The 114,462-nt window shown below is 62.3% G+C and carries 95 protein-coding genes and 3 tRNA genes (2 of these 98 only partly in view); 50 read left to right on the forward strand and 48 right to left on the reverse strand.

The window, feature by feature from the left end; all coding sequences use genetic code 11:
* On the reverse strand, positions 1-504 hold the 5' portion of the coding sequence (locus HX881_RS21625; RefSeq protein WP_177086535.1) for a DUF2167 domain-containing protein. It extends 399 nt beyond the left edge of the window; the window shows 504 of its 903 coding nt (coding positions 1-504); the start codon lies at positions 502-504; its stop codon lies off the left edge, out of view.
* An 83-nt stretch (positions 505-587) separates the two neighbouring features.
* Entirely contained in the window at positions 588-1,463 is an 876-nt protein-coding gene (locus HX881_RS21630) for a LysR family transcriptional regulator (protein WP_177086537.1), read from the reverse strand.
* Positions 1,464-1,568: 105 nt separating this feature from the next.
* On the opposite strand from HX881_RS21630, the gene HX881_RS21635 reads away from it, so the two are divergent.
* Positions 1,569-2,540 carry an EamA family transporter gene (locus HX881_RS21635; RefSeq protein ID WP_177108917.1) on the forward strand — a complete coding sequence of 324 codons (972 nt, stop codon included), beginning with the start codon at positions 1,569-1,571 and terminating at the stop codon, positions 2,538-2,540.
* Here HX881_RS21635 and HX881_RS21640 read toward each other — a convergent pair.
* Positions 2,468-2,845: a VOC family protein gene (locus HX881_RS21640; protein WP_017129627.1), complete on the reverse strand. Its 378-nt coding sequence runs from the start codon at positions 2,843-2,845 to the stop codon at positions 2,468-2,470. The two genes, HX881_RS21635 and HX881_RS21640, sit on opposite strands and share 73 nt — an antisense overlap.
* 135 nt (positions 2,846-2,980) lie before the next feature.
* On the reverse strand, positions 2,981-3,295 hold the full coding sequence (locus tag HX881_RS21645) for a helix-turn-helix domain-containing protein (RefSeq protein WP_042937148.1): 315 nt from the start codon (positions 3,293-3,295) through the stop codon (positions 2,981-2,983).
* A gap of 356 nt (positions 3,296-3,651) precedes the next feature.
* Between HX881_RS21645 and HX881_RS21650 the strand changes: the two genes are divergently transcribed.
* Positions 3,652-5,343 (forward strand): putative bifunctional diguanylate cyclase/phosphodiesterase, encoded by a 1,692-nt coding sequence (locus tag HX881_RS21650; protein ID WP_177086541.1) that lies wholly within the window; start codon positions 3,652-3,654, stop codon positions 5,341-5,343.
* A 74-nt stretch (positions 5,344-5,417) separates the two neighbouring features.
* Here the strand turns inward: HX881_RS21650 and HX881_RS21655 are convergent, their stop codons facing one another.
* Positions 5,418-6,206 (reverse strand): substrate-binding periplasmic protein, encoded by a 789-nt coding sequence (locus tag HX881_RS21655; protein ID WP_177086543.1) that lies wholly within the window; start codon positions 6,204-6,206, stop codon positions 5,418-5,420.
* Positions 6,207-6,355: 149 nt separating this feature from the next.
* On the opposite strand from HX881_RS21655, the gene dnaX reads away from it, so the two are divergent.
* The 3 genes from dnaX to recR all read left to right on the forward strand — a co-directional run bounded on the left by dnaX (position 6,356) and on the right by recR (position 9,723).
* Positions 6,356-8,488, forward strand: a complete 2,133-nt coding sequence (gene dnaX, locus HX881_RS21660) for a DNA polymerase III subunit gamma/tau (RefSeq protein ID WP_177086545.1) — start codon at positions 6,356-6,358, stop codon at positions 8,486-8,488.
* 64 nt (positions 8,489-8,552) lie between these two features.
* Positions 8,553-8,891 carry a YbaB/EbfC family nucleoid-associated protein gene (locus HX881_RS21665; RefSeq protein WP_017134152.1) on the forward strand — a complete coding sequence of 113 codons (339 nt, stop codon included), beginning with the start codon at positions 8,553-8,555 and terminating at the stop codon, positions 8,889-8,891.
* Positions 8,892-9,120: 229 nt separating this feature from the next.
* Positions 9,121-9,723, forward strand: coding sequence for a recombination mediator RecR (recR, locus tag HX881_RS21670; RefSeq protein ID WP_017129621.1), 603 nt, complete (start codon positions 9,121-9,123; stop codon positions 9,721-9,723).
* Positions 9,724-9,793: 70 nt separating this feature from the next.
* On the opposite strand, the gene HX881_RS21675 is transcribed toward recR, so the two are convergent.
* The 13 genes from HX881_RS21675 to HX881_RS21735 form a co-directional block, all read right to left on the reverse strand.
* Positions 9,794-10,126, reverse strand: coding sequence for a hypothetical protein (locus HX881_RS21675; protein ID WP_425503528.1), 333 nt, complete (start codon positions 10,124-10,126; stop codon positions 9,794-9,796).
* Positions 10,127-10,273: 147 nt separating this feature from the next.
* A complete protein-coding gene (locus HX881_RS21680; protein WP_177086547.1) occupies positions 10,274-11,200 on the reverse strand; it encodes a glycosyltransferase family 2 protein in 927 nt (308 codons plus the stop codon).
* A 3-nt stretch (positions 11,201-11,203) separates the two neighbouring features.
* On the reverse strand, positions 11,204-12,625 hold the full coding sequence (locus HX881_RS21685) for a lipid II flippase MurJ (protein ID WP_177086549.1): 1,422 nt from the start codon (positions 12,623-12,625) through the stop codon (positions 11,204-11,206).
* Between the two features lie 9 nt (positions 12,626-12,634).
* Positions 12,635-13,456 (reverse strand): acyltransferase, encoded by an 822-nt coding sequence (locus tag HX881_RS21690; RefSeq protein WP_017129617.1) that lies wholly within the window; start codon positions 13,454-13,456, stop codon positions 12,635-12,637.
* Positions 13,453-14,841: an O-antigen ligase family protein gene (locus HX881_RS21695; RefSeq protein ID WP_177086551.1), complete on the reverse strand. Its 1,389-nt coding sequence runs from the start codon at positions 14,839-14,841 to the stop codon at positions 13,453-13,455. The genes HX881_RS21690 and HX881_RS21695 overlap by 4 nt, the downstream gene beginning before the upstream one ends.
* Positions 14,841-15,941, reverse strand: a complete 1,101-nt coding sequence (locus HX881_RS21700; protein ID WP_177086553.1) for a glycosyltransferase family 4 protein — start codon at positions 15,939-15,941, stop codon at positions 14,841-14,843. The genes HX881_RS21695 and HX881_RS21700 overlap by 1 nt, the downstream gene beginning before the upstream one ends.
* Positions 15,932-17,149, reverse strand: coding sequence for a glycosyltransferase family 4 protein (locus tag HX881_RS21705; RefSeq protein WP_177086555.1), 1,218 nt, complete (start codon positions 17,147-17,149; stop codon positions 15,932-15,934). Before HX881_RS21705 ends, HX881_RS21700 begins: the two co-directional genes overlap by 10 nt.
* Positions 17,146-18,471: a cellulase family glycosylhydrolase gene (locus HX881_RS21710; RefSeq protein ID WP_177086557.1), complete on the reverse strand. Its 1,326-nt coding sequence runs from the start codon at positions 18,469-18,471 to the stop codon at positions 17,146-17,148. The genes HX881_RS21705 and HX881_RS21710 overlap by 4 nt, the downstream gene beginning before the upstream one ends.
* Positions 18,461-19,651, reverse strand: coding sequence for a glycosyltransferase (locus HX881_RS21715; RefSeq protein ID WP_017129612.1), 1,191 nt, complete (start codon positions 19,649-19,651; stop codon positions 18,461-18,463). The genes HX881_RS21710 and HX881_RS21715 overlap by 11 nt, the downstream gene beginning before the upstream one ends.
* Positions 19,651-21,645, reverse strand: a complete 1,995-nt coding sequence (locus HX881_RS21720; RefSeq protein WP_177086559.1) for a GumC family protein — start codon at positions 21,643-21,645, stop codon at positions 19,651-19,653. Before HX881_RS21720 ends, HX881_RS21715 begins: the two co-directional genes overlap by 1 nt.
* Before the next feature lie 18 nt (positions 21,646-21,663).
* A complete protein-coding gene (locus HX881_RS21725; protein WP_177086561.1) occupies positions 21,664-22,437 on the reverse strand; it encodes a polysaccharide biosynthesis/export family protein in 774 nt (257 codons plus the stop codon).
* 69 nt (positions 22,438-22,506) lie between these two features.
* On the reverse strand, positions 22,507-23,964 hold the full coding sequence (locus HX881_RS21730; RefSeq protein WP_177086563.1) for a mannose-1-phosphate guanylyltransferase/mannose-6-phosphate isomerase: 1,458 nt from the start codon (positions 23,962-23,964) through the stop codon (positions 22,507-22,509).
* Positions 23,965-25,401 carry an undecaprenyl-phosphate glucose phosphotransferase gene (locus HX881_RS21735; RefSeq protein ID WP_017129608.1) on the reverse strand — a complete coding sequence of 479 codons (1,437 nt, stop codon included), beginning with the start codon at positions 25,399-25,401 and terminating at the stop codon, positions 23,965-23,967.
* 433 nt (positions 25,402-25,834) lie between these two features.
* Between HX881_RS21735 and yegS the strand changes: the two genes are divergently transcribed.
* Complete coding sequence (gene yegS, locus HX881_RS21740) at positions 25,835-26,734, forward strand: lipid kinase YegS (RefSeq protein ID WP_017129606.1); 900 nt, start codon at positions 25,835-25,837, stop codon at positions 26,732-26,734.
* Here yegS and HX881_RS21745 read toward each other — a convergent pair.
* From HX881_RS21745 to HX881_RS21755, 3 genes are all read right to left on the reverse strand, one after another.
* The gene (locus tag HX881_RS21745; protein ID WP_177086565.1) at positions 26,718-27,377 is read right to left on the reverse strand and encodes a response regulator; all 660 of its coding nucleotides are present in this window, start codon (positions 27,375-27,377) and stop codon (positions 26,718-26,720) included. The genes yegS and HX881_RS21745 overlap by 17 nt on opposite strands.
* Positions 27,374-28,279: a sensor histidine kinase gene (locus tag HX881_RS21750; protein WP_177086874.1), complete on the reverse strand. Its 906-nt coding sequence runs from the start codon at positions 28,277-28,279 to the stop codon at positions 27,374-27,376. The genes HX881_RS21745 and HX881_RS21750 overlap by 4 nt, the downstream gene beginning before the upstream one ends.
* A 496-nt stretch (positions 28,280-28,775) precedes the next feature.
* Entirely contained in the window at positions 28,776-29,240 is a 465-nt protein-coding gene (locus tag HX881_RS21755) for an Hpt domain-containing protein (protein WP_177086567.1), read from the reverse strand.
* A gap of 578 nt (positions 29,241-29,818) precedes the next feature.
* Here HX881_RS21755 and HX881_RS21760 point away from each other — a divergent pair.
* Together HX881_RS21760 and HX881_RS21765 are read left to right on the forward strand one after the other, a co-directional pair.
* Positions 29,819-30,748 (forward strand): chemotaxis protein CheV, encoded by a 930-nt coding sequence (locus HX881_RS21760; protein ID WP_017129602.1) that lies wholly within the window; start codon positions 29,819-29,821, stop codon positions 30,746-30,748.
* A 104-nt stretch (positions 30,749-30,852) separates the two neighbouring features.
* Positions 30,853-31,659 carry an MOSC domain-containing protein gene (locus HX881_RS21765; protein WP_177086569.1) on the forward strand — a complete coding sequence of 269 codons (807 nt, stop codon included), beginning with the start codon at positions 30,853-30,855 and terminating at the stop codon, positions 31,657-31,659.
* A 161-nt stretch (positions 31,660-31,820) separates the two neighbouring features.
* Here HX881_RS21765 and HX881_RS21770 read toward each other — a convergent pair whose 3' ends face one another.
* On the reverse strand, positions 31,821-33,749 hold the full coding sequence (locus HX881_RS21770) for a transglycosylase SLT domain-containing protein (RefSeq protein ID WP_017129600.1): 1,929 nt from the start codon (positions 33,747-33,749) through the stop codon (positions 31,821-31,823).
* Between the two features lie 212 nt (positions 33,750-33,961).
* Between HX881_RS21770 and HX881_RS21775 the strand changes: the two genes are divergently transcribed.
* Complete coding sequence (locus HX881_RS21775; protein ID WP_177086570.1) at positions 33,962-35,881, forward strand: ATP-binding cassette domain-containing protein; 1,920 nt, start codon at positions 33,962-33,964, stop codon at positions 35,879-35,881.
* A 51-nt stretch (positions 35,882-35,932) separates the two neighbouring features.
* Here the strand turns inward: HX881_RS21775 and HX881_RS21780 are convergent, their stop codons facing one another.
* Positions 35,933-36,373, reverse strand: coding sequence for a universal stress protein (locus HX881_RS21780; protein ID WP_017129598.1), 441 nt, complete (start codon positions 36,371-36,373; stop codon positions 35,933-35,935).
* Positions 36,374-36,479: 106 nt separating this feature from the next.
* Between HX881_RS21780 and HX881_RS21785 the strand changes: the two genes are divergently transcribed.
* From HX881_RS21785 to HX881_RS21815, 7 genes are all read left to right on the forward strand, one after another.
* Positions 36,480-36,917 carry a hypothetical protein gene (locus HX881_RS21785; protein ID WP_042937144.1) on the forward strand — a complete coding sequence of 146 codons (438 nt, stop codon included), beginning with the start codon at positions 36,480-36,482 and terminating at the stop codon, positions 36,915-36,917.
* 546 nt (positions 36,918-37,463) lie between these two features.
* Positions 37,464-39,611, forward strand: a complete 2,148-nt coding sequence (fadB, locus tag HX881_RS21790; protein WP_017129596.1) for a fatty acid oxidation complex subunit alpha FadB — start codon at positions 37,464-37,466, stop codon at positions 39,609-39,611.
* Between the two features lie 29 nt (positions 39,612-39,640).
* Complete coding sequence (fadA, locus tag HX881_RS21795) at positions 39,641-40,816, forward strand: acetyl-CoA C-acyltransferase FadA (RefSeq protein WP_040063197.1); 1,176 nt, start codon at positions 39,641-39,643, stop codon at positions 40,814-40,816.
* A gap of 88 nt (positions 40,817-40,904) precedes the next feature.
* Positions 40,905-41,141 carry a DUF1653 domain-containing protein gene (locus HX881_RS21800; RefSeq protein ID WP_177086572.1) on the forward strand — a complete coding sequence of 79 codons (237 nt, stop codon included), beginning with the start codon at positions 40,905-40,907 and terminating at the stop codon, positions 41,139-41,141.
* A 115-nt stretch (positions 41,142-41,256) separates the two neighbouring features.
* Positions 41,257-43,878 (forward strand): type I DNA topoisomerase, encoded by a 2,622-nt coding sequence (gene topA / locus HX881_RS21805; protein ID WP_017129593.1) that lies wholly within the window; start codon positions 41,257-41,259, stop codon positions 43,876-43,878.
* A 180-nt stretch (positions 43,879-44,058) separates the two neighbouring features.
* On the forward strand, positions 44,059-44,580 hold the full coding sequence (locus HX881_RS21810; RefSeq protein ID WP_177086574.1) for a DUF6586 family protein: 522 nt from the start codon (positions 44,059-44,061) through the stop codon (positions 44,578-44,580).
* Positions 44,581-44,709: 129 nt separating this feature from the next.
* Complete coding sequence (locus tag HX881_RS21815; RefSeq protein WP_010449609.1) at positions 44,710-44,943, forward strand: hypothetical protein; 234 nt, start codon at positions 44,710-44,712, stop codon at positions 44,941-44,943.
* Between the two features lie 104 nt (positions 44,944-45,047).
* Here the strand turns inward: HX881_RS21815 and sulA are convergent, their stop codons facing one another.
* Both sulA and lexA read right to left on the reverse strand, forming a co-directional pair.
* Positions 45,048-45,515 carry an SOS-induced cell division inhibitor SulA gene (sulA, locus tag HX881_RS21820; protein ID WP_017129591.1) on the reverse strand — a complete coding sequence of 156 codons (468 nt, stop codon included), beginning with the start codon at positions 45,513-45,515 and terminating at the stop codon, positions 45,048-45,050.
* A gap of 10 nt (positions 45,516-45,525) precedes the next feature.
* Positions 45,526-46,134, reverse strand: a complete 609-nt coding sequence (gene lexA / locus HX881_RS21825; protein ID WP_042937141.1) for a transcriptional repressor LexA — start codon at positions 46,132-46,134, stop codon at positions 45,526-45,528.
* Positions 46,135-46,385: 251 nt separating this feature from the next.
* Between lexA and HX881_RS21830 the strand changes: the two genes are divergently transcribed.
* The gene (locus tag HX881_RS21830; protein ID WP_177086576.1) at positions 46,386-47,096 is read left to right on the forward strand and encodes a TetR/AcrR family transcriptional regulator; all 711 of its coding nucleotides are present in this window, start codon (positions 46,386-46,388) and stop codon (positions 47,094-47,096) included.
* A 36-nt stretch (positions 47,097-47,132) separates the two neighbouring features.
* Positions 47,133-48,131, forward strand: a complete 999-nt coding sequence (gene nagZ / locus HX881_RS21835; protein ID WP_177086876.1) for a beta-N-acetylhexosaminidase — start codon at positions 47,133-47,135, stop codon at positions 48,129-48,131.
* Positions 48,132-48,134: 3 nt separating this feature from the next.
* On the opposite strand, the gene HX881_RS21840 is transcribed toward nagZ, so the two are convergent.
* Genes HX881_RS21840 through mfd form a run of 3 tightly spaced genes read right to left on the reverse strand, consistent with a single transcriptional unit; the run spans position 48,135 to position 54,873 of the window.
* On the reverse strand, positions 48,135-50,813 hold the full coding sequence (locus HX881_RS21840) for a DEAD/DEAH box helicase (RefSeq protein ID WP_425503531.1): 2,679 nt from the start codon (positions 50,811-50,813) through the stop codon (positions 48,135-48,137).
* Positions 50,814-50,844: 31 nt separating this feature from the next.
* A complete protein-coding gene (locus tag HX881_RS21845; RefSeq protein ID WP_017129587.1) occupies positions 50,845-51,411 on the reverse strand; it encodes a CsiV family protein in 567 nt (188 codons plus the stop codon).
* A 12-nt stretch (positions 51,412-51,423) separates the two neighbouring features.
* On the reverse strand, positions 51,424-54,873 hold the full coding sequence (gene mfd, locus HX881_RS21850) for a transcription-repair coupling factor (protein WP_017129586.1): 3,450 nt from the start codon (positions 54,871-54,873) through the stop codon (positions 51,424-51,426).
* 351 nt (positions 54,874-55,224) lie between these two features.
* Here mfd and HX881_RS21855 point away from each other — a divergent pair, with 351 nt between their 5' ends.
* The gene (locus HX881_RS21855; protein ID WP_042937138.1) at positions 55,225-56,688 is read left to right on the forward strand and encodes a glyceraldehyde-3-phosphate dehydrogenase; all 1,464 of its coding nucleotides are present in this window, start codon (positions 55,225-55,227) and stop codon (positions 56,686-56,688) included.
* Positions 56,689-56,775: 87 nt separating this feature from the next.
* On the opposite strand, the gene tcuC is transcribed toward HX881_RS21855, so the two are convergent.
* Positions 56,776-58,074 carry an MFS transporter gene (gene tcuC, locus HX881_RS21860; RefSeq protein WP_017129584.1) on the reverse strand — a complete coding sequence of 433 codons (1,299 nt, stop codon included), beginning with the start codon at positions 58,072-58,074 and terminating at the stop codon, positions 56,776-56,778.
* Positions 58,075-58,427: 353 nt separating this feature from the next.
* Between tcuC and HX881_RS21865 the strand changes: the two genes are divergently transcribed.
* A complete protein-coding gene (locus HX881_RS21865) occupies positions 58,428-59,405 on the forward strand; it encodes an FAD:protein FMN transferase (RefSeq protein WP_177086880.1) in 978 nt (325 codons plus the stop codon).
* 181 nt (positions 59,406-59,586) lie between these two features.
* On the forward strand, positions 59,587-60,981 hold the full coding sequence (gene sthA, locus HX881_RS21870) for a Si-specific NAD(P)(+) transhydrogenase (protein WP_042937136.1): 1,395 nt from the start codon (positions 59,587-59,589) through the stop codon (positions 60,979-60,981).
* 42 nt (positions 60,982-61,023) lie between these two features.
* Here the strand turns inward: sthA and HX881_RS21875 are convergent, their stop codons facing one another.
* Positions 61,024-61,746, reverse strand: coding sequence for a glycerophosphodiester phosphodiesterase family protein (locus HX881_RS21875; protein WP_177086578.1), 723 nt, complete (start codon positions 61,744-61,746; stop codon positions 61,024-61,026).
* A gap of 63 nt (positions 61,747-61,809) precedes the next feature.
* Positions 61,810-62,397 (reverse strand): PilZ domain-containing protein, encoded by a 588-nt coding sequence (locus HX881_RS21880; RefSeq protein WP_017129580.1) that lies wholly within the window; start codon positions 62,395-62,397, stop codon positions 61,810-61,812.
* A gap of 111 nt (positions 62,398-62,508) precedes the next feature.
* On the opposite strand from HX881_RS21880, the gene HX881_RS21885 reads away from it, so the two are divergent.
* From HX881_RS21885 to HX881_RS21895, 3 genes are all read left to right on the forward strand, one after another.
* A complete protein-coding gene (locus HX881_RS21885) occupies positions 62,509-63,759 on the forward strand; it encodes a lipoprotein-releasing ABC transporter permease subunit (RefSeq protein ID WP_017129579.1) in 1,251 nt (416 codons plus the stop codon).
* A 7-nt stretch (positions 63,760-63,766) separates the two neighbouring features.
* Entirely contained in the window at positions 63,767-64,450 is a 684-nt protein-coding gene (gene lolD, locus HX881_RS21890) for a lipoprotein-releasing ABC transporter ATP-binding protein LolD (protein ID WP_167331660.1), read from the forward strand.
* Positions 64,451-64,520: 70 nt separating this feature from the next.
* A complete protein-coding gene (locus HX881_RS21895) occupies positions 64,521-65,765 on the forward strand; it encodes a lipoprotein-releasing ABC transporter permease subunit (RefSeq protein WP_017129577.1) in 1,245 nt (414 codons plus the stop codon).
* A gap of 116 nt (positions 65,766-65,881) precedes the next feature.
* On the opposite strand, the gene HX881_RS21900 is transcribed toward HX881_RS21895, so the two are convergent.
* Together HX881_RS21900 and HX881_RS21905 are read right to left on the reverse strand one after the other, a co-directional pair.
* Positions 65,882-67,252 carry a heavy metal sensor histidine kinase gene (locus HX881_RS21900; RefSeq protein ID WP_177086579.1) on the reverse strand — a complete coding sequence of 457 codons (1,371 nt, stop codon included), beginning with the start codon at positions 67,250-67,252 and terminating at the stop codon, positions 65,882-65,884.
* On the reverse strand, positions 67,252-67,929 hold the full coding sequence (locus tag HX881_RS21905; protein WP_177086580.1) for a heavy metal response regulator transcription factor: 678 nt from the start codon (positions 67,927-67,929) through the stop codon (positions 67,252-67,254). The genes HX881_RS21900 and HX881_RS21905 overlap by 1 nt, the downstream gene beginning before the upstream one ends.
* A gap of 155 nt (positions 67,930-68,084) precedes the next feature.
* On the opposite strand from HX881_RS21905, the gene copI reads away from it, so the two are divergent.
* Positions 68,085-68,621: a copper-resistant cuproprotein CopI gene (copI, locus tag HX881_RS21910; protein WP_017129574.1), complete on the forward strand. Its 537-nt coding sequence runs from the start codon at positions 68,085-68,087 to the stop codon at positions 68,619-68,621.
* Between the two features lie 81 nt (positions 68,622-68,702).
* A complete protein-coding gene (gene queF / locus HX881_RS21915) occupies positions 68,703-69,533 on the forward strand; it encodes an NADPH-dependent 7-cyano-7-deazaguanine reductase QueF (protein WP_177086581.1) in 831 nt (276 codons plus the stop codon).
* A gap of 205 nt (positions 69,534-69,738) precedes the next feature.
* Here the strand turns inward: queF and acnB are convergent, their stop codons facing one another.
* Positions 69,739-72,339, reverse strand: a complete 2,601-nt coding sequence (acnB, locus tag HX881_RS21920; protein ID WP_017129572.1) for a bifunctional aconitate hydratase 2/2-methylisocitrate dehydratase — start codon at positions 72,337-72,339, stop codon at positions 69,739-69,741.
* A 404-nt stretch (positions 72,340-72,743) separates the two neighbouring features.
* On the opposite strand from acnB, the gene HX881_RS21925 reads away from it, so the two are divergent.
* On the forward strand, positions 72,744-73,214 hold the full coding sequence (locus HX881_RS21925; protein ID WP_017129571.1) for a DUF1289 domain-containing protein: 471 nt from the start codon (positions 72,744-72,746) through the stop codon (positions 73,212-73,214).
* Positions 73,215-73,244: 30 nt separating this feature from the next.
* Here the strand turns inward: HX881_RS21925 and HX881_RS21930 are convergent, their stop codons facing one another.
* A complete protein-coding gene (locus HX881_RS21930; protein WP_017129570.1) occupies positions 73,245-74,105 on the reverse strand; it encodes a universal stress protein in 861 nt (286 codons plus the stop codon).
* Positions 74,106-74,344: 239 nt separating this feature from the next.
* On the opposite strand from HX881_RS21930, the gene HX881_RS21935 reads away from it, so the two are divergent.
* Complete coding sequence (locus HX881_RS21935; protein ID WP_017129569.1) at positions 74,345-74,959, forward strand: MiaE family protein; 615 nt, start codon at positions 74,345-74,347, stop codon at positions 74,957-74,959.
* Here the strand turns inward: HX881_RS21935 and HX881_RS21940 are convergent.
* On the reverse strand, positions 74,956-75,360 hold the full coding sequence (locus HX881_RS21940) for a type II toxin-antitoxin system HicB family antitoxin (RefSeq protein ID WP_017129568.1): 405 nt from the start codon (positions 75,358-75,360) through the stop codon (positions 74,956-74,958). The genes HX881_RS21935 and HX881_RS21940 overlap by 4 nt on opposite strands.
* A gap of 23 nt (positions 75,361-75,383) precedes the next feature.
* Positions 75,384-75,566: a type II toxin-antitoxin system HicA family toxin gene (locus tag HX881_RS21945; protein ID WP_017129567.1), complete on the reverse strand. Its 183-nt coding sequence runs from the start codon at positions 75,564-75,566 to the stop codon at positions 75,384-75,386.
* Positions 75,567-75,872: 306 nt separating this feature from the next.
* Here HX881_RS21945 and HX881_RS21950 point away from each other — a divergent pair, with 306 nt between their 5' ends.
* From HX881_RS21950 to HX881_RS21965, 4 genes are all read left to right on the forward strand, one after another.
* On the forward strand, positions 75,873-76,355 hold the full coding sequence (locus HX881_RS21950; RefSeq protein WP_017129566.1) for a MarR family winged helix-turn-helix transcriptional regulator: 483 nt from the start codon (positions 75,873-75,875) through the stop codon (positions 76,353-76,355).
* Positions 76,345-77,814, forward strand: coding sequence for an efflux transporter outer membrane subunit (locus HX881_RS21955; protein WP_103032663.1), 1,470 nt, complete (start codon positions 76,345-76,347; stop codon positions 77,812-77,814). The genes HX881_RS21950 and HX881_RS21955 overlap by 11 nt, the downstream gene beginning before the upstream one ends.
* Before the next feature lie 15 nt (positions 77,815-77,829).
* On the forward strand, positions 77,830-79,032 hold the full coding sequence (locus HX881_RS21960) for an HlyD/EmrA/EmrK family protein (RefSeq protein ID WP_017129564.1): 1,203 nt from the start codon (positions 77,830-77,832) through the stop codon (positions 79,030-79,032).
* A 63-nt stretch (positions 79,033-79,095) separates the two neighbouring features.
* Positions 79,096-80,625: a DHA2 family efflux MFS transporter permease subunit gene (locus HX881_RS21965; RefSeq protein ID WP_017129563.1), complete on the forward strand. Its 1,530-nt coding sequence runs from the start codon at positions 79,096-79,098 to the stop codon at positions 80,623-80,625.
* Positions 80,626-80,638: 13 nt separating this feature from the next.
* Here the strand turns inward: HX881_RS21965 and lpxH are convergent, their stop codons facing one another.
* Positions 80,639-81,385 (reverse strand): UDP-2,3-diacylglucosamine diphosphatase, encoded by a 747-nt coding sequence (lpxH, locus tag HX881_RS21970; protein ID WP_017129562.1) that lies wholly within the window; start codon positions 81,383-81,385, stop codon positions 80,639-80,641.
* Positions 81,382-81,885 carry a peptidylprolyl isomerase gene (locus tag HX881_RS21975; RefSeq protein ID WP_177086582.1) on the reverse strand — a complete coding sequence of 168 codons (504 nt, stop codon included), beginning with the start codon at positions 81,883-81,885 and terminating at the stop codon, positions 81,382-81,384. The genes lpxH and HX881_RS21975 overlap by 4 nt, the downstream gene beginning before the upstream one ends.
* Positions 81,886-82,129: 244 nt before the next feature.
* Here HX881_RS21975 and HX881_RS21980 point away from each other — a divergent pair, with 244 nt between their 5' ends.
* Together HX881_RS21980 and cysS are read left to right on the forward strand one after the other, a co-directional pair.
* Complete coding sequence (locus HX881_RS21980) at positions 82,130-83,827, forward strand: glutamine--tRNA ligase/YqeY domain fusion protein (RefSeq protein ID WP_017129560.1); 1,698 nt, start codon at positions 82,130-82,132, stop codon at positions 83,825-83,827.
* Between the two features lie 18 nt (positions 83,828-83,845).
* Positions 83,846-85,228 (forward strand): cysteine--tRNA ligase, encoded by a 1,383-nt coding sequence (gene cysS / locus HX881_RS21985; protein ID WP_177086583.1) that lies wholly within the window; start codon positions 83,846-83,848, stop codon positions 85,226-85,228.
* Positions 85,229-85,288: 60 nt separating this feature from the next.
* Here cysS and HX881_RS21990 read toward each other — a convergent pair whose 3' ends face one another.
* Positions 85,289-87,127 (reverse strand): sigma-54-dependent Fis family transcriptional regulator, encoded by a 1,839-nt coding sequence (locus tag HX881_RS21990; RefSeq protein ID WP_177086584.1) that lies wholly within the window; start codon positions 87,125-87,127, stop codon positions 85,289-85,291.
* Positions 87,128-87,421: 294 nt separating this feature from the next.
* On the opposite strand from HX881_RS21990, the gene HX881_RS21995 reads away from it, so the two are divergent.
* The 6 genes from HX881_RS21995 (at position 87,422) to HX881_RS22020 (ending at position 93,406) form a co-directional block, all read left to right on the forward strand.
* Positions 87,422-88,516, forward strand: coding sequence for an ABC transporter ATP-binding protein (locus HX881_RS21995; protein WP_042937131.1), 1,095 nt, complete (start codon positions 87,422-87,424; stop codon positions 88,514-88,516).
* Positions 88,516-89,613 (forward strand): ABC transporter ATP-binding protein, encoded by a 1,098-nt coding sequence (locus tag HX881_RS22000; protein ID WP_017129557.1) that lies wholly within the window; start codon positions 88,516-88,518, stop codon positions 89,611-89,613. The genes HX881_RS21995 and HX881_RS22000 overlap by 1 nt, the downstream gene beginning before the upstream one ends.
* Positions 89,610-90,476, forward strand: a complete 867-nt coding sequence (locus HX881_RS22005) for a carbohydrate ABC transporter permease (protein WP_017129556.1) — start codon at positions 89,610-89,612, stop codon at positions 90,474-90,476. Before HX881_RS22000 ends, HX881_RS22005 begins: the two co-directional genes overlap by 4 nt.
* 8 nt (positions 90,477-90,484) lie before the next feature.
* Positions 90,485-91,285, forward strand: coding sequence for a carbohydrate ABC transporter permease (locus HX881_RS22010; RefSeq protein WP_017129555.1), 801 nt, complete (start codon positions 90,485-90,487; stop codon positions 91,283-91,285).
* A gap of 11 nt (positions 91,286-91,296) precedes the next feature.
* Positions 91,297-91,569: a DUF2160 domain-containing protein gene (locus tag HX881_RS22015; protein ID WP_017129554.1), complete on the forward strand. Its 273-nt coding sequence runs from the start codon at positions 91,297-91,299 to the stop codon at positions 91,567-91,569.
* Positions 91,570-91,639: 70 nt separating this feature from the next.
* Positions 91,640-93,406 carry an ABC transporter substrate-binding protein gene (locus HX881_RS22020; RefSeq protein WP_177086585.1) on the forward strand — a complete coding sequence of 589 codons (1,767 nt, stop codon included), beginning with the start codon at positions 91,640-91,642 and terminating at the stop codon, positions 93,404-93,406.
* A 63-nt stretch (positions 93,407-93,469) separates the two neighbouring features.
* Here the strand turns inward: HX881_RS22020 and folD are convergent, their stop codons facing one another.
* Positions 93,470-94,324 (reverse strand): bifunctional methylenetetrahydrofolate dehydrogenase/methenyltetrahydrofolate cyclohydrolase FolD, encoded by an 855-nt coding sequence (gene folD, locus HX881_RS22025; RefSeq protein WP_017129552.1) that lies wholly within the window; start codon positions 94,322-94,324, stop codon positions 93,470-93,472.
* A 279-nt stretch (positions 94,325-94,603) separates the two neighbouring features.
* Here folD and HX881_RS22030 point away from each other — a divergent pair.
* The 9 genes from HX881_RS22030 (at position 94,604) to HX881_RS22070 (ending at position 103,871) form a co-directional block, all read left to right on the forward strand.
* Positions 94,604-94,680, forward strand: a tRNA-Arg gene (locus HX881_RS22030).
* Between the two features lie 32 nt (positions 94,681-94,712).
* Positions 94,713-94,788: transfer RNA gene (locus HX881_RS22035), tRNA-His, on the forward strand.
* Positions 94,789-94,846: 58 nt separating this feature from the next.
* A tRNA-Leu gene (locus HX881_RS22040) sits at positions 94,847-94,931 on the forward strand.
* A gap of 414 nt (positions 94,932-95,345) precedes the next feature.
* Entirely contained in the window at positions 95,346-96,656 is a 1,311-nt protein-coding gene (gene tig / locus HX881_RS22045; protein WP_103032735.1) for a trigger factor, read from the forward strand.
* Between the two features lie 93 nt (positions 96,657-96,749).
* On the forward strand, positions 96,750-97,385 hold the full coding sequence (clpP, locus tag HX881_RS22050; RefSeq protein WP_017129550.1) for an ATP-dependent Clp endopeptidase proteolytic subunit ClpP: 636 nt from the start codon (positions 96,750-96,752) through the stop codon (positions 97,383-97,385).
* Between the two features lie 112 nt (positions 97,386-97,497).
* Positions 97,498-98,781 (forward strand): ATP-dependent Clp protease ATP-binding subunit ClpX, encoded by a 1,284-nt coding sequence (gene clpX / locus HX881_RS22055; protein WP_008048848.1) that lies wholly within the window; start codon positions 97,498-97,500, stop codon positions 98,779-98,781.
* A gap of 170 nt (positions 98,782-98,951) precedes the next feature.
* Entirely contained in the window at positions 98,952-101,348 is a 2,397-nt protein-coding gene (gene lon, locus HX881_RS22060; protein ID WP_017129549.1) for an endopeptidase La, read from the forward strand.
* A 147-nt stretch (positions 101,349-101,495) separates the two neighbouring features.
* The gene (locus HX881_RS22065; protein WP_002552737.1) at positions 101,496-101,768 is read left to right on the forward strand and encodes an HU family DNA-binding protein; all 273 of its coding nucleotides are present in this window, start codon (positions 101,496-101,498) and stop codon (positions 101,766-101,768) included.
* Between the two features lie 243 nt (positions 101,769-102,011).
* Positions 102,012-103,871, forward strand: a complete 1,860-nt coding sequence (locus HX881_RS22070; protein WP_177086586.1) for a SurA N-terminal domain-containing protein — start codon at positions 102,012-102,014, stop codon at positions 103,869-103,871.
* Positions 103,872-103,955: 84 nt separating this feature from the next.
* Here the strand turns inward: HX881_RS22070 and HX881_RS22075 are convergent, their stop codons facing one another.
* The 7 genes from HX881_RS22075 to gloB all read right to left on the reverse strand — a co-directional run bounded on the left by HX881_RS22075 (position 103,956) and on the right by gloB (position 113,764).
* A complete protein-coding gene (locus tag HX881_RS22075) occupies positions 103,956-105,569 on the reverse strand; it encodes an ABC transporter ATP-binding protein (protein ID WP_017129547.1) in 1,614 nt (537 codons plus the stop codon).
* A gap of 1 nt (position 105,570) precedes the next feature.
* Positions 105,571-106,590 carry an ABC transporter permease gene (locus tag HX881_RS22080; protein WP_017129546.1) on the reverse strand — a complete coding sequence of 340 codons (1,020 nt, stop codon included), beginning with the start codon at positions 106,588-106,590 and terminating at the stop codon, positions 105,571-105,573.
* A gap of 1 nt (position 106,591) precedes the next feature.
* Positions 106,592-107,665, reverse strand: a complete 1,074-nt coding sequence (locus HX881_RS22085; RefSeq protein ID WP_017129545.1) for a microcin C ABC transporter permease YejB — start codon at positions 107,663-107,665, stop codon at positions 106,592-106,594.
* Position 107,666: 1 nt separating this feature from the next.
* A complete protein-coding gene (locus HX881_RS22090) occupies positions 107,667-109,511 on the reverse strand; it encodes an extracellular solute-binding protein (RefSeq protein ID WP_017129544.1) in 1,845 nt (614 codons plus the stop codon).
* Complete coding sequence (locus HX881_RS22095; RefSeq protein ID WP_017129543.1) at positions 109,508-111,337, reverse strand: extracellular solute-binding protein; 1,830 nt, start codon at positions 111,335-111,337, stop codon at positions 109,508-109,510. Before HX881_RS22095 ends, HX881_RS22090 begins: the two co-directional genes overlap by 4 nt.
* Before the next feature lie 141 nt (positions 111,338-111,478).
* Positions 111,479-112,885 carry a transglycosylase SLT domain-containing protein gene (locus tag HX881_RS22100; protein WP_042937130.1) on the reverse strand — a complete coding sequence of 469 codons (1,407 nt, stop codon included), beginning with the start codon at positions 112,883-112,885 and terminating at the stop codon, positions 111,479-111,481.
* 99 nt (positions 112,886-112,984) lie between these two features.
* Positions 112,985-113,764: a hydroxyacylglutathione hydrolase gene (gloB, locus tag HX881_RS22105; RefSeq protein ID WP_017129541.1), complete on the reverse strand. Its 780-nt coding sequence runs from the start codon at positions 113,762-113,764 to the stop codon at positions 112,985-112,987.
* A gap of 75 nt (positions 113,765-113,839) precedes the next feature.
* Here gloB and HX881_RS22110 point away from each other — a divergent pair, with 75 nt between their 5' ends.
* Positions 113,840-114,462 carry the 5' portion of a class I SAM-dependent methyltransferase gene (locus HX881_RS22110; protein WP_017129540.1) on the forward strand. The gene runs 136 nt beyond the window's last position, so 623 of the gene's 759 nt are visible here — the first part of the coding sequence; it begins with the start codon at positions 113,840-113,842; its stop codon lies beyond the right edge, outside the window.

Here is a 114,462-nt window from a genome sequence, read left to right on the forward strand (position 1 = left end):
GCTCGGCGGTTCGGCCCAGCCCAGCAGTTGCAGGCCGGCGTAACCCTGCTTGCGCCGCTCCTTGTTGTCTTCTTCATCGTCGGCCTGCATCTGCTTGAGCAGGTCGGCGTAGTCGATCTTGGCGGCATCATCGTCGGAGATATGTCCGTCGTTCTTGTAGCTGACGATCACGCCCCAGCCGTTGTCCGCCAGGGGGCTGACGGCAGTGGGGATGATCATGCCCAGGGTCTTGTGGCCCGGCGGGTTGCCCCAGGCTTCGGTCAGCAGGCGCTCGGTGTCGTCCGGCGACAGGTAGTAGAACTCGTTGTTGAGTTGCAGGGTGGCGATACCGCTCGGCAGGGTGATGGTGCCGTGCTGCTGCTTGAGGGTGGCGAGCCACTGTTCGGCGCTCTGGTGCGGTTGCTCGCTGGCGGTGGGGGCTGGAGCGGGGGTACTGGCGGCAATGGCAGGCAGAGTCGTTGCGCTGAGCAACACGGCCGCCAACAGCTGGCGCAGGTGTTTCATCGTAGTCCCTTACATTTTGAATTAATTTGCCTGGCAGAATACCTGAAGGGACTGGCGAATCGCCAGATTGCCGTGGAGGCGCGCTACTCCGGACGCGTTTCCAGGCGTTCCCGCAGCAGTCGCGCAAAGGCCTCGCGGGCCGGATGGCGGGTGGTTTCCCTGTGCCAGATAAAGCTGTTTTGCACGGGGGCCAGTTCGTCGAAGCGATAGGTCGCCAGCCCCGTCGACTGTTCGTAGCGACGCAGGATGCCTTCGGGCACCAGCGAGACGCCGGCACCGGCATTGACGCTGCCGATGATCGTGCCCCAACTGCCGTAGCTGGCAATCGGTGGGTTGCGGTCGCAGTCCTGGACCCAGTTCTTCAGCGCCGCGCGGTAGGGGCAGCCGTTCGGCCACATGATCAGGGTGCGGCCCAGCAGGTCGTGGGCATTGTGGATCGGTGCGCTGTCGGCGGCGCTGATCAGCACCAGTTTTTCGCTGTACAACGCGGTGCTGGCGATTTTCGGGTGGTGGATATCGGCAGCCACCAGGGCGCCGTCGAGCCGGCGTTGGCGGACATCTTCCAGCAGTTGCGTCCAGGTCCCGGTGATCAGTTCCAGACTGACCTCGGGATAGGTCCGATGGTATTCGGCGAGCAGGGCCGGCAGGTGCACGGTGGCGCAGGATTCGATGGCGCCGATGCGTAAGGTGCCGGAGGGCCGGGTGTTGGCGTCGACGGCGCGTTTGGCCTCGTCCACCAGGTTGAGGATCTGCGCACAGTATTCGAGGAACACTTCGCCGGCGGGGCTGATGCTCAGGCCGCGCCCGGCGCGGACGAACAGGTCGGTGCCCAGCTCGCTTTCCAGGTGCTTGATTCGCGTGGTGATGTTGGACGGCACGCAATGCAGCCGTTGGGCCGCGAGGGCGATGCTGCCGGTTTCGGCGACGGCTTTCACCATGCGCATTTGCGCCAGTTCCATGATTCACTCCCGGTGAATTCTCGACTCAATATTCGTCAATTGTGCTTGTCGCCACGCCGCTCAAGACTGGCCACACCCCTGGATCATCTTGGATGTAGCGTTCTCGTGAAAGCCCTGCCGCGTATAAAAATTTCATTGGCCACCGCCCTGGTCATCCTGTGCTGGGCGTATTCGCCCATCGGCATCCATATCGGCCTGGAAAGCTACAGCCCCGGACACCTGGCCCTGCTGCGCTTTCTGATCGCATCGGTGTTCATGGCCGCAGTGGCGCTGATGAAGGGCATTGCCTTGCCCCGGGTCCGCGATCTGCCCTGGCTGTTCGTGCTGGGTTTCTTCGCGATCTTCCTGCATCACGTCAGCCTCAACTATGGGCAGCAGTGGGTCAGCCCCGGGGCCGGGAGCGTACTGGCCCAGTCGACGCCGTTGTTCAGTACGCTGATCGCGTTCTTCTGGCTGAAGGAGTCGGTGACGGGCTGGCGCTGGCTGGGTGTGTTTGTGGGGCTGGCCGGGGCGCTGGTGGTGGTGTGGGGCGATCACGGCGTCGGCCCGTTCAATCCCCGGGGCTTGCTGGTCCTGCTCGCGGCGCTGTCCTGGAGCCTGTATTTCACCCTGCAGAAACACTATGCCCATCACTACAGCGGGTTGACCACCGTGTGCTACATGGTCTGGGCCGGAACGCTGCTGTTGCTCTGTGTCTACGGACCGGGGCTGGCGCAGGAGGCGACGTTGGCCCCCGTGCGGGTGAATGTCGCGGTGCTGGTGCTGGGTATTTTCCCCAGTGCCCTGGCGTACCTGGCCTGGGGTTATGTGCTGACGCACTCGACGGTCAGCCGTTCCTCCATCGCCTTGTACCTGATTCCGCCGGTGGCCATGCTGATGGCGGCGTTGATCCTCGGTGTCGGTGTCTCGGGCATGGTCCTGCTGGGCGGCTCGATTGTCCTGGCGAGCGTGCTGGGCCTGCACTTCGAGGGGCGCCGGCAGAGGCCGGCTGCCGGACCGGTGGATCAGCGCAGTGAAGGGGACGGCGAATACACCCGCAACCGGTGTGCATCGGGGTCCACCGCAACGAAGGCGTAACCGAAACCCAGGGTGCTCGGTGGCTGGACGATGCGCACCCCCAGTTCGCGCCAGGCCTCATGGAGTTCGTCGACAATGGCGTTCTCGCCGACATTGAAGGCCATCTCGCCGCCGCCGCCGGTGTGTGGCACGGCAGGCGTCACGACGCTGGCCGACCAGAGGCCGAGCTTGATGCCCGAGTCCAGCGCGAACAGGGCGAAATCCGGCGTATCGATCAGCGGCTCCTTGCCCAGCAGGCGACGGTAGAAGTCGACGCTGACGGCGGGGCTTTCGACATACAGCATGAAGTAGTTGGGATCGGTCACGGTGCGGTTCCTGGGAAAGTGGTGGGAAGGCCTGGAATCGTTTGTGGTGATTCCAGGGCAACCCAGCCTAACCCCGGGGGCTGTCAGCTTTTGTCAGTAGCGTGGTCGCGGCGCCAGGCGCGCAGTGGCATGAGGCTAAGGCTTGGCAAGGGCTAGATCGACCGCGACGATCAGCTTTCCCAGGTCCTTCGAGGGCGCTTTGTGAATGACGCCGAACAGGTAGGCACGCTGTTCGTCTTCGTCAGCCATATCCGCAAAAAAGGCCTTGAGCTTCACTCCCAGCACATCGGCGAACAGAAACAGGGCTTCCACGCTGGGGGTGTAACTGCCGGTTTCGAAGCGGCTGATGGTTTTCGGGTCAAAACCGGTTTTCTCGCCAAGTTCAGCCTGAGTTAGCCCCGCTACCTTGCGATAGCGCCTGATGGCCGTACCCAAACTTGAAATTTCCATCGCTCAATTCCCATTTAGAATCAAGAACTTAACGACAAATCTTTACATTAGACAACGCCATGATTCATCACCTTCTATTGCATAATGTGATGCAATTCGTAGAATCGACGGTTATGACAGGTATTTGGTGATCTGGTTTCAGGTGGCAAAATGATGAAACAGGAAATCCTCGCATTTCTCTTGAGTTCATGCCACGACCGTCAAGCCGTGCCTTCGGGCGTTGGTTTCACGGAGTGCCGCTCGCCAACCCCGCTGTTTGCTGATGACCTTCATTTAACTCTAGTTGATCCTCGTCGAAGTTCTTTCGAACAGCGTGTCGATCAGTTCAACCGGTAGCTGCCCAGGTGAGCTGAGTCATGGACGAGACGTACCGCAAGGTGGTGGATGCAGCAGCGATTTTCTCCGAGACGGATCTGAGCGGAAGGATTACCTACGTCAACGACCCGTTCTGCGCGATCTCCGGCTACAGCCGCGAGGAGCTGCTGGGGCAGAACCACCGGATGCTCAATTCCGGTTTTCATCCGACCGAATTCTTCAGTGAGATGTGGCGCACCATCGCACTTGGCCGGGTCTGGAAGGGCGAGGTCTGCAACCGTGCCAAGGACGGTTCGCTGTACTGGGTCGACAGTACCATGGTGCCGCTGCTGGACGAAGAGACGGGACGGGTCCGCAAGTACATGTCGATCCGTTTTGATGTCAGCGAAAAGCTGCGACTGCTGCACACCTTGCAGTGGCGGGTGGGCCACGATGTACTGACCGGCCTGCCGAACCGCGCGTTCCTCTCCGATCTGTTGAACCAGGCCCTGGAGTTCTCCCGGCGCGAGCATATTCCGCTGGCGGTGTGCATGCTCGACCTGGACGGCTTCAAGGCGGTCAACGACGGCTATGGGCATGCCAGCGGTGACGCGCTGCTGGTGGAAGTGGCGGCGCGCCTGCGCGGGATCATGCGTGGCGAGGATGTGGTGGCACGCCTGTCCGGTGACGAGTTCGTGCTGATCCTGCGTTATGTGCGCGACAGCCAGGAACTGCACGCGGCGTTGCAGCGGGTGCTGCTGGCGATCTCCGCGCCGTATTCGCTTCTCGGCCAGGATATCCATGTCTGTGCCAGCATCGGCGTGACCCTGTTCCCCAACGACAATGAAGACGCCGATACCTTGTTGCGCCACGCGGACCAGGCGATGTACCTGGCCAAGCAGGGCGGGCGCAACCGATTCCATCTGTTCGATGTATCCCAGGACCAGGAGGTCAAGGCCACGCACCAGAGCGTTGAGCTGATGCGCCATGCACTGGCCGGCGACGAGTTGCGGCTGGTCTATCAGCCCAAGGTCAACATGCGTACTGGCACGGTGGTCGGCTTCGAGGCGCTGGTGCGCTGGGAAAGCCCCCACAAGGGCCTGCTCGAACCCCATGAGTTCCTGCCTCTGGTGGCCCAGACCGATGTGATCATCGAGGTCGGTGAGTGGGTGATCGACCGGGTCATGGCGCAGATGCAGGTTTGGTTGCAGGCCGGCCACAACTGGCCGGTCAGCCTGAATATCGCAGCCCGGCATTTCCAGCGCGGGGATTTTGTCGAGCGCCTGCGCGCCTTGTTGACCCGGCATGCCGAAGTACCGCCACAGATGCTCGACCTGGAAATCATCGAGTCGGTGGCCATCGAGAACATCCAGCGGGTCAGCCAGTGCCTGCGGGCCTGCCAGGCCCTCGGCGTGCGTTTTTCCCTGGATGACTTCGGCACTGGTTACTCGTCCCTGAGCTACCTCAAGCGCATGCCCACCCAGACCATCAAGATCGATCGTTCCTTTGTGCGCGATATCCTCCACGACAAGGATGACCTGGCCCTGACCACGGCGGTGATCAGCCTGGCCCGGGCCTTTGGTCGCGAGGTGATTGCCGAGGGCCTGGAGACCGCCGAGCACGGGCGCCTGCTGATGAACCTGGGTTGTGACGTGGCCCAGGGCTATTTCATTGCCCGGCCGATGGCGGCCGACGAGGTGCCGGACTGGGTCGCGGGGTTTGTCCCGTCGGGGTTGTGGAGCACCACCGCTTGAGCCTTCACGCATCCTGTGGAAGCCCGCTTTGTCGGTGAAAAGGTTGCGGGTGTCATCGCCGGCAGGCCGGGCTCCTACAGGTCATCGGGTTTTTCCGCAGAGGGAGGCGTGGGGCTGTCCAGTTGCTCGCCATTGCCGGTGTAGAGCCCGATGATCCCGTCGATTTCCCCGGACATCTTCATTCTCAGCAAGGTCCGCAGGATGCGCTGCACCGGCAGCGCCGGGTCGTTGCGCACAAAACAGCCCACCGGTTGTTCCTGCAGCACCGCGACGGCATGCAGTTGCTGTTGGGGCATCAGCTTCTGGTTGAACCAGTCCAGGCTCCACTGGTTGCTGACTGCATAGTGATAGCGGCCCGCCGAGAGTTTTTGCAGCACCTGTTCCTGGTTGCGGGCGTCGTCGCGGATCAACTGGCCACTGTCGAACAACGGCTGCAGGGTCGGGTAGGTGTAGCTCAATACCGTGCCGACAGGCTGTCTGGGCAGGCTTTGCGGCTTGACCTGGCGCGGGTGTTCGGCATTGCTGATCAGCACGTCGCGCTGCATCAGCAGGGGAATACTCCATATATAGTCGCCCGACAGGTTCGGCAGCCAGGATTGCGCGGCATAGCAGCGCACGTCGATTTCGCCGTGTTCCATGGCGCTCTGCACGCGGGCCCGGGCCAGCACGTGAAACTCGGCCGGTACTCCGACCTGCTGGGCAAGGCTGGTCATCAGGTCATAGAGAATGCCCTGGGTCGGTCGGTCGTTCTCGATCTGGACCAGCGGCATGGCCCAGCTGTCGGCCACGGCGAAGCGCAACGGCGCAGGCGCGGCAAAACAGTTGGCGGTCATCAGTACGAGGGCGCCCCACACTACACGCATTCAACTCTCCGTCTGGAGTACGACGCTTCAGCGCGCGAATTCTCCCACAAAGTGCAGCTTAGTCAGATTAGAGAAGCACGCCGGATGCAATTTCGCCCCTGCTCCGCTAGCATTAGCGGTCTTCCGCTTTCCAGATGCGACGGTTATCGATGAGTTATCAGGTTCTTGCACGTAAATGGCGTCCGCGCTCGTTCCGCGAAATGGTCGGCCAGACCCATGTGCTCAAGGCGCTGATCAATGCTCTGGACAGCCAGCGGCTGCACCACGCCTATCTGTTCACCGGTACCCGAGGTGTGGGCAAGACCACCATTGCGCGGATCATCGCCAAGTGCCTGAACTGCGAAACCGGGATCACCTCGTCACCCTGTGGCACCTGTTCGGTATGCCGCGAGATTGACGAGGGCCGTTTTGTCGACCTGATCGAGATCGACGCCGCGAGCCGCACCAAGGTCGAGGACACCCGCGAACTGCTGGACAACGTGCAGTACGCGCCGAGCCGTGGGCGCTTCAAGGTCTACCTGATCGACGAAGTGCACATGCTTTCCAGCCACTCGTTCAACGCCTTGCTGAAAACCCTGGAAGAGCCGCCGCCCTACGTCAAGTTCATCCTGGCGACCACCGATCCTCAGAAACTTCCTGCAACGATTTTGTCGCGATGCCTGCAGTTCTCCCTGAAGAACATGACCCCGGAGCGGGTGGTCGAGCATTTGACCCACGTGCTCGGGGTCGAGAACGTGCCATTCGAAGACGACGCCCTGTGGTTGCTCGGTCGCGCGGCGGACGGTTCGATGCGCGACGCGATGAGCCTGACCGACCAGGCCATTGCCTTCGGTGAGGGCAAGGTCATGGCCAGCGATGTACGGGCGATGCTCGGCACCCTGGACCACGGCCAGGTCTACGATGTGCTGCACGCGCTGATCGAAGGCGATGCCAAGGCGTTGCTCGAAGCGGTACGGCATCTGGCCGAGCAGGGCCCGGACTGGAACGGCGTGCTCTCGGAAATCCTCAATGTGCTGCACCGCGTGGCGATTGCCCAGGCGCTGCCGGAAGGCGTCGACAACGGTCACGGCGACCGTGATCGCGTGCTGGCCCTGGCCCAGGCATTGCCGGCCGAAGACGTACAGTTTTACTACCAGATGGGCCTGATCGGTCGGCGCGACCTGCCGCTGGCGCCGGACCCGCGTGGCGGCTTCGAGATGGTCCTGCTGCGAATGCTCGCGTTCCGACCGGCCGACAGTGCCACGGCACCGAGGCAGCCGCTAAAGCCAGTGGGGATCAGCCAGGCCACAGTTGATTCCACCCAGAACGTGGCTGGCCCAGCGGCTGCTGCGCCGGTTGTCGCGGCTGTGGCTCCGGCGGTCGAGGCCGCTGTCGTGCCAGTCGCTGCGCCGGCCGTTGCGCCAGTTTCCGCGCCCGTGGTGCAACCAGCCCCGGCGCCGGTTGCCGAAGCCGTGCCTGAGCCTGTGCAAGAGCCGGTGGTCGAGGCGGCTGCCGTGCCCGAACCCGTGGCCGCCGCGGTCGAAGAAGTCGACCTGCCCTGGAACGAACCCGCCGAGCCGGTGGTGCAGGAGCCCGCCGTAGAGCCGGTGCTGGAAACCGCCGCCGAGCAGCCGGAACTGGTGCCGATGCCGCTGCCGACGCCTGACAGCGTGGTGCCGGACGCCCCCGAGTGGGCGGCCGCCACCATTCCCGAGCCGACCCCGGCCCAGGTGGATGCCGCGACTCCGGGCCCGGATCGCGACGACGAGCCGCCGCTGGATGAAGACTATATCGAGCCGGATATGGACTCGTCCTATAGCTACCTCGACGACCTGGCCAGTGAACACACCGCCGAGCCGGCACCGGAGCCCGAGCCGTTGCCTGCCGCGCAGCCGGCCACCGGCCTGGCGCTGGAGTGGTTGCAACTGTTCCCGAAACTGCCGATCTCCGGCATGACCGGCAGCATCGCGGCCAACTGCACGCTGATCGCGGTCGACGGCGATGACTGGCTGCTGCACCTGGACCCGGCCCACAGCGCCCTGTTCAACGCCACGCAGTTGCGTCGCGTGAACGATGCGCTGAACCAGTACCATGGGCGGACGCTGAAGGTGACCATCGAGCTGATCAAGCCCGAGCAGGAAACCCCGGCCCAGGCGGCGTCCCGCCGGCGCCACGAACGCCAGAACGAGGCCGTGGCCTCGATTCATGCCGATCCGTTCATCCAGCAAATGATGCAACAGTTCGGTGCGGTGATCCGTGACGATACAATCGAACCTGTCGAAGCCCTGGTGACCCAGGGTTAATAACTGAGCGGCGCGAGGCCGGAGTCTCGCGCCTATTGTCCAAGCAACTTTTGAGGTGATTCCCATGATGAAGGGTGGCATGGCCGGCCTGATGAAGCAGGCGCAGCAGATGCAGGAAAAAATGGCCAAGATGCAGGAAGAACTGGCCAACGCTGAAATCACCGGCAAGGCCGGCGGCGACATGGTCACCGTGGTCATGACCGGGCGTCACGATATCAAGCGCGTGAGCATCGACCCGAGCCTGCTGGAAGGTGTCAGCGACGATGACCGTGAAGTGCTGGAAGATCTGTTTGCCGCCGCCGTCAACGACGCCGTGCGCAAGATCGAAGCCAACAGCTCGGACAAGATGTCCGGCATGACCGCTGGCATGCAGCTGCCGCCGGGCTTCAAGATGCCGTTCTAGGCCCTGTACGAAAACTGCCTGGGCGACGATCAGGCTGCGTTGAAGCAGGCTTGCCTTGCCTGATCGCCGCTCGGCGAGTTTTCGCACGGAACCTGAGGTATTTTGTACTCAAGCAATGCCAGGCTCGCTGCCTGGCATTGTTGTTTCCGGGGCTGGTCGCCTGTGCATTTGACGCTGGCCGGAGCCACGGGTATAAACCGCCTCTCGCAGTTTTGTCGGACCTTTTCCCATGAGCTTCAGCCCCCTGATTCGCCAACTGATCGACGCCTTTCGGGTTTTGCCCGGCGTCGGCCAGAAAACCGCCCAGCGCATGGCCCTGCAACTGCTCGAGCGCGATCGCAGCGGCGGCGCGCGCCTGGCACAGGCTTTGGGCCAGGCCATGGAAGGTGTCGGGCATTGCCGCCAGTGCCGGACCCTGACCGAAGACGATCTCTGCCCGCAGTGTGCCGATCCGCGGCGTGACGACACCTTGCTGTGTGTGGTCGAAGGACCGATGGATGTCTACGCGGTGGAGCAGACCGGTTATCGCGGACGTTATTTCGTGCTCAAGGGGCACCTGTCGCCGCTCGATGGCCTTGGGCCGGAAGCCATTGGCATTCCGCAGTTACTGGCCCGTATCGAAGAACAGGGCAGCTTCAGCGAGATCATCCTCGCCACCAACCCGACGGTCGAGGGCGAAGCCACGGCGCACTACATTGCCCAGTTGCTCTCCAACAAGGGGCTGATCACCTCGCGTATCGCCCATGGCGTCCCCCTGGGTGGTGAGCTGGAACTGGTGGACGGCGGTACGCTGGCCCACTCGTTTGCAGGGCGCAAGCCGATCGCGCTTTGAGGGAGAGGCGTCTGGCCGGAGGCCATTTTTCCGGTGGCCGCCCCGGACAAGGGGCGACCGGGCAGCATGCTCAGGCAGCCAGCAAGCGCAGTATCTGATCCAGCCGGTGGTTGGCGACCCAGCTCAGCAGCACTCCCAGGACCGCCGTGCCGCCGGCGATATAGGCGAGGCGGGCCTTGATCGATTTCACATCGCCGCGGACTTCGCCGAGATCGCGGTGGATGTACTCCAGGTGGGTTTCCAGTTCGGTGATTCGCGGTTCCATGGTGTCGCCTCCAGACGGTTCGCCGGTCTTGGTGGGGTCGGTGGGTGACTGGGATTGCTGCATCGCCTCGTGATTGCCCGACCATCGGGGAGCCGGATGCAGGCAGGGTGTCACGCAGTGCTGTAGCTCAACTTCCATGTGTTTTCACGTCCTCGGTGGTTCATGTCCCGGGCGCCATTGCCCTGATCACACCATGGAAAATCGCGCTATTTCGCTTTTTGGTCAATTGAGGCGATTCCCGGATGTTCATAGGAAAAGTCGCCGGCGTCTGAAGTGGCCGCTGGGTCAGGCATAGGGGCTGTCCCAGTAGCGTTTGTACATGCCGAGGCTTTTTTTCAGACCCTTGGGCAGATGGCGTTCCTGCTGGCTGAGTTTGTAGGCAAACAGCTTCACCGCATTGCGCCATAGCGAGCCCGGCCACGCCAGGCAACGTCCGGGGCCGAGAAACCTCAGCTCGGACAGCACATACCTCAGGCCTTCTCCTCCCGCCCCGCCGAACTGTTGGCGGATCCAGGGTTCGCGGGCATGGAATACGCCGATGTCGAAGTAGCGACGAAATTCCTCACCGAGGGTGTAGTTGTGCGAGTGCCGGCAGCAGGCACTGCCTTCGTAGGCGACTTTCCAGCCGGCCATGAGCATCTTCGCCGCCACGTACATGTCTTCCGAGAGGATCACATGCTGCGGGAATCCGCCCACCTGCATCAGCGCCCGGCGCCGGTAGGCGCAAAAGGAGTTGGAGGCGAAGGCGGTCTTGATCCCCATCCGGGGCGCATCCTCCAGGCTCTTGACCTGGGACGTCGGCGGGTAGTTGAACAGCCGGGCATGCTCGGCCAGCGGGCTGGCATCCAGGTGCGGCAGCTGCCGGCCGCAGACCGCGCCGATGCTGTCGTCGGCAAACGGCCGGACAATATTGGCCAGCGCCTCGGGGTCCTCGAGGTAGGCATCCTGGGTCATGAACACGTAGATGTCATGACCGGGATTGCGCTCGACCATCATCTGGCGGGTGCCGCCGTGGTTGAAGTCCCTGCTGTCTATGCGCAAGACATTGGGGCAGCGTGCGCTGGCCAGTTCGAAGGTGCCGTCGCTGGAGCTGGAGTCGACGATCAGGGTCGTGAAGACCGCCGTCTGGCGGTCGAGGGAGTCGAGCAGGCGCGCCAGGTCCCGGCAGCCGTTGTAGGTCGGGATCACGCAGGCCACGTTGAGCGTCGACATGGTTCAGCCTCCAGGGGACAGCGGGCGCCAGGGGCGCAGCCAGAATGCCAGGGCGATCAGCAGGACCAGGCTGCACAGGGTGCTCAGACCCAGTTGCAACCAGATACCCGCCAGGGGATGCAGCAACAGGGCGGCCAGGCCCATGACGCCGAGCCCGAGCAACCAGTGGCTGCGCCAGGGCACTTCGGCCAGCAGTTGTTGACGGCGCATCAGCAGCAGGCCGGTCAGGATCACCCCGCAGACCGCCGCCAGGGCAATGCCGATCAAGCCGAAGAAATAGGGCAGCACGGCCAGTAGCAGGGCATTGAGCAGGCTGCCGGTCAGTTCGCAGTTGAGCGGCAGGCGGGTGTCGCCGGCGGCATAGGCGTAGCGGGCGAGCAGGGCGTTCCAGGCGCCGAACATCAGCGGTACGGAGAACCACGCCAGCAGTTCCGGCAGCGGGCTGTCGCCGGCCTGGTTGGGCAGCAGCAGGCTGACCAGCGCGGCGGCGGCACCGATCAGGCCGGCGACGGCCGGCAGGGTCAGCAACGTGGCGCTGGCCAGGCCCTTGCGCAGCAGGGACAGGCGTTCGGCGCCGGCGCTGCCGCTCATCAGGCCGAGCAGCACCTGATTCAGGCTCATCAGGGCGATCAGGGGCAGGTTGATCAGTTTGCGCGCCAGGTTGATCCAGGTGACCGCGCCTTCGCCGAGCAACGAGGCGACCATCCGTTCCAGCAGGGCCAGGCCCTGGCTCGCCAGGTTGCTGCTGAGCAACGGGCCGATCCGTTGCAGCAGCTCGCGGCCGGCCCCGGGCGCATGCCCCGGTTTCCAGGGTTTCCAGCCGCCGCGGTACAGCGAGGGCAAGAGGATGGTCGGCATCAACAGGCTGCCGAGGACACAGGCGGCGGCCAGGCCGGTCGGCGTCGCGGCATGTCGCAGGATCGCCAGGTACAGCACCGGCGGCAGGTTGAACAGCAACGAGCCGAGGCCGGCCAGGACAAACCGCGAACGGGCCTGCAACGGCACGCAGAACAGCCCATGGAGGATAAATCCCGGTGCACACCAGGCCAGCCAGTGCAGGCTGTCGCCCGCGAGTGCGTAACCCTGGCCGTCGAGCCCGGGGCCGATAAGGCGGACCCACAGTGGCGCCCCAATGCTCAGCAGCCCCCCCAGCAGCAGGCCGCAGAGCAGCAGGCGCGGAGCCAGCGCGCCGAGCCAGTCGGCCTGCCCGGTGGCCGAGCGTTGCTGGTAGAGCGGCAGTGCCGCCGCGCTGAGCAGGCCGGCGGCAAGCGCCATGCGCAAGGCTTCCGGCAGGAACAGCGCGACCAGGAAACTGTCGCTGCGCCCGCCGGCGCCCCAGGCCGCGACCAGCAGCCATTCCCGGGCGAACCCGGCGGCCAGGCCGGTGAGGGTCGCGAGGGTCAGCCACAGGGTTGAACCAAACACTGTCGCGACTCAGTGGAACAAAGTGAACAGGCCTTTGCCGCCCACTTTGTAGTTCAGGTTGCGGCAGCGTTCGCCTTTGATCGCCGCATCCGGGCCGCCGACAATCGCGTAGGCCGGCACCGGCTTGGACACCACGCAGTTGCCGCCGACCACCGCGCCCTCGCCGATATCGGCACCGAAGGAGAGCAGCGCACGGCTGGCGACCCAGGCGTAGTCGCGGATATACACCGGCCCGCCAACGGCCCAGAACTCCGGAGCCTGGACATCGTGCCCACCGGCGATGACCAGCACGTGGGAGGCGATGGTCACATGGTCGCCGATGATCAGCCCGCCCCGGGCATCCAGCTGGCAATGCCAGCCGACCGTGCTGTCATTGCCGATCCGCAGGCTGTCGACGCCGAGTACTTCGGTGTTGCGCCAGACCGTCGAGCCCTTGCCGATCTTCGCCCCGCCCAGCCGTAGCCAGAGCAGGCGCAGGGTGTGGCTGGGGATCTTGCAGACCAGGATGTTGTAGGCCAGCTCCCACCAGCGCAGCATGCGGTCGCGCAGGGTCGGCCAGTTGATTCCGTAGAGCGGGATCAGCGCGCCCTTGATCTCGCGCCCGAGCAAGGCATAGAAGCGCCGGGCCAGTGGCGGCTCGATCCGCGTCTCGATATTCAGGTAGCTGATGAAGCACAGCACATTGCCCTTGAGCGGCTGCTCGAAGCACACGTCGTTTTCCAGCATCCACTGATAGGTGGCCTGCAGTTCGTCCAGGTTGACGCCCATTTTCACCGCGTACTCGGGCAGGGCCTGCTGCAGGTTCAGGGAGTGAAACATGCGGTGTTTCATGGTTGGACTCCAGAAAGGCTCGCGGCCTTGAGCTTGAGGCGTCGGGCTTCATGCAGGTTCAGGCCGAGCAGCAGCCAGAACAGCGCGATCAGGACCTGGGTGAAGCTGAAGTAGTGGTCGAAAATGCCGCTGAGCAGGGCGGCCATCAGGCCCGAGGTGGTGCCGAGCCAGAGCGCGTTGTCCGCCGTCAGGCGGATGGTGCGCCGGGAGGGACGGGTTTCCCGCCACCAGCTCCAGATCACCGCGACGAACAGCAGCAGGCCTGGCACGCCGAGCTTGTAGACGAAGTTCAGCCACAGATTGGAAATCCCCCAGAGGCCGGTGCCGGGCACCGGTGGCTCGACCTTGAAACCGATGCCGAAGGGGAACATCGCGACGGCCTCGGGGAAGTGCGAGTACTCGTCGAAACGCACGCTGGTACTGGCGTCGTTGCTCGAGAAGAGGGTCAGCAGGCGGTCTTGCAACGGCGGGTAGAACATCAGCAGCAAGGTGCCGAAGGCGACGCCGGCCATCAGCAGGCGGCCGGTGTAGGGCACGCGCTTGCGGGCCATCCATATCAGCACCACGATCAGGCTCAGCAGGGCGCCGCGCGAGCCGGTCAGCAACAGGGCGATCACGCCCAGGCCGGCGACGGCGAAGCCCAGCGCCCGTGGCCAGCCCTGGCGCGTCAGGCCGAAACAGAAGGCCAGGGGCAGGAGCAGGGCCAGGGCGCCGCCGGTGACGTTGGGGTGCATCCAGGGCGAGCCCATGCGGTTGGACAGGGCGCTGAGACTGTCGCCCAGGACCTCGATCCCGCCGTAGCCGAGGTTGGCGAGGATCGGCGTCATGCTGGTGGCGGTGCCGTTCTTGAGAAACACCGGGATCGACAGCAGCAACAGCAGCAGGGTCCCCAGCAGCAGGCCGGTCACCGCCTGTTCGCGGGCCTTCGTGGTGTCCAGCAGGCGCGGGACGAGGAACAGTACCGAGAGGTTCAGCAACCAGCGGATCCAGTTCACCGGGCCGTTGCCGTCGGCATTCACCGTCAGTTGGCCGATGACAAAGGGGAAGGCGCTGAACAGCATCAGCGCCACCAGCCAGCGCTCGGTGCGCAGCAATGCCGGTTTGGCCGGCAGGTTGTTGAAGATCCCCTGGACCAGCACGCTGCCCCAGACCAGCAGGACCAGCGCTTCGGATACCGTGGTGCGCAGGCCGATCTGTACCGTCGAGTAGGGCAGGAACGTGGCGAGCACGGTGAACAGCAGCAGACCCCACAGCGGGTGGCGGATGATCGTCACCACTCCGGCGATGCCGATCAGGACCACCAGCACCTTGAACGCCGGCAACAGCCAGACCAGCACGCCGAATACCAGGCTGAACAACAGTGCTATGGGCATCGCCAACGGCATTATCTCAGCTCCTCGAGCAGTTGGTTGAAGCGCTCGCGATAGGCACTGGTGGCGTAGCGGGCGGCCCAGACCTTGAGCAGCGCGGGGTCTTCGCCGGGGGCGTCGGCCAGGCTGACCATCAGCGCGGTCAGGGCGGTGCTGTCGGTGGGCGAGAAGCGTGGGCTGTCCGGCGGGGTGATTTCATCCAGGGACGAGCCGCTGGCGACGGCCACCGAGGTGCCGACGCTGAGGGCCTCGATCACCGGCAGGCCGAAACCCTCGGCGTAGGACGGCTGCCACAGGCGTGCGGCCTGGCGGTACACCGCGTGCAGTTGGGCATCGCTGATGCCGTTCAGGTAATGCAGGCCGGGCAGGTGCTGCAGCTCCGCGGGCAGGTGTTCCGGCGCACCGATCAGCACCAGTTCCGGAACCTCGGCCGATTGCTGGCGCGCGGCCTGCCAGGCGGCGACGAACCAGGGCATGTTCTTGCGCGGTTCACGGGTGCCCACCGCCAGCCAGTAGCGCGTCGGTAGCTGCAGGTCGCCGATGTCGGCGGGTTCCTCGGTGAAGCCGCCGACCAGGTTGGGCAGTACCCGGACCTTGTCACGGGCCGTGGGGAACAGCTTGACCAGCTCGTCGGCGGTGTACTGCGATGGTGTCCAGATGCGGTCGGCAACCTTCACCGAGTGACCGATCGACAGCTTGTCGGTGGTGCCGTAGATCCGCTCCTTGAGCCTGGAACCGTGGCTGTTCTGCAGCGTCAGCTGGAACAGGTCATGCAACTGCAGCACATAGCGCATGCCGGCCGGCTTGCGGCCCAGGGGCAGGCCCATGTTGAAGTTGCAGATATAGATTTCCACGCCGGCCTCGCGCAGTGCGCCGGGCAGGAAGCCCCCCTCGAATTTCAGCCGCAGGGGCAGGCGGTGCACGCCTTGCAGCGGTGCGCCCCAGCGTGGGCAATGGACCCGGCGGCGCAGCGGATGATCTTCCGGCGCCACGCCGAACAGTTGCAGTTGCACGTCGGGGTGGGCGCGCAGGGCGTCCTCCAGTGCCAGGTTCTGGCGGCCGATGCCGCTGTGGGTGTAACCCGCCGCTGGGCGGTAATCCAGGCCTATGCGCATACGGGCACTTGCTCCTTGAGGCGTGGGAGTCGGGAGTAGACCGCTTCGAGCTGCGCGGCAGCCACGGACCAGTCATGTTCGGCCTTGACGTAGGCACGACCGGCTTCGGCGATCTGGTGCAGTCGCGAAGGGTGCGCCAGGGCATCGGCGAGAATCCTGGCCAGGGCCTGCGGGTCTTCGCTGCCCAGGTAATGGCGGCCGTTCTCGACTTTCAGGCCCGAGCTGCCCTGGTCGGTGGTGACCACCGGCAGGCCGGCGGCCATGGCTTCCAGCACCTTGAGTTTGGAGCCGCCGCCCTGGCGCAGGGGCGCGAAAAAGACCGAGGCGCGGCTTTGCAGGGTGCGCAGGTCGGGGACAAAGCCTTGCCATTCGATGCGCGGGTCGTCCCAGCGCTGGCGCCAGGCATCCGGCAGGCCGAACCCGGCAATGGCGAAACGCACGCCGGGATTGAGCTTCCAGAGGGCCGGGAGGATTTCTTCCAGCGCCCATTCGACCGCATCCAGGTTCGGGCTGTATTCATAGTTGCCGATAAACAGCAGGCGCTGGGCGTGCAGGTCGGGCTGGACGCCGGCGTAATGGCCGGTGTCGACGCCGTTGACCACCACGGCCACCGGCTTGCCGGTCTGCAGGCGCAGCACATCGGCGTCCTGGCGGGTCACGGCGATCAGTTCGGCGGCCTGGCGGAACACCCGGCTTTCCCAGCGGCGGTAACGCCACTGGTCATACAGTGTGAAGGGTTTCATCCAGCCCGGCAGCCGGTCGTAGCTGGCCGCGCCGAGGGCCGACTCGACATTGTGTTCAGTGAGGATAAAGTCCCGTCGGGCGTCGATCAGCGGTTGCTCGAAGGGCTGGAAGCTGTAGCTGTGCTCGATCTGGATCACGTCCCAGTGTTCGTCGAGCAGCGCCCGGAACTGCTGTTGCAGGCGTGGCGCCGAGCCGTTGATGGCGGCCAGCATCGGGTAGGGCGCGCAGAGGACGGTGAACAACGTCTGCAGGCTGCGCAGCGAGCGCCGCGGTACCACGATCAGGCGTTCGAGACAGGGTTCCAGGGCGTTGCGCGTGGCAGCGTCGAGTTCGCTCTTCGACTGCACCAGCAAGGTGATCCGGTGCCCGCGCGCGGCGAGGCTGCGCAGCAGGTGGAATTGCCGGGTCTTGCCACCGCTGGTGGTGGGCCAGGGCAGGTAGGGCAGAGTCCAGAGAATTTTCATGGCGACCACACCAACAGTTGCAGGCTGGTTTTCAGCGGCACGGTGACGGCCTGGGCATCGCTCAGGTCGGTACGGGTGCCGGCGAGGGGATCGAACAGCGCCGCGCGGGTCACGCCGGGCAGTTGCAGGCGGGTGCCGCTGGCGCTCCAGAACATCCAGACACGGGCGCCGTCGCCACGGGTCCAGGTGACGCTGAACAGATCGTCGGGCGCATTGCTCAGGCTGGGGGTGTCGGCGGGTTGCAGCGCCGGACCGGTGACGTCGAAGAAGTTCTTCAGGGCGGTGTAGACCGGCTTCGGCTCGCCATCGAGGTCCAGCAGGCCGTAGTACTGGTCACGCGGACTGGCCCGGGAGTCGAGGTCGCTGAGGTTGAAGAGGAAGATCCGCTGGTAGTCCATGGCGCTCATCAGGGCCAGTCGGCGCAGGGTGTAGTCCTGCTGGCCGCCGATGCCGATCAGCGCCTGCATTTCCCGTGGTCCGGCATAGCTCGACCAGCCCCATTCGGTGGCCCAGACCTGGGACACGCCGGCGCTATGCAGGGTGCTGTTGAGGCCATTGCCCTGACTGAGAAAATCCTGCGTGCCGGCGTTGTCGCCCTCGGGCAGCTCGGAGTAGGGATGGTAGGCGGCAATGATGTTCTGGCTGGCCAGGCCCTGGCTCAGCAGGCTGTCGAGCATCAGCCCCGGGGTGCTGTGCATCTGGCTGTAGTAGGCCATGCCGGCGGTGGCGACCGGTTTGCCCGGCACGGCGGCGCGGATCGCCTTGGCGGTGGTGGTCAGCAGCCGGTAGTAGGCCGTCGGGTCTTCCTTGGGCAGCCAGATGATGTTCGGTTCGTTCCAGACCTGCCAGGTGTTCACCTGGGGATAGCGCCGGGCCAGGGTCGCCATGCGGCTGGCGAACAGATTGAAATCGCTGGGTGGGTACTGGTCGGCACTGGGCGTACTGGCCGGGGCGCTGCTGGCAAAGGCTGGCGAGCCGACCAGATAGGCGACGGTGTTGTACCGGTGGCTCTGCATCGCCGTCATCGCGGCGTCCAGGGTGGCGAGATCATAGACCCCCGCCTGCGGTTCGATCATCGGCCAGTGGATGGTCAGGCGTACCCAGTTCAGGCCCAGGGCGTCGAGCCGGTCCATCTGCTTCTGGTAAATGGCCGGGTCGAAGTACTGGAACTGCACGTTGACTCCGAGGAAGTCTTTCCACTCGACTGCCCGTGGCGCCTTGAGCAATACCTGGGCCTGGGCGCCGGTGCTCCAGGGCAGCGTGCAGGCCACGCCGCCCAGCAGTCCCAGCAGCGGCAACCAGAGCAAGGTTCTACGCAACATCTTCTTGTCCTCGGCAGGCTTCCTGGAAGACCTGCAGGAAGCGTTTCGCGGTCTGGCTCCAGACCCGCTGGTTGCCGATCATGCTGGCGTGCTCGGCCCAGCGGATCGCCAGCTCGGGGGTGGCACACAGATGGCTGATCTCGGCGGCCAGGGCGCTGACATTGCCCTGGGGAAAGATCACCCCGTTGCCCTGGGCCACCTCTTCGGCAAAGGAGCGGGCGTCGGAAGTGATCGCGCCACGGCCGCAGGCGGCGGCCCAGGACAGCGCGCCGCTGGTACCGCGCAGGTTGCCCAGCAGCTTGAGCTTGCTCGACTCGCGGTACGGCAGGACCATCACGTGGTGGGCCTGGATCACCCGGGGAATCTCGGCGGCCGGCAGGTCGAGCTGCCAGTCGATGCTGTCTTGCAGGTTGAGTCGCCGGATATGCTGGCGCAACTGATCGAGGTAGCTGCCGGCCGGGCCGAAGGCCATTTCCGGTTCGCTGCCACCGGCCAGGGTCAGGCGCAGCCTGGCGCGCAATCCGGGTTGCTGGGCAAAGGTCATCGCCAGGGCGTCGAGCAGGTCCTCGATGCCCTTGCCGCGATAGATAAAGCCGAAGTACAGCAGCTTCAACGGATCCAGGGATGGCAGCGGGGCCGGGGCGATGGCGAGGTTGCCATGGGGGATCACCGCCATCTGTTCGCTGTGCAGGCCCATGCGCTGGCGCAGGCAGTGGCCGCCGGACTGGGTCAGGGTGATCAGTCGGGTCAGGCTGCGCGCCAATTGCCGTTCTTCGTGCAGGCACAGCGGGTCGGCCAGCACCGTCGCTACCTGGGGCAGCGGTGACGGCAGCCTGCTCGCCAGCGACAGCGGCCAGGGCAGGCGCTCGCGGCGCCAGACCAGGCGTTCCGGATCATGGATGGTGGCGGTCAGCGGCAACCGGGCAAAGCGCGCGCGCAAGGCTTTCAGGGCGTGGAACTCGGCCAGGCGGCCGCCACCGATTTCCCCATGGACCAGGTCGATCCCGTGCCAATCGCCGTCGGCCACTCCCTGGATCGCTCGCTGCGGATCGTTGCCCAGCCCCGCCAGCGGCGTGCTGACACGCACGCCCTGGCTTTCCAGCGCGGCCTTCAGGTGCCCGGCGTAGTCGGCGATGCCGTTCTGTTCCGGGGGCAGGGGGGCGAGCAGGGCGATATGCATCAGGCATGGCTCCGGATACGGGCCAGGGCGTTGAGGACACGCTCCGGGATCTCGAAGCGGCGGCGATTGAGGATGATGCCGTCGACCCGCTTGAACGCGGTGTTGAGGGTCGAAAGGGCGTTCTCCAGGATCGGCACCGTGGTGGTTTCCGCCTCGACGATCAGCGCAATCAGATTGGCCTGGCGCAGGATCACGAAGGCTTCCTGGTTGGAGAAGAAACCGCCGGCATCGAGCAGGAGGATTTCTCCCGGTTGCGCGGGGCCCGGCCCGGCGATACGGACGTTATGGCCGCGCTCGCGCAGCAACTGGGTGAGATGCTCGATGACGAAGCTGACCCCTTCGCCATGGCGGGCCGACGTCAGGCCGATGGCCAGGCCGTGTTCGGCGACCTGTTCCAGCGGTAGCACCCCGTACAGCCGGTACATGCTCGCGGTGAAGGCCGTGCGCCGTTGCGCCTGGCCGTCGCTGATGTCCTGCAGGCTGGTCCAGACCTTGACCCCGAAGCGTTCCTCGATCTTGTCGCCGTCGTGGATGCGCTGGTCCAGCAGGTAGAAGAAGTACAGGGCCAGCAGGCCGACCGCCAGGCTCAGGGGAATCGCCAGCAGCAACATGCTCAGGCTTTTCGGGAAGACCCGGCTTTCGTTGAGGGTGGCCTGCTCGATCACCGCGATGTTGCTGATCTGGCTCTTGTCCAGTTCACGGTCGATCCGCGCTTTCTCGGTGCTGTCGCTGTACAGCGCGAAGCTTTTCTCGGCGGCGTCGAGTTCCCGTTGCAGGCGCGACATTTCCGGCTCGATGGCCAGGGCCTGGCGACGATCCTTTTCCAGCTGTTCGAGCTGGGTTTTCTGTTGCGCGGCCTGGGTCGTCAGGCGGCTGAGGCTGGCCTGCTGATCGGCGAAGCTGTTCTGCAGGCGGGTGTAGACCGGGTTCGGCGCGAGGTTGTCGGTGCGTTGGACCACCGCGTTCTGCGACTTGAGCAGGTCCTGCAGGTTGGCAATGGCGGTGTCCATGGCCCGCACCGGTGGCGCGCCTTCCTTGAAGGTGCGGAGCATTTCCTGGCGCTCGATCTGCTTGGCGTTGATCCGCTGTTGCAGGTCCTGGCGGTCCGGGTTGATGCTCATCTGCCGGCCGATGCTGATTTCTTTCTTCATGCTGTTGAGCTGCGCCTGGATCCGCTCCAGGCCGCTCTGGGTCGAGGCGACGGCACGGGTGGTGTTCAGGTGCTCGCCGCGCAGGTTGTTGAGGTTGCGTGAGATATCGTTCAGGCGTTCGGCGATGCTCACCGCACCCAACTGGTTGAGGTGGGTCTCGATCTGTTTCTTGTAGTCGAGGATCCGTGCCTGGGTCGCCTTGCTCTCGCCTTCATAGAAGGTGTAGAGGCTCTTGCGCCCGAGGCTGCGGGTGCGTTCCAGCTCGTACTGTTCGACCCAGCTCTTGACGATGGTCTGGGCGACCTGCGGATCGTTCCACTTGAAGCTGATCTCCATCACTGAAGAACCGGCGGCGTGGGTCACGCTGAAATTCCTCGACAACTGATCGGCCAGGCGTTCGACCGGGGTCTGTTTTTCCACCAGGCCGAGCAGTTGCAGGAAGCCGCGGCCGGCTTCGATCACACCCTGCACCGCGCTTTTTACCAGGGTCTTGAGGGTGCCGATAAAACCTTCCTGTGGCGGCACCTTGGACAACTGGTCGAGGTATTGCTCGGCGACCAGGCGGGCAATCGGTCGTCCGGTGAGCATGCGCTCTTCGTCGAGGATCGGATCACGCTGGGCACTGGGGATGATGGTGGCCTGGCGGTCGGAGATCTCGATCGGCAGGGTGCTGGTGTCACGCCCGGGCTTGACCAGCAACAACGCCGTGGACTCGTATCGGTTCGGCAGCAGGAAGGCCCCCAGCAGGATGATGATGAGGGTCACCAGCACGGTGATTTTCACTTCGCGCTTGAAGATGAAGAACAGGCGCAACAAATCGCGGAAGGAACGGATATTGATCATGTCTGTTGTCCTTAACGATCAGTTGTTGTTATCGCGCAAGTTGTAGTTCACCCCGATACCGATCGATTTCTGGAACGGAATCAGCTGGTTCAGGTACAGGTCGACCCATTCGATGCCATTGCCCACATGGGACTTGGGCACGAACACCACGTCGCCGCGTTGCAGCAGCACCGGCGGCCGGTTGCTGACGCCGGCGAGCATGGTGTCGCGGTAGTCGAAGAAGTAGGTCTTGTAGCGGCCGTCGTCTTCCTGGCGCAGCAGCGCGACGTTGCGGCTGTCGCCCACCGGCAGCAGGCCGCCGGCGCCGATCAGCGCCTGTTCGAGGGTGGTGACGGTGGTCACCGGCAGGCTGGCGGGGTTGCGCACCGAACCGCCGACGAACACGGTGTTGCTCGGTGCGGTGGAGATGTTCACGGTCAGGGCCGAGTCCTGGTAGATGTTCTTGAGCTTGTCTTCGAGGACCAGCGTCAGTTGCTGCGGGGTCAGGCCCGCCGCCTTGACGTTGCCGATGTAGGGGTAGGCGAAACTGCCGTCGTTCATCACGGTGAACAGGGTCAGTTCATAGATCGAGTTGGCGGTGAACGCGGAGATCGACGGCGCCTCGCCGGTGTTGCGCACGATACGCAGGGTATCGCCGGCGCGGATCCGCTGCGCCGGCAACGGCTTGCCGGCCAGGGCGTCACCGGCGCGGTGACCTTCACGCAATATGTTGTCTTCCGGCAGGGCCACCTTGGCCGGGATGCTGCAAGCGCTGAGTAAGAAAACACTGAGGATCAGCAGGATGTTTTTCATCGGTCAGTCTTCCTGTCGTGCATATCTGCAGCTCCCTGACGGGCTAGGTGGCATTGCGTTGACGGTGTTTCAGGCCTTGTCGGTGGTGGCGGGAACCCGCCCGTAAATGTCGGTGAAACGCACGATGTCGTCCTCGCCGAGGTACTCGCCGCTCTGCACTTCGATCATCACCAGATCAATCACCCCGGGGTTGACCAGGCGATGGGTCTTGCCCGGTTTGATGAAGGTCGATTCATTGGTGTCGAGCAGGAATTCGTGGTCGCCGTTGGTGACCCGCGCCATGCCGCTGACGACGATCCAGTGTTCGCTGCGGTGGTGGTGCATCTGCAGCGACAGTGAGGCCTCGGGCTTGACCACGATGCGCTTGATCTTGAAACGCTTGCCCTCTTCGAGCACGGTGTAGGTGCCCCATGGCCGGGTCACGGTGCGGTGCAGGCGGTAGGCGTCATGGCCCTGGCGCTTGAGTTCCTGGGCGATGAGCCGAACGTCCTGGCTGCGCTTGCCGTCGGCGATCAGCAGGGCATCGGGGGTGTCGATGATGATCAGGTCCTTGAGGCCGACCCCGCCGACCAGGCGCTTGGGCGAGTCGATGTAGCAGTTGCTCACGTCATGCAGCACGGTTTCGCCATTGCACTGGTTGCCGTTGGCGTCGGCCGGGCTCAATTCGCGTACCGCCTGCCAGGAGCCGATGTCGCTCCAACCGAGCTGGCAGGGCACCACCGCGACCTTTTGCGAGCGCTCCATCAACGCATAGTCGATGGAAATATCCGGGGCCAGGGCCAGGGTCTTGCCGTCGAGTTCCAGCTGCAATTCCTGGTTGCCCTCGCGGCTGTGGCTGTGGGCCAGGCACTCGGTCATCGCCGCCAGGACCTCCGGTGCATGTTCCTGCAGTTCGCGCAGCACGGCGTCGGCGCGCATGCAGAACATGCCGGCGTTCCACAGGTGCAGGCCACCGTCGAGGTAGCGCTGGGCAGTGGCCGCGTCGGGCTTCTCGACAAAGCGGGCGACCTGGAAGCTGTCGTTGCCCAGGGCCTGGCCTTTCTCGATATAGCCGAAGCCGGTCTCGGCCTTGGTCGGCACCAGGCCGAAGGTCACCAGCCAGCCCTGTTCCGCCAGTTGCCGGGCGCTGCGCACCGCCTTGGCGAAGGCGTCCAGGTCCTTGATCAGATGGTCCGCGGGCAACACCAGCAGTTGCGCATCCTCGCCGTACAGGCGGGCGACATGCAGGGCGGCGGCGGCGATCGCCGGCGCGGTGTTGCGACCGAACGGTTCGAGGATGAAGTCCAGGGCCGCGGCGCTTTTGTTGAGCAGGCGATAGTCATCCAGGGTGCGAAAGAACACCTCGCGGTTGGTCACCGTCAGCAGGCGCTGGACGTCAGCGAGACCGGCGGCGCGGCGGAAAGTCTTCTGCAGCAGGCTTTCGCCGTCGGGCAGGCGCATGAAGGGCTTGGGCATGGCCTCGCGGGACACCGGCCAGAGTCGGGTGCCGGCACCGCCGGCGATGATGCAGGGAATGAGTAGGCTCATTCAGAAGGCCTCGCGCGTCAGGAGCACTGCCGGGACAGTGCGGAACAGAATGTAGAGGTCGAACCAGATCGACCAGTTTTCGATGTACTCCAGGTCGAACTCCACGCGTTTCTCGATTTTTTCCAGCGTGTCGGTTTCGCCGCGATAGCCGTTGATCTGCGCCAGCCCGGTGATCCCCGGCTTGACCCGGTGGCGCGAGGTGTATTCCTTGACGGCTTCTTCGAACAGGATGCCGGCGGCCTTGGTCGCCGTGGCGTGGGGGCGCGGGCCGACCATGGACATGCTGCCGATGAATACATTGAACAATTGGGGCAACTCGTCGAGGCTGGTCTTGCGGATGAAACGGCCGACCCGGGTGATCCGTGGGTCGCCACGGGTGGTCTGTTTCTCTGCGTTGGCGTCGCTCTGGTGCTGATGCATCGAGCGAAACTTGAAGACTTCGATCAGCCGGTTGTTGTAGCCATAGCGTTTCTGGCGAAACAGCACCGGGCCGGGGGAGTCGAGTTTAATCGCCAGGGCCACCAGCAGCATCACCGGTGACAAAAGAATCAGCGCGGTGCTCGACAGCACCATGTCCTCGAGGCGCTTGAACATCGGCGACCAGCCGCGCAGGGGCACTTCGGAAGCGTTGAACATCGGCAGGTTGGCGACTTCGGTGATGCGGTTGTGGGCATGGCGGAAGGCGACCATGTCCGGCACCAGCAGCACATTGACCGGTAGCCGGCGCAGTTCGCGGATGATGTAGTCCATGCGGTTCTCGGCCGACCAGGGCAGGGCGACCAGCACCTGGGTGACCTTCTCCTCGCGGATCAGCCGTTCCAGGTCGCTGGAGTTGCCCAGCAGCGGCAGGTTGACCATGGTTTTCGGCAGCCGGCCGATGCGGTCGTCGATAAAGCCGATGACGCCGGAGCGGATGTCCTGGTGCTGGGCCAGGTATTCGGCCAGGCGCTGGCCGTTCTCGGTGGCGCCGAGAATCACCGCGTTCTGCAGGAAGATGCCGCGTTGCATCAGTTGCTGGAACAGCGTCAGCAGGATCAGGCGCTCGATGCCGAACAGTACCAGGCTGGCGAGGAACCAGACCAGCAGTTGGGTATTGGTCAGGTAGCTGAACAGTTGCAGGCCGTGGTGCATGAACAGCAGCAGGCAGAACGCCGAGGACCAGGCGAAGAGGGTGAGCTGGAAGCGCAGCAGGTTGCTGAAGATGGTTTCGGCATAGACCCCCAGGGCCTGGAAGATCAGTACGCTGATGACGCCGAAGAACAGCAGGATGGTCAGGTAGCTGCGGGTGATCTCGGGACTCTGCTCGCGCAGGTAAACCAGCAGCAACAGCCCGGGCAGAATGGCTGTCAGGCCGTGGACCAGACGAATGCCGAACAGAAAGTACTCGACCATGCTGGGTCGAGTGAGCAATAAGCTGTCGACGGGTTGCAAACGCATGTGACCCCTCCCTTTCTACCATCGCGAAATGGCAACTACGAAGCACTACGGCAGGTACTTCCTATGGCAAAGCCACAAGGTTTTTCGCGATAACCCCGTCCCTGATGGCTAATTCTCTACCGGGCGGGCCCGGTATCGGCAGTCAACCGTTTGAAGGTATGCCCCCGCTTTTATCGTTGCGGTGGCCGATATTTCCTCTCGTTTGAATGGCACGGGCTTGAGTAAAGCTCATGAAACAGCGGGTCGCTAATTGAATGATGTCTTGTAGCTAAAAAAAATCCGAAGCGCCCCTGTTGTGCTATATCACGCGCGTTCCAGAGCGCTCGGGCAGCGCTCGGGCGGGTGGCGGTGAAATAAATCCCGTTGCGCCAGGTCGTTTTCAGCTCGCCGTGGTCCACATGTTCCAGGCCCATCGACACAGGAGAAACGGCTCATGAACGAGCGCAAGGCATTGCTGATTCTGCATGGCAAGCAGGCCCTCAACGAAGACGTGCGGGCAGCGGTCGAGGGCAAGCGGCGGGAAGGCTGGGAACTGGCGGTACGCGTCACCTGGGAGGCCGGCGATGCCCGGCGCCTGGTGGATGAAGCGCTGGACATGGGTTATCGGCAGTTGATCGCCGGCGGTGGTGACGGCACCTTGCGCGAGATCGCCGAAGCCCTGGCCCTGGCCGCCAGCGAGGCGAGCCTGGTGCTGATGCCGCTGGGCACCGCCAATGACTTTGCCCGTGCCGCCGGAGTGCCGCTGGAGCCGGCCCTGGCCTTGCAACTGCTGGAGGTGCCGGCCCGGCCGATCGACCTGGGCGCTGTCGGCGGGCAGTTGTTCCTGAACATGGCCACCGGCGGTTTCGGCAGTCAGGTGACGGCCAATACCTCGGAAGACCTGAAGAAGGTCCTGGGTGGCGCGGCCTACCTGTTTACCGGGTTGTCACGCTTCAACGAACTGCATGCCGCCTATGGCGAGTTGCAGGGGCCGGATTTCCATTGGCGGGGTGAACTGCTGGCACTGGGGATCGGCAACGGGCGCCAGGCAGGCGGCGGGCACCTGCTGTGCCCCGAGGCGCTGGCCGATGATGGCCTGCTCGATATCAGTATCCTGCCGGCGCCCCAGGAGGTGGTGGGGACGCTGCGCAGCCTGATGAGCGATGGCTGGGGGATCGACAACATGTTCGTCCGGGCCCGCCTGCCCTGGGTCGAGATCAAGGTCGCCGAAGGCTTGTACCTGAACCTCGACGGCGAACCCCTGGAAAGCGATTGCCTGCGTTTCGAGGCGCGTGCCGGGGCGTTGCAGGTGCATTTGCCGGCGGACTCGCCGCTGCTCAGTCGTCGAGGCTGATGATGCGCTCGCGGACGGCGAACAGGACCAACCCGGCGACGTCGAAAATCTGCAGGCGCTTCATGATCTGCGAGCGGTGGGTTTCCACGGTCTTGATGCTCAGGCCCAGGCCGTTGGCGATTTCCCGGGTGGATTTGCCGCGCACGATCAACCGCAGGATTTCCAGCTGACGTCCGGTCAGGTTATGGGTCTCGGTTTCCACCGGCGAATGGTGCTGGACCTGGGTCAGGGCCTGGTTGATCACCGTGTGGGCGATCGCCGGGCTGAGGTAGCGCTCGTCGTTGCGCAAGGCCTCCAGGGCCTGGGCCAGTTCGGTGGCGGTGGTGTCCTTGAGCAGATAGCCATGGGCGCCGATTTCCAGGGCCTGCATGATCAACTGCGGATCGGTGTGCATCGACAGGATCAGTACCTTGCTCTGCGGGCGTACCGCCTGGAGCTGGCGCAAGGCGTCGAGCCCGCCGGTATCGCGCATGGACAGGTCGAGCAGGATGATATCCGGGTTCAGGCGTTCGACGGTTTCGAGCAACTGTGCGCCGTCATTGGCTTCGCCGATCACGGCGTAGCCCGGAATATCCAGTACCAGGGCACGCACACCGGCCCTGATCAGAGAGTGGTCATCCACAAGAAGTAAGTTGCAGGTCATAGAACCTTATTCGTACTGGCTCGTTCGAGGGCCCGAGGGGCCCAGGGAAGAAGGGCTTCGATTTGCGTACCTTTGCCGGGTCCGCTGGTGACTGTCAATGTGCCGCCCAACTGTTCGATACGCTCCGCCATGCCGGCCATGCCGCGCTGGCCCTGCTCGCCCGGATTGGCCGCCGGGGAAAAACCCAGGCCATCGTCGGCGATATGCAGCGACAGGCCTTCGGGCAGGCGCTTGAGGCGTATCAGCAGGTTGCTGGCCTTGGCGTGGCGCAACATGTTGGTAACGGCTTCCTGGGTCACGCGAAAGGCGGTCACGGCCATTTCCTCGGACAACCCGGTCAACCGCTGCTGGCATTCCAGGCTCCAGTGCACCGTGGTATTGCCCAGGGTCTTGAGCAGGTGGGCGCGCAGGCTGGCTTCCAGTCCGAGGCTGGCCAACTGGCGTGGATTGAGAATCGCCGACACGTCCCGCACCTTGGCCAGGGTTTCGTCCAGGGTATTGCTCAGGTCGGCGCAGTGGTTGCGCAATTCCTCCGGCAGGCGTCCCTGCAACCACTGGGTCTGCAGTTTGGCGGCCGTCAGCAGTTGGCCGATATCGTCGTGCAGTTCACGGCTGAGGCGGTGACGTTCGTTTTCCTGCACTTCCAGCAGGCGATCGGCGAGTTCCTGGGGTTGAAAATTGATCGATGTCTGTGACACCCGGTGCTGCAGCCAGACGCTGGTCAGCGCGGCCAGGTTCAGCATCAGCAGGATCAGCAGCAACAGGCTTCGCGGCAGGCTCGCACAATTCAGATAGACCGACAGGCTCATCACGGCCGAGGCGACACAGAGCAGGACGGTCAGCCGGCGGGCGTTTTTGCGAGAGGGGAGCCAAGGCTTTAAGGACTTGAGGCTGGCGTACATAGCGTGTAGAGCCAATGAGTGTTCGCTACGGGGAGCCCCACGCTGTCGCCGGCAGGACTCTGTTTGAAAAAACGGCTACGGTTCAATACTTATACACAAGGTGGTGTGATGTATATGTTTACACGGCAAAACAGTGCTGGCGTCATCATGAATCAAGATGAAATCACTTTGCCATCAAGCACATAAGTGAGCGGGCAGCATAATAGCACTTCGTTTAAGGTTGGTCGTCCCCGGTGATATATGTCCGAATGGTCAGCATTTTTTGTACGATGGTTCCAGAATGCCTGGGAAATCGCTCGCTGCAGTCTGCTTACTTGTGAACTTACGGCACTTTGTCATGTGTACGCTAGTTATTCTTCGCGCACTAAAAAACCCAGTCTGAAACCGGGAAGTTGCTCGTTAGTTGGTCGTGTCGGTTTTGACTATGAGGGAGGCGTAAGACGCGTTTAACTATTGGAAATAGCTAATGTAAATGCATGGGCGAGAGTGCTGCTGTTCAAACGGATTGTCCGGGAAAGGTGATCAGTGCGAAGGCTTTCGGCTCGGTGAACTGGGTTCCGGACAGGTCGGTCTGTGCCGCCAGGGCCGCGATCAGTTCGGCCTGTTCGCTGTCGTCGAGGCTCAACTGGCCCGTACGGGGATCGATCAGTTCCAGTTGCCATGCCAGCAGGGTCAGGCAGTCCTGCAGCGCCTGCAAGGCGTCATTGTGCAGGTTGAGCTGTTCGGGAGCATGGCTCAGCACGCCGTGGATATGCCGGCAGAAGTCGGCCATGCAGCGTACGCCAAGCACATCGGCGCGGCCGGCCAGCTTGTGCAGCGCGGCGAGCAGGCAGTCGATCGCATCCCGATCGTTGCGGATCAGGCCCAGGTGCTGGCAGCACTCCTGCATTTTCGCCTGCAGGGTTCCAGCCTCGACGAGGAATTCCGGCAGACTCGTCTGCCACTCTTTACCGTTCAGCATGCTTTATCTCCATGAAAACATCGGCAGGCGATAGAACGTCGCGCTTGGCGAACGGCGTTAAGTTAATGTCGGCCAACAGAGGATGTCTGTAGTCTGTTTCCGATTGTTTCAGTCTTGATTGATTGCGCAACATTCTTGGGTTGCGCGCGCTCATCTTCAGGAAAAAGAGTCCCGACGCTTGCAGAGATCGTTCAAAAGGGCCGTTCCAGAGCGCTTCCACAAGATTTGTGAGGCGCCTTGCCTGGCTTTCTGGCCACCGTCCCGCGATCGAAAGCAAAAGCCTGACTCCATTCATGCAATGAGAATGGCGTCACATTAATGGCTATTGGATATCGCGAATATCAGGTTGGGCCTGATTGTTACTAGGGGATTCCCCTATGGAGGGGAACCAAAGGAGCAATTTGTGGTCGCGCCGGGAGGGAATTGTGTCGAGTCAAGGCGATGAGTCCAGTAAAGCATGATGTTAATGTGACATCAAACGTTTTGCATGGCATTTTGTCGGAGGGTCAAGGTCTGGCGGGTCCGGCCGATAACTCTCTCAATGTAGTCTTTTTGTATCAGCGCCCCAGGAGTGATTGATGGCCGGCATTCTCGACACGGTAGACCAACGTACGCAACTGGTGGGTGAGAATCGTCTGGAGATTCTCATGTTTCGCCTGGCCGGTCGCCAGCTGTTCGCGATCAACGTGTTCAAGGTTCAGGAAGTCCTGCAACTGCCCAAGCTGACCCTGATGCCGCAGCGCCATCCGTTTGTCTGCGGTGTGGTCAATCTGCGGGGGCAGACCCTGCCGGTGATCGACCTGTCCCAGGCGATCGGCATGCGTCCCCTGGTACCGGGCCCCAACAGCACCATTATCGTGACCGAATACAACCGTTCGGTGCAGGCCTTCCTGGTCGGTGGCGTGGATCGCATCGTCAACATGAACTGGGAGGCGATTCTGCCGCCGCCGACCAGTGCCGGCCGCCAGCACTACCTGACCGCCATCAGCAAGGTCGACGACCAGTTGGTGGAAATCATCGATGTCGAGAAAGTCCTGGCGGAGATCGTTCCGTACAACGCCAAGGTGTCCCGTGAAAAACTCGATGACCCGGTGATGGAGCGTGCGCGGGGCCGCGAGGTGCTGCTGGTCGACGACTCCAACGTGGCCTTGTCGCAGCTGCGCGATACCCTGGGCCAGTTGGGGGTGAAGATGCATATCGCCAGCGATGGCCTGAAGGCCTTGAACATGCTCAAGGGCTGGGCCGATGCCGGCGCGGTGATGACCGACAAGCTGCTGATGGTCTTTACCGATGCGGAAATGCCGGAGATGGACGGCTACCGCCTGACCACCGAGATTCGCAACGACCCGCGCCTGCGCGGTCTGTATGTGGTGCTGCATACTTCGCTGTCCGGAAGCTTCAACGATGCCATGGTGAAGAAGGTTGGCTGCGACAACTTCCTGTCCAAGTTCCAGCCAGACAAACTGGTGGATGTGGTGCGCCAGCGTCTGCTGCTGGATGAAGCCTGATCCCGTACGGTTGGCTGCCATAGGCCGCTGTTTGGCCGGCCGCTCGGTGTTGCGCTGGTCCACCCTCCTGTAGAATCGGGGTTTTACCTCTACGGGAGTTGGACATGTTGCGTCTGAGCGCGCTGTATCGTTACCCATTGAAGTCCGGCAAGGGCGAATCCCTGCAGCACAGCTCGCTCGACGAGTTGGGGTTGAGCGGGGATCGACGCTGGATGGTGGTGGACGAAGCCAGCGGACGTTTCCTGACCCAGCGTGCCGTCGCAGGCATGAGCCAGTTGTCCGCCCTGTGGAATGCCGCGGGTGGCCTGACCCTGAGCGCGCCGGGCCGTTCGGCGCTGGACGTGGCACTGCCGCCGGCCGACCAGTCGTTGCGTGGCGTGACCATCTGGAGCGATACCTTGCGGGTGCCCGATGCTGGCGATGAAGCGGCGGCCTGGCTCAGCGGGTTTATCGGCAAGCCGGTGCGCCTGGTGCATGTACCGCTGGAGCGGGCGCGGATCACCCAACCGGGCTACGGCAGGGATGATGACCGTGTGGCGTTTGCCGATGGTTTCCCGCTGCTGCTGATCGGCCAGGCTTCGCTGGAAGACCTTTCCCATAAGGTCGGACGGCCTCTGGAGATGCTGCGTTTTCGTCCCAACCTGGTGATCGAAGGCAGCACGGCGTTTGCCGAGGATCAGTGGAAGCGCATTCGTATCGGTGACGTCGAGTTTCGCGTGGTCAAGCCGTGCTCGCGCTGCATCCTGACCACCATTGACCCGCAGTCCGGGGAGCGTAGCGCCGACCGGGAACCGTTGACGACGCTCAAGACCTACCGCGAGCAGGATGGGGATGTGATGTTCGGGCAGAACCTGGTCAATGACGGCCAGGGGCGGCTCGAGGTGGGGATGCCGGTGACCGTTCTCGAATAATGAAGTGAACGGTGGGCGCCGGCTTGCCGACGATAGCGGTCGATCAGGCGGTGCCAGCCTTGCCGGCCTCTTCACCGGCAAGCCAGCTCCCACGGGGCACGCGCGGACACCTGTTCAGGGTTCGGCGCGGGTCCTGTGGGGAGCTTCCTGTAGGTCCCTGATTATTGATCGTCGAAAAACCGCTCGTTCCAGTCAACCAGCGGCTGCGGTGCGTTGAGCTTCTGGCCGTAGATCACCGAGTACGACAGCACGTTCTGCACGTATTGCCGGGTCTCGTCGAACGGGATGCTTTCCACCCAGACGTCGAAACTCAGGTGGTTAGCGCCCTTGAGCCACTGCCTGACCCGACCCGGGCCGGCGTTGTAGGCGGCGGTGGCGAGCACGCGGTTGCCGTTGAACTGGCCGTGGACCTGGCTCAGGTAGGCGGCACCCAGTTGCACGTTCTTGTCCGGATCCAGCACCTGCTGGGGCGATGCCAGCGGGATGCTGAACTTGCGCGCGGTTTCCTTGGCGGTGCCGGGCATCAGTTGCATCAGACCGGTGGCGCCGACGCTGGAGCGGGCATCGTCCATGAAGGCACTTTCCTGGCGGGTAATAGCAAACACCCAGCTCGAATGCAGGCCGCGCAGCTTGGCTTCGCGTACCAGCGTATCGCGGTGGGCCATCGGGAAGCGGATATCCAGGTCGTCCCAGTACTGCGCCTGGCTGATGGTGCGAATCGCCGGGAAGTACCACTTCAAGTCGTAGGCCAGCCTGGCCTGGGCGACCATTTCGTCACGGTTGAACATCCGGCTGACGTGGTACCACTCGCGGCGACCGTCGACGATCTGGCCGCGGTCATGCAGTTCCAGCGCCCGGCGTACGCCTGGCGTATTGCGGACCTTGTTGATCAGCTGCTGGCTGAGTACCAGCGGGCGGTTGGTCAACTGGTAGGCGGTCTGCGAGCGATCGGCGGCGAGAAAGCCATAGAAGTCGCGTTCACGGGCGACATTCTTCAACAGCACCAGTGCCTGTGGATTCTGCGGTTGCGCCAGTTCCAGGCTGCGGGCCTGCCAGTAGCGCCAGCGATTGGTCGTCGCCAGGTCCTGGGGCAGCCTGCGAGTCAGTTGGTAGGCATCTTCCCAGCGCCCCAGGCGCAGCAGCAGGCGCAGGCGCCACTCGGTGACGGTGTTGTCACGCAGTTCCGGGTCGTACTGGGTCATGATCTCGAGGGCGCGGCTGTCGTAGCGGCGCGCCAGGGTCAGGCCGACCTCGCGGGCGATCGAAACCTTTTCGTCACGGGAGAAGTGCATGCTGGTGGCATAGCCGTCGAGCAGGGCCATTGCCTTGTCCGGGTCCTGGCGGGCGAGGCGGCGCAGGCCCAGGCCCACCACGTCGGACATGGCTTCGTCGGCCGGCACGAAGCGGGAAGGCTGGCTCAGCAGGTCGGGTTTCTGTGCCACCTCGATCATCATCCGACCTTGCGGGCCGAGGGTGCTCAGGCCCTTGACCAGGGCGCTGGCAAGTCCGTAGTTGCGGGCTTCGGCGGCCAGCTTGACGCGTTGCCAGCGTTTTTGCTCGGTCAGTTGGCCTTCCGTCGCCCAGCGGTCGAACAGCGCGTCGCAGGCGGCTGGCTGGGTCTTGCCGGTCAACCAGAGTTTTTCCGCCGTGGCGTAGCCTTCGGCACGCAGGTTGTGGCTGAGCTGGTACTGGCCGTTGAGGCAGTCCAGTTCGGTGAAATTCAGTTTCGGGTCGTAGTACTTGACGAAGGGGGCCCAGTCGCCACGTTCGGCCAGCCAGCGCAACCAGCGCAGCTTCATCCAGTTGGCCTGGGGCAGGTCGCCGTGTTCGGCGAGGAACTTCTCGATCTCGGCGTTGCTGGCGGTTTTCAGCCGGGCGGTCAGCTCGTCGTAGGCCAGGTACGGTTCCAGCGGATAGGTCTGCAACGTGTCCTGATACTGGAAGTAGGGGCCGGAGTCACCCTTGGCCAGGGCGCGCTTGGCTTCATCGTAGAGTTGGCGTTGCTGGGCGAGGTCGACGGCCTGTGCAGCTTGAACGGCGCAGGTGGAAAGAAGCAGACACGATAAAAAATTGAAAAGACGGCTGCGCATGAGACTTCCGAGCAAAAAAAACGGGCAAGTGCCGGCAGGACCGACACTGATTGTCGGGTAGCTTAGCCTTTTGCCGGCGGCGGGCGAAAGTTTTGCCGGGCGCTGTACGCAACTTGATACTAAATGTCATCTTGGCCGGGGCATTGGCAAAAATCGCGGCCGCCTCGGGGCTCAAGTCAGGTAGAATGCGCGCCCGGTTTTTGGAGAAGCTCATGACCCTGCTCAAATTCAGCGATGTGTCCCTTGCTTTCGGCGCCATGCCGTTGTTGGACAAGGTGTCCTGGCAGATCGCCCGTGGTGAGCGGGTGTGCATCATCGGCCGCAACGGCACAGGCAAGTCCAGCATGTTGAAGCTGGTCAAGGGCGATCAGAAGCCCGATGACGGCTCCGTCTGGCGTGCGCCCGGGCTCAAGATCGGCGAATTGCCGCAAGAACTGCCGGTGGCCGACGAGCGGACCGTATTCGATGTCGTGGCCCAGGGCCTGGATGGCGTCGGCGAGTTGCTCGCGCAGTATCACCACCTGAGCCAGAACATAGTCACCGATGCCGACCTGGACAAGCTGATGCATGTCCAGCACGACCTCGAGGCCCGTGACGGCTGGCGTTTGCAGACGCTGGTCGACAGCACCCTGAGCCGCCTGCAGTTGCCGGCCGACAAGACCCTCGCCGAGTTGTCCGGCGGCTGGCGTCGTCGCGTGCTGCTGGCCCAGGCGCTGGTGTCCGAACCGGACCTGCTGCTGCTCGACGAGCCGACCAACCACCTGGATATCGGTGCGATCGCCTGGCTGGAAGAGGCCCTGAAGGATTTCCAGGGCGCCGTGCTGTTCATCACCCACGACCGTTCTTTCCTGCAGAACCTGGCGACCCGTATCCTCGAACTGGATCGCGGCGGCCTGATCGACTGGAACGGCGACTACGCCAGCTTCCTGGTGCACAAGGAAGCGGCCCTGGCCGCTGAAGAGACCGCCAACGCACTGTTCGACAAGCGCCTGGCCCAGGAAGAGGTCTGGATTCGCCAGGGCATCAAGGCCCGGCGTACCCGTAACGAAGGCCGTGTGCGGGCATTGAAGGCCTTGCGCGTGGAGCGTAGCGAACGTCGCGAGCGTACCGGCAAGGCGAATATCCAGCTGGATACCGCCGACAAGTCCGGCAAGCAGGTCATGGTCCTCGACAATGTCAGCTTTGCCCACCCGGGCGGCCCGTTCCTGATCAAGGATTTCTCCATGGTCCTGCAGCGCGGCGACCGGATCGGCCTGCTGGGGGCCAACGGCACCGGCAAGACCACCCTGTTGAAGCTGATGCTCAGCGGCCTGGTACCGACCAGCGGCAAGGTGGAAGAGGGCACCCGCATCGACGTGGCCTACTTCGACCAGTTGCGTCATCAGCTGGACCTGGAAAAGACCGTGATCGACAACGTCGCCGAAGGCCGCGACTTTATCGATATCGATGGTCAGAGCCGTCACGTGCTCAGCTACCTCGGCGACTTCCTGTTCAGCCCGCAGCGTGCGCGGACGCCGGTCAAGGCCCTGTCCGGTGGCGAGCGCGCGCGCCTGCTGCTGGCCAAGCTGTTCAGCAAGCCGGCGAACCTGCTGGTGCTCGACGAACCGACCAACGACCTCGACGTGGAAACCCTCGAGCTGCTGGAAGAAGTGCTGTTGACCTTCAAGGGCACCGTGCTGATGGTCAGCCACGACCGGGCATTCCTCGATAACGTGGTGACCAGCACCCTGGTCTTCGAAGGCGAAGGCAAGGTCCGCGAATACGTCGGTGGTTATCAGGACTGGCTGCGCCAGGGTGGCTCGCCACGCCTGCTGGGCGTGACCGAGAACAAATCGGGCAAGGCCGACCTGAATTCGGCGGTCGTCACCGCTGCGCCGGCAGCGGCGGCCGCCCCGGCCGAAGCTCCGGCCGCGAAGAAGAAGCTCAGCTACAAGCTGCAGCGCGAGCTGGAAGCCCTGCCGGGCGAGATCGATGCCAAGGAGCAGCAGATCGCTGCTGTCGAGGCGGAGATGGCCGAAACCGGTTTCTATCAGCGCCCCGCAGCGGAAACGGCAGCAGTGATCGCCCGGTTGGAAAAACTCCAGGCTGAACTGGAGGTGATGGTCGAGCGTTGGGCCGAGCTGGATGCCTGATTGATCGACTTGCAATCAAAAAGCCCGGCTTCGTGCCGGGCTTTTTGATTATCAGCTCTTGCTTTGCAGGCGGACCGCGAGGACGTCGCACGGCGCGCCGTGCAGCACGTCATTGGCGGTGGAGCCGAGTAGCAGGGCCAGGCCATGGCGGCCGTGGCTGCCGACCACGATCAGGTCACAGGCCTGTTCCTTGGCCAGGTGATGGATTTCCTGGCGGGGTTGGCCGTAGGTCAGGTGACTGGTGTCTCGCGACAGTTCGGGATACTTGAGGATCAGCCGCTCCAGGCGCTCCTTGGCCTGGTCGAACTGTTGCTGCTGCAGTTGGGACAGATCCATCGGCACATCGCCGCCGAAGGCCATGGCCATGGGCTCGACGATATGCACCAGGGACAGTTTGGCGCTGTTGCTGACCGACAGTTCGCGTGCGCGATGAATGACCGGGTCGCATTCTTCCGTCAGGTCGACGGCAACCAGAATGTGGTGGTAGGGCATGAAGGCACCTCCTGAGGATCGCAATTGCTGTAAGTATGGCTCGTTTCAAGCTGATTGGTTCGGCAGTGACCCAATCGCTCATGAATAATGTTCGGGGAGTAGAGATATGACGGTCTGGATAGTGGTGTCAATCCTGGCAGTGGTCCTCAGCCCTCTGGCGTGGTTGCGTCCCTCGCGCCGCCAGAGCGGTCAGATGGCCCTGCGCATGGAGGCGCGCCGCATCGGCCTGGGCATGCAACTGGCGCCCCAGGAGTGGCCGCACTGGCTGCCGCAGGAGCCGCCGAGCCCCTGTGCACAGTATCACCGGCCCCGTCGTGGCAAGGAACCGGCTTGCTGGAGCTACTGGCAGACCGAGCCCGGGATCTGGGTCAACCAGTGGCGCGAAGTGCTGGAGGACGAATCCCTGCTGGTTCATTTCAGGACATTGCCGGCCAATGTGTTCAAGGTCGAGGCGGACAGGCAGATGATCGCGCTCTACTGGGGTGAACGTGGCGAAGTGCAGGTGCTGCAGGCCATTGCCGGGGTGCTCAAGGCACTGGCATGAGGCAGGCGGGCCGGGCTGCAACGGCGCCGGCCGACGACTGGAAAAACAGCCAATAAAAAGCCCGACAGGCAGCATCGGGCTGGGGTTGGCCAGGCAGGCCGGTCAATCTGTGTTGCCGAGCTTACGCCTTGTCTTCATAAAAAGCGTCCCTATTTTCCACTAGGCTGTTTCTTGGGGTCTGGTAGGTCTATTCCTGTATTTCCGTCTGACTCGGTCGCTTCGTTTGTTATTGATTTCATGAATGAAGCGCCATCAGGCCGGCTGCTGGAGCGTCCGGGCGCCTGGAAAATGACTGGAAAGTCGCATTTTCAGGGGCGTTTTCGGCAATTGACAATTGCCTCGAATTCCGTGAAGGTGTCCACACCCAAATCAAACGGGCGTATGAATTGAGCGTTTGTCTGATCAGACGGCTCTTACAGAATCCCGACTATCGCGTCGGCGGGTGTGCCTGGCGGCTTGGCGTAGCAGTGACGATGAGGTCAATGCCGGGCCAGAAGTTAGCGTCCGACGTGTACTGTTCAGCTTCCATATCGTGGAGATCAGTTGATGATTTACGAAGGTAAAGCCATCACGGTTAAGGCTCTTGAAAGTGGCATCGTCGAACTGAAGTTCGATCTCAAGGGTGAGTCCGTCAACAAGTTCAACCGTCTAACCCTGAACGAATTGCGTCAGGCGGTAGACACCATCAAGGCCGATGCCTCGGTCAAGGGTGTGATTGTCAGCAGCGGCAAGGACGTGTTCATCGTCGGCGCCGACATCACCGAATTTGTCGACAACTTCAAGTTGCCGGATGCCGAGCTCGTGGCGGGCAACCTCGAAGCCAACAAGATTTTCAGCGATTTCGAAGACCTGGCCGTGCCGACCGTTGCCGCGATCAATGGCATCGCCCTGGGTGGCGGTCTGGAAATGTGCCTGGCCGCGGACTTCCGTGTCATGTCCGCCAGCGCCAAGATCGGCCTGCCGGAAGTCAAGCTGGGGATCTACCCGGGCTTTGGCGGCACCGTGCGCCTGCCGCGCCTGATCGGTGCGGACAACGCCATCGAGTGGATCGCCGCCGGTAAGGAAAACCGTGCCGAAGATGCCTTGAAAGTCGGCGCCGTCGATGCCGTGGTCGCTCCGGAAAAACTCCAGGAAGCCGCTCTGGAACTGATCAAGCGCGCCATTTCCGGCGAGATCGATCACAAGGCCAAGCGCCAACCCAAGTTGGACAAGCTCAAGCTCAACGCCATCGAACAGATGATGGCGTTCGAAACCGCCAAGGGTTTTGTCGCCGGTCAGGCCGGTCCGAACTACCCGGCCCCGGTCGAAGCGATCAAGACCATCCAGAAAGCCGCCAACTTCGGTCGTGACAAGGCCCTGGAAATCGAAGCCGCCGGCTTCGTGAAACTGGCCAAGACCTCGGCTGCACAAAGCCTGATCGGCCTGTTCCTGAATGACCAGGAGCTGAAGAAAAAGGCCAAGGCCTACGACGAAATCGCCAAGGACGTGAAACAGGCCGCCGTACTGGGCGCTGGTATCATGGGCGGCGGTATCGCCTATCAGTCGGCGTCCAAGGGCACGCCGATCCTGATGAAGGACATCAACGAGCACGGTATCGAGCAGGGGCTGGCCGAAGCCGCCAAGCTGTTGGTCGGTCGTGTCGACAAGGGCCGGATGACCGCGGCGAAGATGGCCGAAGTGCTCAACGGCATTCGTCCGACCCTGTCCTACGGTGACTTCGGTCATGTCGACCTGGTGGTCGAGGCCGTGGTCGAGAATCCGAAGGTCAAGCAGGCGGTACTGGCGGAAGTGGAAGCCCAGGTCAAGGAAGATGCGATCCTCGCTTCCAACACCTCGACCATTTCCATCAGCCTGCTGGCCAAGGCCCTCAAGCGTCCGGAAAACTTCGTCGGCATGCACTTCTTCAACCCGGTGCACATGATGCCGCTGGTGGAAGTGATCCGTGGCGAGAAGTCCAGCGAGCAAGCGGTAGCGACTACCGTGGCCTACGCCAAGAAAATGGGCAAGAACCCGATCGTGGTCAACGACTGCCCGGGCTTCCTGGTCAACCGTATCCTGTTCCCGTACTTCGGCGGTTTCGCCAAGCTGGTCAGCGCCGGTGTGGACTTCGTCCGTATCGACAAGATCATGGAGAAGTTCGGATGGCCGATGGGCCCGGCGTACCTGATGGACGTGGTCGGCATCGACACCGGCCACCATGGCCGTGACGTGATGGCCGAAGGTTTCCCGGACCGCATGAAGGATGACCGTCGTTCGGCTGTCGACGCCTTGTACGAAGCCAAGCGCCTGGGCCAGAAGAATGGCAAGGGCTTCTACGCCTACGAGACCGACAAGCGCGGCAAGCAGAAGAAAGTTGCCGATTCCTCGGTGCTGGAAGTGCTCAAGCCGATCATCTACGAACAGCGTGAGGTGACCGACGAGGACATCATCAACTGGATGATGATCCCGCTGTGCCTGGAAACCGTGCGTTGCCTGGAAGACGGTATTGTCGAAACCGCCGCCGAAGCCGACATGGGTCTGGTCTACGGCATCGGTTTCCCTCCCTTCCGTGGCGGTGCGCTGCGTTACATCGATTCGATCGGTGTGGCCGAGTTCGTTGCCCTGGCTGACCAGTACGCCGATCTGGGCGCGCTGTACCACCCGACCGCGAAGCTGCGTGAAATGGCCAAGAATGGCCAGCGGTTCTTCGGTTAAGCGCCCACACTAGAGCGAGAGTGAACTATATGAGCTTGAATCCTAGAGACGTCGTGATTGTCGACTTCGGTCGTACTCCGATGGGCCGCTCCAAGGGCGGCATGCACCGCAACACCCGTGCCGAGGACATGTCGGCGCACCTGATCAGCAAGCTGCTGGAACGCAACGTCAAGGTCGACCCGAACGAAGTCGAGGACGTGATCTGGGGCTGCGTGAACCAGACCCTGGAGCAGGGCTGGAACATCGCGCGCATGGCGTCGCTGATGACCCAGATCCCTCACACCGCGGCCGGCCAGACCGTCAGCCGCCTGTGCGGCTCGTCGATGAGCGCGCTGCACACCGCCGCCCAGGCGATCATGACCGGCAATGGTGACGTCTTCGTCGTCGGCGGCGTCGAGCATATGGGCCATGTCGGCATGATGCACGGTGTCGATCCGAACCCGCACATGTCGCTGTACGCGGCGAAAGCCTCGGGCATGATGGGCCTGACCGCCGAGATGCTCGGCAAGATGCACGGCATCACCCGTGAGCAGCAGGATGCCTTTGGCGTGCGCTCCCACCAGCTCGCCCACAAGGCGACCGTGGAAGGCAAGTTCAAGGACGAAATCATTCCGATGCAGGGTTATGACGAGAACGGTTTCCTGAAAGTCTTCGACTACGATGAAACCATTCGTCCGGAAACCACCCTGGAAAGCCTGGCGGCCTTGAAGCCGGCATTCAACCCCAAGGGCGGTACCGTGACGGCGGGTACTTCGTCGCAGATCACCGATGGTGCCTCGTGCATGATCGTGATGTCGGCGCAGCGTGCCCAGGACCTCGGCATCCAGCCCCTGGCGGTGATCCGCTCGATGGCGGTGGCAGGTGTGGACCCGGCGATCATGGGTTATGGTCCGGTACCGGCCACCCAGAAAGCGCTGAAGCGCGCAGGCCTGGCAATCTCCGATATCGACTTCTTCGAGCTCAACGAAGCCTTCGCCGCACAGGCCCTGCCGGTGCTGAAGGATCTGAAAGTGCTCGACAAGATGAACGAGAAGGTTAACCTGCACGGCGGCGCCATTGCTCTGGGCCACCCGTTCGGTTGTTCCGGTGCGCGGATTTCCGGCACCTTGCTCAACGTGATGAAGCAGAATGGCGGGACCCTCGGGGTCTCCACCATGTGCATCGGCCTCGGCCAGGGCATTGCCACCGTCTTCGAACGCGTCTAAGCGTTTCGTCGATGGAAGCCGGGGCCTAGTGCCCCGGTTTTTGTTTTTCTGAAAATTTTTTTATTTTATTTTGTAAGAGGGCCGATATATGAAATTGCAGCCTGGGCTCTATCAGCACTACAAGGGACCGCAGTACCGCGTTTTCAGCGTGGCACGGCATTCCGAGACCGAAGAGGAAGTGGTGTTCTACCAAGCACTGTATGGCGATTACGGCTTCTGGGTGCGCCCTTTGAGCATGTTCCTGGAGTCGGTCGAGGTTGACGGCGAACGGGTCCCACGCTTTGCTTTGGTGCAAGCCGAACCGAGCCTTTTTTCCAGGCCATGAGTGCCGGTCGCGCAGAACCCTGCGCTTGACCTCACCTTGTTGCCACTATATATAGCGGTGCCGCGCCAGACGCGGGCTGCGCTCTCACTTCAAGCATTCAGGAATTTTCCGATCCATGGGCAAATCGCTGGTCATTGTGGAATCCCCGGCTAAGGCCAAGACCATCAACAAGTACTTGGGTACCCAGTACGTGGTGAAGTCGAGTATCGGCCATATCCGAGACCTGCCCACCAGCGGTTCGGCGAGTGCCGCCAAGGAACCTGCCGCCAAGCGTGGCAAGGCCGCCGCTGGCGAAGCTCCCGTGCTCTCGGCGAAGGAGAAGGCGCGCAAGCAGCTGGTCTCGCGCATGGGCGTCGATCCGGATCACGGCTGGAAGGCCCGCTACGAAATCCTTCCCGGCAAGGAGAAGGTGATCGAAGAGCTGCGCCGGCTCGCCAAGGATGCCGACACCATCTATCTCGCAACCGACTTGGACCGCGAAGGGGAGGCCATTGCCTGGCACCTGCGGGAAGCCATCGGGGGTGACGACAGTCGCTACAAGCGCGTGGTGTTCAACGAAATCACCAAGAAGGCGATCCAGGAAGCCTTCTCCAAGCCGGGCGAACTGGACCTGGACCGGGTCAATGCCCAGCAGGCGCGACGTTTCCTCGATCGCGTGGTGGGCTACATGGTTTCGCCGCTGCTGTGGGCCAAGATCGCCCGCGGCCTGTCCGCCGGCCGTGTGCAGTCGGTGGCGGTGAAGCTGGTGGTCGAGCGCGAACGCGAGATCCGTGCCTTCAACCCGGAGGAATACTGGGAGATCCACGCCGACCTGGGCACCACCAAGGGCGCCAAGGTGCGTTTCGAAGTGGCGCGCGAGAAAGGCGAAGCCTTCAAGCCGCTGAACGAAGCCCAGGCCATGGCGGCACTGGAGAAGCTCAAGGCGTCGGCCTACAGCATCGTCAAGCGCGAAGACAAGCCGACCAGCAGCAAGCCGTCGGCCCCGTTCATCACCTCCACCCTGCAGCAGGCGGCGAGCAATCGCCTGGGCTTCGGGGTGAAGAAGACCATGATGATGGCCCAGCGTCTGTATGAAGCCGGCTACATCACCTACATGCGTACCGACTCGACCAACCTCTCGGTCGATGCCGTGGCGATGGCGCGGACCTACATCGAGAGCGAGTTCGGCAAGAAGTACCTGCCGGACTCGCCGAACATCTACAGCAGCAAGGAGGGCGCCCAGGAGGCTCACGAAGCGATTCGTCCTTCCGACGCCAATACCGAGCCGAGCAAGCTGTCGGGCATGGAGCGTGATGCCGAGCGCCTTTACGAGCTGATCTGGCGCCAGTTCCTGGCCTGCCAGATGCTGCCGGCGCAATACCTGTCGACCACCGTGACCGTGGGCGCTGGTGACTTCGAGCTGCGTGCCAAGGGCCGCATCCTGAAGTTCGACGGCTATACCCGCGTCATGCCGCAGATCGCCAAGCCGGGCGATGACGACGTGTTGCCGGACATGGCCCAGGGCGATGCGCTGAAGCTGATCCAGCTCGATCCGAGCCAGCACTTCACCAAGCCGCCGGCGCGTTACTCCGAAGCCAGCCTGGTCAAGGAAATGGAAAAACGTGGCATCGGTCGTCCTTCGACCTATGCGGCGATCATTTCCACCATCCAGGACCGTGGCTACGTGGCGCTGCACAACCGCCGCTTCTATTCCGAGAAGATGGGCGACATCGTCACCGAGCGTCTGGCGGAAAGCTTCTCGAACCTGATGGACTACGGCTTCACCGCCGGCATGGAAGAGAACCTCGACGACGTGGCCCAGGGCGAGCGCGACTGGAAAAACGTGCTCGACGAGTTCTACGGCGACTTCAAGAAGAAGCTCGAAGTGGCCGAAGGCGCGGAAAACGGCATGCGTGCCAACCAGCCGGTCATGACCGATATCCCGTGCCTGACCTGCGGCCGGCCGATGCAGATCCGTACCGCCTCCACCGGCGTGTTCCTCGGTTGCTCGGGTTACAGCCTGCCGCCGAAAGAGCGCTGCAAGGCTACCGTCAACCTGGTTCCGGGCGATGAGATCGCCGCGGACGACGAGGGCGAGTCGGAATCCCTGGTGCTGCGTGGCAAGCATCGCTGTCCGATCTGCAGCACGGCGATGGATGCCTACCTGCTGGACGAGAAGCGCAAGCTGCATATCTGTGGCAACAACCCGGATTGCGCGGGCTACGAGATCGAGGAAGGCAACTACCGGATCAAGGGCTACGAAGGCCCGAGCCTGGAATGCGACAAGTGCGGCAGTGAAATGCAGCTCAAGACCGGCCGTTTCGGCAAATTCTTCGGTTGCACCAACCCGACCTGCAAGAACACCCGCAAACTGCTCAAGAGCGGTGACGCGGCGCCGCCGAAGATGGATCCGGTGAAAATGCCGGAACTCAAGTGCGAAAAGGTCAACGACACCTACATCCTGCGTGATGGTGCGTCCGGCCTGTTCCTGGCGGCCAGCCAGTTCCCGAAAAACCGCGAGACCCGTGCACCGCTGGTGAGCGAAATCGTTCCGCACAAGGACGAGATCGATCCGAAGTACCACTTCCTCTGTGAAGCGCCGAAGAAGGACCCGGACGGTCGTCCAGCGGTCATTCGCTACAGCCGCAAGACCAAGGAGCAGTACGTGCAGAGCGAAGTGGACGGCAAGCCGACCGGCTGGAAGGCGTTCTACGACGGCGGCAAGTGGAAGGTCGAGGACAAGCGCCAGGGCGCCTGATGTCTGCTGTCTTGCGCCAGCGGGCCCATTGCGGCTCACTGGCGCAAGGCTGGTATTGGCAAGGCCGTGTGAGGACCTGGGTTTTCACGCGGCCTTGGTCTTTTGGGCTTGCGACAAGCCGGGTCGATCCCTGAAACTGTCTGACCCGCCTGTGGCTTTTTTGTCCTGGAGTGCGCCGTCATGGCCAACGAACTCTATACCCGCACCAACCAGAAGATCTTTTACGCGGGCCTTGCGCTCGAAGCCCTGGGCAAGGCCGAGGAAAGCCGGGCGATGAACGCGTTGGCGCTGATCCAGGCCGAGCGGGAAGCGGCGGTGTTCCACCTGTACGGCGCCTTGCTCGGGCTGTGCCATGAAATTGCCGGTTTCTACCGCCTGCCCCAGGCCAATGCCCCGCGGGCCGAGCTGTTGCTGACCCGGGAAGTGCTGGAGTCCATTGCCATTCCGGAAATGGCCGAACTGGTGGAACTGGCGCACAGTCCGCAAAGCTGGCTGGCCCGCCTGATCGCCGCGCACACGGCCTTGTACCTGCCGCCCCAGGCGCCCAGGAAGGCCAAGGGCGACGTGTTGCAGCCGTTGATCGTGGCGGTCAGCCTGGACGAGGAAGAAACCCCGGAGCTGGGGCGTGAGGAGCTGGAAGGCTGGCGGCAGAACCTCAAGGGCCTGGCGATCCGCTTCCGCGATGGCCTGAGCGAGTGCTGATTCAGTGGGTGGGGCTGTAGGCCCCGTCTGTCAGTTGTTCATCAAGCAGTAAAGAAAGCTGTTGAGATCTTGAGCGGGTTGCCACGGATGACTGATATAATCTTGGCCTTTCGTGGAGAACAGACTTTTATGCCTACGTCCTTTCTAGAAATCGTCGAGCTGCCGGACGGCCGTATCGAGCTGCGCCGGGCCGAGGACGAAGGTTCTCTGGTTACCCTGAACTTCTCTGAAGATGCCAAGGCTTTCCTGCAGGGCCAGCACGTCGAAGTGGCCAAGGCCATGTTGAGCGTGGGCGTGCAGATGGCGGGGCGACTGGTGGAAGGCGAGATCGAGAAAGAAGACGGTCCGCGCGTTCTTCACTGAAGCTGCCAACCGTTTCTGTCATGGTTCGTCAATTCTGATCGGCTTCTCTGTCCTGGAGAAGCCCTGCGCGATACGTGCGAAGAGTGCCTGTCTGGCGCTTGTGTCTAGCCCAAACGAATATTCAGGCTTTGTGCGTCACCCTTGCGGGCTGCGCTGATCAATTGCTGGCGAGCACTGCTGCTCAGCGGATTGAGCCAGCTGACCACGGTATGACTACGCCCCAGGCGCAAGGCTTCGCACGTCAGTTGCTGGGCATTCTGGGCGCTGCTGGGTTGCAGCAGCAGGATGCGCTCGCGGTTCAGTCCCGCTTCCCGCAGCCACGCCTGGGTCAGGCTCGAGGGTGGGGCGATCAGGGTCAGCCAGCGGGCATCCTGGTCCTGGCTCAGTTCGCGCAGGATGGGGGCGAGCAGGCTCAGGCAATTCCCGCCACGTAACGACAGTTCGCTGAAGACCTCGGGCTCGGTGCTCCAGGGCGTTTCAACCACCTCCTTGAGAAGTGGGACCAGCGGCTGCGCCATGAACGCTTCGAACAAGGGCAGTTGTGCGTGTTGTGGAGTTTGCGGAAATTGCATGACGCCTCCTTCAGCGGCGAATGACGCCGACACTCAAACCTTCGATGACGAAGTCCTGATCTTTCAGGTTGACTTCGATGGGGGCGAACTCGGGGTTCTCCGCCAGCAGCCAGACCTTGCTGCCTTCGCGCTTGAAGCGCTTGACGGTGACTTCCTCGCCGATCCGCGCCACCACGATCTGGCCGTTGCGGGCCTCGCGGCAGGTATGCACGGCCAGCAGGTCGCCGTCGAAAATGCCGACGTCCTTCATGCTCATGCCGTGAACGCGCAACAGATAGTCGGCCCGGGGATGGAAGAAGGTCGGGTTGATGTTGCAGGATTCCTCGACATGCTGCTGGGCGAGGATCGGTGCGCCCGCGGCGACCCGGCCGATGATCGGCAGGGTGGATTCGTCGGCCTTGGCCTCGAAACCGGGAATGCGGATACCGCGCGAAGCGCCAGGGGTCATTTCGATCGCACCCTTGCGGGCCAGGGCCTTGAGGTGTTCTTCGGCGGCGTTCGGCGACTTGAAGCCCAGTTCCAGGGCAATCTCCGCACGGGTTGGCGGATAGCCGTTGTCATCCAGGCAGCGTTTGATAAAAGCCAGAATCTCAGCTTGGCGTGGCGTCAGTTTTAGCATCTCGATCGCTCTGTCTTTTTATACAGTGACTGGGATTATATACAGTGGAAGGCGCTTGGCAATCCTCCTTTTCAAGGTGTCCGCCGGACGGTTGCCGGGAAGGGGGTCGACAGCCGTATCGGGTGCTGCGCTACAGGCCCCGGTTTCTATGATTTAATACCTGACTGGCTGGCCGCAAATGGACCGTCAGGCTTGACATTCCATGGCCTGAAACGTATGTTTCAAACAAGTGTTTGTCAGGCGGAATAATCATGGCCCAGTCGGAAACCGTTGAACGCATTCTCGATGCTGCCGAGCAATTGTTCGCGGAAAAAGGTTTCGCCGAGACCTCATTGCGGTTGATCACCAGCAAGGCGGGCGTCAATCTCGCAGCGGTGAACTACCACTTCGGCTCGAAGAAGGCCCTGATCCAGGCCGTGTTCTCGCGTTTCCTCGGGCCGTTCTGCATCAGCCTCGACCGTGAGCTGGAGCGGCGCCAGGCCAAGCCCGAGGTCAAGCCGACCCTGGAGGAACTGCTGGAAATCCTCGTCGAGCAGGCCCTGGTGGTGCAGCCCCGCAGCGGCAACGACCTGTCGATCTTCATGCGCCTGCTGGGCCTGGCCTTCAGCCAGAGCCAGGGCCACCTGCGGCGTTACCTGGAAGACATGTACGGCAAGGTGTTCCGTCGCTACATGCTGCTGGTCAATGAAGCGGCCCCGCGTATTCCCCCGATCGAACTGTTCTGGCGCGTACACTTCATGCTGGGTGCGGCCGCGTTCAGCATGTCGGGGATCAAGGCGCTGCGGGCGATTGCCGAGACCGATTTCGGCGTCAATACCTCGATCGAGACGGTGATGCGCCTGATGGTGCCGTTCCTCGCCGCCGGCATGCGTGCCGACAGCGGCGTGACCGATGAAACCATGGCGGCCGCGCAGCTGCGTCCGCGCAGCAAGTCGACCGCGCCGGCCACCGCCAAGGTCTGACGTACTTTTTCACAAGGATTTTCTATGAGTACTGCCCTGCAAGGCTCCCTGATGGTCGATATCGCCGGTACCTGGCTGACGGCTGAAGATCGCCAGTTGCTGCGCCAGCCGGAAGTGGGCGGGCTGATCATCTTCGCGCGCAATATCGAGCATCCGCGCCAGGTTCGTGAGTTGAGCGCGTCGATCCGCGCCATTCGCCCCGACCTGTTGCTGGCGGTCGACCAGGAAGGCGGCCGGGTACAGCGTCTGCGCCAGGGCTTCGTACGTCTTCCAGCGATGCGCGCCATTGCCGACAACCCGAACGCCGAGTACCTGGCCGAGCAATGTGGCTGGCTGATGGCGACCGAGGTCCTGGCGGTGGGACTCGACCTGAGTTTCGCGCCGGTACTCGATCTGGACTATCAGCGCAGCGCGGTGGTCGGCAGTCGGTCCTTCGACGGTGACCCCGAGCGTGCCGCCTTGCTTGCCGGTGCTTTTATCCGTGGGATGAGCGATGCAGGCATGGCCGCTACCGGCAAGCATTTCCCGGGACACGGCTGGGCCGAGGCGGATTCCCACGTGGCGATCCCGGTCGACGAGCGCAGCCTGGAAGTGATCCGCGCCCATGACCTGGTGCCTTTCGCACGCCTGAGCCGGCAGTTGGCGGCGGTGATGCCGGCCCATGTGATTTATCCACAGGTCGACGCGCAGCCTGCCGGTTTTTCCCGGCGCTGGTTGCAGGAGATCCTGCGCGGCGAACTGCAATTCGACGGGGTGATCTTCAGCGATGACCTGTCCATGGCGGGAGCTCATGTGGTGGGCGATGCCGCCAGTCGCATCGAGGCTGCCCTCTCGGCCGGTTGCGACATGGGCCTGGTGTGCAACGACCGGGCTGCGGCGGAGTTGGCCTTGAGTGCCGCGCAGCGGCTCAAGGTGACGCCGTCGCCACGCATTGCGCGGATGCGCGGCCAGGCATTTGCCCGCACCGATTATCGCCAGGAGCCGCGTTGGCTGACTGCCATTGGCGCTCTCAGGGATGCCCAGCTGATCGATTGACGGCTAGCGACCGGTTTTCTTGTCCGGCAGCGGTGCGAACAGGGCCTCGATATCCTCGTTCTGCAGCTGCCAGTCGCCGGCCTTGCGCCCGTCGAGCACACCTGCGGCGAGGTCGGATTTCTCCTGTTGCAGATGCTGGATCTTTTCCTCCACCGTGCCGCGGGCAATCATCTTGTAGACGAACACCGGCTTTTCCTGGCCGATCCGGTACGCCCGGTCGGTGGCCTGGTTTTCCGCTGCCGGGTTCCACCATGGATCGTAGTGGATCACGGTATCGGCTTCGGTCAGGTTCAGGCCGACGCCGCCGGCCTTGAGGCTGATCAGGAAAATCTGCAGTTTCCCACTCTGGAAATCCTTGACCGGTGTCCTCCGGTCGCGGGTCTGTCCGGTCAGCAGGGCGTAGGCCACGTTGCGCTTTTGCAGTTCCGTCTCGATCAGCGCGAGCATCGAGGTGAACTGTGAAAACAGCAGGATCCGCCGACCCTCGGCAAACAACTCATCGAGCATTTCCATCAGGCTGTCGAGCTTGCCGGAGGCACTGCCGCGGGCCGGCAGGGTCGCGCCGTTGACCAGGCGCAGGTCGCAGCAGACCTGGCGCAGCTTGAGCAGGGCTTCGAGAATGATGATCTGGCTGCGGGCCACGCCCTTGCGGGTGATTTCGTCGCGGACCTTCTTGTCCATCGCCAGGCGCATGGTCTCGTAGACGTCGCGCTGGGCTTCGTTGAGTTCAACCCAGTGGATGATCTCGGTCTTGGGCGGCAGCTCGGTGGCCACCTGCTCCTTGGTCCGCCGCAGCAGGAAGGGTTTGATCCGGCCATTGAGGTGTTGCAGGCGGACTTCACTGGCGCGTTTTTCGATCGGCACGCGGTAGTCGCGGTTGAAGCTCTTGATGTCTCCCAGCCAGCCCGGCAGGAGGAAGTGGAACAACGACCAGAGTTCGCCGAGGTGGTTTTCCAGAGGCGTACCGCTCAGGCACAGGCGCTGGCGCGCGTCCAGCTCGCGAGCGGCATGGGCGGCCTTGCTGCCGGGGTTCTTGATGTACTGCGCCTCATCGAGCACCAGCACATGCAGCGGTTGCAGCTTGAGTTTCTCGATGTCCTTGGGCAGCAAGGCATAGGTGGTGAGGATCAGGTCGTAGTCCTGCAAGTGTTCGAAATGCTTTTTGCGCGCCGCGCCATACAGGGCCAGGACCTTGAGCTGCGGGGTGAAGTGTGCGGCCTCGTCGACCCAATTGGGGACCAGGCTGGTGGGCATCACCACCATGCACGGGCGATCGAGGCGCCCGGCGTTCTTTTCGCTGAGGATATGCGCCAGGGTCTGCAAGGTCTTGCCCAGACCCATGTCGTCGGCGAGGATTCCACCGACTTCCAGTTGCCGCAGCGATTGCATCCAGCTCAGGCCTTCGTGCTGGTAGGGGCGCAAGGTGGCGTTGAGTCCCTCGGGAATGCTCGCGTTGTACTCGCGGATATCCCGCAGGCGTTCGGCGAAGCTGCGAATCTGTTCGCCGCCTTCCCAGAGCAGCGGCAAGCCGTCGAGGGGGTTGAGGCGCGTGGCGTCGGCGCTGCTCAGGCGCAGGGTGGTGGTACCGGGTTCTTCCAGGTAGAACTCGCCGAGGGTGATCAGCACCGGCTTGAGGCGGCCGTAGGGCAGCGCTACCTGGAGCGGCCCGTGGCTGCCGTTGGGCGAGGCGGGGATGTTCACCAGGATCAGTTCGTCGTCCCGGCGCCGGGCCAGGCGCTCGGGGTTGAGCAGTTCGGTGTGGGAGCGCATCAGGTTGAGCAGGATCGGCAGCAGGCTCAGGCGCTCGCCATTGACGATGATGCCCAGTTCGAGGTCGAACCAGTCACGTTCCGGCGCTTCGTCGACGGTGGCGTACCAGTCGTCGACGGTACTCAGGTCGAAACCGAAATCCTCGTCGATCTGCAACTCCCAGCCCTGGCTGCGCAGACCCGGCAGCTCGTTGAGGGTGAAGTTCAGCCAGGCGCTGTCGTTCACCATCTCGTACAGCTCGCCGGCGCTTTCCGGCAGGGCCTTGCTTTGACGCGTGGCGATCTTGAAGCCGAGCAGGCGCAGTTGCTCGCGGCAGGCCTTTTCCGCCTCGGGCTGGCGCTTGATGCGCAGGCTCTGGTGTTCCTGGCGCTGGATGATGTCGGTGTTTTTCTGGCCGCTGGCGTACTCGCCCAGGTAGTTGAACGACAGTGCCGCGCGGTGCTGGATATAACGCTGCATGCGCCCGTTGCGCGGTTCGAAGGCGCTGAACTCGACGCTGGCCAGCCACAGCCGTGGTATGGGCTGCACGTCGTCGACGATCTGCTGGGGCGGGGCGGGCGGACGGGCGTCAAGCACGGCCTGCAGCTTCTCCAGCAGTTCGGCGTCTTTTTCCGCGGCCGGGTAGGCCAGGGTCTCCTGGACTTTCAGCAGGACTGCCGCGGTGTGCTTGCAGTTCATGCGAACCGGGCAGGTGCAGTTGGCATCGACGATCAGCAAGGTGCCCTTGGCCGACTCGCGCAGGTGAATGGTCTGACGGTAGACATTGCCGCCGGAACCTTCGCAACTGGCGGTGATGGTGCTGTCACCGGCCTGGACGATCCGCACACGGTTTTCCACGGCGTAGCGGCGGCCACGTTCCAGGCTCTGTTCCTTGAAGCGGCTGACCCATGACGGCGCGAGTGGCTTGGTCATGGAGGGCGTCAGGGACGAGGGCATCGGGTGGTCACTGGTCCAGGTTCTGTGACGGCGCTTCGCGTTTGGAGGCTGACAGCGAGGTCACCTTGAGCAGCAGGGCGAGGTGGCCGCTGTCGAGGAAATTGAGCTGGCCGTTCTTGGTCTGGCTGGTCTGGTTCAGGCGTTCGCTGGCATTGACCACGCCGTTGTTGTCGAAGCGGTTGACCCAGAACTGTGCCTCCACGTCGGTGAAGCGCTTGAGCGTCAGGCTCAGGGTGCCCTCCACCGGGAACTGGCCGAACTGTTCCTCGCCGGCCGTGATCGAGACCTTGCTCGGCTGGTCGCTGAGCGACTGCTGCCAGGCCTTGTGCAGCAATACTTCATAGTTGCCGCTGGCGCCGAGCTTGGCGACCATGTCGTTCAGCGCGGGCGTGCGCTCGTCAGCGGCGGTGACGGGCCTGGCACCCCTGGCCCAGTCCTCGGGAGCCGGCTGGCTCTGGAACGGTTGTTCGAGGTTCTGCCGGACCAGGATCATTTCGACCTGGTACAGCTCGTCGGCAAAGGCTGCCGGGGTGAACAGGGCCAACAACACGGCCAGCGAGGAGATCAGGCGCATACGGCGTCCTTATCAAGCAGATTTCGGGGTGAGGCGCTCGAACAGCGCCTCCAGTGTATTAAAGCGTTCTTCCGCACGTTCCATCGGCACCATGAACTTGAACAGTGTGGCACCTTCGAATTTGTAGCGGTTGGGTTGTCCCTGGATCAGCTTGATCAAGGCCAGCGGATCGACCGGGGTGTCCGCGGCGAACTCGATGCGCCCGCCCTGCGGACCGCCGTCGATCTTCTTGATGCCCAGTTGCTCGGCCTGCAGTTTCAGCAGGGTCAGGCGCACCAGGTTCTTGGTCGGTTCCGGCAGCAGGCCGAAGCGATCGATCATCTCCACTTGCAGGTCCTTGAGACCCTCTTCGTCGGTCGCCGAGGCAATGCGCTTGTAGAGGATCAGGCGGGCATGGACATCCGGCAGGTAATCTTCGGGGATCAGTGCCGGCAGGCGCAGGTTGATCTCCGGGCCACCGCCCAGGGGTTGGTCGAGGTTCGGCTGTTCGCCCTTGCGAATGGACTTGACCGCGCGTTCGAGCATTTCCATGTACAGGGTGAAGCCCACCGCCTGGATCTGCCCGCTCTGGCCGTCGCCCAGCAGTTCGCCGGCACCGCGGATTTCCAGGTCGTTGGTGGCGAGGACAAAGCCGGCGCCGAGGTCCTGGGTATTGGCGATGGCTTCCAGGCGTTTCTCCGCATCGGCGGTGATCTGCTGGCGACCGGGCGTCAGCAGGTAGGCGTATGCCTGGTGGTGACTGCGCCCGACCCGGCCGCGCAACTGGTGCAACTGGGCCAGGCCGAACTTGTCGGCGCGCTCGATGATGATGGTGTTGGCGCTCGGCACGTCGATACCCGTCTCGATGATGGTCGAGGCGATCAGCACGTTGAAGCGCTTGTGGTAGAAGTCGCTCATCACCTGTTCGAGTTCGCGCTCGCGCATCTGTCCGTGGCCGATGCCGATACGGGCTTCCGGCACCAGTTCGGCGAGGTCGGCGGCGCACTTCTCGATGGTCTTCACGTCGTTGTGCAGGTAATAGACCTGGCCGCCGCGCAGCAGCTCACGGAGCAGGGCTTCCTTGACCGTGCTCTTGTTCTGCTCCATGACAAAGGTGCGCACCGACAGGCGCCGGGCCGGTGGGGTGGCGATGATCGACAGATCGCGCATGCCCGACACCGCCATGTTCAGCGTGCGCGGAATCGGCGTGGCGGTCAGGGTGAGGATGTCGACTTCGCTGCGCAGGGCCTTGAGCTGTTCCTTCTGGCGCACGCCGAAACGGTGCTCTTCGTCGATGATCACCAGGCCCAGGTTCTTGATCTTCACATCGTCCTGCAGCAGCTTGTGGGTGCCGATGACGATATCGATCTTGCCCTCGGCCAGCTCCGCCACGGCGGCGTTCACTTCCTTGGTGGACTTGAAGCGGCTCATCACTTCGACGGTCACCGGCCAGTCGGCGAAGCGGTCGCGGAAGCTGTTGTAGTGCTGCTGGGCGAGCAGGGTGGTGGGGACCAGGATCGCCACCTGCTTGCCGCCGTGGACCGCGATAAAGGCGGCGCGCATGGCCACTTCGGTCTTGCCGAAGCCGACGTCGCCGCAGACCAGGCGGTCCATCGGCTTGGCCGAGAGCATGTCGGCGCGCACCGCTTCGATAGTGGTCTGCTGGTCCGGGGTTTCCTCGAACGGAAAGCCGGCGCTGAAGGTCGCGTAGTCGGCTTTCGGGTCGGCGAATGCATAACCTTCGCGGGCGGCGCGACGGGCATAGATATCGAGCAGTTCGGCGGCGACGTCGCGGACCTGTTCGGCCGCCTTGCGCTTGGCTTTCTGCCAGACTTCCGAGCCCAGGCGGTGCAACGGCGCGAGAGCGTCGTCGCTGCCGGTGTAGCGGGCGATCAGATGCAGGTTGGCCACGGGCACGTAGAGCTTGGCGCCCTCGGCGTATTCCATGGTGAGGAATTCGGCGACCTGGTTGTCGATTTCCAGGGTCGCGAGGCCGAGGTAGCGGCCGACGCCGTGGTCGATATGCACCACCGGGGCGCCTTCGCGCAACTCGGTGAGGTTCTTGATCACCGCATCGTTGTTGGCGTCGGCGCGTTTTTCCCGGCGTCGGCGCTGCATCACGCGCTGGCCGAACAGCGGGCTTTCGGCAATCAGTGCCAGGGCCGGATCGTCCAGCACCAGGCCGTCGTCCAGAGGCGCGATGGTGATCGCCAGGCGTTCCTTGCCGGCGGTGAAGTCAGGCCAGCTGTCGACGGTCTTCGGGCGCAGCTTGAGGCGTTCCAGCAGCTCCAGCAGGACTTCCCGGCGACCGGCTGATTCGGCGGTGAACAGCACGCGGCCGGGGAACTGCTCGAGGAATGCGGAGAGCGCCGCCAGGGGCTGGTTGGCCTTGGCCTCGATCGCCAGGTTCGGCAGTTCGCGGGCGGGGAAGCGTTCGCGGCCGACACCGGTTTCCACGTCCTGCTGGCTGGCGATGACCCGCGGCCAGCTTTTCAGGCGGGCGAAGCAGTCTTCCACCGGCAGAAACAGTTCGGCCGGCGGCAACAGTGGACGGGTCGGATCGACGCGGCGTTCCTCGTAGCGGTTGCGCACATCGTTCCAGAAGTTTTCCGCGGCCTGCTCGATGCCCGGCAGGGAGAACACCTGGGTGTCCTGGGGCAGGTAGTCGAACAGGGTCGAGGTTTCCTCGAAGAACAGCGGCAGGTAGTACTCGATGCCGGCGGGGGTGATCCCGCTGTTGAGGTCCTGGAAGATCGGGCAGCGGCGGAAGTCGACGTCGAAGCGTTCGCGAAAGCGCGCCTTGAAGCGGGTGACCGCTTCCTTCTGCAGCGGGAATTCCTTGGCCGGCAGCAGGCGTACCGAATCGACCTTGTCGATGGACCGCTGGTTTTCCGGGTCGAAGGTGCGCAGCGTCTCGATCTCGTCATCGAACAGGTCGATGCGGTACGGCAGTTTGCTGCCCATCGGGAACAGGTCGATCAGGGCGCCGCGCACGGCGAATTCGCCGTGTTCGTAGACCGTGTCGACACAGCGGTAGCCGGAGGCTTCCAGGCGGGTGCGCATCTGCTCGACATCGAGCTTCTGGCCGATATCCAGCACCAGGCTGCTGCCCAGCAGGAACCGGGTCGGGGCCAGGCGGTGCAGCGCGGTGGTGATCGGCACCACCAGCACGCCATGTTCCAGTTCCGGCAGCCGGTACAGGCTGGCGATACGCTGGGAGATGATGTCCTGGTGCGGTGAGAACAGGTCGTAGGGCAGGGTTTCCCAGTCCGGGAAATGCAGCACCGGCAAATCGGGGGCGAAGAAGCTCAGCTCCTGCTCCAGCCGTTCGGCGCTCTGGCTGTCGGCGGTGAGCAGCAGGGTGAAGCGCTTGGCAGCGCTGGCAGCCTCGGCAATGGCCAGGCTCAGGGCGGCACCGGGGAGATTGCCCCAGTGCTGTTTACCTGCCGCGGCAGGGAGTAGCGGTAGACGCAGAACGGGCACGGAAGGTTGAGCTCCAAGCGTTGCGACAAAGTCGGTAATTGTAACGGCCCCGGGTGCCGCCTGTCAGTTGCAGACTGTGTCTATTACAGGTGAAGGGAAATGTAGTGGCTATGACAAGAAATAGCGCTTTTTACCTGAATATGTAGTGCCGCATTGCACTTATGTTTCGGAGGGTTACAGACAAGTGATAGTCGGTGCGCCAAAATGGGGCGCGCTGAAACCCGCGTGTTTACTGGGCTGGAGCGGGGTACGATTTTTTGCAAAGGGATTTTATGCGGGTTTGCGCGACAGTCGTGCATTGCTCGCAGGGCGGCTGGGCTGCATAATGTAGCCCCTTTTTTCAGCCCCTACATGTGGAAGGTTCCCGTGACTCAGAAGCCCGACCAGTGTCTTGGTGAGTGGATTGATCGTGAAGCGCTTGCAGAAGCGATGATCCCGCTTATCGGTCAGCTCTACCGCAATAACAATGTGGTGAGTTCGATCTATGGCCGCAGCCTGATCAACCAGTCTGTCATCGCGATTCTCAAGGCTCACCGCTTTGCTCGCCATCGTCAGAGTGATGATGCCGAACTGTCCGTCCACGAGACTTTCCCGCTGCTCAAGGCGATGAGCGAGCTCAAGCTGGGCGCCGCTTCGGTGGACCTCGGCAAGCTGGCCGTGAAGTTCAAGGCCCAGGGCAATGGCCGCACTGCCGAGCAGTTCGTCCGCGAAGAACTGGCCGATGTCGTCGGTCAGCAGAATGTTTCCGCACGCAAGGGCACTGACGTGGTGCTGTACGGCTTCGGTCGTATCGGCCGCCTGCTGGCGCGCATCCTCATCGAGAAAACCGGTGGCGGCGACGGCCTGCGCCTGCGCGCCATCGTCGTGCGCAAGGGCGCCGAGAACGACCTGACCAAGCGCGCCAGCCTGCTGCGTCGCGATTCGGTGCACGGTTCGTTCAACGGCACCATCACCATCGACGAAGAAAACAACACCATCACCGCCAACGGTAACCTGATCCAGGTGATCTACGCGAAGAACCCGACCGAGGTGGACTACACCCAGTACGGCATCAAGGACGCCCTGCTGGTGGACAACACCGGTGTATGGCGTGACGCCGATGGCCTGGGCCAGCACCTGGCCTGCCCGGGTATCGACCGCGTGGTCCTGACCGCGCCGGGCAAGGGCAAGCTGAAGAACATCGTTCACGGCATCAACCACGGTGAAATCACCGCTGACGACAAGATCGTTTCCGCGGCGTCCTGCACCACCAACGCCATCGTGCCGGTGCTCAAGGCCGTCAACGACAAGTTCGGCATCGTCAACGGCCACGTTGAAACCGTTCACTCGTACACCAACGACCAGAACCTGATCGACAACTTCCACAAGGGCGATCGCCGTGGCCGCAGCGCCGCGCTGAACATGGTGATCACCGAGACCGGCGCAGCCACCGCGGCTGCCAAGGCCTTGCCTGAACTGGCCGGCAAGCTGACCGGTAACGCGATCCGCGTACCGACGCCGAACGTGTCGATGGCGATCCTGAACCTGAACCTGGGTACTGCCACCACCCGTGAAGAGATGAACGAGTACCTGCGCTACATGGCGCTGCACTCGGATCTGCACAAGCAGATCGACTTCGTCAACTCGCAGGAAGTGGTATCCACCGACTTCGTCGGTTCGCGTCACGCCGGTGTGGTCGATGCCGAAGCCACTATCTGCAACGACAACCGCGTTGTCCTGTACGTCTGGTACGACAACGAGTTCGGTTACAGCTGCCAGGTGGTGCGCGTGATGGAAGACATGGCCGGGGTCAACCCGCCAGCGTTCCCGCGCTAAGCGCTAGCCGCACATGAAAACGCCCCGACCAGTCGGGGCGTTTTTGTTTGTGGCGAGGGGGATTGCCCGCTCGCCACGGGCGTCTACTCAGGCTTGGCTGGAAGCCGCCATCTGTGCGGTACGCAGTTCGTGCTTGTTGCCACGGAACAGTACCAGGGTGGCGATCAGGCCCAACACGGCCGCGCCACTGAGCCAGATGCCCGGTGCCGCCTTGTTGTCCAGCACGTGGATCAGGTAGGTGCAGGCCGCCGGAGTGAAGCCGCCGAAGGTCGCGGTCGCCAGGCTGTAGGCCAGGGAGAAGCCGGTGGTACGGACTTCGACCGGCATGATCTCGGTCAGGGCAACCACCATCGCGCCGTTGTACGAACCGTAGAGGAACGACAGCCACAGTTCGGCGATCAGCAGGCGGCTGAAGCTCGGATCCGCCACCAGCCAGGACAGTACCGGGTAGGCCGTGAGGATCGCCAGGATGGTCGCCGCCAGCAGCAGCGGCTTGCGGCCGATCTTGTCGGAAACGGCACCCATCACCGGCAGCCAGAAGAAGTTCGACAGGCCGATGCACACGGTCACCAGCAAAGCGTCGAAGTCCGACAGGTGCAGCTCGGCTTTACCGAAGGTCGGGGTATAGGCCGTGATCAGGTAGAAGGACACCGTGGTCATGACCACCAGCGCCATGCCTGCCAGCACCAGGCCGAAGTTCTGACCGATCGAGCGCATCACTTCCTGCAGGGTCGGACGATGTTTGCGCGCCTGGAACTCGGGGGTTTCTTCCAGCGAGCGACGGATGATGAAAATCGCCGGGACGATCATGCAACCGACCAGGAACGGCACGCGCCAGCCCCATTCACCCATTTGCTCGGGGCTCAGCCAGTGGTTGAGACCCACGCCCAGCAAGCCGGCGAAGACCACCGCGGCCTGTTGGCTGGCGGACTGCCAACTGACGAAAAAGCCCTTGCGGCCCGGGGTCGAGATCTCGGCCAGGTAGACCGAGACGCCACCCAGCTCCACGCCGGCGGAGAAACCTTGCAGCAGTCGGCCCAGCAGGACCAGCAGCGGGGCGGCCACGCCCAGGGTCGCGTAACCCGGTACACAGGCGATCAGCACCGTACCCGCGGCCATCAGGGCCAGGGTGATGATCAGCCCCTGGCGACGACCATGGCGGTCGATATAGGCGCCGAGGAAGATCGCACCCAGCGGACGCATCAGGAAGCCGGCACCAAAGGTGGCCAGCGAAAGCATCAGGGAAGCGAATGCACTGTCGGCAGGAAAGAAGGTTTTAGCGATGGCCGTGGCGTAGAAGCCGTAGACCATGAAGTCGAACATCTCAAGAAAGTTGCCGCTGACAACGCGAAAGATCGCCTTGCCCTTGCCCGTACTCGAGGCCATTTTTATTCACTCACTTTGGCTGTCTTATAAGCAATCCTTCGTCTTTGCTCGTCCTTACTGATCCTTTCAGGCATACGCACGCTGGCAGAACAGTTTTGTAACGATATGTGTATTAGGGTTATCGGGCAACAAAAAAACCAAGCTTGCTGGCTAAATGGCACAGTCCGCGGACTAGAGCGGTTCATTGGGTTTTTGCGTGAGCAGGGTTTCGCGCAACGGTGGTCCTGGCGAATGTCCTTTAAACTCTGGTGCAATGCGCAGCCTCGAATGGCGCCTTCACAACCTGTGCCATTGCCCCGGAGGCCCGGATTTTGCTAAGAACAACCCTGCGATTGCTCGCTGCTGCGGCGTTCCTGCTGGTTTCCGGCTGTGATGGGGGAGACTCGCTGGAGCGTTTTGGCGGCCCGACCATGGGGAGCACCTACTCCATCCAGTATGTGCGGCGCGCGGGCGGGCCGGCGGTCAGCGAGGTCAGGCGCGAGGTGGAAGCGATCCTGGCGCAGGTCGACCAACAGATGTCGACCTATCGCAGTGATTCGGACATCGAGCATTTCAACGATCTGCCGGCCAACCGCTGCCAGGTCATGCCGGCGCCGATCCTTGAGTTGGTGCGTGTCGGCGAGCAGCTTTCGCTGGCCAGCGACGGCGCCTACGACCTGACGGTGGAGCCGCTGATGAACCTTTGGGGATTCGGCCCGCAAGGGCGCGCGGAGAAGGTGCCGGAGGCCGCGCAACTGGCCGAGGCCCGCCAGCGCGTCGGGCATGCTCACCTGCGTATCGATGGCGAGCAGTTGTGCAAGGATGCGGCCGTGCAGGTCGATTTCGACAGCATTGCCGCCGGCTACACCGTGGACCGGATTGCCCGGCGGCTGACGGCGATGGGCATCGACAGCTTTCTGGCCGAGGCCACGGGGGAGCTCAAGGCGGTCGGCAGGAAACCCGACGGCAGCCCCTGGCGTGTCGCGCTGGAGGAGCCGCGGGACGATCGCCAGGTCGCGCAGCGGGTCGTCGATATCGACGGCTACGGGGTGTCCACTTCCGGTGACTATCGCAACTATTTCGAGCAGGATGGCCGACGCTATTCCCATACCTTCGATGCCCGCACCGGCGCGCCGATCACCCACGACCTGGCGGCGGTCACGGTGATTCATCCCTCGACCCTGATGGCCGATGGCTTGTCGACGCTGTTGCTGATCCTGGGGCCCGAGCGCGGCTGGGACTATGCGGAAAAACACGATGTCGCCGCATTTTTTGTGATTCGTGCCGATAAAGGTTTCGTCACACGAACGAATTCGGCGTTTGACCGATTATTGAAAAGCAAGGCGCATTAACATGGGGCGCCTGACATGTAGTGCAGGCAAGACTAGCCTACGACGCGACCAAGGGTTAATGTGCGCGGCGTTGACGCTTCTATAGACTGCACACCGAGATTTGATCCTTCATGTCGCTGGCCGCGACATGATTTAGCCGCAGGTGCCAGAGGGGTGCCTCGGCCTGTTCTGAGGAGTACGCATGGCTGTCTACAACTACGACGTAGTGGTACTGGGTTCCGGCCCCGCTGGAGAAGGTGCGGCAATGAACGCCGCCAAAGCAGGGCGCAAGGTGGCGATGGTCGACAGCCGTCGGCAGGTCGGCGGTAACTGCACCCACCTGGGGACCATCCCGTCCAAGGCCCTGCGTCACTCTGTGCGGCAGATCATGCAGTTCAACACCAACCCGATGTTCCGGGCCATCGGTGAGCCGCGCTGGTTCTCGTTCCCGGACGTGCTCAAGAGCGCGGAGAAGGTGATCTCCAAGCAGGTCGCCTCGCGCACCGGCTACTACGCCCGCAACCGCGTGGACCTGTTCTTCGGCACCGGCAGCTTCGCCGACGAGCAGACCATCGAAGTGGTCTGCTCCAACGGCGTGGTCGAGAAACTGGTGGCCAAGCACATCATCATCGCCACCGGTTCGCGTCCCTATCGCCCGGCCGATATCGATTTCCACCACCCGCGTATCTACGATAGCGACACCATCCTCAGCCTGGGCCATACCCCGCGCAAGCTGATCATCTACGGTGCCGGGGTGATCGGTTGCGAGTACGCCTCGATCTTCAGTGGCCTGGGGGTTCTGGTGGAACTGGTGGACAACCGCGACCAGTTGCTCAGCTTCCTCGACTCGGAGATTTCCCAGGCGCTGAGCTACCACTTCAGCAACAACAACATCACCGTGCGCCACAACGAAGAGTACGAGCGTGTCGAAGGCCTGGACAACGGGGTGATCCTGCACCTGAAGTCGGGCAAGAAGATCAAGGCCGATGCCTTGCTCTGGTGTAACGGCCGTACCGGCAACACCGACAAGCTGGGCATGGAGAACATCGGCGTCAAGGTCAACGGCCGCGGCCAGATCGAGGTCGACGAGAACTATCGCACCTGCGTGCCGAACATCTATGGCGCCGGTGACGTGATCGGCTGGCCGAGCCTGGCCAGTGCCGCGCACGACCAGGGGCGTTCGGCGGCGGGCAGCATTGTCGACAACGGCAGCTGGCGTTATGTCAACGACGTACCGACCGGGATCTACACCATTCCGGAGATCAGCTCGATCGGCAAGAACGAGCATGAACTGACCAAGGCCAAGGTGCCTTACGAAGTCGGCAAGGCGTTCTTCAAGAGCATGGCCCGGGCACAGATCGCCGGCGAGCCGCAAGGCATGCTGAAGATCCTGTTCCATCGTGAAACCCTGGAAGTCCTGGGCGTTCACTGCTTCGGTTACCAGGCATCGGAGATCGTGCACATCGGCCAGGCGATCATGAACCAGCCGGGCGAGCACAACACGCTGAAGTACTTCGTCAACACCACCTTCAACTACCCGACCATGGCCGAAGCCTATCGGGTAGCGGCCTACGATGGTCTCAACCGGCTTTTTTGAGCGGCTCCGGCCGGTGGCCTGAGCCGGCCGGGGAGACCGATTTCAGCCTTTCCCAAGTGTGGTCGTGGCCAAACCGGGAAAGTCTGTAATCAGGCTATCGACGCCGAAGTCGGCGAGCCTGCGCATCAGCGCCGGCTCGTTGACTGTCCACACCGACACATGCAGACCCTGACGCTGGGCCTTGATCAGGCGTTCCGGGGTGCAGAGTGTCCAGTTCAACGCCAGAATCTCGCAGCCATAACTCTGGGCGACCTTCAACGGGTCGAGCCAGGCGTACTCGGCTACCAGTCCGCGTGACAGGTCCGGGGTCAGCTCCAGGGCGGCCTTGAGCACTTCGCGGGAACTGGAGGTGACGGTGACCTTGTCCAGCAGGCCGAAGCGCTGGGCCATCTCGCGGATCGCCAGGACGGTGGTCGCGGCGCGGGTGCGCGAGGCGCTCTTGACCTCCAGTTGCCAGTGTTCGAAATCGCACTGCTCGAACAGCTCTTCCAGGCGCGGGATCGGGCAGGGGGTGATCCAGCCCGGACCGCCCTTGCGCGCGTCATAGGTCACCAGGTCGGCGGCCGAATGCTCGACCACCTTGCCGCGCCGGTCGGTGGTGCGCTTGAGGGTCGGATCATGGATCACCATCAACTCGCCATCCATGGACAGGTGCAAATCCAGTTCGCAGCGGCGCACGCCGTGTTTGAGGCACTCCTGGAAGCTGGTCAGGGTGTTTTCCGGTGCTTCGCCTTTGGCACCACGATGGCCATAAATCAGAGTCACGACTGCTCCTTCAAGGAAAAAATGATCCTGCAAATAATCGGGGTCGCACGATGAATCCAGGGCTCAACTCGCCTCGGGATCGTTTTGCTCGCGGGCCAGGCGTCGTTGCAGCGCCTGTTTCTGCAAGATATAGCGGGCCAGCAACTGGCGCTGGGCATCGGTCAATGATTCGAACTCGGTGCCGATTTCGAAGGTACCGAAGCTCTGCGGTTCGCAGTGGGTCACCTTGGCCCGCAGCAGCAGGCCGAGAGCCTGCGGCATCAGCACCAGCTTGACCGCCAGGTGAGTGCCGGCCGGGTAGGCCATGTGATGACTGAACTCGATGCCGCCTTCGGAGATGATCACCGCCTGCGGTTCGCCGAACTCGCCGAGCACGGTCATCGCCATCACCTGGCTCAGCAGGTCGATGCGCTTGTTCTGGGATTTCAGGTAGGCCGACAGGGCCCGGTCGCGCTCGCTGACCTGACGCAGCAGATGCTGCGATTCGAATTCGCTCAGGTGCAGTTCGCTCAGCAGATTGAAGAGTGGCGACGCATCCTGCAACACTTCCTTGTCCGCGGCATCGGCGGCAGACAGGGGGCGGATTTCCAGTGCGATCGTGTCCTCGATACGGTAGTATTCGCGGCGATCTTCTTCATCTAATGTCGACATGGCGAACCCAAGGCAGAGGTGATGGTCTGAGTGTAAAGCTGCTGACCCCACCTCGCCACATGGACGTCTTCTTTTCCTCCGAACTTCTTTGCCTTCGAACTAGCCTCCGACATGTTCAGACCACTCTTCGTATTCATCGGCACGCGTTACACCCGTGCAAAGCGTCGCAATCACTTTGTTTCCTTCATTTCCCTGACTTCGATGATCGGCCTCGCCCTCGGCGTGGTGGTGATGATCGTGGTGCTTTCGGTGATGAACGGTTTCGACCGTGAGATGCGCAACCGTGTCCTGGGCATGGTGCCCCATGCGACCATCGAGTCGGACGAGCCGATCGGCGACTGGCAGAGCCTGGCGGGCAAGGTCCTGCAGAATCCGAAAGTCGCCGCCGTGGCCCCGTTCACCCAGATGCAGGGGTTGCTGACCAACAACGGCCAGGTGCAGAAGGTGCTGCTCAATGCCATCGACCCGGCGCAGGAGCGCAAGGTCTCGATCATCGACCAGTTCATGCAGCAGGGGCAGCTCGATGCGTTGTCGCCCGGCAGCTTCGGTATCGTCATCGGCGACAAGGCGGCGACCAAGCTCGGGGTCGGTCTCGGCGACAAGCTGACCTTCGTCGCCCCGGAGGTCACGGTGACGCCGGCGGGGATGTTTCCGCGGATGAAGCGTTTTACCGTGGTCGGCATCTTCCATGTCGGGGCCGGTGAGCTGGACGGCTATCTCGGCCTGACCAATCTCGACGATCTTGCGCGCCTGCATCGCTGGAAGCCGGATCAGGTCCAGGGCCTGCGCCTGAAGTTCAACGATCTGTTCCAGGCACCACGTACCGCCTGGGAAATCGCCCAGCAGTTGGGTGACAGCCACTACTACGCCCGCGACTGGACCCGTACCCACGGCAACCTGTACCAGGCGATCAAGATGGAAAAGGCCATGATCGGCCTGCTGTTGCTGCTGATCGTCGCGGTGGCGGCGTTCAACATCATCTCGACCCTGGTGATGGTGGTGAACGACAAGAAAGGCGATATCGCGATCCTGCGCACCCTGGGCGCCACGCCCGGGCAGATCATGGCGATCTTCATGGTCCAGGGCACCGTGATCGGCGTGGTGGGCACGCTGATCGGCGCGGCCGTGGGGATTTTCGCCGCGCTCAATGTCAGTGCCGCGATCTCCGCCCTCGAAGGCCTGATCGGCCACAAGTTCCTCAATGCCGACGTGTATTTCATCGACTACCTGCCGTCCCAGCTGATGGCCGAGGACGTCTTGATGGTCTGCGGCGCGGCGTTGCTCCTGAGTTTCCTCGCCACCCTGTATCCAGCCTGGCGTGCGGCGCGCACCCAGCCTGCGGAGGCGCTACGTTATGAGTGAATTGGGCATGAGTGATAAAGCAGTGCTGAGTTGCCGCAACCTGGGCAAATCCTACGAGGAGGGCCCGGAGTCGGTGGTGGTGCTGTCCGGCCTGCAGCTTGAGTTGCACGCGGGCGAGCGGGTGGCGATCGTCGGCAGTTCCGGCTCCGGCAAGAGTACCTTGCTCAACCTGCTGGGCGGACTGGATACGCCGTCCCAGGGCAGTGTCTGGCTGGCCGGCGAAGAACTCTCGGCGCTGGGTGAGAAGGCCCGTGGGCTGCTGCGCAACCGCTCCCTGGGTTTCGTCTACCAGTTCCACCACCTGCTGCCGGAGTTCACCGCGCTGGAGAACGTCTGCATGCCGTTGCTGATCGGTCGCACGGCGATTCCCGAAGCACGCCAGCGCGCTACCGCGTTGTTGGAGCGGGTGGGCCTGGGCCACCGCCTGGAGCACAAGCCGGCCGAGCTGTCCGGCGGTGAGCGCCAGCGCGTGGCGATTGCCCGGGCACTGGTGAACAAACCCGGCCTGGTGATGCTCGACGAGCCGACCGGCAACCTCGACCACCACACTGCCCAGGGTATCCAGGACCTGATGCTGGAACTCAGCACCTCGATGCGCACGGCGTTCCTGGTGGTGACCCATGACATGAACCTGGCCCGCCAGATGGACCGAGTGCTGCATCTGGAAGACGGCAAGCTGGTTGCAATCTGATTCGCCAGGACCCGGCCGCTTGCCGTAGTGCGAGTGCCGGGTCCCTTACTTTCTCTACGGTGGCCTGCGAATGTTCCGACCGTTATCGATTTTCATCGGCACGCGCTATACCCGCGCCAAGCGCCGCAACCGTTTTGTCTCGTTTATCTCGATGACCTCGATGATCGGCCTCGCCCTGGGCGTGCTGGCGATGATCGTGGTGCTGTCGGTGATGAACGGTTTCCAGAAGGAAATGCAGTCGCGCATTCTCGGCATGGTGCCCCATGCGACCATCGTCGGCGTGAAGCCCATCGATGACTGGCAGCCGGTGGCCGCCGCGGCGATGAAGAACCCCGAGGTGACCGCGGCGGTGCCGTTCACCGAAATGGACGGGATGCTCTCGTACAAGGGGTCGATGCAGCCGATCCAGATCAGCGGTGTCGATCCGGCCCAGGAAGGCAAGGTCTCGATCGTTGCCCAGCACATTGTCCAGGGCAAGCTGGATGACCTGAAGCCGGGCGAGTTCGGCGTGGTGATCGGCGAGATCACCGCGCGGCGCTTTCGCCTGAATGTCGGCGACAAGCTGACCCTGATCGTTCCGGAGCTGAGTTCCGCGCCCGGTGGCATCACCCCGCGCATGCAGCGTCTGAACGTGGTCGGAGTATTCAAGGTCGGTGCCGAGCTGGACGGTTCGATGGCCCTGATCCATATGGCCGACGCGGCGGATATCCAGCACTGGCAACCGAACCAGGTGCAGAGCGTGCGCCTGGCGGTCAAGGACCTGTATGCCGCGCCGCAGGTCTCGACCCGCATTGCCGGTGGGCTGGGGGCCGGGTTCACGGCGGATGACTGGACCCACACCCAGGGCAGCCTGTTCAGCGCGATGAAGATGGAAAAGACCATGATCGGCCTGCTGCTGCTGATGATCGTTGCCGTGGCGGCGTTCAATATCATCGCGACGCTGATCATGGTGGTGAACGACAAGGGCGCGGATATCGCGATCCTGCGCACCATCGGCGCCACGCCCCGGCAGATCATGGCGATCTTCATGGTCCAGGGCACGGTGATCGGTATTGTCGGAACCTTGATCGGTGGTGTGCTCGGGGTGATCGCGGCGCTGAACGTCAGTGAACTGGTGGGTTGGATCGAGCGGATCAGCGGGCAGCACATCTTCAGTTCCGATGTGTATTTCGTCAGTAACCTGCCGTCGCAGTTGCAGGCCGGGGATGTGGTGCTGATCTGTTCGGCCGGGTTTATCCTCAGCTTCCTGGCGACCCTGTACCCGGCGTATCGGGCGGCGAAGATCGAACCGGCGCATGCCTTGAGATATTCGTAAGTTTTTGGGGCGCGATCTTCCTGTCATCCCCTGTAGGAGCCGGCTTGCTGGCGATAGCGGTTTCAAAGTCCACATCTCTATCGCCGGATAAATCGTAATCGCCAGCAAGCCGGCTCCTACAGGTTTGACTGCTGGCGCGGCAACTCGATGATAAACCGTGTCCAGCCGGCTTCTGATTCGCAACGAATCTGCCCGCCATGGGCCTGGATGATCGATCGGGTAATCGCCAGCCCGAGCCCCGCATGTTCGCTGCTGCCTTCATGGCGGGCCGGGTCCGCCCGGTAGAAACGGTCGAACAACCGGGGCAACAATGGTGCCGCAATGCCCTCGCCGCTGTTCTCCACATTGATCCGCAACCCGGACCGGGTCGTCTCCAGGCGGATACGGATCTCGCCACCCGCAGGCGTGAAGCGCAGGGCGTTGTCCAGCAGATTGGACACGGCACGGCGCAGCATGCTCCGGTCGCCCGACAGGCTGGCTGCCCCTTCCCTTGTCAGGCGTACCTGGTTGTCTTCCGCCAGCGGTGCAAAGAACTCCAGCAGCACATCGACCTCATCCGCCAGTTCCAGCGGCTCGTGCCTGGGGCTGAGCAGGCCATGGTCGGCTTTCGCCAGGTACAACATGTCGTTGACCAGTTGCGCCATCCATTGCAGTTCCTCGAGGTTGCTGTGCAAGGCCTCGCGGTAGTCCTCCAGTGGACGCGGGCGGGTCAGGGTGACCTGGGTGTGGGTCAACAGGTTCGACAGCGGGGTGCGCAACTCGTGGGCGATATCGGCGGAAAAGGCCGAGAGACGCTGGAAGGAGTCCTCCAGGCGTCCGAGCATGGCATTGAAAGCCTGCGCCAGCTCGGCCAGTTCCGGCGGCATCTGCCCGGTGTCCAGGCGTCGGGTCAGGGAACTGGCGGAGATACTGCCCGCCACATCGCTCATGCGCCGCAGTGGGCGCAAGCCACTGCGGGCAGCCCAGGCGCCGAGCAGGGCGGTAGCCAGGGCCGAGAGACCGACCGTCAGCCAGATCAACTGCTGCATGCGTTGCAGAAAGTGCTGGTGATGGGTGATGTCGAGTATCAGGGTCAGCCGCGGCGAGCTGGCCTGGCCGGGCGTCAGGGGCGCGTTGAAGACCCGGTAGGCGGTTCCGTCGATCTGCAGGCTGGTCAGCCCCGGTTGCGCGGGCAAGGCGTCGGGCAGGGCGCGGGCGGCGTCGAACCAGGATTGGCCATTGGCACCATGGATTCTCAGGGCGAGGTCCGGCCGCAGGTTGATTTCGGCTCGCAGGCGTTCGACCTTGAGCTGGAAGTCGCCGAAGTCATCCACCTGGCCGAGGGTGTTGCGCAGGGCGACCAGTCGACCGTCCAGCAGTTGCTGGTCAAGTTCGATGAAGTGCGACTCGCTGGCACGGCTGAACAGCACGCCGGCCACCAGTGAAACCATGGCGGTGCAGGCCGCGAACAACAGTGCCAGGCGGCCGGCGAGGGACAGGCGGCGCATCAGAGTGTCCGCTCTTCAAGCACGTAGCCCATGCCGCGCACGGTGTGAATCAGCTTGTTCGGATGGGGATCGTCGATTTTCAGGCGCAGACGGCGGATGGCCACCTCGATGACATTGGTGTCGCTGTCGAAATTCATGTCCCAGACCTGGGAGGCGATCAGCGATTTGGGCAGCACCTCGCCCTGGCGGCGCAGGAGCATTTCCAGCAGGGCGAACTCCTTGGCGGTCAGGTCGATGCGCTGGCCCGCCCGTTCGACCCGACGACGAATCAGGTCCAGGCGCAGGTCGGCCACCTGCAGGCTGGTTTCCTGGGTGCTGCCGCCACGCCTCAGCAGGCTGCGCACCCGCGCCAGCAGTTCGGAGAAGGCGAAAGGCTTGACCAGGTAATCGTCGGCCCCCAGTTCCAGGCCGTGGACACGGTCTTCGACTGCATCGCGGGCGGTCAAGAACAGCACCGGGATATCCAGGCCGGCCGCGCGGACCGCTTGCAGGATCTGCCAGCCGTCACGACCGGGCAGCATCACATCGAGGATCAGCAGGTCGTAGTCGCCGGTCAGCGCCAGATGCTGGCCGGTGGTGCCGTCCGCCACCAGTTCGCTGTTGAATCCGGCCTCGTTCAGGCCCTGGCGCAGGTAATGGCCGGTTTTCGCTTGGTCTTCGACGATCAGCAGTTTCATGGATGACTCATGGCAAATAGAACAGTGACGTTATACAGGTGGTCCGGTCGCTCCAGCCGAAGCTGACAAAGTTGTAATCTGTTCGTCAGCTTGCTGGCAGCGGCCCGCCTCTACAGTCTTGCACAGAGTGAAGCCCATCCCGTTGGAGTGTGAGTATGTTTGTTGCTACTGGGTTTGTGCGTAACGGTCTGGCGCTTGCCGGCCTGCTGATGCTGAGTCTGCCGGCCTGGGCCTCGCCGGCCCACTATGACTTCGGCCAGCCCGCACCCGCCGCGAAGGCCACCCGCACTATCGAAGTGACCATGACCGATATCGCCTTCAGCGCCAAGGAGCTGGAGGTCAAGGCCGGTGAGACCGTGCGTTTCGTGTTGATCAACAAAGGCCGATTGCTGCATGAGTTCAACCTTGGCGAAGCCTCGATGCATGCCGCGCACCAGCAGGAAATGCTCAAGATGCAGCAGAGCGGCATGTTGACGCCGACCGGCATGCAGATGGCCGGGATGGATCATTCCGCCATGGCGGGCATGGATCACGGGATGAAACATGACGATCCCAATAGTGTGCTGGTGGAGCCGGGCAAGACCGCCGAACTGACCTGGACCTTCAGCAAGGCCGATAACCTGCAGTTTGCCTGCAATATTCCCGGTCATTACCAGGCGGGCATGGTCGGCCAGCTGAAAGTCGACCGCTGAGTCAAGCGGGTTTCATCCCCACGCTGAAAGCCGGACGTAAACCCGATAGACTTGTCGGGTTCATTCTTTCAGGTTTCCGTTATGCATCCCGCAGCCGAACACTCGCCGCTGGGCAAGTCCAGTGAGTACATCGCTACCTACACCCCGTCCTTGCTGTTCCCGATCCCGCGCGCGGCGAAATGGGCCGAACTGGGCCTGAGCGCCGATACCTTGCCTTATCGGGGCGTGGATTTCTGGAACTGCTTCGAGCTGTCCTGGCTGCTGCCGTCGGGCAAACCGGTGGTGGCGATCGGCGAGTTCTGCATTCCCGCGGATTCGCCGAATATCATCGAATCCAAGTCCTTCAAGCTGTACCTCAACTCCTTGAACCAGACGCCATTCACCGATACCGCGAGCCTGGAGGCGGTGTTGCGTGCCGATCTGTCGGCTGCCGCCGGGAAGCCGGTGGGCGTGCGGGTCCGCTCCCTGGGCGACGTGCAGGCCGAGGGCGTGGTGGCCTTGCCGGGCGTATGCATCGACGACCTGGATATCAGTGTCAGCGACTATGCCCATCCGCGTCCCGAGCTGCTACGTTGCGATGAGTCGCGGGTGATCGAGGAGAGCGTGCACAGCCATCTGCTCAAGTCCAATTGCCCGGTCACCAGCCAGCCGGACTGGGGTAGCGTTGTCGTCGAGTATCGTGGCGCGGCGCTGGATCACGCGAGCCTGCTGGCGTACCTGGTGAGCTTCCGCCAGCACTCGGATTTCCATGAGCAGTGCGTGGAGCGGATCTTCCTCGACCTGCAGCGTCTGCTGAAGCCGGAGAAACTGACGGTGTATGCGCGTTATGTACGGCGGGGCGGGCTGGATATCAATCCGTACCGCAGCACCGAGGCGGTCGAGTTCCAGAACCTGCGGTTGGTTCGGCAGTAAGGTTGAACGCTGACCTTGTGGGAGCTGGCTTGCCGGCGATGGCGATCGAAAGGACGATGCAAAACTCCAGGGCCTCATCGCCGGCAAGCCGGCTCCCACAGGTTTCATAGCGTTTTCAAGGCCATGTTTCCCTGGGTAAAAATCAGATTTGCGCAGGCATGAAAAAGCCCCGACGAGTCGGGGCTTTTTCTATTGCGGGTGTCGCTTAGGCTTGAACAACCGGGATCTTGGCGTTCGCCGCGGCTTCACGGAACTCGGCGATCTGGTCGAAGCTGAGGTAGCGGTAGACATCGGCAGCCATGCTGTCGATCTTGCCCGCGTACTCCATGTATTCCTCGACGGTCGGCAGGCGACCCAGGATCGATGCTACGGACGCCAGCTCGGCCGAAGCCAGGTAGACGTTCGCGCCGTCGCCCAGACGGTTCGGGAAGTTACGGGTCGACGTCGACACCACGGTGGAGTTCGGTTCTACCCGTGCCTGGTTACCCATGCACAGCGAGCAGCCCGGCATTTCCATGCGCGCGCCAGCCTTGCCGTAGATGCCGTAGTAGCCTTCCTCGGTCAGCTGGTGAGCGTCCATCTTGGTCGGCGGCGACAGCCACAGGCGAGTTGGCAACTGGCCCTTGACCTGATCCAGCAACTTGCCGGCAGCGCGGAAGTGGCCGATGTTGGTCATGCAGGAACCGATGAACACTTCGTCGATCTTCTCACCGGCAACGCTGGACAGCAGGCGGGCATCGTCCGGGTCGTTCGGCGCGCAGAGCACAGGCTCCTTGACGTCGGCCAGGTCGATTTCGATGATTTCGGCGTACTCGGCGTCCTTGTCGGCTTCCAGCAGCTCAGGGTTGGCGACCCAGGCTTCCATCGCCTGTGCACGACGCTCCAGGGTGCGGGCATCGCCGTAGCCTTCGCCGATCATCCAGCGCAGCAGGGTGATGTTCGACTTCAGGTACTCGGCGATCGACTCTTTGGACAGCTTGATGGTGCAACCGGCGGCGGAACGTTCGGCCGAGGCGTCGGACAGTTCGAAAGCCTGTTCGACGGTCAGGGTTTCCAGGCCTTCGATTTCCAGGATGCGGCCGGAGAAGGCGTTCTTCTTGCCTTTCTTCTCGACGGTCAGCAGGCCTTTCTGGATGGCGTAGTAAGGGATGGCATGGACCAGGTCACGCAGGGTGACGCCAGGTTGCAGCTTGCCCTTGAAACGCACCAGGATCGATTCCGGCATGTCCAGCGGCATGACGCCGGTGGCGGCGGCGAAAGCCACCAGGCCGGAGCCGGCCGGGAACGAGATACCGATCGGGAAACGGGTGTGGGAGTCGCCACCGGTGCCGACGGTGTCCGGCAGCAGCATGCGGTTCAGCCAGCTGTGGATGATGCCGTCGCCCGGACGCAGGGAAACACCGCCACGGGTCATGATGAAGTCAGGCAGGGTGTGGTGGGTGGTGACGTCGATCGGCTTCGGATAGGCCGCGGTGTGGCAGAACGACTGCATCACCAGGTCGGTGGAGAAACCCAGGCAAGCCAGGTCCTTCAGCTCGTCACGGGTCATCGGGCCAGTGGTGTCCTGGGAACCGACGGTGGTCATCTTCGGTTCGCAGTAGGTGCCAGGACGAACGCCTGTCACGCCGCAGGCCTTGCCGACCATTTTCTGCGCCAGGGTGTAGCCCTTGGTGCTTTCAGCCGGGGCTTCCGGCAGCTTGAACAGGGTCGAAGGTGGCAGGCCCAGTTCGGCGCGCGCCTTCTCGGTCAGGCCACGGCCGATGATCAGCGGGATACGACCGCCGGCACGGACTTCGTCGAGCAGTACCGGGGTCTTCATTTCGAAGGTGGCCAGGACTTCATCGCTGTTGTGCTTGGTGACCTTGCCAGCATGCGGGTACAGGTCGATCACGTCGCCCATGTTCATGTTGGTGACGTCGAATTCGATTGGCAGTGCGCCGGCATCTTCCATGGTGTTGTAGAAGATCGGGGCGATCTTGCTGCCGAAGCAGAAGCCGCCTGCGCGCTTGTTCGGCACGTAGGGAACGTCGTCACCGAAGAACCACAGCACCGAGTTGGTCGCCGATTTACGCGACGAACCGGTACCGACCACGTCACCGACGTAGGCGATCGGGAAGCCGTCGTTGCGCATCTGCTCGATCTGTTTCATCGGGCCGATGGCGCCTTGCTGGTCCGGGACGATACCGTCACGGGCCATTTTCAGCATGGCCAGGGCGTGCAGCGGGATGTCAGGACGCGACCAGGCGTCTGGAGCCGGCGACAGGTCGTCGGTGTTGGTTTCGCCGGTGACCTTGAATACGCGCAGGCTGATCTTGTCGGCCAGGGTCGGGCGGTTCTTGAACCACTCGCCGTCGGCCCAGGACTGGATCACGGCCTTGGCGTGGGTGTTGCCGTTACGGGCTTTTTCCGCGACGTCGTGGAAAGCATCGAACATCAACAGGGTGTGCTTGAGTTGTGCAGCGGCAACCGGTGCCAGCTCGGCGTCGTCCAGCAGGTCGACCAGGGTCACGATGTTGTAGCCGCCCTGCATGGTGCCGAGCAGTTCAACAGCGCGTTTCTTGTCGATCAGGGGGGAACTGACTTCGCCCTTGGCCAGGGCGGAGAGGAAACCGGCCTTGACGTAGGCGGCCTCGTCCACTCCAGGCGGAACGCGGTTGGTGATCAAGTCAACGAGGAAAGCTTCTTCGCCAGCCGGGGGATTCTTCAGCAGCTCGACCAGGCCTGCGGTTTGTTCGGCGTTAAGCGGCTGGGGCACGATACCCAGGGCTGCGCGCTCTTCGATATGTTTGCGGTAGGCTTCAAGCACAGTTATTACCCTCATCAGTGGTCCCAAATGGGTGTCCGGGACGCTCATCCAGAAATGCACGGCACTCATGCGCTGCGGGGCTTTTTGAGCCGCTTAGCCAGAGTTTCCACGATTTCCAACAGAAGCTGTTTTCAAAGTTTTACGCCTTCGGAACGGGAGCGGATGAGGGTCGGCGCGAGGATTTCCGGGCGGAAATTCCCACGCCAACGCCGTTCTTCAGGATCAACTGTGCTCGTGACGCTTTGAAAACAGCTTCCAACGGACATTGGCGCCTAAAAAGGCAGGCCGATTCTACGGCATATTCCAGAGAAAGGTAAGTTAAGCCCTACAGGTTCGGGGGTGACCCCTCTTAGACAAAGGGCTAACATGCGGACCTGTTTTGCTTTTCCGCGTGCTCCCTGCCCATGCCCAATCAGACCATCAAGACTCCCTGCGTCGGCCTCTGCTCCACTGTTTACGGTGATCTGGTGTGTCGCGGCTGCAAGCGCTTCCACCATGAAGTGATCCACTGGAATGGTTACAACGAGGAGGAGAAGCGCGCGGTCTGGTTGCGCCTGGAGCAATTGCTGGTGCAGGTGATGGTGGCCAAGCTGGAGGTGTTCGATCCGGTCAGGCTGCGCGAGCAACTGGAGACCCGCAAGATTCGCTTCGTGCCGCACCAGTCGGAATATTGCTGGGCCTATCAACTGATTGCCCGCGGCGCGCGGGTGATCAGCCAGCTGGACGCCTATGGCATGGTGCTGCTGCCGGAGTTCCGCGACTGGAACCTGCCGGAACTGCGCGATGCCATTGATCGGGAATTTTTCCTGCTGTCCGAAGCGCACTACCAGCGTTATATCGCGCCGGGGTTTCTCAAGGACGCGTTCGGCGCCTGAGAAACCTGTCGCGGGCCTCCGGCGCCGACTTCAACCTCTGGCCAGTTCCTCCAGGTGATCGGTGATTTCCTGGGTCTTGAGCACCAGGACGTCGCTTTCCAGTGAGTCCAGGACCACTTCGGCGGTATTGCCGATCAGGGCTCCCGAGATACCGGTGCGGGCCACTGTTCCGATAACCGTGACCGCCGCGCCGAGCTTGTGGGCCATGTGCGGGATCAGCACGTCCGCGGGGCCTTCGGCGACATGCAGGTGTTCGTCGTCGATATCGAATTCCGCCTGGAAGGCGCGGCATTGCTCGCGATAGCGGGCTTCGATGGTTTCCTTGAGCTGATACACCGGGTCGGCGGCCGAGAGCATGGGCGAAGGATGGGCGGTGATCACATGCAGCCGGCCCTTGGCGAGGCTGGCGATGTCATAGCCATGGTCAATGATGTTGGCGTGCAGGTGCCGATGCTCTTCGTCCGAGTTGCCGACATCCACCGCGGCCAGGATCACCCCGCCGGCCCATGGCGCTTCGGTCTTGACCATCAGTACGGCGCAGGGGCAGAAGCGCAGCAGTTTCCAGTCCGAGGGTGTCAGCAAGGCTTTTTTCAGCGGGCTGTCGGGCCGATGTTGCTTGATCACCAGTCCGCAGCCTTCAGCCTGTTGCACGCCGATGATGGTGTCGTGCAGGGTTTTTTCCCAGGCCTGTTCCGCGGTGGCACTGTAGCCGTCGTCATGCAACTGGCTCTTGAGCAGCGAGAGCAGGGCGCTGTGATCGTGCTTGGGGTCGCACATCAGCAGGTGCAGGTGCGCATCGGTGACCTTGGCGATCAGTTTGGCGCGATTGAGCGCCAGGCTGTGGGCGTGTTCAGGGTCGAGTATCACCAGAATGCTGCGGATGGCTTGCATGGTCGGGTCTCTCCGGAGGGTCTGAAGGCGGCATATACACAACTATAGTTGGGCTGCGCCGACTCTGGACTTGATGCATATCAAGGGAGATGGCTGGTGGTCCGGCCCGGGACCCGTATAATCGGCGACCCTGAGTTGCCTGATTCCCTTCTGTCCTGCGAGCCCGTGTCTGTGAGCCCCATGTTGCCGATTCTTTCGTTGTTCGACCCTGCGTGCCCCGTACTGGCGGGAGCCTTCCTGTGAATCTGCCGGAAATCCATGAATTCCTCGGCTGCCGGACGCCGGACGGTTGGGTGCGAGCGGCGCTGGCCGACCAGGAAACGCTGCTGATCGACCACAAGAACTGTGAGTTCAAGGCGGCGAGCACGGCCCTGAGCCTGATTGCCAAGTACCACTCCCATGTCGACCTGATCAACCTGATGTCACGGCTGGCCCGGGAAGAACTGGTGCATCACGAGCAGGTCATGCGCCTGATGAAGCGTCGCAAGATCGAACTGCGGCAACTGTCCGCCGGCCGTTACGCCTCGGGACTGCGCAAGGTGGTGCGCAGCCACGAGCCGGTGAAGCTGGTGGATACCCTGGTGGTCGGCGCCTTTATCGAAGCGCGCAGTTGCGAGCGTTTCGAAGCCCTGGTGCCGCATCTTGACGAAGAACTGGGCAAGTTCTACTTCGGCTTGCTCAAGAGCGAAGCGCGGCATTTCCAGGGCTATCTGAAACTGGCCTATCAGTACGGCGATGCCGACGATATCGGCCGGGTCATCGAAAAAGTGCGGGCGGTCGAACAGGAACTGATCGAGTCGCCGGATATCGAGTTCAGGTTCCACAGCGGTGTGCCCGCCACGGCTATCGCTTAGGCACGAACCAGTTTTTCCAGCGCCGCATCGGCCAGGAACGACGATCGGCTCTTGATCTGGTGATCGCGTACATAACGGTCGATGCGCTGGATCACGAAACCGGGAAGGGTGACGTTGACCTTCTCGGTCTTGCCCAGATAGGGCGATATATCCAGCTCCAGCATGCCCCAGCCCATGTCGGCGAAGTCGGGGTTCTTCCGGTGCGAAAGCGACGAGGAGGGCATGGGGATCGGTTGTCCGTCCGACGCGATTTCCTCGAGCATTATATGGGCGACCTCGATGGCGGCATTATAAGCCTCCTCGAAGGTGTCGCCGGCAGTCACGGCGCCGGGAATATCCGGAACCTGGATGCCAATGGCGGTGTGTTCATCACCCCATTCAATGGCGATGGGATATTGCATGAGCTCCTCCTTCGTAACTGGGTTCATAGCAGGCCCGCCCGTTTTCTGATGCTTCTGATAGTTCCGAGTGGCAGATCCTTCTTGGGATGTGGTACGGGAATCGAATGAGGGTTGGTGCTGTGAACGAACACATGATGACTACCCTTGATTCGTTGCAGCATCCAGCCGGCGGCCTCCAGTTCGGCGATCAAATCCCTGCTCTTCACCTATGACTCCTTTTTCGGGTATGTCAGGGAAGCCTAGCTGTTGCTCTATCAGACATCGGTTTTAAAGGTGTGTCTAGAGTTATCTTTTTGAGGGGCGTGCCGTTCGTCACGTAGTGGCTGAGACGATCCCGAAACCCTGCCGTTCAGCCCATTTTCTTCTAAGCCCATCCCTCTTATGCCTGAACGTCCCCGGGGCAGGCCTTTTATCGGCTTAATACAAAGCTTGCTAACAATTGCTTTGACATTCGCTGCCTAAGCAGTAATATCCACACAACTCTCTGCCTAGGCAGCTTTCCTGGTGATCCTATGAAGCATTTCTTGCCGGACGACTTCCACAATTGCCATCTCGGCCTGCTCCTGGGGCGTGCTGCCCTGCTCAAGGACCGGATCATCGACACCCATATGGTGCCGTATGGCATCACTGCCGCGCAGTTCAAGGTGCTGATCATCATGGCCCAGTTCGGCGTCGACTCCCCGGCCGAGCTGTGTCGCCACCTGTCCCTGGACAGCGGCTCGATGACGCGAATGCTCGATCGTCTCGAACAGAAGGAATTGCTGGCCCGCCAACGTTCCGAGGGCGATCGCCGCCAGGTCCGGCTGGTGCTGACGGCGCAAGGACAGGGCCTGGCAGACCGGCTGCCGGAGATCGGTGCCGATGCGATGAACGAGCTGGCGGGGGCGATTACCCGGGACGAATTGCAAACCCTGGAAAGTATTCTCAAGAAGATTTTGCTGGCGGCCGGTGACTCGATCATCGAGCTGCGGCTGGGTGGTAAAAATGAACAGTAAAACCCTGCGTGGCGGTTTGAGCCTGGTGTTCCTGGCAATGGCCCTGGCGGGCTGTGCCAGTTACCAGGGCCTGACGACTTCGGGCGTGAGCCTCGAGGCGAAAAACCTCAGGGCCGAGCAATCCCTCAAGGGCATTACCTTGTCGCCGGCGGCCTGGCCGACCAGCGACTGGTGGAAAAGCCTTGGCGATCCACAGCTCGACGGACTGATCCGCGAAGCCCTGCGCGACAGCCCGGACATGCAGATCGCCAGTGCCCGGACCCATCAGGCGACCGCTGCGGCCTATGCCGCCGACGCCGCGCGCATGCCAACCCTGGATGCCAGCGCCGGTGTCAGCCGTTCGCGGCTGGCACGGGACCAGGACCCGAGCGGGCAGGGTGGCACCTACGACACCGTGCGCAAGGTGGGCCTCGACTTCAACTACACCTTCGATCTCTGGGGTGGTCAGCGTGACGCCTGGGAAGCCGCGCTCGGCCAGGCCCGGGCCGCCGAAGTCGACCAGCAGGCGGCACGCCTGACCCTGGCCGGGGATGTCGCCCGGGCCTACAGCAACCTGGGCGAGGCGCATATCGTCTATGACCTGGCCAACGACGATCTCAAGCGCACCCGGCAGTTGCTCGAACTCGGCCAGCGTCGCCTGAGCGCCGGGATCGACAGTCATTACCAGTACCAGCAAACCGAAAGCCTGGCTGCCAGTTCCGAGGAACAGGTGATCGATGCCAGCAGGAAACTGCAGAGTGCCAAGGTTGCCCTGGCGGTGCTGCTGGGCAAGGGCCCGGATCGTGGCAATGAAATCGCCCGACCGAAGATCCTCCAGCCCGGCGCGGTCGCCCTGCCGTCGACCTTGCCGGCGGAACTGCTGGGCCGGCGTCCCGACCTGGTGGCGGCGCGCTGGCGTGTCGAAGCCGCGAGCAAGGACATTGCCGCCGGCAAGACCCGCTTCTACCCGAACCTCAACCTGAGCGCCGCGGCCGGCACCGAATCCCTGCTGGGCGATGCGCTGTTCGGCTCGGCCAGTCGTTTCTTCAGTATCGCGCCGACGGTTTCGCTGCCGATCTTCGACGGTGGCCGCCTGCGCGCCGGGCTCGATGCCAAGGACGCCGATTACGACCTGGCGGTGGCGCAGTACAACAAGAGCCTGGTCAAGGCACTCGGTGATGTCAGCGACACCATCGGGCAGTTGCGGGCCATGGGCCAGCAGGTCGTCGCCCAGCAACATGCGGCCGACATCGCCCAGGAGTCCTACAACACCGTGGTCCAGCGCTATGGCGCAGGCATCGGCAACTACCTGGATGTGCTCACCATCGAGCAGACCCTGTTGCAGTCCCAGCGCCAGCTGGCGGACCTGAATGCCCAGCAGATCGATCTTTCCATCCAACTGATGCAGGCCCTGGGCGGCGGCTTCCACGCCGAGAACATCGCCTCGAACACACCAGACCCGGCCGCACAGCCCCATTAATTCAAGGTACTTGCCATGGCTAGCCCTGCCGAAACAAACGCTGTTGAAAACGCCCCGGATACCGGCAACTCCGGTAAACGCAAGATCATGCTCTCGGTGCTCGCCCTGGTGGTGATCGTCGGTAGCCTGGCCGTCTGGGGCTGGCACGAATTCTACGGTCGCTGGAGCGAAAGCACCGACGATGCCTACGTCAACGGCAACGTGGTGGAAATCACACCGCTGGTCACCGGTACGGTGGTGAGCATCGGCGCCGACGACGGTGACCTGGTCCACGCGGGCCAGGTGCTGCTGAACTTCGACCCGAGCGATGCCCAGGTCGGCCTGCAGAGCGCCGAGGCCAACCTGGCCAAGACCGTGCGCCAGGTCCGTGGCCTGTATAGCAACGTCGATGGCATGAAGGCCCAGGTCGTCGCGCAGCAGGCCGCGGTGCAGAAAGCCCAGGACAACTTCACCCGCCGCAAGAACCTCGCCGCCGGCGGGGCGATCTCCCAGGAAGAGCTGTCCCACGCCCGGGATGACCTGACCTCGGCACTGAGCGCCCTGAGCAATGCCCAGCAGCAGCTCAACACCATCAATGCGCTGGTGGACGACACGGTGGTGTCCAATCACCCCGATGTCAAAGCCGCTGCAGCCCAACTGCGCCAGGCCTATCTGGCGAATGCCCGGACCACCCTGATCGCGCCGGTGACCGGTTATGTCGCCAAGCGTACCGTGCAGCTCGGTCAGCGTGTGCAGCCGGGAACCGCGCTGATGGCGGTGATCCCGCTGGACCAGCTGTGGATCGATGCCAACTTCAAGGAAACCCAGTTGCAGCAGATGCGTATCGGCCAGCCGGTGGACATCGAAGCCGACCTGTATGGCAGCGACGTGAAATACAGCGGCACCATCGACAGCCTTGGTGCGGGGACTGGCAGTGCCTTCGCCCTGTTGCCGGCGCAGAACGCCACCGGTAACTGGATCAAGATCGTTCAGCGGGTGCCGGTGCGGATTCATATCAACGCCGAGGAGCTGGCCAAGCACCCGCTGCGGGTCGGGCTGTCGACCCAGGTCGAAGTCAACCTGCATGACCAGAGCGGTCCGGTGCTGGCCCAGCAACCGCCGCAAAAGGCCTCGTTCACCACCAATGTCTATCAGCAGCAACTGGCTGACGCCGATGCGGTGATTACCCGGCTGATCCATGAAAACAGCGCAGCGACGACCAAAACCGCGCAACGCTGAGTCGCCAATCCCCGGCTGCGACCCCGGTGGTCGCAGCACCTGCCTCGTTCCAAAGGATTCGCGATGAGCTCGAACGCGTCTTTTACTCCGCCCAGCCTTTTGCTCAGCACCATCGGCCTGTCGCTGGCGACCTTCATGCAGGTGCTCGATACCACCATCGCCAACGTTGCCCTGCCGACCATTTCCGGCAACCTGGGGGTGAGTTCGGAGCAGGGCACCTGGGTCATCACCTCCTTTGCCGTGAGCAACGCCATTGCCCTGCCGCTGACCGGCTGGCTGAGCCGGCGCTTCGGTGAGGTGAAACTGTTTATCTGGGCCACGCTGCTGTTCGTGCTGGCTTCGTTCCTCTGTGGCATTTCCACGTCGATGCCCGAACTGGTTGGCTTCCGGGTCGTCCAGGGCCTCGTGGCCGGGCCGTTGTACCCGATGACCCAGACGCTGCTGATTGCCGTCTATCCGCCGGCGAGGCGCGGCATGGCCCTGGCGCTGCTGGCGATGGTCACGGTGGTCGCGCCGATTGCCGGGCCGATTCTCGGTGGCTGGATCACCGACAGTTACAGCTGGCCATGGATCTTCTTCATCAACGTGCCGATCGGCATCTTCGCCACCATGATCGTGCGCCAGCAGCTCAAGGCGCGGCCGGTGGTGACCAGTCGCCAGCCGATGGACTATGTCGGCCTGCTGACCCTGATCATTGGCGTCGGTGCGCTGCAGGTGATCCTCGACAAAGGTAACGACCTGGACTGGTTCGAGTCGAACTTCATCATTGTCGGCGCGGTGATCTCGGTGATCGCCCTGGCGGCCTTCGTGATCTGGGAAATGACCGACAAGCACCCGGTGGTCAACCTGCGCCTGTTCGCCTACCGCAACTTCCGTATCGGCACCATCGTGCTGATCCTCGGCTATGCCGGGTTCTTCGGCATCAATCTGATCTTGCCCCAGTGGCTGCAGACCCAGATGGGCTACACCGCGACCTGGGCCGGGTTGGCGGTAGCGCCGATCGGTATCCTGCCGGTGCTGATGTCACCCTTTGTCGGCAAGTATGCCAACAAGGTCGACCTGCGCCTGCTGGCGGGATTCGCCTTCCTGGCGATCGGCCTGAGCTGCTTCATGCGGGCCGGGTTCACCAATGAGGTGGATTTCGAGCATGTGGCCCTGGTGCAACTGTTCATGGGGATCGGCGTGGCGCTGTTCTTCATGCCGACCCTGAGCATCCTGATGTCGGACCTGCCGCCGCACCAGATTGCCGACGGCGCCGGCCTGGCCACGTTCCTGCGGACCCTCGGGGGCAGCTTCGCGGCATCGCTGACCACCTGGATCTGGATTCGCCGGGCGGACCAGCACCATGCCTACCTGAGTGAAAGCATGACCCCGTTCGATCCGGCGACCCGCAACGCCCTGGAAAATCTCGGTGGAGCGGGCAGCCAGGCCTATGGCCGACTGGACCAGATTCTCACCAGCCAGGCGTACATGCTCTCGACCGTGGATTACTTCACGCTGCTGGGTTGGGGGTTCATGGGGCTGATGCTGCTGGTGTGGCTGGCCAAGCCGCCGTTCGCGGCCAAGGCCGGGCCCGCGGCGGCGGGGCATTGATGTAGCGGGGGGATCAGTGAGCGGGGAGGGCCGGCGGTGGAGCGAAATCGAAGGGCGCCAGCTGGAATCCCTGCTCATCCACCTGCAAGGCCCAACCCTGGCGATCCCAGTCCCCCAGCACGATGCGTTTCGCCGCTTGCGTGCCGAGTTGCAGCTTGTGGATGGCCGGACGGTGGGTATGGCCATGGATCAGGGTATGCACGCCATGCTGCTGCATGATCCGTGGGATTTCCTCGGGGGTCACGTCAACGATGTCGTTGGCTTTCATGCGGGTCTGGGCACGGCTCTCGCTGCGCAGCTTGCGCGCCAGCCGGTGGCGGGTGCGCAGCGGCAGGTGACGCAGGATAAACAGCGTGACCGGATTGCGCAGGTAGCGCCGCAGGCGCATGTAGGCTTCATCGCGGGTACACAGGCTGTCGCCGTGCATCAGCAGCACCGGCTCACCATTCATCTGCACCACGCTCGGGTCCTTGAGCAGGGTGGCGCCGGCGGCCTTGCAGAAGGCCGTGCCGAGCAGGAAATCGCGGTTGCCGTGCATCAGGAAAATCGGGGTGCCGCCATCGCTGACCTCGCGCAGCGCGGCGCAGATCGAACGTTGGAACGGGGTCATGGCATCGTCGCCGATCCAGGCTTCGAAGAAGTCGCCGAGGATGTACAACGCTTGTGCCGAACGGGCGCGCCCGGCGAGGAAATCCAGAAACGCCCGGGTGATGTCCGGGCGCTCCTCTTCCAGATGCAAATCTGAAATCAGCAGTATCACTCAACGATCTCGGCTTTCTCGATGATCACGTCTTCTGCTGGAACGTCCTGGTGGCCGGCCTTCATGGTGGTGGCAACCGCCTTGATCTTGTCGACCACTTCGGTGCCGGCAACCACTTTGCCGAAGACCGCGTAGCCCCAGCCCTGGACGGTCTTGGCGCTGTGGTTGAGGAAGCTGTTGTCAGCCACGTTGATAAAGAACTGGGCGGAAGCCGAATGCGGCTCCATGGTGCGTGCCATGGCCACGGTGTACTTCTCGTTCGGCAGGCCGTTGTCGGCTTCGTTCTGGATGCTTGGGCGCTTGTCTTTCTTTTCCTTCATGCCTGGCTCGAAACCGCCGCCCTGGATCATGAAGTTGCCGATGACACGGTGGAACACGGTGTTCTCGTAGTGGCCGGCCTTGACGTATTCAATGAAGTTGGCAACGGTCAGCGGGGCTTTCTCGTCGTTCAGTTCGAGAACGATCTCGCCGTGGTTGGTGGTCAGTTTGACTTGGGTCATGGTAGCTATCGCTCTATTCAGGGAATTCGTGGAACTGTGGCCGAACCCGATAACGGTTCACGCCACAACCTGGCCGGGGAGTTTAACGTGCTCGTCGGGCATTTCGAGGGGTTTTTATCCCGACGGTATTAAAAGCAGCCGTTTTCCGGGTGGCCCTGTCAGGGGCTTGACAGGTTCGGCTATGATAGGGGCTTTGATTGACTCGGCCTATCCGGGCCACGCACTTGTCACGTCCAAGGATCTTATGAGCAAGCCCACTGTCGACCCTACTTCGAACGCCAAGACCGGCCCGGCTGTCCCGGTCAACTTCCTGCGCCCGATCATTCAGGCCGACCTGGATTCGGGCAAGCACACCCAGATCGTCACCCGTTTTCCGCCGGAGCCCAACGGCTACCTGCACATCGGTCACGCCAAGTCGATCTGCGTGAACTTCGGCCTGGCCCAGGAATTCGGCGGCGTCACGCACCTGCGTTTCGACGACACCAACCCGGCCAAGGAAGATCAGGAATACATCGACGCCATCGAAAGCGACGTCAAGTGGCTGGGTTTCCAGTGGGCCGGCGAAGTGCGTTACGCCTCGCAGTATTTCGACCAGTTGCATGACTGGGCGGTCGAGTTGATCAAGGCCGGCAAGGCCTATGTCGACGACCTGACCCCCGAGCAGGCCAGGGAATACCGTGGCAGCCTGACCGAGCCGGGCAAGAACAGCCCGTTCCGCGATCGGTCGGTGGAAGAGAACCTCGACTGGTTCGCCCGCATGAAAGCCGGCGAATTCAAGGACGGCGAGCGCGTGCTGCGGGCCAAGATCGACATGGCCTCGCCGAACATGAACCTGCGCGACCCGATCCTCTATCGCATCCGTCATGCCCACCACCACCAGACCGGTGACAAGTGGTGCATCTACCCGATCTACGACTTCACCCACGGTCAGTCGGATGCCATCGAAGGTATTACCCACTCCATCTGCACCCTGGAGTTCGAAAGCCATCGTCCGCTCTACGAGTGGTTCCTCGACAACCTGTCGGTGCCGTGCAAGCCGCGCCAGTACGAGTTCTCGCGGCTGAACCTGAACTACACCATCACCAGCAAGCGCAAGCTCAAGCAACTGGTGGACGAGAAGCACGTCAACGGCTGGGACGACCCGCGCATGTCGACGCTGTCGGGCTTCCGCCGTCGCGGCTACACGCCGAAATCCATCCGCAATTTCTGCGAGATGGTTGGTACCAACCGTTCCGACGGCGTGGTGGACTTCGGCATGCTGGAGTTCAGCATCCGTGACGACCTCGATCACAGCGCCCCGCGTGCCATGTGCGTGCTGCGCCCGTTGAAAGTGGTCATCACCAACTACCCGGAAGGCCAGGTCGAGAACCTCGAACTGCCGTGCCATCCGAAAGAAGACATGGGCGTGCGCCAGTTGCCATTCGCCCGTGAGATCTATATCGACCGTGACGACTTCATGGAAGAGCCGCCAAAGGGCTACAAGCGCCTGGAGCCGACCGGTGAAGTGCGCCTGCGCGGCAGCTATGTGATCCGTGCCGACGAGGCGATCAAGGATGCCGAGGGCAATATCGTCGAACTGCGTTGCTCCTACGATCCGCAAACCCTGGGCAAGAACCCCGAGGGCCGCAAGGTCAAGGGCGTGATCCACTGGGTGCCGGCAGCGGCCAGCGTCGAGTGTGAAGTGCGCCTGTACGATCGTCTGTTCCGCTCGCCGAATCCGGAGAAGGCCGAAGACAGCGCAAGTTTCCTGGACAACATCAACCCTGACTCCCTGCAGGTCCTTACGGGTTGTCGTGCCGAACCTTCGTTGGGCAACGCACAACCGGAAGACCGTTTCCAGTTCGAGCGCGAAGGCTACTTCTGCGCGGATATCAAGGACTCGAAACCGGGCGCCCCGGTATTCAACCGTACGGTGACCCTGCGCGACTCCTGGGGTCAGTGATCAGTTAAGGAACGTTTTGTGCTAACCATCTACAACACGCTCACCAAGAGCAAAGAAGTCTTCAAGCCGCTGGATGGCAACAAGGTCCGCATGTATGTGTGTGGGATGACCGTGTACGACTACTGCCACCTGGGCCACGGCCGCAGCATGGTCGCTTTCGACCTGGTGACCCGCTGGCTGCGTTTCAGCGGTTATGACCTGACCTATGTGCGCAACATCACCGACATCGACGACAAGATCATCAATCGGGCCAACGAGAACGGCGAAGCGTTCGAAGCGCTGACCGAACGCATGATCGCCGCGATGCACGAGGATGAGGCGCGCCTGAACATCCTCAAGCCGGACATGGAGCCGCGGGCCACCGATCACATCCCGGGCATGCACGCCATGATCCAGACCCTGATCGACAAGGGCTACGCCTACGCGCCGGGCAACGGTGACGTGTACTACCGCGTCGGCAAGTTCATGGGCTACGGCAAGCTGTCGCGCAAGAAGATCGAAGACCTGCGCATCGGTGCGCGGATCGAGGTCGACGAGTCGAAACAGGATCCGCTGGACTTCGTCCTGTGGAAAGCCGCCAAGCCGGGTGAGCCGAGCTGGGAGTCGCCGTGGGGCGCCGGGCGTCCGGGCTGGCACATCGAATGCTCGGTGATGTCCACCTGCTGCCTGGGCGAGACCTTCGACATTCATGGCGGCGGCAGCGACCTCGAATTCCCGCACCATGAAAACGAAATCGCCCAGAGCGAGGCGGCCACCGGCAAGACCTACGCCAATGCCTGGATGCACTGCGGCATGATCCGCATCAATGGCGAGAAGATGTCCAAGTCCTTGAACAACTTCTTCACCATTCGAGATGTGCTGGACAAGTACCATCCGGAAGTCGTGCGTTACCTGCTGGTGTCGAGTCACTACCGCAGCGCGATCAACTATTCGGAAGACAACCTCAAGGACGCCAAGGGCGCCCTGGAGCGTTTCTACCACGCGTTGAAAGGCTTGCCGAACGTGCCGGCGGCCGGCGGCGAAGCCTTTGTCGAGCGTTTCACCCAGGTGATGAACGACGACTTCGGTACGCCGGAAGCCTGTGCGGTGCTGTTCGAGATGGTGCGCGAGATCAACCGCCTGCGCGAGAACGATCTCAATGCGGCGGCCGGTCTGGCGGCGCGCCTGAAGGAGCTGGCCAGTGTGCTCGGTGTCCTGCAACTGGAAGCCGATGACTTCCTGCAGGCAGGCGCGGCAGGGCGGGTCGACGCGGCTGAAGTCGAAGCGCTGATTCAGGCACGCCTGGCGGCGCGAGCCAACAAGGACTGGGCGGAATCCGACCGTATCCGCGACCAGATCACCGCCATGGGTGTGGTGCTGGAAGATGGCAAGGGCGGCACGACCTGGCGCGTTGCCGACTGAGTACACCTTGAATCGACAGAAGCCCGCCTTGTGCGGGCTTCTGTTTGTCGGGCAAGGCGATCATGGCAGGGCGCGCAGGCGCTTGTACAAGGTATTGCGACTGACCCCGAGCTGTCGCGCCAGGTGGGAAATATTCCCGCCGGAGGCTTTCAGTAACTGGTTCAGGTCCTCGACGCTGTCCAGGGCCTGCGGGTTTTGCAACGGGGCCGACTCGCCGCTGTCCAGGCCGAGGTCGACGAAAAAATCATCCGGCAGATGCTCGGCACGGATCGGCTGGTCCTCGGCCATCGCCAGTGCCACCTGGATCACGCTGTCGAGCTGGCGGATGTTGCCGGGCCAGGGGTGGCGCTCAAACAGTTCCAGCACCTCCCGGCTCAGCCCGGCCCATTGCGGGCTTTCCCGATGTCGTTCCCAGATGTGCTGGAACACCGCCTGCTTGTCGGTACGCTCGCGCAATGGCGGCAACTCCAGGGTCAGGCCGCCGATGCGGTAGTACAAGTCTTCGCGAAACAGGCCATTGGCGATCTGCTGGCGCAACGAACGGTTGGTTGCCGAAACCAGGCGGATATCCACCGGATAAGCCTCGCTGCTGCCCACCGGCTGTACACAACGTTCCTGCAACACCCGCAGCAGGCGGGCCTGGGTCGGCAGCGGCATGTCACCGATTTCATCGAGAAACAGCGTGCCCTTGTCGGCCTTGCGGATCAGTCCGATATGGCCTTTCTGGTTGGCACCGGTAAAGGCGCCTTTCTCGTAGCCGAACAGCTCCGATTCCACCAGTTCCGCCGGAATGGCCGCGCAGTTCACCGCGATCAGCGGTTGTGCGGCCCGCGAGCCGGCCCGGTGCAGGGCCTTGACGAAAACTTCCTTGCCGACCCCTGTCTCACCGTGGATCAGCAAGGCAATGCCTTTTTCCTGCAGGCGTTCGGCTTGTCGAATGGCTTTTTCCACCCGGTTGTCGCCCCAATGCAGGGCCTTGAGACCTGATCTGTCGGTCGGGGTGTCGGTTCGAGGCCTGGTTTCGGCAAATACCCGCGGCTTGATCGGTGTGTACTTCGGCCGCTTGAGCAGGCAATGAAAACGGTTGCGGCCCGCGGCCTGCAGGGAAAACGGCAGGCCTTCCGGCTGGTTGAGCAGTTCCAGCAAGGACACATTGAACAGGCTGTCGATGCCGACCCGCGACAGGCTGATGCCCAGCAGGTTGTCCGCGCGGCGATTGGCCGACAGCACCTGGCCGCTTTCATCGAAGATCAGCAGTCCGGCCCACTGGCTGTCGAGGTTGTTGAGCCCGGTGTTGAAGACCAGCTGGAAATGTTCGCCCTTGAACAGATTGAGGATCAGCCGGTTCTCCACCGTCTGGCTCATCATCTTGACCATGCCCAGGGTGTGGGAGGGCGGCAGGTAGCTGTCGCTGGACACATCCAGTACGGCGATGACCTGCCGGCTGGCGTCGAAGATCGGTGCCGCCGAGCCGGTCATGAAACGGTTGGCCTTGAGGAAATGTTCGTCGTGCTCGATATGCACCGCCTGCTCGCAGGCCAGGGCGGTGCCGATGGCGTTGGTGCCGGTGTAGTGCTCCTTCCAGCTGGCCCCGGGACTGAAGCCGCGCAGCAACTGCGGCTCGATAAACCTCTGGGTGCCCCAGGATGTGAGGACCTGGCCCTGATTGTCGGCGAGCATGATCAGGCAGTTGGAGTTGCTGAGAATGTTCTCGTAGTACGGCAGCACTTCCTGGTGGGTGGTCTGCACCAGTGCCTGCTGACTGTCCAGCAAGTGCGCGACCTCGTTGGCCGGCAACTGGTCGAACGCCGGCGCGGACTGGTGGCTCAGGCCGAAGCGGCGGCAGCGGCTCCAGGAGTCCTGGATGATGGTGTCGTGACTGAGAGGGGCAACGGCCATGGCAGTCGATCTCCGGGGTGCTTTATTGTTTTTGTTGTGGGCGGCCGCGATCGAGCCAAAAAGCATTCATCCAGTGTTGTTCACATTTGTTCATTGTCAACCGCCGGAGTGTTCATCTGTTCATAGGTGGTTGTTCATTTCTGTTCACTGGCGAATCTGCCACACCTTCCGATTTCCACTGTCCGGCGCTCTGCCCCGAGGGGTTGAGCGCTGTTTTGCGTTTCTGGCACGGATGTCGCTCTGTCCCTCGGGTGATGTGTGGCATTTGATTTCAATAATAAAAAAGGTCGAGCCATGTCTTTAACGCTGGAACGCGTCAGCCGTGTGGTCGAGGGGCAGACCTGGATCAATGAGGCGAGCCTGAGTTTCGAACCCGGATCCTTCAATGTCCTGCTGGGGCGTACGCTCTCCGGCAAGACCAGTCTTATGCGCCTGATGGCCGGCCTGGACAAGCCCGACGGTGGGCGGGTGCTGATGAATGGCGTGGATGTCACCGGGCGTCCGGTGCGCTTGCGCAATGTGTCGATGGTCTACCAGCAGTTCATCAACTACCCGACCATGACGGTATTCGAGAACATTGCCTCGCCCCTGCGCCAGGCGCGGATACCGGAGGAGCAGATCCAGGCCAAGGTCCTGGAGACCGCTCGGATGCTGCGGATCGAGAAGTTCCTGCAGCGGCATCCCCTCGAGCTTTCCGGTGGTCAGCAGCAACGCACCGCCATGGCCCGGGCGCTGGTCAAGGATGCCGAGCTGATCCTGTTCGACGAGCCGCTGGTCAATCTCGACTACAAGCTGCGCGAAGAACTGCGCCAGGAAATGCGCGAGCTGTTCAAGGCGCGCCATACCATTGCGGTGTATGCCACCACCGAGCCCAACGAGGCCCTGGCCCTGGGCGGCACCACCACCATTGTCCACGAGGGGCGGGTCATCCAGAGCGGCAGCACGCCGGCGGTCTATCACCAGCCGCAGACGGTGCTGGCGGCCGAGCTGTTTTCCGAGCCGCCGATCAACCTGATGCCGGGACGGATTCTCGGCAATGAGGTCAGTTTCGCCAACTTCGTGCACTTTCCGCTGAACGTCGACCTGCGCCCCATCGGCGAAGGCGAGTTCCGTTTCGGCGTACGGCCGAGCCATATCTGCCTGGTGCCGAGCAACGACGACGACCTGGAGCTGGCGGTGACCGTGGAGCTGGCGGAAATCAGCGGCTCGGAAACCTTTCTCCACGTGCGCAACGAGCATTTCCAGCTGGTGCTGCATCTGCCCGGGGTGCATGCCTACGACGTCGATGCCTCGATCCGCATCTACATTCCGACCCATAAACTCTTTGTGTTCGACGGGCAGGGCCGTCTGGTCCAGGCCCCCGGTCGACGTGTCGCGAGGGTTGCCTGATGGCGCAGATTCATTTGCAGAACCTGGCCCACAGCTACAGCAAGAATCCGGCGGGGCCGGAGGATTACGCGATTCACGAGATGAACCATGTCTGGGAGCAGGGTGGTGCCTATGCGCTGCTCGGGCCGTCGGGGTGTGGCAAATCGACCTTGCTCAATATCATTTCCGGGCTGCTCAGCCCGTCGCAGGGACAGGTCCTGTTCGACACCACGGTGGTCAACGACCTGAGCCCGGAAAAACGCAATATTGCCCAGGTGTTCCAGTTCCCGGTGGTCTACGACACCATGACGGTGTTCGACAACCTGGCCTTTCCCCTGCGCAACCAGGGCATGGCCGAGTCGCGGGTGTTGAGCAAGGTCCAGGAAATCGCCGAGGTGCTCGACCTGCAGGCGCTGCTGCAACGCAAGGCCAGCAACCTCAGCGCCGATGAGAAGCAGAAGGTTTCGATGGGGCGCGGGCTGGTGCGCGATGACGTCTCGGCGATTCTCTTCGACGAACCGCTGACGGTGATCGACCCGCACCTGAAGTGGAAGCTGCGGCGCAAGCTCAAGCAGATCCATGAGCAATTCAATATCACCATGGTCTACGTGACCCACGATCAGTTGGAGGCCTCGACCTTTGCCGACAAGATCGCCGTGATGTATGGCGGCCAGATCGTCCAGTTCGGCACGCCGCGGGAGCTGTTCGAACGGCCGAGCCACACCTTTGTCGGCTATTTCATCGGCAGTCCCGGGATGAACCTGATCGACGTGCAGCCCCGGCCCGGCGGCGTCGGCTTTGCCGATACCCACCTGGAACTCTCCGAAGCCTTGCAGCAGCGGATCGCCGCGGGTGGCTGGAGTCGCCTGCAGGTCGGTATTCGTCCGGAGTTCGTGCATGTCTGGGATGAAGCCTACGAAGAGGCGTTGTGTGCTGAAGTCCGGCATGTCGAGGATCTCGGGACCTACAAGATCATGACCCTGGACCTGGATGGCCAGGTGCTCAAGGTGCGCCTGCAGGAAGACAAGCCGGTGCCGCAGGGCCAGGCCTGGATCAGTTTCCCGGCGCAATGGCTGATGGTCTATGCCGATGATCGCCTGCTGGAGGCCAACCCATGAACAAGGTACAGAACAACAAGGCCTGGTGGCTGGTCCTGCCGGTTTTCCTGCTGGTGGCGTTCAGCGCGGTGGTGCCGATGATGACGGTGGTCAACTATTCGGTGCAGGACATCTTCGACCAGTCCAGCCGCTACTTCGTCGGTGCCGACTGGTATCGGCAGGTGCTGCAGGACCCGCGCCTGCATGACTCGCTGCTGCGCCAGTTCATCTATTCGGCCTGTGTCCTGGCGATCGAGATCCCGCTGGGAATCGCCATTGCCCTGACCATGCCGACCAAGGGGCGCTGGTCCTCGCTGGTGCTGATCGTGCTGGCGATCCCGCTGCTGATCCCGTGGAACGTGGTCGGGACCATCTGGCAGATCTTCGGTCGCGCGGATATCGGCCTGCTGGGCTGGACCCTCAATGCCCTGGGCCTGAGCTACAACTATGCGGCCAATACCATGGACGCCTGGGTCACGGTGCTGGTGATGGATGTCTGGCACTGGACCTCGCTGGTGGCGCTGCTGTGCTATTCGGGGCTACGGGCGATTCCGGACGTCTATTATCAGGCGGCGCGTATCGACCGGGCCTCGGCCTGGGCGGTGTTCCGGCATATCCAGTTGCCGAAGATGAAGAGCGTGCTGTTGATCGCGGTGATGCTGCGCTTCATGGACAGCTTCATGATCTACACCGAACCCTTCGTGCTGACGGGCGGCGGACCGGGCAATGCCACCACCTTCCTCAGCCAGACCCTGACCCAGATGGCCATCGGGCAATTCGACCTGGGCCCGGCGGCGGCGTTTTCGCTGGTGTACTTCCTGATCATCCTGTTGGTGTCCTGGCTGTTCTATACCGCCATGACCCACGCCGATGCCAAGCGCTGAGGTCCGTCATGAATGCACGCAAGCTGATTCCCCTGCTGATCTACATCCTGTTCCTGCTGGTGCCGATCTACTGGCTGCTGAACATGTCGTTCAAGAGCAATACCGAGATCCTCGGCGGGCTGACCCTGTTTCCGCAGGATTTCACCCTGGCGAACTATCGGGTGATCTTCACCGATCCCAGCTGGTACAGCGGCTACATCAACTCGTTGTACTACGTCAGCCTCAACACGGTGATTTCCCTCACGGTGGCGCTGCCGGCGGCCTACGCGTTCTCACGCTACCGGTTTCTCGGCGACAAGCACCTGTTCTTCTGGCTGCTGACCAACCGCATGGCGCCGCCGGCGGTGTTCCTGCTGCCGTTCTTCCAGCTGTACTCGTCCATCGGCCTGTTCGACACGCCGATTGCCGTGGCCCTGGCCCATTGCCTGTTCAACGTGCCGCTGGCGGTCTGGATCCTGGAGGGCTTCATGTCCAGCGTGCCGAAGGAAATCGACGAAACCGCCTATATCGACGGCTACAGCTTTCCCAAGTTCTTCGTGAAGATCTTCGTTCCGCTGATTGGTTCGGGGATCGGTGTGACGGCATTTTTCTGCTTCATGTTTTCCTGGGTCGAGTTGTTGCTGGCGCGCACCCTGACGTCGGTCAACGCCAAACCCATCGCTGCGGTGATGACCCGCACGGTGTCGGCCTCGGGGATCGATTGGGGGGTACTGGCGGCGGCGGGGGTGTTGACTATCCTGCCTGGCGTGCTGGTGATCTGGTTTGTTCGTAACCATGTGGTCAAGGGCTTTGCCCTCGGCCGGGTCTGAGGAGTCGCATGATGGATTGGATGGCCTGGACTCCACTGACCGCCGCCTTCTTCGGGGCTATCGCGCTGCTGCTGATCGGCATGACGGTCTGGGAGCTGCGTTCACCCTGTATCGAACGACGGGGTTTTCTGCCGATCACCACCAGTCGTGGCGATCGTTTGTTTATCGGGCTCCTGGGCAGCGCCTACCTGCATCTGCTGGTAATCGGTGTCACCGACTGGAGCCTGTGGATCGGGTCGTTGCTGGCCCTGGTATGGCTGTTGGTGGTGATGCGCTGGGGTTAGCCGGCAAGCACGGCGACTGATCCCGGATCTCTTGGGAAGCGAGCTACGTGGGAATCATCTGGAGGTGTCTATGTTCTATAAAAACAATAAGCTTCGACATAGCGTGACGTTGGCTTCGATGCTGGCGCTCAGTGGCTTGAGCGCGACAGCCTGGGCGGATGCCTACGAAGACGCGGCAAAAAAATGGATTGGCGCGGAGTTCAAGCCCTCGACCCTGACCCCCGAGCAGCAGCTCGCGGAGCTGGAGTGGTTTATCAAGGCTGCCGAGCCCTTTCGCGGGATGGATATCAAGGTGGTCTCGGAAACCCTGACCACTCACGAATATGAGTCCAAGACCCTGGCCAAGGCCTTTACCGAAATCACCGGGATCAAGGTGACCCACGACCTGCTGCAGGAAGGCGATGTGATCGAGAAGATCCAGACCCAGATGCAGTCGGACAAGAATATCTATGATGGCTGGGTCAACGACTCCGACCTGATCGGTACGCACTTCCGCTATGGCAAGGCGCAGTCCCTGGACGAGCTGATGGCCAGCGATGCTGGCAAGAAGGTCACTTCGCCGACCCTGGACATCAAGGACTTCATCGGCCTGTCCTTTACCACCGCTCCGGACGGCAAGGTCTACCAGCTACCCGACCAGCAGTTCGCCAACCTCTACTGGTTCCGGGCCGACTGGTTCGAGCGCGCGGACCTGAAGGCCAAGTTCAAGGCCAAGTACGGTTATGAGCTGGGGGTGCCGGTCAACTGGTCGGCCTATGAGGACATTGCCAAGTTCTTCAGCGAGGACGTCAAGGAGATCGACGGCAAGCGCGTTTATGGCCACATGGACTACGGCAAGAAGGATCCGTCCCTCGGCTGGCGCTTCACCGATGCCTGGTTCTCCATGGCCGGCGGCGGCGACAAGGGCCTGCCCAACGGCTTGCCGGTGGACGAGTGGGGGATCCGGGTGGAGAACTGCCATCCGGTGGGCTCGAGCATCACCCGCGGCGGCGATACCAACGGCCCGGCAGCGGTCTTCGCCACCCAGAAATACATCGACTGGCTCAAGGCCTATGCACCACCCGAGGCGGCGGGCATGACCTTCTCCGAATCCGGCCCGGTGCCGTCGCAAGGCAATATCGCCCAGCAGATCTTCTGGTATACCGCGTTCACCGCCGACATGACCAAGCCGGGATTGCCGGTGATGAATGCCGACGGCACGCCCAAGTGGCGCATGGCACCGTCACCCAAGGGACCCTATTGGAAGGAAGGCATGAAGCTGGGTTATCAGGACGTCGGTTCCTGGACCTTCCTTTATTCGACGCCTGAGAAACAGCGGCTGGCGGCCTGGCTCTACGCGCAGTTCGTGACCTCGAAAACCGTGTCCCTGAAGAAAACCATCGTTGGCCTGACGCCGATTCGCGAGTCGGACATCAATTCCCAGGCCATGACCGAGCTGGCGCCGAAGCTGGGCGGCCTGGTGGAGTTCTACCGCAGCCCGGCGCGGGTGCAGTGGACGCCGACCGGTACCAACGTGCCGGATTATCCGAAGCTGGCGCAGTTGTGGTGGAGCCATGTGGCCGAAGCCGTGACCGGCGAGAAGACCGCGCAGCAGGCGCTGGATGGCCTGGCCAAGGATCAGGACGCGATCCTGACCCGGCTTGAGCGTTCCAAGGCGCAGGAGAAGAGCGGTTGTGCGCCGAAGATGAACCCGGAAACCACGGCCGAGGAGTGGTACAAGAAGGGTGAGGCCGCCGGTGGCGCCGCACCGCAGCGCAAGCTGGCCAACGAGAAGCCCAAGGGCGAGACCATCAACTACAACGAGCTGCTGAAAAGCTGGGCGGCTGCCCGCAAGTAATCCGGGGGCTGTAAAACGACAAAGGCACCCGAGGGTGCCTTTGTCGTTGATGACGGTTGGCCGTCAGGCATGCAGAGACTCGGCCGCATACAGGGTGTTTTCCAGCAGGCAGGCGCGGGTCATCGGGCCGACGCCGCCCGGTACCGGCGTGATCCAGCCGGCGCGGGGCAGGGCGGTGTCATACACCACGTCGCCGACCAGCTTGCCGTCTTCCTGGCGGTTGATGCCCACGTCGATGACGATGGCGCCTTCCTTGATCCACTCGCCCTTGACCAGTCCCGGCTTGCCGGCGGCGACCACTACCAGGTCGGCACGGCCGACGTGGCCGGCGAGGTCCTTGGTGAAGCGGTGGGTCACGGTCACGGTACAGCCGGCCAGCAGCAGCTCCATGGCCATTGGCCGGCCGACGATGTTCGACGCGCCGACAATCACCGCATCCATCCCGTAGAGGTCGGCCCCGGTGCTTTCCAGCAGGGCCATGATGCCTTTCGGCGTGCAGGGGCGCAGCAGCGGGATGCGTTGGGCCAGGCGACCGACGTTATAGGGATGGAAACCATCCACGTCCTTGTCCGGGCGGATGCGCTCCAGCAGCTTTGAAGCATCCAGGTGGGCCGGCAAGGGCAGTTGCAGCAGCACGCCGTCGATGCTCGGATCGTCATTCAGGCGATCGATCAGCTCGGTCAGTGCCTGTTGGGTGGTTTCGCTGGGCAGGTCATAGGCCTGGGAAATGAAGCCGACTTCCTCACAGTCCTTGCGCTTGTGCGAGACATAAACCTGGGAGGCAGGATCGCTGCCGACCAGAATCACTGCGAGGCCTGGCGTACGCAGGCCCTGCTGGCGACGCTCGGCGACACGTTGGGCGATCTGCTGGCGCAGGCGGGCGGCGATCGCTTTGCCGTCGATTAGTTGTGCAGTCATGACGCGTGATTAACCATCGAAAGGGGTTGAAAAAGAGTGCGCATTCTCGCATGCCATGGCCCAAGGGCAAAGGCGCTTGGTCTGGTTATTCCCCTAACTCCTTTATATTTCTGAATTTTTTTCAAAAAAGAGTTGACGACCCTCAGGCTCACCTATAACATTCGTCGCACTTGTCGGGCACAGCCTAGCACTGGTTGAGAAGGTCGAGCAGAGTTGATGTCTAGCTCAGCAAGATTGAAGCTCTTAGTTTGTAGTCGTAATAGAATACAGATTAATAAGGCGCCCGTAGCTCAGCTGGATAGAGCATCCGCCTTCTAAGCGGATGGTCGCAGGTTCGAGTCCTGCCGGGTGCGCCATTAGGCAGCTTTGGCACAAGTAACGCAATATGGTGGGCGTAGCTCAGTTGGTAGAGCACAGGATTGTGACTCCTGTTGTCGTGGGTTCGATCCCCATCGTCCACCCCATATTCGAATAAAGACGCCAGATTAATCATCTGGCGTCTTTGCTTTAAAAGTTTGACCCGCGGACGTGGTGGAATTGGTAGACACACTGGATTTAGGTTCCAGCGCCGCGAGGCGTAAGAGTTCGAGTCTCTTCGTCCGCACCAATTAGCTTGAAATAAAAAACGGCGCAGCACCTGAAAAGGGCTGCGCCGTTTTTGTTTCCGGCTCCGGCAGATCCAGGAGTGCCGCCGGTTCGGGGCGGGTAGGGTGGCGGTCTTTGCCGTCACTCTATTGTTGCTGGGTGATACCGGTTCAACCTTCGGTCTGTTTGGCGGACCGATCGTCGGGGCGTCGGTCGAACGATCCTTCTATATATAGAGGGGCCGGCCGAGGCTCTGCGACGCGAGTGAATGCGTGTTGTCGGACAGGCTGCCAACAGCCTGTTCCGGCGAATAATTGCCTGCTGTTTTTTACCCGTTTTCAGTAGGGTGACTTCTTGAGTATGACCCACTAGAATGCATGCCCTTGCTTCTGAGGTCGGAAACGGCCGGCTAACGTCTGTGCAACGAGGAATATCCATGCAAGTTTCTGTTGAAAATACATCGGCTCTTGAGCGCCGCATGAGCATCACCGTGCCAGCTGAGCGCATCGAGACCCAGGTCAACAAGCGTCTGCAGCAGACTGCCCAAAAGGCCAAGATTGCAGGCTTCCGTCCTGGCAAGGTGCCAATGAGCGTGATCCGTCAGCGTTATGAAGCTGATGCACGTCAAGAAGCGGTAGGCGACGTGATCCAGGCTTCCTTCTATGAAGCCGTGGTCGAGCAGAAGCTGAACCCTGCCGGCCAGCCTTCGGTAGAGCCGAAAGTGCTGGAAAAAGGCAAGGATCTGGAATACGTCGCGACTTTCGAAGTGTTCCCTGAATTTACCGTTGCCGGTTTCGAGTCCATCGCCGTCGAGCGCCTGAGCGCTGAAGTGGCTGATGCCGACCTGGACAACATGCTGGAAATCCTGCGCAAGCAGAACACCCGTTTCGAAGTGGCCGAGCGTGCCGCCCAGAACGAAGACCAGCTGAACATCGATTTCGTTGGCAAGGTCGACGGCGAAGCGTTCGCTGGCGGTTCCGCCAAGGGCACCCAGCTGGTGCTGGGTTCCAACCGCATGATCCCGGGCTTCGAAGATGGTCTGGTCGGTGCCAAGGCGGGTGAAGAACGCGTTCTGAACCTGACTTTCCCGGCTGACTACCAGAACCTGGACCTGGCGGGCAAAACCGCCGAGTTCACCGTGACCGTGAACAGCGTTTCCGCACCGACCCTGCCTGAGCTGAACGAGGCGTTCTTCGCCCAGTTCGGTATCAAGGAAAGCGGTCTGGAAGGCTTCCGCGCCGAAGTTCGCAAGAACATGGAGCGCGAGCTGCGTCAGGCGATCAAGTCCAAGGTCAAGAACCAGGTAATGGACGGTCTGCTGGCCGCCAACCCGATCGAAGTGCCCAAGGCGCTGCTGGACAACGAAGTCAACCGTCTGCGCGTGCAGGCTGTTCAGCAGTTCGGCGGCAACATCAAGCCTGACCAACTGCCGGCCGAGCTGTTCGAAGAACAAGCCAAGCGCCGCGTTGTGCTGGGCCTGATCGTGGCTGAAGTGGTCAAGCAATTCGACCTCAAGCCAGACGAAACCCGCGTTCGCGAACTGATCCAGGAAATGGCTTCGGCCTACCAGGAACCCGAGCAGGTTGTGTCCTGGTACTACAAGAACGACCAGCAACTGAACGAAGTTCGTTCGGTTGTGCTGGAAGAACAAGTTGTGGATACTGTTCTGCAGAAGGCGAATGTGACCGATAAATCGGTCTCCTACGAAGAAGCAGTCAAGCCGGTGGAAGCTCCACAAGCCGACTGATTTTCTGACTCGTTGGAAAATACACACCATAAGCCAGCCTCGTGCTGGCTTATGCGTATTCGAGACATGACTATTTGGGAGTGACTGCAGAGCATGTTCCGTAATTCCTATATTCAGCAGAACTCTGATATCCAGGCCGCAGGCGGCCTGGTCCCGATGGTTGTCGAGCAGTCCGCTCGTGGCGAGCGCGCCTATGACATCTACTCGCGTCTTCTCAAGGAGCGGGTGATTTTCCTGGTGGGCCCGGTAGAGGACTACATGGCCAACCTGATCTGTGCGCAATTGCTGTTCCTTGAAGCGGAAAATCCGGACAAGGACATCCATCTGTACATCAACTCCCCGGGCGGTTCGGTGACGGCTGGCATGTCGATCTACGACACCATGCAGTTCATCAAGCCAAACGTGTCGACCACCTGTATCGGTCAGGCATGCAGCATGGGCGCGTTCCTGTTGACCGCCGGTGCCGAAGGCAAGCGTTTCTGCCTGCCGAACTCGCGCGTGATGATTCACCAGCCACTGGGCGGTTTCCAGGGCCAGGCGTCGGATATCGAAATCCACGCCAAGGAAATCCTCTTCATTCGCGAACGCCTCAACACGCTGATGGCCAAGCACAGCGGACGTACTCTTGAAGAAATCGAGCGCGATACCAACCGCGACAACTTCATGAGTGCAGAAGCTGCGAAGGCATATGGCCTGATCGATGAAGTGATCACCCAGCGCCCCGCTTAAAATAAGCAGCTCAAAATAGGGGTGGTCGGCAGGTCCGATCACCGGCGGGCTTGAAAAAGCCCGCAATAGCCTTCATCTTGTGTTGCAAGCCTATCGGATTTGGATCGAACGAATGACTGACACCCGCAACGGCGAGGACAACGGCAAGCTGCTCTATTGCTCCTTCTGTGGCAAAAGCCAGCATGAAGTACGCAAATTGATTGCCGGCCCCTCGGTCTTTATCTGCGACGAGTGCGTCGACTTGTGCAACGACATCATCCGTGAGGAGGTGCAGGAAGCACAGGCCGAAAGCAGCGCGCATAAATTGCCTTCGCCTAAAGAAATCAGCGGCATCCTTGATCAGTATGTGATTGGTCAGGAGCGTGCGAAAAAGGTTCTCGCGGTAGCGGTCTACAACCACTACAAGCGTCTGAACCAGCGTGACAAGAAAAATGACGACGTCGAGCTCGGCAAGAGCAACATCCTGCTGATCGGTCCGACCGGCTCGGGTAAGACCCTGCTGGCTGAAACCCTGGCGCGTCTGCTGAATGTGCCGTTCACCATCGCCGATGCAACCACCCTCACCGAGGCGGGTTACGTGGGCGAGGACGTGGAAAACATCATTCAGAAACTGCTGCAGAAGTGCGATTACGACGTGGAAAAGGCCCAGATGGGCATTGTCTACATCGACGAAATCGACAAGATTTCCCGCAAGTCCGACAACCCTTCGATTACCCGGGATGTTTCCGGCGAAGGCGTGCAGCAGGCCTTGCTGAAGTTGATCGAGGGCACGGTCGCTTCCGTTCCGCCACAAGGCGGTCGCAAGCACCCTCAGCAGGAGTTCCTGCAGGTCGACACCCGTAACATCCTGTTTATCTGTGGTGGTGCGTTCTCCGGCCTGGAAAAGGTCATCCAGAACCGTTCGACCAAGGGCGGCATCGGCTTCAACGCCGAAGTTCGCAGCAAGGAAGAAGGCAAGAAGGTCGGTGAATCCCTGCGTGAGGTCGAACCTGACGATCTGGTCAAGTTCGGTCTGATTCCGGAATTCGTCGGTCGCCTGCCGGTCCTGGCGACGCTGGACGAGCTGGATGAAGCTGCATTGATGCAGATCCTCACCGAGCCGAAGAACGCGTTGACCAAGCAGTACGCCAAGTTGTTCGAAATGGAAGGCGTTGACCTCGAGTTCCGTACCGATGCGCTGAAATCCGTGGCCAAGCGTGCCCTGGAGCGCAAGACCGGTGCTCGCGGCCTGCGTTCGATCCTCGAAGGCGTCTTGCTCGACACCATGTACGAAATCCCCTCGCAGTCCGAGGTGAGTAAAGTGGTGATCGACGAAAGCGTCATAGAAGGCAAGTCCAAGCCGCTGTATATCTATGAAAACAGCGAGCCGACGGCCAAGGCCGCACCTGACGCGTAAGCGTCCGAGCGTGTGACCCGGAAAAAGGGGGCCTTCGGGCCCCCTTTGCTTTTCCAGGCCCTTTTGCTTTTCCTGACAGGGTGCTTGTTTTTTTCCGAGGCAGCCCCCATCTTGGTTTCAAGCTTACTTCCATCTGTTTACGGCCTTATGGCCGCCGTAGAGGCGAAATCATGAAGACAACCATCGAATTGCCTCTCCTGCCATTGCGTGATGTCGTGGTGTATCCGCACATGGTTATCCCGCTGTTCGTGGGGCGCGAGAAGTCTATCGAAGCCCTCGAGGCCGCGATGACGGGCGACAAGCAGATCCTGCTGCTGGCCCAACGTAATCCTGCCGATGATGACCCGGGCGAAGATGCACTGTATCGAGTCGGTACCGTGGCCACTGTCCTGCAATTGCTCAAGCTGCCGGACGGTACCGTCAAGGTCCTGGTGGAAGGCGAGCAGCGCGGCACCGTCGAGCGTTTCAGCGAAGTCGATGGCCATTGCCGTGCGGAAGTGGCGCTGATCGAAGAGACCGAAGCCCCGGACCGCGAGTCCGAAGTTTTCGTGCGCAGCCTGTTGTCGCAGTTCGAGCAGTACGTGCAACTGGGCAAGAAGGTGCCGGCCGAGGTCCTGTCCTCGTTGAACAGCATCGATGAGCCAAGCCGCCTGGTCGATACCATGGCCGCCCACATGGCGCTGAAGATCGAGCAGAAACAGGAAATTCTTGAAATCGTCGAGCTGCCGGCCCGTGTCGAACACGTCCTGGCACTGCTGGACGCTGAAATCGACCTGCTGCAGGTGGAAAAACGCATCCGTGGCCGCGTCAAGAAGCAAATGGAGCGCAGCCAGCGCGAGTACTACCTGAATGAGCAGATGAAGGCCATTCAGAAAGAGCTGGGCGATGGCGACGAAGGCCACAACGAAATCGAAGAGCTGAAAAAGCGTATCGATGCCGCCGGCCTGCCGAAAGACGCCCTGACCAAGGCCCAGGCCGAGCTGAACAAGCTCAAGCAGATGTCGCCGATGTCGGCCGAAGCCACCGTTGTGCGTTCCTACCTCGACTGGCTGGTGCAGGTGCCCTGGAAGACCCAGAGCAAGGTGCGCCTGGACCTCAAACGGGCCGAGGACATCCTCGATGCCGACCATTATGGTCTGGATGAGGTCAAGGAACGGATTCTCGAATACCTCGCCGTGCAGAAGCGCGTGAAGAAGATTCGTGGCCCGGTGTTGTGCCTGGTCGGTCCTCCCGGGGTCGGTAAAACCTCCCTGGCGGAGTCGATTGCCCACGCAACCAACCGTAAATTCGTACGCATGGCCCTCGGTGGCGTGCGTGACGAGGCGGAAATCCGTGGTCATCGCCGGACTTATATCGGTTCGATGCCAGGAAGATTGATACAAAAGATGACAAAGGTGGGTGTGCGCAACCCGTTGTTCCTGCTCGATGAAATCGACAAGATGGGCAGCGACATGCGTGGCGATCCGGCCTCGGCCCTGCTGGAGGTCCTGGACCCCGAGCAGAACCACAATTTCAACGATCATTACCTGGAAGTCGACTACGACCTGTCCGACGTGATGTTCCTCTGCACCTCCAACTCGATGAATATTCCGCCGGCGCTGCTGGACCGGATGGAAGTGATCCGCCTGCCGGGCTACACCGAGGACGAGAAGATCAATATCGCCACCAAGTACCTGTCGCCCAAGCAGATTCAGGCCAACGGCCTGAAGAAGGGCGAGCTGGAATTCGAGGTCGAGGCGATCCGCGACATCATCCGTTACTACACCCGCGAAGCCGGTGTACGTGGGCTGGAGCGGCAGATTGCCAAGGTCTGCCGCAAGGCGGTGAAGGAGCATGCGCTGGAAAAACGCTTCGCGGTGACGGTGACTTCCGACCTGCTGGAGCACTTCCTGGGCGTGCGCAAATTCCGCTACGGCCTGGCCGAACAGCAGGATCAGATCGGTCAGGTGACCGGCCTGGCCTGGACCCAGGTGGGCGGCGAACTGCTGACCATCGAGGCGGCCGTGGTGCCGGGCAAGGGCCAGTTGATCAAGACCGGTTCCCTGGGCGATGTCATGGTCGAGTCGATCACCGCGGCCCTCACCGTGGTGCGCAGCCGGGCCAAGAGCCTGGGCATCCCGCTGGACTTCCATGAGAAGCGCGACACCCATATCCATATGCCGGAAGGGGCCACGCCGAAAGACGGTCCTAGCGCGGGCGTAGGAATGTGTACGGCCCTGGTGTCAGCCTTGACGGGGATCCCTGTGCGTGCGGATGTTGCCATGACCGGCGAAATCACCCTGCGGGGTCAGGTGCTTGCGATTGGTGGCTTGAAGGAAAAACTGCTCGCGGCTCACCGTGGCGGGATCAAGATTGTGATCATTCCGGAAGAGAATGTGCGCGATCTGAAGGAAATTCCTGACAATATCAAGCAGGATCTTCAGATTAAACCAGTTAAATGGATTGACGAGGTCCTGCAAATTGCGCTGCAATACGCGCCGGAGCCCTTGCCAGATGTGGTTCCGGAGATCGTCGCGAAGGATGAGAAACGCGATTCGGATTCCAAGGAAAGAATCAGTACCCATTAGTAGAGATCTTGCCTGGGTGGGCTTCCTTGACAGCTTTTTAGAGCCCTTGTTATAAAGCGGCTCTTAAGTGTCTAGGCCATTCAGCACCTGTTTTAGCTTTCACCAAAAAACTTAGAAACATACTCAATAGATATAAGGGGACTTAGAGTGAACAAGTCGGAACTGATTGATGCTATCGCTGCATCTGCTGATATCCCGAAAGCCGCTGCTGGCCGTGCGCTGGACGCAGTAATCGAATCCGTCACTGGCGCTCTGAAGGCTGGCGACTCCGTTGTACTGGTTGGTTTCGGTACTTTCTCTGTTACCGATCGTCCTGCTCGCATTGGTCGTAACCCACAGACCGGTAAGACGCTGGAAATCGCTGCAGCTAAAAAACCAGGTTTCAAAGCCGGTAAAGCACTGAAAGAAGCGGTCAACTAAGTTTCTTTCAAGCCTTTGCCTATCCGGGTCGGGTTCACTCCTGACTTGGCAGCGGAGCGGTAAAGCGGTCGGGCAGACCTTTCAGGGTAGCGCCGTCCTGTCATGCCGAGGGTCGCAGGTTCGATCTTCGTCCGCTCCGCCAGTTACGAGAAGGCGCATCCTCGGATGCGCCTTTCTTCTATCCGGATTCTACCCACGCTCCACGGTTGCCTATTTTGAAGTTCAACCGTTTCTGGGGGACGCATGCTGCAAAATATCAGGGACAATTCACAAGGCTGGATTGCCAAGACCATTATCGGGGTCATCGTCGCATTGATGGCGCTGACCGGTTTCGATGCCATTTTCCGGGCTACCTCCACCAGTCAGGACGCGGCCAAGGTCAATGGTGAGGAAATCACCCAGAATGAGCTGAGCCAGGCGGTCGACATGCAACGCCGCCAGCTGATGCAACAGCTGGGCAAGGATTTCGACGCGTCGCTGCTGGATGAAAAGATGCTGCGCGAATCCGCCCTCAAGGGGCTGATCGATCGCAAGCTGTTGCTGCAAGGCGCCGAGAAATCGAAATTCGCTTTCTCCGAAGCCGCGCTGGACCAGGTCATTCTGCTGACGCCTGAATTCCAGGTGGACGGCAAGTTCAGTGCCGATCGTTTCGATCAGGTGATTCGCCAGTTGGGCTACAGCCGTATGCAGTTCCGCCAGATGCTGGCCCAGGAAATGCTGATCGGCCAGGTGCGCGCCGGTCTGGCCGGCAGTGGTTTCGTGACCGATGCCCAGGTCCTGGCCTTTGCCCGCCTGGAGAAGCAGACCCGTGACTTCTCTTCCCTGAGCATCAAGTCCGACCCGTCCGCCGTGAAACTGACCGATGACGAGGTCAAGGCTTACTACGACAAGCACGCCAAGGAATTCATGACCCCGGATCAGGTGGTGGTGGATTACCTGGAACTGAAGAAGTCTTCCTTCTTCGATCAGGTCAGCGTCAAGGACGAAGACCTGCAAGCCTTGTATCAGAAAGAGACGGCCAACCTGTCCGAGCAACGTCGGGCGGCGCATATCCTGATCGAAGTGAACGACAAGGTCACCGACGCCCAGGCCAAGGCCAAGATCGAAGAGATCCAGCAGCGTCTGGCCAAGGGTGAGAATTTCGCCGCCCTGGCGAAGGAGTTCTCCCAGGACCCGGGTTCGGCCAGCAATGGCGGTGACCTCGGTTTCGCCGGTCCCGGTGTCTACGACCCGGCCTTCGAGAAAGCGCTGTATGCGTTGAACAAGGACCAGGTTTCGACTCCGGTGCGCAGCGAGTTCGGTTATCACCTGATCAAGCTGCTGGGTGTCGAGGCGCCTGAAGTGCCGACCTTCGCCAGCCTGAAGGACAAGTTGACCCGCGAGCTGAAGGCCCAGCAGGTCGAGCAGCGTTTCGTCGAGGCGACCAAGCAACTGGAAGACTCTTCGTTCGAAGCCTCCGATCTGGCCCAGCCGGCCCAGGACCTGAACCTGAAGGTACAGACCTCCGCTCCGTTCGGTCGTGAAGGCGGCGAAGGCCTGGCGGCCAATCGTGCCGTGGTGACTGCCGCGTTCAGCCCGGAAGTTCTCGACGAGGGTGCCAACAGCACCGCCATCGACCTGGATCCGGATACGGTCGTCGTCCTGCGTGCCAAGGAGCACCGCAAGCCTGAGCAACTGCCGCTGGAAGGCGTTGATGCGAGCATCCGCAAGCAACTGACCAAGGAGCACGCCACCGCGGCTGCCAAGGTCAAGGCTGACGAGCTGATTGCCAGCCTGCGTGATGGCAAGGCCCTGCCGGCCGGGCTGTCCTGGAAGGTCCAGGAAGCGGCGACCCATGGTCAGGAAGGTGTCGATCCGGCCGTGCTGCAGGCGCTGTTCCGCATGCCGAAGCCTGAAGCCAAGGACAAGCCGACCTTCAACACCGTGACCCTGGCTGATGGCAGCCTGGTGATCGTGCGCCTGAACGGCGTGAACGAAGGTGCTGCGCCGACCGATCAGGAGAAAGCCTCGTACCGTCGCTTCCTCGCTTCGCGTATCGGTCAGCAGGACTTCGCCGCGTATCGCAAGCAACTCGAAGGCCAGGCGGACATCAAGCGCTTCTGAAGCCATTGATACCGTTCAGCCACAAACAGGAAGGCCGCTCAATCGAGCGGCCTTCCTGTTTTCGTGCTCCAGGGTACGGAGCGATCAGGGGGTGACCGGCTCGGGGACGAGGAACGCCGCCTCCAGCAGCTTTTTCGTATAGGGATGCTGCGGCGCGGCAAAGATCTCCTGCGCCGCCCCTTGTTCGACCACCTGGCCATGCTTGACCACCATCAACTGATGGCTCAGCGCCTTGACCACCGCCAGGTCGTGGCTGATAAACAGGTAGGTCAGGTTGTACTTGACCTGCAGCGAGCGCAGCAGTTCGACCACCTGGCGCTGTACGGTGCGGTCGAGGGCCGAGGTCGGTTCATCCAGGAGGATCAGCGCCGGCTTGAGCACCAGGGCCCGGGCGATGGCGATCCGTTGCCGTTGTCCGCCGGAGAACTCGTGGGGATATCGGTGCCGGGTCTGCGGGTCGAGGCCGACTTCCTTCAGCGCGGCAATGATCGCCTGTTCCTGCTCGGCCGGTGTGCCAATCTTATGGATACGCAGGCCTTCGCCAACGATCTCGCTGACACACATGCGCGGGCTGAGGCTGCCGAACGGGTCCTGGAACACCACCTGCATTTCCCGCCGCAGAGGTCGCACCTGCTGCTGGGACAGGCAGCTCAACGACTGGCCTTCGAAGCGGATATCGCCTTTGCTGCCGATCAGCCGCAGAATCGCCAGGCCCAGGGTCGACTTGCCTGAGCCGCTTTCCCCGACGATGCCGAGGGTCTGGCCCTGGGGCAGGCTGAAGTTGATGCCGTCCACCGCCTTGACATGGTCCACGGTGCTGCGCAGCAGGCCTTTCTTGATCGGGAACCAGACCTTCAGGTCCTCGACTTCCAGCAAGGGCGCGCCGGCCTCGTTCGCCGCCGGTTCGCCGCGTGGCTCGGCGCTCAGCAATTCGCAGGTGTAGGGATGTTGCGGCTTGCAGAACAGTTCCTCGCAGCCCGCCTGTTCGACGATACGCCCGTTCTGCATCACACAGACCCGATGGGCGATCCGCCGCACCAGGTTGAGGTCGTGGCTGATCAGCAGCAGTGCCATGCCCAGTCGCGCCTGCAGTTCCTTGAGCAAATCGAGGATCTTCAGTTGCACGGTGACGTCCAGCGCCGTGGTCGGTTCGTCGGCGATCAGCAGTTCCGGTTCATTGGCCAGCGCCATGGCGATCATCACGCGCTGGCGCTGACCGCCGGAGAGCTCGTGTGGCAGCGCCTTGAGGCGTTTGTGCGGCTCGGGTATGCCTACCAGCTCCAACAGCTCCAGGGTGCGTCGTGTGGCCACCTTGCCGGTCAATCCCTTGTGGATGCCGAGCACTTCATTGATCTGCTTCTCGATGGAGTGCAGCGGGTTCAACGAAGTCATCGGTTCCTGGAAGATCATCGCGATGCGGTTGCCGCGAATATGCCGCAGGGTTTTCTCCTTGAGGGCCAGCAGATTCTGTCCCGAATACTGGATGGTCCCGCTCGGATGGTGCGCCAGCGGATAGGGCAGCAGGCGCAGGATCGAGTGGGCGGTGACCGATTTGCCCGAACCGCTCTCGCCGACCAGGGCCAGGGTCTCGCCGCGGCGGATATCGAAGCTGACGCCTTCGACCACGCGCTGGCGGTGTTCGCCGACGACAAATTCCACCGCGAGGTCGCGCACTTCGATCAGATTGTCCTGATTCATGTTATTTCCTCGGGTCGAAGGCATCGCGAGCGGACTCGCCGATAAATACCAGCAGGCTCAGCATGATCGCCAGGACGGCAAAGGCACTGATGCCCAGCCATGGCGCCTGCAGGTTGGACTTGCCCTGGGCCACCAGTTCGCCAAGCGACGGGGCTCCCGGCGGCAGGCCGAAGCCGAGGAAGTCCAGGGCGGTCAGGGTGCCAATGGCGCCGGTGAGGATGAACGGCATGAAGGTCATGGTCGAGACCATGGCGTTGGGCAGGATATGCCGGAACATGATCGCGATGTTCTGCATGCCCAGGGCCCGGGCCGCGCGCACATATTCCAGGTTGCGGCCCCGAAGGAACTCAGCGCGGACCACGTCCACCAGGCTCATCCATGAAAACAGCAGCATGATCCCCAGCAGCCACCAGAAGTTCGGCTGGACGAAGCTGGCGAGGATGATCAGCAGGTAGAGCACCGGCAGGCCGGACCAGATCTCCAGGAAGCGCTGGCCGGCGAGGTCGACCCAACCGCCATAGAAACCCTGCAGGGCGCCGGCGATCACCCCGATGATCGAACTGAGGATCGTCAGTGTCAGGGCGAACAGGACCGAGATGCGGAAGCCGTAGATCACCCGGGCCAGCACGTCGCGGCCCTGGTCGTCGGTCCCCAGCAGGTTGTCCGCCGAGGGCGGGGCGGGTGCCGGCACCTTCAGGTCGTAGTTGATGCTCTGGTAGCTGAACGGGATCGGTGCCCAGACCACCCAGGCATCCTTGGCCTTCATCAGTTCGCGGATATACGGGCTCTTGTAGTTGGCCTCCAGCGGGAATTCGCCACCGAAGGTGGTTTCCGGGTAGCGCTTGAGGGCCGGGAAATACCAGGCGCCGTCGTAGTGCACCACCAGTGGCTTGTCGTTGGCGATCAACTCGGCACCGAGGCTCACGCCGAACAGGATCAGGAAGAGCCACAAGGACCACCAGCCGCGCTTGTTGGCCTTGAAACGCTCGAAGCGTCGGCGATTGAGGGGGGATAACTTCATCTCAATGCTCCCGGTGTTCGAAGTCGATGCGTGGGTCGACCAGGGTGTAGGTCAGGTCGCCGATCAGTTTCACTACCAGGCCCAGCAGGGTGAAGATGAACAGGGTGCCGAAGACCACCGGGTAATCGCGGTTGATCGCCGCCTCGAAGCTCATCAGGCCGAGGCCGTCGAGGGAAAAGATCACCTCCACCAGCAACGAGCCGGTGAAGAAGATGCCGATGAAGGCCGAGGGGAAACCGGCGATCACCAGCAGCATCGCGTTGCGGAACACGTGGCCGTAGAGCACCCGGCGTTGCGTCAGGCCCTTGGCCTTGGCGGTGACCACGTACTGCTTGTTGATCTCGTCGAGGAAGCTGTTCTTGGTCAGCAGGGTCATGGTCGCGAAGTTGCCGATCACCAGCGCGGTGACAGGCAGTGCCAGGTGCCAGAAGTAGTCGAGGATCTTGCCGCCCATGCTCAGTTGATCGAAGTTGTTCGAGGTCAGCCCGCGCAGGGGAAACCAGTCCAGGTAACTGCCGCCGGCAAACACCACGATCAGCAGGATGGCGAACAGGAACGCCGGGATGGCATAACCGACGATGATCGCCGAACTGGTCCAGACATCGAAATGACTGCCGTGGCGGGTGGCCTTGGCGATCCCCAGCGGGATCGAGACCAGGTACATGATCAGGGTGCTCCACAACCCCAGGGAGATCGACACCGGCATCTTTTCCCGGATCAGGTCGATGACTTTGGCGTCGCGAAAGAAACTGTCGCCGAAGTCCAGGGTCGCGTAGTTCTTGACCATGATCCACAAGCGTTCCGGCGCCGACTTGTCGAAGCCGTACATGTGCTCGATTTCCTTCACCAGCGCCGGATCCAGGCCCTGGGCACCGCGATAGCTGGAACCGGCCACCGAGACCTCCGAGCCGCCGCCGGCGATCCGGCTGGTGGCGCCCTCGAAGCCTTCGAGCTTGGCGATCATCTGTTCCACCGGACCACCGGGGGCCGCCTGGATGATCACGAAGTTGATCAGCAGGATGCCGAACAGAGTCGGGATGATCAGCAACAGTCGCCGAAAAATATAGGCCAGCATCTTATTGCTCCGCGCTTGTGCTGTTGGTTTTTTCCAGCGATACCGCCGGCTTGGCGTCCGGCTTGATCCACCAGGTGGACGTACCGACATCGTAGGTCGGCGAGACTTTCGGGTGGCCGATATGATCCCAGTAGGCCACGCGCCAGGTCTTGATGTGCCAGTTCGGGATCACGTAGTAACCCCATTGCAGCACGCGGTCCAGTGCCCTGGCGTGGTCCACCAGGCTCTGCCGGGAGTCGGCGTTGATCAGTTGTTCCACCAGGGTATCCACCGCCGGGTCCTTGAGGCCCATGGTGTTGCGGCTGCCGGGCTTGTCGGCGCTGGCGGACATCCAGAACTCGCGCTGTTCGTTACCCGGCGAGCTGGATTGCGGGAAGCTGCCGACCACCATGTCGAAATCCCGCGAACGCAGGCGGTTGATGTACTGGGACACGTCGACCCGGCGAATCACCAGGTCGATGCCCAGGTCGGCGAGGTTGCGCTTGAACGGCAACAGGACCCGCTCGAACTCGGTCTGGGCCAGCAGGAACTCGATGCTCACCGGCTTGCCGCTGGTGTCGACCATCTTGTCGTCGACGATATGCCAGCCGGCCTCCAGCAGCAGTTGGTAGGCGCGACGTTGCTGGTTGCGGATCATCCCGCTGCCGTCACACAGCGGCGGTTGGAAAGCCTCGTCGAACACCTGCTCGGGGATCTTGCCGCGCAGGGGCTCGAGAATCGCCAGTTGGGCCTTGTCCGGCAGACCGGTGGCCGCCATTTCCGAGTTCTCGAAATAACTGCGGGTGCGGGTATAGGCGCCATTGAACAGCTGCTTGTTGCTCCACTCGAAGTCGAACAGCAGGCTCAGGGCATGACGTACGCGGATATCCTGGAACATCGGTTTGCGCAGGTTGTAGACAAAACCCTGCATGCCGGTCGGGTTGCCGTTGGGGATCTGCTCCTTGATCAGCCGTCCCTGGGCCACGGCAGGGGTGTTATAGGCATTGGCCCAGTTCTTCGCACTCATCTCCAGCCAGTAGTCGAACTGCCCGGCCTTCAGGGCTTCGAGGGCGACGCTGTTGTCGCGGTAGTAATCGGTGGTCATCACGTCGAAGTTGTAGAACCCTCGATTGATCGGCAGGTCCTTGGCCCAGTAGTCCTTCACCCGTTCGTACCGTACCGAGCGCCCGGCCTTGACCTCGGCGACCTTGTACGGACCGCTGCCGAGGGGGAATTCCAGATTGCCCTTGGTGAAGTCGCGGGTGGCCCACCAGTGCTTGGGCAGTACCGGCAACTGGCCAAGGATCAGCGGCAGTTCGCGGTTGTTGGTGTGCTTGAACTTGAACAGCACCCGCAGCGGGTCTTCCGCGATCGCTTCGTCGACATCCGCGTAGTAGGCGCGGTAGAGCGGGGCGCCATCCTTGATCAGGGTCTGGAAACTGAACACCACGTCGTCGGCGCGCATGGGATGGCCGTCATGGAAGCGGGCCTCGGGGCGCAGGTAGAAGCGCACCCAGCTGTTGTCCGGGGCTTTTTCGATCTTTTCGGCGACCAGCCCGTATTCGGTGAAGGGCTCGTCCATGCCCTGGCGGGCCAGGGTGTCGTAGATCAGGCCGATATCGTCGGCCGGCACGCCCTTGCTGATAAAGGGGTTGAGGCTGTCGAATCCACCGGAGGCCGACTGGCGGAAGGTGCCGCCCTTGGGCGCATCCGGATTGACGAAATCGACATGCTTGAAGTTGGCGGGGTATTTCGGCGGCTCGTCATAGAGCGTCAGGGCGTGTTGCGGGGCGGCGCTGGCGAAGCCGACCATCCCGGTCAGCAACAGGCCGCTGGCGGACAGCAGCAGGGCACGCAAAGGCATCATTGGGCTTTCTCCGAAGCTTTCATCCACCAGGCGCTCAGGCCCAGGGTGTACGGCGGCGTGGTGACGAAGGCGAACCGATTGCGGTAGGCCAGGCGATGATAGTTGAGGTACCAGTTGGGAATCATGTAGTGCTGCCACAGCAGTACCCGGTCAAGGGCGCGCCCCGCGGCCAGCTGTTCGTCCCGCGAGCGGGCCGCCAGCAGGGCTTCGAGCAGGCGGTCGACCACCGGGTTGGCGACGCCTGCGTAATTCTTGCTGCCCTTGATGGCGGCCTGGCTGGAGTGGAAGTACTGCCATTGTTCAAGGCCCGGGCTGAGGGTCTGGTCGAGGGTCATCAGGATCATGTCGAAGTCGAACTGATCGAGACGCTGTTTGTACTGGGCACGATCCACTGTTCTCAGGTGGGCGTCTACACCGATGCTGGCGAGGTTTTCGACATAGGGCTGGAGAATCCGCTCCAGGTTCGGGTTGACCAGCAGGATCTCGAAGCGCAGCGGCTGCCCGGCGCTGTTCAGCAGGCGCTGGCCGTCGAGCTTCCAGCCGGCCTCCTTCAGCAGGGCCAGGGCCTGGCGCATGGTCTCGCGGGGGATGCCGCGACCGTCGGTCCGGGGCAGGCTGAATGGCTGGCTGAACAGACCGGCGGGCAGTTGATCGCGGTACGGCGAGAGCAACAGCCATTCCTGCCCGACCGGCAGGCCGGTGGCGGAAAACTCGCTGTTGGGGTAGTAGCTCATGGCGCGCTGGTAGGCGCCGCTGAACAGGGTGCGGTTGGTCCACTCGAAGTCGAACATCAGGCCCATGGCTTCGCGCACCTTGTCGGCGGCAAAGGTGCTGCGGCGGCTGTTCATGAACAGGCCCTGGGTCTGGGTCGGGATCTGGTGGGCAATCCGGGCCTTGATCACCTCGCCGCGGGCGACCGCGGGAAAGTTGTAGCCCGTGTTCCAGTTCTTCGCCTGGTGCTCGATGTAGATATCGAACTCGCCGGCCTTGAAGGCTTCGAAGGCGACGTCGCTGTCACGATAGAACTCGACTTCGACGCGGTCGAAGTTGTACTTGCCGCGATTGACCGGCAGGTTCTCGCCCCACCAGTTCTTCACCCGCTCGAACACCAGCTGCCGTCCGGGCTGGACCCGGGTGATACGGTAGGGGCCGCTGCCCAGCGGTGGCTCGAAGGTCGTCGCCTTGAAGTCGCGACCCTGCCAGTAGTGCTGTGGCAGCACCGGCAGTTCGCCCAGGCGCAGGATCAGCAGCGGGTTGCCCGAACGCTTGAAGACAAAGCGGATCCGCTGCGGCCCGAGCACATCCACCCGGGAAACCTCCTGCAGGCTGGTGCGGTACTGGGGGTGACCCTCCTTGAGCAGCAGGCGGTAGGAAAAGGCGACGTCATAGGCGGTGATCGGCGTGCCGTCGTGAAAGCGCGCTTCGGGACGCAGGTTGAACACCACCCAGCTGCGATCTTCGCTGTACTCCACCGATTGTGCGATCAAGCCGTAGCTGGAGGTCGGCTCGTCGCCCGAGGGGGCATACTGGCCGGTTCCGACCATCAGGGTTTCGTTCAGCTCGTTGACGCCATACTGCAGGAAGTTCGCGGTCGAGACCGGACTGGTGCCCTTGAAGGTGTAGGGGTTGAGCGTGTCGAAGGTACCGAAGGCCATGACCCGCAAGGTGCCACCCTTGGGCGCATCGGGATTGACCCAATCGAAATGGGTGAACCTGGCGGGGTACTTGAGCGTGCCGAACTGCGCATAACCGTGGCTTTCGCTGATCGTCGCGCTTGCGGGAGAGCTCAAGGCCAGGCTGATGAAGATCAGGAGGAGGGGACGCATCAAGTCAGAGATCCGATCCAGGCGGCTTGGGCTATATGGATCGTACCTTAACAGCTTGTATCGACAGGAAAAAGGCGTGCCGCAAGGGGGCACGCCCGACTCCTGCATCAGGTAACGTGGTGTTTTCGAGACGGCGGGTTATCAGCGCGGTTTGGACACCGTCAGGATCTGACCTGGTTTCAGGGCCTGGCCGGTGCGCGGGTTGAGGCGCTTGAGGTGTTGCACCTCGAGATTGAAACGCTTGGCAACAATGTACAGCGAATCGCCTTTCTGCACTTTGTAGGTCGTCGTGGCTGTCTTGCTTGCCGGAGCCCGGACATTATCCTGCATCACCAGGGTCTGGCCGACCTTCAGCTTCTGACCGGACAGCTTGTTCCAGTGCTGCAGGTCCTTGACGTCCACCTTGTTGGCCTTGGCGATCGACGTCAGGTTGTCGCCGTTCTTGACCTTGTAGCGGCGGTTCAGGCGGACCGGAGCATTGCTGGCGACGTTTTCGAATACCGGTTTCTTCGGCCGCAGGCTGATCAGTTCCTCGGGCTTGAGGTTCGACAGGCTGGCGGTCAGCAATTGGGCCTTGGAACTCGGCACCAGCAGGTGTTGCGGACCGTCGAGGGTCGCCTTCTGCTTGTAGGCCGGATTCAGCTGGATCATCTCGTCTTCGTCGATCTCGGCCAGGGCCGCGACGCGGGAAAGGTCCATCGGCTGATTGACTTCGACGGTGGCGAAATACGGTTCGTTGGCGATCGGGTTGAGGTTCACGCCATAGGCTTCGGGGGCCATGACCACCTGGGACAGGGCCAGCAGCTTGGGCACGTAGTCACGGGTTTCCTGGGGCAGCGGCAGGTTCCAGTAGTCGGTGGGCAGGCCGAGTTTTTCGTTGCGCTCGATGGCCCGGCTGACCGTGCCTTCCCCGGCATTGTAGGCCGCCAGGGCCAGCAGCCAGTCGCCGTTGAACATGTCGTGCAGGCGGGTCAGGTAGTTCATCGCCGCGATGGTCGAGGCGGTGATGTCGCGGCGACCGTCGTAGAAGCGGTCCTGGCGCAGGTTGAAATAACGCCCGGTGGACGGGATGAACTGCCACAGGCCGACCGCATCGGCGCGTGAATAGGCCATCGGGTTGTAGGCGCTTTCGATAACCGGCAGCAGCGCCAGTTCCAGCGGCATGTTGCGTTCTTCGAGGCGCTCGACGATGTAGTGGATGTAGAGGGTGCCGCGCTCGCTGGCATTCTCCAGGAACGACGGGTTGCTGGCGAACCACAGGCGCTGCTGCTCGATACGCGGGTTCACCCCCAGGCCATCCTGCAGCTTGAAGCCCTGGCGCATGCGCTCCCAGACATCCTGGGGCGGAGTCGGGTTGGCTTTTTCGCCGAGCCAGATCGGTTTCTGCTTGATCCGGGTGCTGAGGTTCGGGGCCGGTTCGGTGCTGTTATCCGCCGGATGATGAAAGCTTTGGCAGCCCGCCAGGGTGGCGGACACAGCCACGGCGATAGCTTGAGCCAATCGCGTCAATGCGTCTTTGTTGATGGGTTTTCGGTTAGGTGACGACATTGGCTGGAAGGTAGTTCCGGGCAAAAATGTCGGGGGATTCTAGAAAGCGCTCAGGGTGCGGTCAACCATTCAGAATTTTTGTGCCAACCGCCCCACGGATTAGAACTTATCTTTCCAGCCTCGCAGGGCAGCAAACACCTCGCTCGGCGACTGATTATCGAGGCCATTCCGTTCGTCTGCTTTTTCTTTAACAGATGTTTCCCCGACCCGCAGGAACGGATTGGTCAGCCGTTCCAGGGCAATGTTCGAGGGCAGGCTGATCCGACCATCGGCGCGCCACTGGCTGACTTGTGCCACCCGCGCGGCGATGTCCGGGTTGTGCGGCTCGACGGCCTGGGCAAAGCGCAGGTTGCTCAGGGTGTATTCGTGGGTGCAGTAGACGGCGGTACTGGCCGGCAGGGCCGCCAGTCGGCTCAGGGAGGCATGCATCTGTCCGGGTGTACCCTCGAACAGGCGACCGCAGCCGGCGGCGAACAGGGTATCGCCGCAGAACAACAGCGGCGTGCCGACAGTCTCATGATAGAAGGCGATATGTCCGAGGGTATGACCGGGGACGGCGAACACCTGGAAGTCCAGGCCGAGTACCTTGACCCGGTCGTTGTCGTGCAACGCGAGGTCACGGGCCGGGATGTTCTCGGCGGCGGGACCGAGTACGCGGGCACCGGTCGCCTGCTTCAGGCGTTCGACACCGCCGACGTGATCGTGATGGTGATGGGTGACGAGGATATCTTCCAGCTGCCAGCCCGGGTGCTGTTCCAGCCAGGCCAGCACCGGCGCGGCGTCGCCCGGATCGACCACCGCGCAGCGATGCCGGGCGTTGTCCTGCAGCAGCCAGATATAGTTGTCGGTGAAGGCGGGCAGTGCATCGATCTGTATCATGTTGGAAGTCGCCAAGCGGAGAACAATGGCGCATCTTAGAGCCTGGGAAGGACTCATGGCGAGTTGGAGCAAGCAATGACCGATAAAGCGTTCGCTCAGGCTGATCCTGACTGGCTGGCACTGATCAGCGCGGCCCGTGACTGGTTGTCCGGCCCGTTGGGGCAACTGCTGCTCGATGAAGAGCGGCGCATGCTCGAGGATGAACTCGGGCGTTATTTCGGCGGTTACCTGGTGCACTACGGCCCCTCCGCCGAAACCCCGCCACAGGCACAGCAGGTGCGGCGCAACGTGCGTCTCGGCGCGCCGCTGCCGGGGGTGGAGATCGTCTGCGACGAACGGGCCTGGCCGTTGAGCGAACACGCGGCCGATGTCGTGGTGCTTCAACACGGCCTGGATTTCTGCCTGTCGCCCCACGGCCTGCTGCGCGAAGCAGCGGCCAGCGTGCGTCCCGGCGGGCACCTGCTGATCATCGGGATCAATCCCTGGAGTGCCTGGGGGTTGCGGCACGTGTTTGCCCACGATGCGTTGCGCCAGGCCCGATGCATTTCGCCGTCACGGGTCGCCGACTGGCTGAACCTGCTGGGCTTTGCGCTGGAGAAACGCCGCTTCGGATGCTATCGTCCGCCGCTGGCTTCACCGGCCTGGCAGGCACGACTGGCGGGCTGGGAACGGGTTGCCGGCGGCTGGCAGTTGTCGGG

Source organism: Pseudomonas gingeri (assembly GCF_013386115.1).
Lineage (GTDB): Bacteria > Pseudomonadota > Gammaproteobacteria > Pseudomonadales > Pseudomonadaceae > Aquipseudomonas > Aquipseudomonas gingeri.

What these genes read in the sequence shown, in the direction of transcription:
- HX881_RS21960 (WP_017129564.1), top strand. Translation starts at nt 77,830, where the DNA reads ATGGCTAGCCCTGCCGAAACAAACGCTGTTGAAAACGCCCCGGATACC.
- HX881_RS21830 (WP_177086576.1), top strand. Translation starts at nt 46,386, where the DNA reads ATGGCCCAGTCGGAAACCGTTGAACGCATTCTCGATGCTGCCGAGCAA.
- HX881_RS21690 (WP_017129617.1), bottom strand. Translation starts at nt 13,456, where the DNA reads ATGAAACACCGCATGTTTCACTCCCTGAACCTGCAGCAGGCCCTGCCC.
- HX881_RS21655 (WP_177086543.1), bottom strand. Translation starts at nt 6,206, where the DNA reads ATGCGTGTAGTGTGGGGCGCCCTCGTACTGATGACCGCCAACTGTTTT.
- HX881_RS22020 (WP_177086585.1), top strand. Translation starts at nt 91,640, where the DNA reads ATGTTCTATAAAAACAATAAGCTTCGACATAGCGTGACGTTGGCTTCG.
- HX881_RS21725 (WP_177086561.1), bottom strand. Translation starts at nt 22,437, where the DNA reads ATGAAAAACATCCTGCTGATCCTCAGTGTTTTCTTACTCAGCGCTTGC.
- HX881_RS21995 (WP_042937131.1), top strand. Translation starts at nt 87,422, where the DNA reads ATGTCTTTAACGCTGGAACGCGTCAGCCGTGTGGTCGAGGGGCAGACC.
- HX881_RS21785 (WP_042937144.1), top strand. Translation starts at nt 36,480, where the DNA reads ATGACGGTCTGGATAGTGGTGTCAATCCTGGCAGTGGTCCTCAGCCCT.
- HX881_RS21800 (WP_177086572.1), top strand. Translation starts at nt 40,905, where the DNA reads ATGAAATTGCAGCCTGGGCTCTATCAGCACTACAAGGGACCGCAGTAC.
- HX881_RS21745 (WP_177086565.1), bottom strand. Translation starts at nt 27,377, where the DNA reads ATGACCTGCAACTTACTTCTTGTGGATGACCACTCTCTGATCAGGGCC.
- HX881_RS21955 (WP_103032663.1), top strand. Translation starts at nt 76,345, where the DNA reads ATGAACAGTAAAACCCTGCGTGGCGGTTTGAGCCTGGTGTTCCTGGCA.
- HX881_RS21780 (WP_017129598.1), bottom strand. Translation starts at nt 36,373, where the DNA reads ATGCCCTACCACCACATTCTGGTTGCCGTCGACCTGACGGAAGAATGC.
- HX881_RS22090 (WP_017129544.1), bottom strand. Translation starts at nt 109,511, where the DNA reads ATGATGCCTTTGCGTGCCCTGCTGCTGTCCGCCAGCGGCCTGTTGCTG.
- fadB (WP_017129596.1), top strand. Translation starts at nt 37,464, where the DNA reads ATGATTTACGAAGGTAAAGCCATCACGGTTAAGGCTCTTGAAAGTGGC.
- HX881_RS21730 (WP_177086563.1), bottom strand. Translation starts at nt 23,964, where the DNA reads ATGAGCCTACTCATTCCCTGCATCATCGCCGGCGGTGCCGGCACCCGA.
- HX881_RS21680 (WP_177086547.1), bottom strand. Translation starts at nt 11,200, where the DNA reads ATGTCGACGCTCAACGTGGCCTGCGTGATCCCGACCTACAACGGCTGC.
- HX881_RS21675 (WP_425503528.1), bottom strand. Translation starts at nt 10,126, where the DNA reads ATGGAAGTTGAGCTACAGCACTGCGTGACACCCTGCCTGCATCCGGCT.
- copI (WP_017129574.1), top strand. Translation starts at nt 68,085, where the DNA reads ATGTTTGTTGCTACTGGGTTTGTGCGTAACGGTCTGGCGCTTGCCGGC.
- yegS (WP_017129606.1), top strand. Translation starts at nt 25,835, where the DNA reads ATGAACGAGCGCAAGGCATTGCTGATTCTGCATGGCAAGCAGGCCCTC.
- HX881_RS21900 (WP_177086579.1), bottom strand. Translation starts at nt 67,252, where the DNA reads ATGCGCCGCCTGTCCCTCGCCGGCCGCCTGGCACTGTTGTTCGCGGCC.
- dnaX (WP_177086545.1), top strand. Translation starts at nt 6,356, where the DNA reads ATGAGTTATCAGGTTCTTGCACGTAAATGGCGTCCGCGCTCGTTCCGC.
- HX881_RS21760 (WP_017129602.1), top strand. Translation starts at nt 29,819, where the DNA reads ATGGCCGGCATTCTCGACACGGTAGACCAACGTACGCAACTGGTGGGT.
- HX881_RS21950 (WP_017129566.1), top strand. Translation starts at nt 75,873, where the DNA reads ATGAAGCATTTCTTGCCGGACGACTTCCACAATTGCCATCTCGGCCTG.
- HX881_RS21775 (WP_177086570.1), top strand. Translation starts at nt 33,962, where the DNA reads ATGACCCTGCTCAAATTCAGCGATGTGTCCCTTGCTTTCGGCGCCATG.
- clpP (WP_017129550.1), top strand. Translation starts at nt 96,750, where the DNA reads ATGTTCCGTAATTCCTATATTCAGCAGAACTCTGATATCCAGGCCGCA.
- HX881_RS21940 (WP_017129568.1), bottom strand. Translation starts at nt 75,360, where the DNA reads ATGCAATATCCCATCGCCATTGAATGGGGTGATGAACACACCGCCATT.
- HX881_RS21930 (WP_017129570.1), bottom strand. Translation starts at nt 74,105, where the DNA reads ATGCAAGCCATCCGCAGCATTCTGGTGATACTCGACCCTGAACACGCC.
- fadA (WP_040063197.1), top strand. Translation starts at nt 39,641, where the DNA reads ATGAGCTTGAATCCTAGAGACGTCGTGATTGTCGACTTCGGTCGTACT.
- lolD (WP_167331660.1), top strand. Translation starts at nt 63,767, where the DNA reads ATGAGTGATAAAGCAGTGCTGAGTTGCCGCAACCTGGGCAAATCCTAC.
- lexA (WP_042937141.1), bottom strand. Translation starts at nt 46,134, where the DNA reads ATGCTAAAACTGACGCCACGCCAAGCTGAGATTCTGGCTTTTATCAAA.
- sthA (WP_042937136.1), top strand. Translation starts at nt 59,587, where the DNA reads ATGGCTGTCTACAACTACGACGTAGTGGTACTGGGTTCCGGCCCCGCT.
- HX881_RS22075 (WP_017129547.1), bottom strand. Translation starts at nt 105,569, where the DNA reads ATGAATCAGGACAATCTGATCGAAGTGCGCGACCTCGCGGTGGAATTT.
- sulA (WP_017129591.1), bottom strand. Translation starts at nt 45,515, where the DNA reads ATGCAATTTCCGCAAACTCCACAACACGCACAACTGCCCTTGTTCGAA.
- HX881_RS21665 (WP_017134152.1), top strand. Translation starts at nt 8,553, where the DNA reads ATGATGAAGGGTGGCATGGCCGGCCTGATGAAGCAGGCGCAGCAGATG.
- HX881_RS21980 (WP_017129560.1), top strand. Translation starts at nt 82,130, where the DNA reads ATGAGCAAGCCCACTGTCGACCCTACTTCGAACGCCAAGACCGGCCCG.
- HX881_RS21975 (WP_177086582.1), bottom strand. Translation starts at nt 81,885, where the DNA reads ATGACCCAAGTCAAACTGACCACCAACCACGGCGAGATCGTTCTCGAA.
- topA (WP_017129593.1), top strand. Translation starts at nt 41,257, where the DNA reads ATGGGCAAATCGCTGGTCATTGTGGAATCCCCGGCTAAGGCCAAGACC.
- HX881_RS21695 (WP_177086551.1), bottom strand. Translation starts at nt 14,841, where the DNA reads ATGCCGTTGGCGATGCCCATAGCACTGTTGTTCAGCCTGGTATTCGGC.
- HX881_RS21925 (WP_017129571.1), top strand. Translation starts at nt 72,744, where the DNA reads ATGCCCAATCAGACCATCAAGACTCCCTGCGTCGGCCTCTGCTCCACT.
- HX881_RS21810 (WP_177086574.1), top strand. Translation starts at nt 44,059, where the DNA reads ATGGCCAACGAACTCTATACCCGCACCAACCAGAAGATCTTTTACGCG.
- HX881_RS22095 (WP_017129543.1), bottom strand. Translation starts at nt 111,337, where the DNA reads ATGCGTCCCCTCCTCCTGATCTTCATCAGCCTGGCCTTGAGCTCTCCC.
- HX881_RS21715 (WP_017129612.1), bottom strand. Translation starts at nt 19,651, where the DNA reads ATGCATATCGCCCTGCTCGCCCCCCTGCCCCCGGAACAGAACGGCATC.
- HX881_RS21855 (WP_042937138.1), top strand. Translation starts at nt 55,225, where the DNA reads ATGTGGAAGGTTCCCGTGACTCAGAAGCCCGACCAGTGTCTTGGTGAG.
- HX881_RS22085 (WP_017129545.1), bottom strand. Translation starts at nt 107,665, where the DNA reads ATGCTGGCCTATATTTTTCGGCGACTGTTGCTGATCATCCCGACTCTG.
- HX881_RS21815 (WP_010449609.1), top strand. Translation starts at nt 44,710, where the DNA reads ATGCCTACGTCCTTTCTAGAAATCGTCGAGCTGCCGGACGGCCGTATC.
- folD (WP_017129552.1), bottom strand. Translation starts at nt 94,324, where the DNA reads ATGACTGCACAACTAATCGACGGCAAAGCGATCGCCGCCCGCCTGCGC.
- HX881_RS21735 (WP_017129608.1), bottom strand. Translation starts at nt 25,401, where the DNA reads ATGCGTTTGCAACCCGTCGACAGCTTATTGCTCACTCGACCCAGCATG.
- tig (WP_103032735.1), top strand. Translation starts at nt 95,346, where the DNA reads ATGCAAGTTTCTGTTGAAAATACATCGGCTCTTGAGCGCCGCATGAGC.
- HX881_RS22015 (WP_017129554.1), top strand. Translation starts at nt 91,297, where the DNA reads ATGGATTGGATGGCCTGGACTCCACTGACCGCCGCCTTCTTCGGGGCT.
- HX881_RS21720 (WP_177086559.1), bottom strand. Translation starts at nt 21,645, where the DNA reads ATGATCAATATCCGTTCCTTCCGCGATTTGTTGCGCCTGTTCTTCATC.
- HX881_RS21700 (WP_177086553.1), bottom strand. Translation starts at nt 15,941, where the DNA reads ATGCGCATAGGCCTGGATTACCGCCCAGCGGCGGGTTACACCCACAGC.
- HX881_RS21840 (WP_425503531.1), bottom strand. Translation starts at nt 50,813, where the DNA reads ATGACCAAGCCACTCGCGCCGTCATGGGTCAGCCGCTTCAAGGAACAG.
- HX881_RS21755 (WP_177086567.1), bottom strand. Translation starts at nt 29,240, where the DNA reads ATGCTGAACGGTAAAGAGTGGCAGACGAGTCTGCCGGAATTCCTCGTC.
- HX881_RS22070 (WP_177086586.1), top strand. Translation starts at nt 102,012, where the DNA reads ATGCTGCAAAATATCAGGGACAATTCACAAGGCTGGATTGCCAAGACC.
- HX881_RS21895 (WP_017129577.1), top strand. Translation starts at nt 64,521, where the DNA reads ATGTTCCGACCGTTATCGATTTTCATCGGCACGCGCTATACCCGCGCC.
- queF (WP_177086581.1), top strand. Translation starts at nt 68,703, where the DNA reads ATGCATCCCGCAGCCGAACACTCGCCGCTGGGCAAGTCCAGTGAGTAC.
- HX881_RS21705 (WP_177086555.1), bottom strand. Translation starts at nt 17,149, where the DNA reads ATGAAAATTCTCTGGACTCTGCCCTACCTGCCCTGGCCCACCACCAGC.
- HX881_RS22080 (WP_017129546.1), bottom strand. Translation starts at nt 106,590, where the DNA reads ATGAAGTTATCCCCCCTCAATCGCCGACGCTTCGAGCGTTTCAAGGCC.
- HX881_RS21645 (WP_042937148.1), bottom strand. Translation starts at nt 3,295, where the DNA reads ATGGAAATTTCAAGTTTGGGTACGGCCATCAGGCGCTATCGCAAGGTA.
- HX881_RS22100 (WP_042937130.1), bottom strand. Translation starts at nt 112,885, where the DNA reads ATGTCGTCACCTAACCGAAAACCCATCAACAAAGACGCATTGACGCGA.
- HX881_RS21965 (WP_017129563.1), top strand. Translation starts at nt 79,096, where the DNA reads ATGAGCTCGAACGCGTCTTTTACTCCGCCCAGCCTTTTGCTCAGCACC.
- HX881_RS22005 (WP_017129556.1), top strand. Translation starts at nt 89,610, where the DNA reads ATGAACAAGGTACAGAACAACAAGGCCTGGTGGCTGGTCCTGCCGGTT.
- HX881_RS22010 (WP_017129555.1), top strand. Translation starts at nt 90,485, where the DNA reads ATGAATGCACGCAAGCTGATTCCCCTGCTGATCTACATCCTGTTCCTG.
- HX881_RS21770 (WP_017129600.1), bottom strand. Translation starts at nt 33,749, where the DNA reads ATGCGCAGCCGTCTTTTCAATTTTTTATCGTGTCTGCTTCTTTCCACC.
- HX881_RS21885 (WP_017129579.1), top strand. Translation starts at nt 62,509, where the DNA reads ATGTTCAGACCACTCTTCGTATTCATCGGCACGCGTTACACCCGTGCA.
- gloB (WP_017129541.1), bottom strand. Translation starts at nt 113,764, where the DNA reads ATGATACAGATCGATGCACTGCCCGCCTTCACCGACAACTATATCTGG.
- HX881_RS21990 (WP_177086584.1), bottom strand. Translation starts at nt 87,127, where the DNA reads ATGGCCGTTGCCCCTCTCAGTCACGACACCATCATCCAGGACTCCTGG.
- HX881_RS21710 (WP_177086557.1), bottom strand. Translation starts at nt 18,471, where the DNA reads ATGTTGCGTAGAACCTTGCTCTGGTTGCCGCTGCTGGGACTGCTGGGC.
- HX881_RS21650 (WP_177086541.1), top strand. Translation starts at nt 3,652, where the DNA reads ATGGACGAGACGTACCGCAAGGTGGTGGATGCAGCAGCGATTTTCTCC.
- HX881_RS21630 (WP_177086537.1), bottom strand. Translation starts at nt 1,463, where the DNA reads ATGGAACTGGCGCAAATGCGCATGGTGAAAGCCGTCGCCGAAACCGGC.
- tcuC (WP_017129584.1), bottom strand. Translation starts at nt 58,074, where the DNA reads ATGGCCTCGAGTACGGGCAAGGGCAAGGCGATCTTTCGCGTTGTCAGC.
- recR (WP_017129621.1), top strand. Translation starts at nt 9,121, where the DNA reads ATGAGCTTCAGCCCCCTGATTCGCCAACTGATCGACGCCTTTCGGGTT.
- lon (WP_017129549.1), top strand. Translation starts at nt 98,952, where the DNA reads ATGAAGACAACCATCGAATTGCCTCTCCTGCCATTGCGTGATGTCGTG.
- HX881_RS22000 (WP_017129557.1), top strand. Translation starts at nt 88,516, where the DNA reads ATGGCGCAGATTCATTTGCAGAACCTGGCCCACAGCTACAGCAAGAAT.
- HX881_RS21765 (WP_177086569.1), top strand. Translation starts at nt 30,853, where the DNA reads ATGTTGCGTCTGAGCGCGCTGTATCGTTACCCATTGAAGTCCGGCAAG.
- HX881_RS21845 (WP_017129587.1), bottom strand. Translation starts at nt 51,411, where the DNA reads ATGCGCCTGATCTCCTCGCTGGCCGTGTTGTTGGCCCTGTTCACCCCG.
- HX881_RS21905 (WP_177086580.1), bottom strand. Translation starts at nt 67,929, where the DNA reads ATGAAACTGCTGATCGTCGAAGACCAAGCGAAAACCGGCCATTACCTG.
- clpX (WP_008048848.1), top strand. Translation starts at nt 97,498, where the DNA reads ATGACTGACACCCGCAACGGCGAGGACAACGGCAAGCTGCTCTATTGC.
- HX881_RS21880 (WP_017129580.1), bottom strand. Translation starts at nt 62,397, where the DNA reads ATGTCGACATTAGATGAAGAAGATCGCCGCGAATACTACCGTATCGAG.
- HX881_RS21750 (WP_177086874.1), bottom strand. Translation starts at nt 28,279, where the DNA reads ATGTACGCCAGCCTCAAGTCCTTAAAGCCTTGGCTCCCCTCTCGCAAA.